This window comes from Haemophilus sp. HMSC061E01 (assembly GCF_001810345.1).
Taxonomy (GTDB): Bacteria; Pseudomonadota; Gammaproteobacteria; order Enterobacterales; family Pasteurellaceae; genus Haemophilus_D.
Genome location: NZ_KV801015.1, coordinates 274830 through 388278 on the forward strand (window position 1 = coordinate 274830; position 113449 = coordinate 388278).

General features: G+C 39.3%; 127 protein-coding genes, 1 tRNA gene and 2 other RNA genes (1 of these 130 running past the window's edge). 52 read left to right on the plus strand and 78 right to left on the minus strand.

The genetic code is table 11. The features are described from left to right. A partial coding sequence (locus HMPREF2732_RS07225) for a RidA family protein (RefSeq protein WP_070592263.1) occupies positions 1-282 on the plus strand: 282 nt, incomplete at its 5' end. Positions 283-372: 90 nt separating this feature from the next. Then, entirely contained in the window at positions 373-783 is a 411-nt protein-coding gene (locus tag HMPREF2732_RS07230) for a Z-ring associated ZapG family protein (RefSeq protein ID WP_070592264.1), read from the plus strand. 59 nt (positions 784-842) lie between these two features. On the opposite strand, the gene lolE is transcribed toward HMPREF2732_RS07230, so the two are convergent. The 11 genes from lolE to HMPREF2732_RS07285 form a co-directional block, all read right to left on the minus strand. Further along, positions 843-2093 carry a lipoprotein-releasing ABC transporter permease subunit LolE gene (gene lolE / locus HMPREF2732_RS07235; protein WP_070592265.1) on the minus strand — a complete coding sequence of 417 codons (1251 nt, stop codon included), beginning with the start codon at positions 2091-2093 and terminating at the stop codon, positions 843-845. Continuing rightward, the gene (lolD, locus tag HMPREF2732_RS07240) at positions 2093-2776 is read right to left on the minus strand and encodes a lipoprotein-releasing ABC transporter ATP-binding protein LolD (protein WP_014065207.1); all 684 of its coding nucleotides are present in this window, start codon (positions 2774-2776) and stop codon (positions 2093-2095) included. The genes lolE and lolD overlap by 1 nt, the downstream gene beginning before the upstream one ends. A gap of 3 nt (positions 2777-2779) precedes the next feature. After that, positions 2780-3961: a lipoprotein-releasing ABC transporter permease subunit gene (locus HMPREF2732_RS07245; RefSeq protein WP_070592266.1), complete on the minus strand. Its 1182-nt coding sequence runs from the start codon at positions 3959-3961 to the stop codon at positions 2780-2782. Next, on the minus strand, positions 3961-4908 hold the full coding sequence (locus tag HMPREF2732_RS07250) for a 2-hydroxyacid dehydrogenase (RefSeq protein ID WP_070592267.1): 948 nt from the start codon (positions 4906-4908) through the stop codon (positions 3961-3963). Before HMPREF2732_RS07250 ends, HMPREF2732_RS07245 begins: the two co-directional genes overlap by 1 nt. Positions 4909-4974: 66 nt before the next feature. After that, positions 4975-5829, minus strand: coding sequence for a 3-deoxy-8-phosphooctulonate synthase (gene kdsA / locus HMPREF2732_RS07255; protein WP_070592268.1), 855 nt, complete (start codon positions 5827-5829; stop codon positions 4975-4977). 12 nt (positions 5830-5841) lie between these two features. Further along, on the minus strand, positions 5842-6645 hold the full coding sequence (locus HMPREF2732_RS07260) for a SirB1 family protein (RefSeq protein WP_070592269.1): 804 nt from the start codon (positions 6643-6645) through the stop codon (positions 5842-5844). Then, positions 6645-7523 (minus strand): peptide chain release factor N(5)-glutamine methyltransferase, encoded by an 879-nt coding sequence (gene prmC / locus HMPREF2732_RS07265; protein WP_070592270.1) that lies wholly within the window; start codon positions 7521-7523, stop codon positions 6645-6647. The genes HMPREF2732_RS07260 and prmC overlap by 1 nt, the downstream gene beginning before the upstream one ends. Next, positions 7520-7978 carry an RDD family protein gene (locus HMPREF2732_RS07270; protein WP_070592271.1) on the minus strand — a complete coding sequence of 153 codons (459 nt, stop codon included), beginning with the start codon at positions 7976-7978 and terminating at the stop codon, positions 7520-7522. Before HMPREF2732_RS07270 ends, prmC begins: the two co-directional genes overlap by 4 nt. A 61-nt stretch (positions 7979-8039) precedes the next feature. Further along, positions 8040-9122, minus strand: a complete 1083-nt coding sequence (prfA, locus tag HMPREF2732_RS07275) for a peptide chain release factor 1 (RefSeq protein ID WP_070592272.1) — start codon at positions 9120-9122, stop codon at positions 8040-8042. 97 nt (positions 9123-9219) lie between these two features. Continuing rightward, positions 9220-9756 (minus strand): elongation factor P hydroxylase, encoded by a 537-nt coding sequence (locus HMPREF2732_RS07280; protein WP_070592273.1) that lies wholly within the window; start codon positions 9754-9756, stop codon positions 9220-9222. A 145-nt stretch (positions 9757-9901) separates the two neighbouring features. After that, the gene (locus HMPREF2732_RS07285) at positions 9902-10525 is read right to left on the minus strand and encodes a LysE family translocator (RefSeq protein WP_070592274.1); all 624 of its coding nucleotides are present in this window, start codon (positions 10523-10525) and stop codon (positions 9902-9904) included. A 773-nt stretch (positions 10526-11298) separates the two neighbouring features. Between HMPREF2732_RS07285 and HMPREF2732_RS07295 the strand changes: the two genes are divergently transcribed. After that, on the plus strand, positions 11299-11919 hold the full coding sequence (locus tag HMPREF2732_RS07295; RefSeq protein WP_070592276.1) for a DUF1269 domain-containing protein: 621 nt from the start codon (positions 11299-11301) through the stop codon (positions 11917-11919). 357 nt (positions 11920-12276) lie between these two features. On the opposite strand, the gene HMPREF2732_RS07300 is transcribed toward HMPREF2732_RS07295, so the two are convergent. Then, positions 12277-12855 carry an NAD(P)H-dependent oxidoreductase gene (locus HMPREF2732_RS07300; protein ID WP_070592277.1) on the minus strand — a complete coding sequence of 193 codons (579 nt, stop codon included), beginning with the start codon at positions 12853-12855 and terminating at the stop codon, positions 12277-12279. A gap of 200 nt (positions 12856-13055) precedes the next feature. Beyond that, positions 13056-13421: a transfer-messenger RNA gene (gene ssrA, locus HMPREF2732_RS07305) on the minus strand. Positions 13422-13528: 107 nt separating this feature from the next. Between ssrA and HMPREF2732_RS07310 the strand changes: the two genes are divergently transcribed. Beyond that, the gene (locus HMPREF2732_RS07310) at positions 13529-14026 is read left to right on the plus strand and encodes a hypothetical protein (RefSeq protein WP_049372660.1); all 498 of its coding nucleotides are present in this window, start codon (positions 13529-13531) and stop codon (positions 14024-14026) included. Between the two features lie 109 nt (positions 14027-14135). Continuing rightward, the gene (gene dinB, locus HMPREF2732_RS07315) at positions 14136-15203 is read left to right on the plus strand and encodes a DNA polymerase IV (protein WP_070592278.1); all 1068 of its coding nucleotides are present in this window, start codon (positions 14136-14138) and stop codon (positions 15201-15203) included. Positions 15204-15290: 87 nt separating this feature from the next. Here the strand turns inward: dinB and rnpB are convergent. Further along, an RNA gene (rnpB, locus tag HMPREF2732_RS07320) (RNase P RNA component class A) lies at positions 15291-15667 on the minus strand. A gap of 124 nt (positions 15668-15791) precedes the next feature. Between rnpB and HMPREF2732_RS07325 the strand changes: the two genes are divergently transcribed. After that, positions 15792-16727: a KpsF/GutQ family sugar isomerase gene (locus HMPREF2732_RS07325; protein WP_070592279.1), complete on the plus strand. Its 936-nt coding sequence runs from the start codon at positions 15792-15794 to the stop codon at positions 16725-16727. Continuing rightward, complete coding sequence (locus tag HMPREF2732_RS07330; RefSeq protein ID WP_070592280.1) at positions 16727-17272, plus strand: KdsC family phosphatase; 546 nt, start codon at positions 16727-16729, stop codon at positions 17270-17272. Before HMPREF2732_RS07325 ends, HMPREF2732_RS07330 begins: the two co-directional genes overlap by 1 nt. Before the next feature lie 71 nt (positions 17273-17343). On the opposite strand, the gene HMPREF2732_RS07335 is transcribed toward HMPREF2732_RS07330, so the two are convergent. Both HMPREF2732_RS07335 and HMPREF2732_RS07340 read right to left on the minus strand, forming a co-directional pair. Further along, positions 17344-20001: a PqiB family protein gene (locus HMPREF2732_RS07335; protein ID WP_070592281.1), complete on the minus strand. Its 2658-nt coding sequence runs from the start codon at positions 19999-20001 to the stop codon at positions 17344-17346. Continuing rightward, on the minus strand, positions 19985-21238 hold the full coding sequence (locus HMPREF2732_RS07340) for a PqiA/YebS family transporter subunit (protein WP_049368980.1): 1254 nt from the start codon (positions 21236-21238) through the stop codon (positions 19985-19987). The genes HMPREF2732_RS07335 and HMPREF2732_RS07340 overlap by 17 nt, the downstream gene beginning before the upstream one ends. Positions 21239-21407: 169 nt before the next feature. Here HMPREF2732_RS07340 and proQ point away from each other — a divergent pair, with 169 nt between their 5' ends. From proQ to HMPREF2732_RS07365, 5 genes are all read left to right on the plus strand, one after another. After that, positions 21408-22055: an RNA chaperone ProQ gene (gene proQ, locus HMPREF2732_RS07345; protein ID WP_049368979.1), complete on the plus strand. Its 648-nt coding sequence runs from the start codon at positions 21408-21410 to the stop codon at positions 22053-22055. A gap of 28 nt (positions 22056-22083) precedes the next feature. Next, complete coding sequence (gene prc / locus HMPREF2732_RS07350) at positions 22084-24153, plus strand: carboxy terminal-processing peptidase (RefSeq protein ID WP_005698539.1); 2070 nt, start codon at positions 22084-22086, stop codon at positions 24151-24153. A gap of 79 nt (positions 24154-24232) precedes the next feature. After that, positions 24233-25702, plus strand: coding sequence for a L,D-transpeptidase family protein (locus tag HMPREF2732_RS07355; RefSeq protein WP_070592480.1), 1470 nt, complete (start codon positions 24233-24235; stop codon positions 25700-25702). 75 nt (positions 25703-25777) lie between these two features. Continuing rightward, a complete protein-coding gene (locus HMPREF2732_RS07360) occupies positions 25778-26338 on the plus strand; it encodes a peptidoglycan L,D-endopeptidase MepK (RefSeq protein ID WP_049384972.1) in 561 nt (186 codons plus the stop codon). A gap of 63 nt (positions 26339-26401) precedes the next feature. Then, a complete protein-coding gene (locus tag HMPREF2732_RS07365; RefSeq protein WP_049384973.1) occupies positions 26402-27031 on the plus strand; it encodes an MBL fold metallo-hydrolase in 630 nt (209 codons plus the stop codon). A gap of 165 nt (positions 27032-27196) precedes the next feature. On the opposite strand, the gene pepT is transcribed toward HMPREF2732_RS07365, so the two are convergent. Continuing rightward, positions 27197-28429 (minus strand): peptidase T, encoded by a 1233-nt coding sequence (gene pepT, locus HMPREF2732_RS07370; RefSeq protein WP_049384974.1) that lies wholly within the window; start codon positions 28427-28429, stop codon positions 27197-27199. A 277-nt stretch (positions 28430-28706) separates the two neighbouring features. Here pepT and potA point away from each other — a divergent pair, with 277 nt between their 5' ends. From potA to HMPREF2732_RS07390, 4 genes are all read left to right on the plus strand, one after another. Beyond that, positions 28707-29822 (plus strand): spermidine/putrescine ABC transporter ATP-binding protein PotA, encoded by a 1116-nt coding sequence (gene potA / locus HMPREF2732_RS07375; RefSeq protein ID WP_014065180.1) that lies wholly within the window; start codon positions 28707-28709, stop codon positions 29820-29822. Further along, entirely contained in the window at positions 29806-30666 is an 861-nt protein-coding gene (potB, locus tag HMPREF2732_RS07380; protein WP_014065179.1) for a spermidine/putrescine ABC transporter permease PotB, read from the plus strand. Before potA ends, potB begins: the two co-directional genes overlap by 17 nt. Then, positions 30666-31436: a spermidine/putrescine ABC transporter permease PotC gene (potC, locus tag HMPREF2732_RS07385; RefSeq protein ID WP_005695832.1), complete on the plus strand. Its 771-nt coding sequence runs from the start codon at positions 30666-30668 to the stop codon at positions 31434-31436. The genes potB and potC overlap by 1 nt, the downstream gene beginning before the upstream one ends. 134 nt (positions 31437-31570) lie before the next feature. Next, a complete protein-coding gene (locus HMPREF2732_RS07390; protein ID WP_070592282.1) occupies positions 31571-32653 on the plus strand; it encodes an extracellular solute-binding protein in 1083 nt (360 codons plus the stop codon). A gap of 73 nt (positions 32654-32726) precedes the next feature. Here HMPREF2732_RS07390 and HMPREF2732_RS07395 read toward each other — a convergent pair whose 3' ends face one another. From HMPREF2732_RS07395 to HMPREF2732_RS07420, 6 genes are all read right to left on the minus strand, one after another. Continuing rightward, positions 32727-34067, minus strand: coding sequence for a replication-associated recombination protein A (locus tag HMPREF2732_RS07395; protein WP_065244858.1), 1341 nt, complete (start codon positions 34065-34067; stop codon positions 32727-32729). A 53-nt stretch (positions 34068-34120) separates the two neighbouring features. After that, positions 34121-34747 carry an outer membrane lipoprotein periplasmic chaperone LolA gene (lolA, locus tag HMPREF2732_RS07400; RefSeq protein ID WP_070592283.1) on the minus strand — a complete coding sequence of 209 codons (627 nt, stop codon included), beginning with the start codon at positions 34745-34747 and terminating at the stop codon, positions 34121-34123. Positions 34748-34783: 36 nt separating this feature from the next. Beyond that, positions 34784-37573, minus strand: coding sequence for a DNA translocase FtsK (locus tag HMPREF2732_RS07405; RefSeq protein WP_070592284.1), 2790 nt, complete (start codon positions 37571-37573; stop codon positions 34784-34786). Positions 37574-37575: 2 nt separating this feature from the next. Continuing rightward, positions 37576-38055, minus strand: a complete 480-nt coding sequence (gene lrp / locus HMPREF2732_RS07410; protein WP_005695827.1) for a leucine-responsive transcriptional regulator Lrp — start codon at positions 38053-38055, stop codon at positions 37576-37578. Between the two features lie 82 nt (positions 38056-38137). After that, entirely contained in the window at positions 38138-39517 is a 1380-nt protein-coding gene (radA, locus tag HMPREF2732_RS07415; protein WP_049380993.1) for a DNA repair protein RadA, read from the minus strand. A gap of 26 nt (positions 39518-39543) precedes the next feature. Beyond that, positions 39544-40566 carry a CYTH domain-containing protein gene (locus HMPREF2732_RS07420; RefSeq protein ID WP_070592285.1) on the minus strand — a complete coding sequence of 341 codons (1023 nt, stop codon included), beginning with the start codon at positions 40564-40566 and terminating at the stop codon, positions 39544-39546. A gap of 138 nt (positions 40567-40704) precedes the next feature. Between HMPREF2732_RS07420 and HMPREF2732_RS07425 the strand changes: the two genes are divergently transcribed. From HMPREF2732_RS07425 to HMPREF2732_RS07455, 7 genes are all read left to right on the plus strand, one after another. Further along, positions 40705-41385: a TIGR00153 family protein gene (locus HMPREF2732_RS07425; RefSeq protein ID WP_049372644.1), complete on the plus strand. Its 681-nt coding sequence runs from the start codon at positions 40705-40707 to the stop codon at positions 41383-41385. Between the two features lie 36 nt (positions 41386-41421). After that, positions 41422-42684, plus strand: coding sequence for an inorganic phosphate transporter (locus HMPREF2732_RS07430; protein WP_070592286.1), 1263 nt, complete (start codon positions 41422-41424; stop codon positions 42682-42684). Positions 42685-42758: 74 nt separating this feature from the next. Continuing rightward, entirely contained in the window at positions 42759-43367 is a 609-nt protein-coding gene (locus tag HMPREF2732_RS07435; protein ID WP_070592287.1) for a TIGR04211 family SH3 domain-containing protein, read from the plus strand. Between the two features lie 61 nt (positions 43368-43428). Then, positions 43429-44673 carry a multifunctional CCA addition/repair protein gene (locus HMPREF2732_RS07440; protein ID WP_070592288.1) on the plus strand — a complete coding sequence of 415 codons (1245 nt, stop codon included), beginning with the start codon at positions 43429-43431 and terminating at the stop codon, positions 44671-44673. 64 nt (positions 44674-44737) lie between these two features. Then, entirely contained in the window at positions 44738-45361 is a 624-nt protein-coding gene (gene lolB / locus HMPREF2732_RS07445) for a lipoprotein insertase outer membrane protein LolB (protein ID WP_049365960.1), read from the plus strand. After that, positions 45361-46284: a 4-(cytidine 5'-diphospho)-2-C-methyl-D-erythritol kinase gene (ispE, locus tag HMPREF2732_RS07450; RefSeq protein ID WP_070592289.1), complete on the plus strand. Its 924-nt coding sequence runs from the start codon at positions 45361-45363 to the stop codon at positions 46282-46284. The genes lolB and ispE overlap by 1 nt, the downstream gene beginning before the upstream one ends. A gap of 1 nt (position 46285) precedes the next feature. After that, on the plus strand, positions 46286-47233 hold the full coding sequence (locus HMPREF2732_RS07455; RefSeq protein WP_005698775.1) for a ribose-phosphate pyrophosphokinase: 948 nt from the start codon (positions 46286-46288) through the stop codon (positions 47231-47233). 321 nt (positions 47234-47554) lie between these two features. Here HMPREF2732_RS07455 and mdh read toward each other — a convergent pair whose 3' ends face one another. After that, positions 47555-48490, minus strand: coding sequence for a malate dehydrogenase (gene mdh, locus HMPREF2732_RS07460; protein ID WP_049365962.1), 936 nt, complete (start codon positions 48488-48490; stop codon positions 47555-47557). A gap of 186 nt (positions 48491-48676) precedes the next feature. Here mdh and argR point away from each other — a divergent pair, with 186 nt between their 5' ends. After that, a complete protein-coding gene (gene argR / locus HMPREF2732_RS07465) occupies positions 48677-49132 on the plus strand; it encodes a transcriptional regulator ArgR (protein WP_005698809.1) in 456 nt (151 codons plus the stop codon). Next, on the plus strand, positions 49132-50016 hold the full coding sequence (locus HMPREF2732_RS07470) for a TIGR01777 family oxidoreductase (protein ID WP_070592290.1): 885 nt from the start codon (positions 49132-49134) through the stop codon (positions 50014-50016). Before argR ends, HMPREF2732_RS07470 begins: the two co-directional genes overlap by 1 nt. A 47-nt stretch (positions 50017-50063) precedes the next feature. On the opposite strand, the gene folC is transcribed toward HMPREF2732_RS07470, so the two are convergent. From folC to HMPREF2732_RS07615, 32 genes are all read right to left on the minus strand, one after another. After that, positions 50064-51368 (minus strand): bifunctional tetrahydrofolate synthase/dihydrofolate synthase, encoded by a 1305-nt coding sequence (gene folC, locus HMPREF2732_RS07475; protein WP_070592481.1) that lies wholly within the window; start codon positions 51366-51368, stop codon positions 50064-50066. Between the two features lie 4 nt (positions 51369-51372). Next, positions 51373-52263 carry an acetyl-CoA carboxylase, carboxyltransferase subunit beta gene (gene accD, locus HMPREF2732_RS07480; RefSeq protein WP_049365964.1) on the minus strand — a complete coding sequence of 297 codons (891 nt, stop codon included), beginning with the start codon at positions 52261-52263 and terminating at the stop codon, positions 51373-51375. A gap of 65 nt (positions 52264-52328) precedes the next feature. Beyond that, entirely contained in the window at positions 52329-53123 is a 795-nt protein-coding gene (gene truA, locus HMPREF2732_RS07485; protein WP_070592291.1) for a tRNA pseudouridine(38-40) synthase TruA, read from the minus strand. Between the two features lie 335 nt (positions 53124-53458). After that, entirely contained in the window at positions 53459-54142 is a 684-nt protein-coding gene (locus HMPREF2732_RS07490; RefSeq protein WP_070592292.1) for a hypothetical protein, read from the minus strand. Next, positions 54142-54630 (minus strand): hypothetical protein, encoded by a 489-nt coding sequence (locus HMPREF2732_RS07495; protein ID WP_070592293.1) that lies wholly within the window; start codon positions 54628-54630, stop codon positions 54142-54144. The genes HMPREF2732_RS07490 and HMPREF2732_RS07495 overlap by 1 nt, the downstream gene beginning before the upstream one ends. A 1-nt stretch (position 54631) precedes the next feature. Further along, the gene (locus HMPREF2732_RS09990; RefSeq protein ID WP_261673769.1) at positions 54632-54766 is read right to left on the minus strand and encodes a hypothetical protein; all 135 of its coding nucleotides are present in this window, start codon (positions 54764-54766) and stop codon (positions 54632-54634) included. Continuing rightward, positions 54763-55098: a hypothetical protein gene (locus HMPREF2732_RS09705; protein ID WP_083304364.1), complete on the minus strand. Its 336-nt coding sequence runs from the start codon at positions 55096-55098 to the stop codon at positions 54763-54765. The genes HMPREF2732_RS09990 and HMPREF2732_RS09705 overlap by 4 nt, the downstream gene beginning before the upstream one ends. Positions 55099-55162: 64 nt before the next feature. Further along, positions 55163-55456 carry a hypothetical protein gene (locus HMPREF2732_RS07505; RefSeq protein WP_070592294.1) on the minus strand — a complete coding sequence of 98 codons (294 nt, stop codon included), beginning with the start codon at positions 55454-55456 and terminating at the stop codon, positions 55163-55165. An 8-nt stretch (positions 55457-55464) separates the two neighbouring features. Further along, entirely contained in the window at positions 55465-59547 is a 4083-nt protein-coding gene (locus HMPREF2732_RS07510; RefSeq protein ID WP_070592295.1) for a TipJ family phage tail tip protein, read from the minus strand. 2 nt (positions 59548-59549) lie between these two features. Next, positions 59550-60191 carry a tail assembly protein gene (locus tag HMPREF2732_RS07515; protein WP_070592296.1) on the minus strand — a complete coding sequence of 214 codons (642 nt, stop codon included), beginning with the start codon at positions 60189-60191 and terminating at the stop codon, positions 59550-59552. Further along, positions 60134-60868, minus strand: coding sequence for a C40 family peptidase (locus HMPREF2732_RS07520; RefSeq protein WP_070592297.1), 735 nt, complete (start codon positions 60866-60868; stop codon positions 60134-60136). Before HMPREF2732_RS07520 ends, HMPREF2732_RS07515 begins: the two co-directional genes overlap by 58 nt. A gap of 3 nt (positions 60869-60871) precedes the next feature. Next, on the minus strand, positions 60872-61582 hold the full coding sequence (locus HMPREF2732_RS07525; protein WP_070592298.1) for a phage minor tail protein L: 711 nt from the start codon (positions 61580-61582) through the stop codon (positions 60872-60874). Continuing rightward, entirely contained in the window at positions 61582-61908 is a 327-nt protein-coding gene (locus HMPREF2732_RS07530) for a phage tail protein (protein ID WP_070592299.1), read from the minus strand. The genes HMPREF2732_RS07525 and HMPREF2732_RS07530 overlap by 1 nt, the downstream gene beginning before the upstream one ends. Positions 61909-61917: 9 nt before the next feature. After that, entirely contained in the window at positions 61918-64962 is a 3045-nt protein-coding gene (locus tag HMPREF2732_RS07535) for a tape measure protein (RefSeq protein WP_070592300.1), read from the minus strand. A gap of 11 nt (positions 64963-64973) precedes the next feature. Beyond that, positions 64974-65198, minus strand: coding sequence for a phage tail assembly protein T (locus HMPREF2732_RS07540; protein WP_070592301.1), 225 nt, complete (start codon positions 65196-65198; stop codon positions 64974-64976). A gap of 44 nt (positions 65199-65242) precedes the next feature. After that, positions 65243-65650, minus strand: coding sequence for a hypothetical protein (locus HMPREF2732_RS07545; RefSeq protein WP_070592302.1), 408 nt, complete (start codon positions 65648-65650; stop codon positions 65243-65245). 53 nt (positions 65651-65703) lie between these two features. Then, on the minus strand, positions 65704-66360 hold the full coding sequence (locus HMPREF2732_RS07550; protein WP_070592303.1) for a hypothetical protein: 657 nt from the start codon (positions 66358-66360) through the stop codon (positions 65704-65706). A gap of 2 nt (positions 66361-66362) precedes the next feature. After that, entirely contained in the window at positions 66363-66707 is a 345-nt protein-coding gene (locus HMPREF2732_RS07555) for a DUF3168 domain-containing protein (protein WP_070592304.1), read from the minus strand. Further along, positions 66704-67180: an HK97-gp10 family putative phage morphogenesis protein gene (locus tag HMPREF2732_RS07560; protein ID WP_070592305.1), complete on the minus strand. Its 477-nt coding sequence runs from the start codon at positions 67178-67180 to the stop codon at positions 66704-66706. Before HMPREF2732_RS07560 ends, HMPREF2732_RS07555 begins: the two co-directional genes overlap by 4 nt. Next, a complete protein-coding gene (locus tag HMPREF2732_RS07565; RefSeq protein ID WP_070592306.1) occupies positions 67173-67496 on the minus strand; it encodes a phage head closure protein in 324 nt (107 codons plus the stop codon). The genes HMPREF2732_RS07560 and HMPREF2732_RS07565 overlap by 8 nt, the downstream gene beginning before the upstream one ends. A 1-nt stretch (position 67497) precedes the next feature. Continuing rightward, the gene (locus HMPREF2732_RS07570; protein ID WP_070592307.1) at positions 67498-67824 is read right to left on the minus strand and encodes a head-tail connector protein; all 327 of its coding nucleotides are present in this window, start codon (positions 67822-67824) and stop codon (positions 67498-67500) included. Between the two features lie 44 nt (positions 67825-67868). Next, positions 67869-69074 carry a phage major capsid protein gene (locus HMPREF2732_RS07575; protein ID WP_070592308.1) on the minus strand — a complete coding sequence of 402 codons (1206 nt, stop codon included), beginning with the start codon at positions 69072-69074 and terminating at the stop codon, positions 67869-67871. 66 nt (positions 69075-69140) lie between these two features. Then, positions 69141-69743 (minus strand): HK97 family phage prohead protease, encoded by a 603-nt coding sequence (locus HMPREF2732_RS07580; RefSeq protein ID WP_070592309.1) that lies wholly within the window; start codon positions 69741-69743, stop codon positions 69141-69143. Continuing rightward, positions 69736-70950, minus strand: coding sequence for a phage portal protein (locus HMPREF2732_RS07585; RefSeq protein WP_070592310.1), 1215 nt, complete (start codon positions 70948-70950; stop codon positions 69736-69738). Before HMPREF2732_RS07585 ends, HMPREF2732_RS07580 begins: the two co-directional genes overlap by 8 nt. After that, a complete protein-coding gene (locus tag HMPREF2732_RS09895; RefSeq protein WP_049372596.1) occupies positions 70947-71099 on the minus strand; it encodes a hypothetical protein in 153 nt (50 codons plus the stop codon). The genes HMPREF2732_RS07585 and HMPREF2732_RS09895 overlap by 4 nt, the downstream gene beginning before the upstream one ends. Beyond that, on the minus strand, positions 71096-72802 hold the full coding sequence (locus tag HMPREF2732_RS07590) for a terminase large subunit (RefSeq protein ID WP_070592311.1): 1707 nt from the start codon (positions 72800-72802) through the stop codon (positions 71096-71098). Before HMPREF2732_RS07590 ends, HMPREF2732_RS09895 begins: the two co-directional genes overlap by 4 nt. Next, positions 72799-73284 (minus strand): phage terminase small subunit P27 family, encoded by a 486-nt coding sequence (locus tag HMPREF2732_RS07595; protein WP_049372598.1) that lies wholly within the window; start codon positions 73282-73284, stop codon positions 72799-72801. The genes HMPREF2732_RS07590 and HMPREF2732_RS07595 overlap by 4 nt, the downstream gene beginning before the upstream one ends. 127 nt (positions 73285-73411) lie before the next feature. Next, a complete protein-coding gene (locus HMPREF2732_RS07600) occupies positions 73412-73762 on the minus strand; it encodes an HNH endonuclease (RefSeq protein ID WP_049384884.1) in 351 nt (116 codons plus the stop codon). Between the two features lie 43 nt (positions 73763-73805). Continuing rightward, positions 73806-74018 (minus strand): Rz1-like lysis system protein LysC, encoded by a 213-nt coding sequence (locus tag HMPREF2732_RS09710; RefSeq protein WP_261673770.1) that lies wholly within the window; start codon positions 74016-74018, stop codon positions 73806-73808. Then, positions 73993-74370: a DUF2570 family protein gene (locus tag HMPREF2732_RS07605; RefSeq protein ID WP_083304366.1), complete on the minus strand. Its 378-nt coding sequence runs from the start codon at positions 74368-74370 to the stop codon at positions 73993-73995. Before HMPREF2732_RS07605 ends, HMPREF2732_RS09710 begins: the two co-directional genes overlap by 26 nt. A gap of 96 nt (positions 74371-74466) precedes the next feature. Beyond that, complete coding sequence (locus HMPREF2732_RS07610; protein ID WP_049384882.1) at positions 74467-75048, minus strand: lysozyme; 582 nt, start codon at positions 75046-75048, stop codon at positions 74467-74469. Continuing rightward, positions 75026-75271, minus strand: coding sequence for an HP1 family phage holin (locus tag HMPREF2732_RS07615; RefSeq protein WP_070592312.1), 246 nt, complete (start codon positions 75269-75271; stop codon positions 75026-75028). The genes HMPREF2732_RS07610 and HMPREF2732_RS07615 overlap by 23 nt, the downstream gene beginning before the upstream one ends. A gap of 282 nt (positions 75272-75553) precedes the next feature. Between HMPREF2732_RS07615 and HMPREF2732_RS07620 the strand changes: the two genes are divergently transcribed. Together HMPREF2732_RS07620 and HMPREF2732_RS09715 are read left to right on the plus strand one after the other, a co-directional pair. Continuing rightward, positions 75554-75943 (plus strand): hypothetical protein, encoded by a 390-nt coding sequence (locus HMPREF2732_RS07620; protein ID WP_070592313.1) that lies wholly within the window; start codon positions 75554-75556, stop codon positions 75941-75943. After that, positions 75882-76391: a hypothetical protein gene (locus HMPREF2732_RS09715; RefSeq protein WP_083304367.1), complete on the plus strand. Its 510-nt coding sequence runs from the start codon at positions 75882-75884 to the stop codon at positions 76389-76391. The genes HMPREF2732_RS07620 and HMPREF2732_RS09715 overlap by 62 nt, the downstream gene beginning before the upstream one ends. A gap of 30 nt (positions 76392-76421) precedes the next feature. On the opposite strand, the gene HMPREF2732_RS07630 is transcribed toward HMPREF2732_RS09715, so the two are convergent. The 8 genes from HMPREF2732_RS07630 to HMPREF2732_RS07665 are packed head-to-tail and all read right to left on the minus strand — an operon-like array spanning position 76422 to position 81176. After that, the gene (locus tag HMPREF2732_RS07630; RefSeq protein WP_070592314.1) at positions 76422-76790 is read right to left on the minus strand and encodes an antiterminator Q family protein; all 369 of its coding nucleotides are present in this window, start codon (positions 76788-76790) and stop codon (positions 76422-76424) included. Further along, positions 76780-77139 (minus strand): RusA family crossover junction endodeoxyribonuclease, encoded by a 360-nt coding sequence (locus HMPREF2732_RS07635; RefSeq protein ID WP_070592315.1) that lies wholly within the window; start codon positions 77137-77139, stop codon positions 76780-76782. Before HMPREF2732_RS07635 ends, HMPREF2732_RS07630 begins: the two co-directional genes overlap by 11 nt. Before the next feature lie 48 nt (positions 77140-77187). Next, the gene (locus tag HMPREF2732_RS07640; RefSeq protein ID WP_186821537.1) at positions 77188-78132 is read right to left on the minus strand and encodes a DUF968 domain-containing protein; all 945 of its coding nucleotides are present in this window, start codon (positions 78130-78132) and stop codon (positions 77188-77190) included. 47 nt (positions 78133-78179) lie between these two features. Continuing rightward, positions 78180-78809, minus strand: coding sequence for a replication protein P (locus HMPREF2732_RS07645; RefSeq protein ID WP_070592317.1), 630 nt, complete (start codon positions 78807-78809; stop codon positions 78180-78182). Further along, a complete protein-coding gene (locus HMPREF2732_RS07650) occupies positions 78806-79753 on the minus strand; it encodes a conserved phage C-terminal domain-containing protein (RefSeq protein ID WP_070592318.1) in 948 nt (315 codons plus the stop codon). Before HMPREF2732_RS07650 ends, HMPREF2732_RS07645 begins: the two co-directional genes overlap by 4 nt. After that, positions 79750-80445: a phage antirepressor KilAC domain-containing protein gene (locus HMPREF2732_RS07655; RefSeq protein WP_049371081.1), complete on the minus strand. Its 696-nt coding sequence runs from the start codon at positions 80443-80445 to the stop codon at positions 79750-79752. The genes HMPREF2732_RS07650 and HMPREF2732_RS07655 overlap by 4 nt, the downstream gene beginning before the upstream one ends. 50 nt (positions 80446-80495) lie before the next feature. Beyond that, a complete protein-coding gene (locus HMPREF2732_RS07660; RefSeq protein ID WP_070592319.1) occupies positions 80496-80939 on the minus strand; it encodes a YmfL family putative regulatory protein in 444 nt (147 codons plus the stop codon). 48 nt (positions 80940-80987) lie between these two features. Continuing rightward, positions 80988-81176 (minus strand): transcriptional regulator, encoded by a 189-nt coding sequence (locus HMPREF2732_RS07665; protein WP_005641697.1) that lies wholly within the window; start codon positions 81174-81176, stop codon positions 80988-80990. A gap of 108 nt (positions 81177-81284) precedes the next feature. On the opposite strand from HMPREF2732_RS07665, the gene HMPREF2732_RS07670 reads away from it, so the two are divergent. From HMPREF2732_RS07670 to HMPREF2732_RS07680, 4 genes are read left to right on the plus strand one after another with little or no spacing between them, the layout of a single operon-like run. Beyond that, on the plus strand, positions 81285-81983 hold the full coding sequence (locus HMPREF2732_RS07670) for a LexA family transcriptional regulator (protein WP_070592320.1): 699 nt from the start codon (positions 81285-81287) through the stop codon (positions 81981-81983). A 52-nt stretch (positions 81984-82035) separates the two neighbouring features. Beyond that, entirely contained in the window at positions 82036-83052 is a 1017-nt protein-coding gene (locus HMPREF2732_RS07675) for an LAPAL motif-containing putative phage structural protein (protein WP_070592321.1), read from the plus strand. Then, entirely contained in the window at positions 83036-83302 is a 267-nt protein-coding gene (locus tag HMPREF2732_RS09805) for a hypothetical protein (protein ID WP_148129046.1), read from the plus strand. Before HMPREF2732_RS07675 ends, HMPREF2732_RS09805 begins: the two co-directional genes overlap by 17 nt. Continuing rightward, positions 83295-83705, plus strand: coding sequence for a FlxA-like family protein (locus HMPREF2732_RS07680; protein ID WP_070592322.1), 411 nt, complete (start codon positions 83295-83297; stop codon positions 83703-83705). Before HMPREF2732_RS09805 ends, HMPREF2732_RS07680 begins: the two co-directional genes overlap by 8 nt. Before the next feature lie 46 nt (positions 83706-83751). Here the strand turns inward: HMPREF2732_RS07680 and HMPREF2732_RS07685 are convergent, their stop codons facing one another. Together HMPREF2732_RS07685 and HMPREF2732_RS07690 are read right to left on the minus strand one after the other, a co-directional pair. After that, the gene (locus tag HMPREF2732_RS07685) at positions 83752-84099 is read right to left on the minus strand and encodes a hypothetical protein (RefSeq protein ID WP_070592323.1); all 348 of its coding nucleotides are present in this window, start codon (positions 84097-84099) and stop codon (positions 83752-83754) included. A gap of 387 nt (positions 84100-84486) precedes the next feature. Beyond that, positions 84487-84969: a hypothetical protein gene (locus HMPREF2732_RS07690; protein WP_070592324.1), complete on the minus strand. Its 483-nt coding sequence runs from the start codon at positions 84967-84969 to the stop codon at positions 84487-84489. 401 nt (positions 84970-85370) lie between these two features. On the opposite strand from HMPREF2732_RS07690, the gene HMPREF2732_RS07695 reads away from it, so the two are divergent. Both HMPREF2732_RS07695 and HMPREF2732_RS09900 read left to right on the plus strand, forming a co-directional pair. Continuing rightward, positions 85371-85447: transfer RNA gene (locus HMPREF2732_RS07695), tRNA-Arg, on the plus strand. A 128-nt stretch (positions 85448-85575) separates the two neighbouring features. Then, positions 85576-85737 (plus strand): hypothetical protein, encoded by a 162-nt coding sequence (locus HMPREF2732_RS09900; protein WP_186821538.1) that lies wholly within the window; start codon positions 85576-85578, stop codon positions 85735-85737. Here the strand turns inward: HMPREF2732_RS09900 and HMPREF2732_RS07700 are convergent. Further along, positions 85712-85915 (minus strand): hypothetical protein, encoded by a 204-nt coding sequence (locus HMPREF2732_RS07700; RefSeq protein WP_070592325.1) that lies wholly within the window; start codon positions 85913-85915, stop codon positions 85712-85714. The genes HMPREF2732_RS09900 and HMPREF2732_RS07700 overlap by 26 nt on opposite strands. Before the next feature lie 314 nt (positions 85916-86229). Here HMPREF2732_RS07700 and HMPREF2732_RS07705 point away from each other — a divergent pair, with 314 nt between their 5' ends. The 11 genes from HMPREF2732_RS07705 (at position 86230) to HMPREF2732_RS07755 (ending at position 92307) form a co-directional block, all read left to right on the plus strand. Beyond that, positions 86230-86496, plus strand: a complete 267-nt coding sequence (locus tag HMPREF2732_RS07705) for a hypothetical protein (RefSeq protein ID WP_070592326.1) — start codon at positions 86230-86232, stop codon at positions 86494-86496. Between the two features lie 2 nt (positions 86497-86498). Beyond that, positions 86499-86711, plus strand: a complete 213-nt coding sequence (locus HMPREF2732_RS07710; protein WP_049384869.1) for an ANR family transcriptional regulator — start codon at positions 86499-86501, stop codon at positions 86709-86711. Beyond that, positions 86698-87252, plus strand: coding sequence for a hypothetical protein (locus tag HMPREF2732_RS07715; RefSeq protein WP_070592327.1), 555 nt, complete (start codon positions 86698-86700; stop codon positions 87250-87252). Before HMPREF2732_RS07710 ends, HMPREF2732_RS07715 begins: the two co-directional genes overlap by 14 nt. Then, the gene (locus HMPREF2732_RS07720; protein WP_070592328.1) at positions 87239-88042 is read left to right on the plus strand and encodes a hypothetical protein; all 804 of its coding nucleotides are present in this window, start codon (positions 87239-87241) and stop codon (positions 88040-88042) included. The genes HMPREF2732_RS07715 and HMPREF2732_RS07720 overlap by 14 nt, the downstream gene beginning before the upstream one ends. Positions 88043-88051: 9 nt before the next feature. Continuing rightward, positions 88052-88270, plus strand: coding sequence for a flagellar FlbD family protein (locus HMPREF2732_RS07725; protein ID WP_070592329.1), 219 nt, complete (start codon positions 88052-88054; stop codon positions 88268-88270). A gap of 36 nt (positions 88271-88306) precedes the next feature. Further along, positions 88307-88591, plus strand: a complete 285-nt coding sequence (locus HMPREF2732_RS07730; RefSeq protein WP_070592330.1) for a hypothetical protein — start codon at positions 88307-88309, stop codon at positions 88589-88591. Between the two features lie 36 nt (positions 88592-88627). After that, positions 88628-88984, plus strand: a complete 357-nt coding sequence (locus HMPREF2732_RS07735) for a DUF2513 domain-containing protein (RefSeq protein WP_070592331.1) — start codon at positions 88628-88630, stop codon at positions 88982-88984. Between the two features lie 92 nt (positions 88985-89076). Beyond that, positions 89077-89874: a hypothetical protein gene (locus HMPREF2732_RS07740; RefSeq protein WP_070592332.1), complete on the plus strand. Its 798-nt coding sequence runs from the start codon at positions 89077-89079 to the stop codon at positions 89872-89874. 249 nt (positions 89875-90123) lie between these two features. Then, positions 90124-90792, plus strand: a complete 669-nt coding sequence (locus HMPREF2732_RS07745; RefSeq protein ID WP_070592333.1) for a P22AR C-terminal domain-containing protein — start codon at positions 90124-90126, stop codon at positions 90790-90792. A gap of 227 nt (positions 90793-91019) precedes the next feature. After that, entirely contained in the window at positions 91020-91262 is a 243-nt protein-coding gene (locus tag HMPREF2732_RS07750; protein WP_070592334.1) for a hypothetical protein, read from the plus strand. Between the two features lie 13 nt (positions 91263-91275). After that, the gene (locus HMPREF2732_RS07755; protein ID WP_065243977.1) at positions 91276-92307 is read left to right on the plus strand and encodes a tyrosine-type recombinase/integrase; all 1032 of its coding nucleotides are present in this window, start codon (positions 91276-91278) and stop codon (positions 92305-92307) included. A gap of 148 nt (positions 92308-92455) precedes the next feature. Here HMPREF2732_RS07755 and rplY read toward each other — a convergent pair whose 3' ends face one another. Beyond that, entirely contained in the window at positions 92456-92743 is a 288-nt protein-coding gene (rplY, locus tag HMPREF2732_RS07760) for a 50S ribosomal protein L25 (protein ID WP_070592489.1), read from the minus strand. Positions 92744-92969: 226 nt separating this feature from the next. Here rplY and HMPREF2732_RS07765 point away from each other — a divergent pair, with 226 nt between their 5' ends. Beyond that, a complete protein-coding gene (locus HMPREF2732_RS07765; RefSeq protein ID WP_070592335.1) occupies positions 92970-93575 on the plus strand; it encodes a DedA family protein in 606 nt (201 codons plus the stop codon). A gap of 170 nt (positions 93576-93745) precedes the next feature. On the opposite strand, the gene HMPREF2732_RS07770 is transcribed toward HMPREF2732_RS07765, so the two are convergent. From HMPREF2732_RS07770 to HMPREF2732_RS07780, 3 genes are read right to left on the minus strand one after another with little or no spacing between them, the layout of a single operon-like run. After that, complete coding sequence (locus tag HMPREF2732_RS07770) at positions 93746-94501, minus strand: DUF3800 domain-containing protein (RefSeq protein WP_049384113.1); 756 nt, start codon at positions 94499-94501, stop codon at positions 93746-93748. Then, on the minus strand, positions 94476-94664 hold the full coding sequence (locus tag HMPREF2732_RS07775; protein ID WP_186821539.1) for a hypothetical protein: 189 nt from the start codon (positions 94662-94664) through the stop codon (positions 94476-94478). Before HMPREF2732_RS07775 ends, HMPREF2732_RS07770 begins: the two co-directional genes overlap by 26 nt. Positions 94665-94707: 43 nt before the next feature. Beyond that, positions 94708-95322 (minus strand): riboflavin synthase, encoded by a 615-nt coding sequence (locus tag HMPREF2732_RS07780; protein ID WP_070592336.1) that lies wholly within the window; start codon positions 95320-95322, stop codon positions 94708-94710. Between the two features lie 45 nt (positions 95323-95367). Here HMPREF2732_RS07780 and HMPREF2732_RS07785 point away from each other — a divergent pair, with 45 nt between their 5' ends. Further along, positions 95368-96765, plus strand: a complete 1398-nt coding sequence (locus tag HMPREF2732_RS07785; RefSeq protein WP_070592337.1) for an MATE family efflux transporter — start codon at positions 95368-95370, stop codon at positions 96763-96765. 77 nt (positions 96766-96842) lie between these two features. Here the strand turns inward: HMPREF2732_RS07785 and HMPREF2732_RS07790 are convergent, their stop codons facing one another. Both HMPREF2732_RS07790 and rng read right to left on the minus strand, forming a co-directional pair. Next, complete coding sequence (locus HMPREF2732_RS07790) at positions 96843-97157, minus strand: MafI2 family immunity protein (RefSeq protein ID WP_070592338.1); 315 nt, start codon at positions 97155-97157, stop codon at positions 96843-96845. 104 nt (positions 97158-97261) lie between these two features. Further along, positions 97262-98737: a ribonuclease G gene (gene rng / locus HMPREF2732_RS07795; protein WP_070592339.1), complete on the minus strand. Its 1476-nt coding sequence runs from the start codon at positions 98735-98737 to the stop codon at positions 97262-97264. Positions 98738-98854: 117 nt separating this feature from the next. Between rng and putP the strand changes: the two genes are divergently transcribed. After that, positions 98855-100369 carry a sodium/proline symporter PutP gene (putP, locus tag HMPREF2732_RS07800; RefSeq protein WP_070592340.1) on the plus strand — a complete coding sequence of 505 codons (1515 nt, stop codon included), beginning with the start codon at positions 98855-98857 and terminating at the stop codon, positions 100367-100369. Then, the gene (gene cmoB, locus HMPREF2732_RS07805) at positions 100369-101334 is read left to right on the plus strand and encodes a tRNA 5-methoxyuridine(34)/uridine 5-oxyacetic acid(34) synthase CmoB (RefSeq protein ID WP_014065579.1); all 966 of its coding nucleotides are present in this window, start codon (positions 100369-100371) and stop codon (positions 101332-101334) included. Before putP ends, cmoB begins: the two co-directional genes overlap by 1 nt. A gap of 58 nt (positions 101335-101392) precedes the next feature. Here cmoB and rlmM read toward each other — a convergent pair whose 3' ends face one another. Further along, a complete protein-coding gene (gene rlmM / locus HMPREF2732_RS07810) occupies positions 101393-102481 on the minus strand; it encodes a 23S rRNA (cytidine(2498)-2'-O)-methyltransferase RlmM (protein ID WP_049365970.1) in 1089 nt (362 codons plus the stop codon). Continuing rightward, on the minus strand, positions 102478-103368 hold the full coding sequence (locus HMPREF2732_RS07815) for a transcriptional regulator GcvA (protein WP_049365971.1): 891 nt from the start codon (positions 103366-103368) through the stop codon (positions 102478-102480). The genes rlmM and HMPREF2732_RS07815 overlap by 4 nt, the downstream gene beginning before the upstream one ends. A gap of 481 nt (positions 103369-103849) precedes the next feature. On the opposite strand from HMPREF2732_RS07815, the gene HMPREF2732_RS07820 reads away from it, so the two are divergent. The 4 genes from HMPREF2732_RS07820 (at position 103850) to HMPREF2732_RS07835 (ending at position 108555) form a co-directional block, all read left to right on the plus strand. Beyond that, positions 103850-104881 carry a branched-chain amino acid aminotransferase gene (locus HMPREF2732_RS07820; protein WP_070592341.1) on the plus strand — a complete coding sequence of 344 codons (1032 nt, stop codon included), beginning with the start codon at positions 103850-103852 and terminating at the stop codon, positions 104879-104881. 286 nt (positions 104882-105167) lie between these two features. Further along, entirely contained in the window at positions 105168-105434 is a 267-nt protein-coding gene (locus HMPREF2732_RS07825) for an oxaloacetate decarboxylase subunit gamma (protein WP_049366163.1), read from the plus strand. Positions 105435-105449: 15 nt separating this feature from the next. Further along, a complete protein-coding gene (gene oadA, locus HMPREF2732_RS07830; RefSeq protein ID WP_070592342.1) occupies positions 105450-107240 on the plus strand; it encodes a sodium-extruding oxaloacetate decarboxylase subunit alpha in 1791 nt (596 codons plus the stop codon). Between the two features lie 10 nt (positions 107241-107250). Then, positions 107251-108555: a sodium ion-translocating decarboxylase subunit beta gene (locus HMPREF2732_RS07835; protein WP_070592343.1), complete on the plus strand. Its 1305-nt coding sequence runs from the start codon at positions 107251-107253 to the stop codon at positions 108553-108555. Between the two features lie 92 nt (positions 108556-108647). Here the strand turns inward: HMPREF2732_RS07835 and HMPREF2732_RS07840 are convergent, their stop codons facing one another. The 3 genes from HMPREF2732_RS07840 to HMPREF2732_RS07850 form a co-directional block, all read right to left on the minus strand. After that, the gene (locus tag HMPREF2732_RS07840; protein ID WP_070592344.1) at positions 108648-112097 is read right to left on the minus strand and encodes an acyl-[ACP]--phospholipid O-acyltransferase; all 3450 of its coding nucleotides are present in this window, start codon (positions 112095-112097) and stop codon (positions 108648-108650) included. Continuing rightward, positions 112094-112735: a MerR family transcriptional regulator gene (locus HMPREF2732_RS07845; RefSeq protein WP_070592345.1), complete on the minus strand. Its 642-nt coding sequence runs from the start codon at positions 112733-112735 to the stop codon at positions 112094-112096. Before HMPREF2732_RS07845 ends, HMPREF2732_RS07840 begins: the two co-directional genes overlap by 4 nt. Before the next feature lie 135 nt (positions 112736-112870). Next, on the minus strand, positions 112871-113449 hold the 3' end of the coding sequence (locus tag HMPREF2732_RS07850) for a peptide ABC transporter substrate-binding protein (RefSeq protein WP_070592346.1). It continues 984 nt past the right edge of the window; 579 of the gene's 1563 nt are visible here — the last part of the coding sequence; its start codon lies off the right edge, out of view — the gene reads right to left on this strand; it ends in the stop codon at positions 112871-112873.

Consider the following 113449-nt stretch of genomic DNA (forward strand, 5'->3'; position numbering starts at 1 on the left):
TTTGCCGGTCAAGTACCGGAAAAAACCGTTAAGCAAAATGCTTACGAGCAAACCAAAGAAGTCCTTTCACTGATCGATAAATTATTGGCTGAAATTGGTTCTGAAAAAAGTAAAATTCTTACCACGCAAATCTTCCTTGCTGATATGGCTGATTATGCCCAACTCAACCAAGCATGGGATGAATGGGTCGATAGCCAAAATCCACCAAGCCGAGCAACGGTAGAAGCGAAACTTGCAGATCCTGATTGGAAAGTTGAGATCGTGATTATTGCAGCTGTGTAAACGCTGCTTTTTCAAAATGTGATCAACTGCAAAGAAAGTTTTTCAGTTTTCCTTTACACTAAACATTGAATTCAAAATAAGGAGTAATGTATGCAATCATGGACACCAGAAATGTGGCAAGCCGCTGTGATTGGGCTTGTGGTTGGCGTAATCTTAGGCTATTTATTATTACGTTTAACAAAAGGTTCCGTAAAAAAACAAGTTCAGACCGAAGCTGAACTGAAAGAAGTGAAAACACAATTAAGCGATAAACAAGCACAACTTGAAAAACATTTCGCAGAAAGTGCTGAATTATTTAAAACCTTAATTGGTGATTATCAAAAACTGTACCGTCACTATGCAACTTCATCTGAAGCCTTGCTTGGCAGTAAACCAGCCGACAAAGGTTTATTTACACAGCAATTAGTGACCGCCTCATCAGAAAGCAAATCTGAAGAGCCTCCACGCGATTACTCCGAAGGTTCATCTGGCTTATTAAAAACAGATAAAGAAAACCAGTAATGATTAACGGTTGAACAATAAAAAAATCAGGGATTAAATGCTTAATCCCTGATTTTTTATTAGTGATTACTCAATACTTGAGCCGGTTGTAATTTTGCTGCCCGACTGGCGGGATAAAGACTGGCGAGTAAACTCAATACCAATGCCGCCACGAGAACTAATACAACATCGAACCAATGTAATTCACTCGGTAAGAAATCGACAAAATAAATACCATCCGATAACAACTTTTTACCGAGTAATGTCTCGATGCCTTGAATAATCGGCGTGAGATTCAGTGCAAGTACGACACCTAACACGATACCAATCAAACAGCCTTTCATTCCTGCAAGCAAGCCATACCAAATAAAGATTTGTTTAATAAATCCATTATTCGCCCCTAGGGTTCGCATAATCGCAATATCACCTTGCTTGTCCTTTACCGCCATAATTAAGGTTGAAACGATATTAAAACACGCTACCCCTATTACAAGCACCATCGCGATATACATCACTGTACGGATAAGTTGAATATCACGATACATATAGCCAAATTTTGCCACCCAATTTTGAATATAAAGCAGTTGCGGATAATCATTAAGCATCGAATAATCCATTTCTTGTACTTTAAATGGATCATCAATTTTCAATTCAACACCGGTAATTTGATCTTCACGATATCCCATTAATTCTTGCGCTTGAGGTAATGCCAGTAAGGCATAACTGTGGTCTAACTGACCATCTAAACGCAAAATAGCGGTCACTTGAACACGCTCACGATTAGGTTGAGCCATTTGATCTTCGCCATTCGGTTGAGAGATTAATAATGACACCCAATCGCCTGCTTTAACATCTAACTCTTTGGCAATACCAGAGCCCAGCACCAATCCGCCTTCTTCTGCAAATTTCTGCCAGCCATCACCTTCCACAAACTTACCAAGAGAACTCACTTGATCTTCAGCTTGTTTATCTACCCCTTTCACTTGTACAACTTTAAGTTTATTGCCATTTTCGACTAAGGCAGTAAAACTCACAAAAGGTGAAAGTGCGGTAATTTTTTTGTTTGTTTTTAGACGTTCCGCAAGGTTCTGCCAATGGTTTAATGTGGCTTCATTGGCATGTGGATTAACGGTGATTTCCGTATGTGGTACGACAGCCAAAATACGTGAATTCAACTCACGCTCAAAACCATTCATGGCACTTAATCCCACAATCAATACTGCCACACCAAGGGCGATACCGATAGCAGAGAATTTTGAAATTAACGCCACCAATGGATTCTTTTGCTTACCCCGTTGATAACGCCAACTAATGAAAAAAGGCGTATTCATTATGCACCTTCCTTCAAAATGCCGTCTTGCATGGTTAAGCAACGAGACAGTTTTTGCGCTAATGACATATCATGTGTAACCAATAAAAACGCAATGTTTTGTTCCGCATTCAAGGTTTGAATCAACTCAAAAATACTTTCTGTGGTTTTATGATCCAAGTTACCAGTTGGTTCATCAGCCAATACAAGAGCGGGATTATTCACCAATGCACGAGCAATCGCAACACGTTGACGTTCACCGCCAGAAAGTGCAGATGGACGATGAGTAATGCGATGACTTAAGCCTACTGCGCCTAATATTTTTTCAGCACGATCTTTTGCTTCTGTTTTATTCTGACGACCAATTAACATCGGCATCATTACATTTTCCAATGCGGTAAAATCCGCCATTAAATGGTGAAATTGATACACAAAACCGAGATTTTGGTTACGTAATTTAGCCAATTCACTTTCAGACGCTTTTTGCAAAGATTGCCCTTTAATAAAGACTTCCCCACTACTTGGCTGATCTAAACCACCCAAAGTGTGCAATAAAGTACTTTTTCCTGAACCAGAACTCCCCACAATCGCCACTAATTCTTGTGGTTTCATGGCAAAGCTTACGCCTTTTAATACTTGGGTTTGGTTCTCGCCTTCTTGGTAAAATTTATTAATATTTTGGCATTCTAATAAGTAGTTATTCATATTTTACTCATAACGTAATGCTTCCGCTGGCTCAGTTTTCGCCGCACGATAAGCTGGATAAATGGTTGATAATAAAGATAATAATAAAGAAAAAGCAATCACAATAATGACTTGCACAGGCTCAATGGATGTTGGCAAGAAAACACCATTCGGATTGACCGCACTTAAAATTGCCCCAAGGTTTAAGGTGATTAATACACCCAGTACAGCACCAATCAATGTGCCCACTAGCCCCACCAATAAACCTTGATAAATAAAGATAGAACGCACTTGTGATTTAGTGACACCTTGCGTTTGCAGAATAGCGATTTCCCCTTGTTTATCCACCACCATTAAACTTAATGAGGTCACGATATTCGAAATCGCCACAACAATAATTAAGCTAATCAACAAGCCCATCATATTTTTTTCCATACGAACTGCTTGGAAAAATTCACCTTTTTGGACACGCCAATCGCTGATATGACTCTCTTTAAAATAAGTTGGTAATTCTGTGATTTGGAAAGGATCATCTAGGAATAAACGATAGCCTTGCGCCTCACCTGGTTGAATACGCATTAGGCGACCAATATCGGCTAAATTAGCAAAAACTTCATAGCCTGATGCTTCGCCATAATCATAGTAAAGCTCGCTCACCGTAAATAAACGCTGCATCGGCACGCGACCAAACGGGGTGTATTGGCTGTTTTCCGTAATCATTAAACGAACCTTATCACCCACTGCTAAGCCTAATTTTTGCGCTAACTTATCGCCAATAATCAACTTAAACTCACCTTGCGGTAAAAGTTGGTTAAACTGACTAGGAGCGATCTCTTCTAATAAAGGATCATCTGAAAAAGACTGAATACCAATCACTTGGCCTGCACTTACGCCTTTTGCTGTTTGAAACACAACATTCGTCGTATTAATCGGCACGGCTTTTTGCACAAAGTGCGGTGTATTTTCAAGCGGTTTTTCAGCCGAAATAGGCGCTTCTTGGCTAAGAATCGCGTGTGGAATGCTCGAAAGTACCTGTTGTTTTTGATAGCCTTCTAATCCATTCATAACAGAAAGTACAATAATCAATGCCATCACACCCAGTACGATGCCAAAGCTTGCCAAATTAGCAACAAGTCGCCCAAAACGATCAGCGCTTTTTGCCCGCCAATATCGCAGGGCGACGTATAAAGAAATAGGTAAATTCATTATTTTTGATTTAATTGTTGAACGAAATCTTCAATATTTTGCGCCACTTTTTTCGTTAGCGTGGTTACCGCACTATCACTCGCCCAAGCAATATGAGGTGTGATAATTAAATTAGGCATCGTTTTCGCTAATTCAATCAGTGGATTGTTTTTCTCTGGTGGTTCTTTCACTAACACATCTAATGCGGCACCACCTAGTTGTCCTGATTTTAATGCGTCACAAACTGCTTGCTCGTCAATCAATGGACCACGACCAGTATTGATTAAATACGCACCTTTTTTACAAAGTGACAAGGTTTCTTGATTGATTAAATTTTTAGTTGTTTCAGTCAATGCACAATGCAATGTCAGAATATCGGCTTGTTTTAGCACGTCTTCAAAAGGTGTGTAACCTTCACGGCACGTTGCTGCATTTCGATGTTCAGCATAAAGCACTTTCATGCCTAAAAGTTCTGCTAAACGCCCTACTTCTGTACCTAAACAGCCTTTTCCAAACACGCCTAACGTTGAACCTTTAACATCTGTAATAGGATAATTAAAGTAGCAGAACTGTTTGCTCTCTGTCCATTTTCCCGTGATTTGATCGCGTTGCCATCCAGCTAGACTATGTTTTAACGCAAAAATCATCCCCAACACATGCTCAGGTACTGTTGTGGCAGAATAACCTGTCACATTTTTAACCGTCACACCCAATTCTTTTGCAGCGTCTAAATCCACGTTATTGGTGCCCGTTGCGGTGATAGCAATCAATTTTAATTGAGGTAATTGTTGCAACACCTCACGGCTTAAAATCACTTTACTGGTGATAATAATATCCGCGTCTTTTGCTCGCTCAATGGTTTGCTCTGCGGAAGTATATTCATACTCTACCCAGTTATGCGGAAAGCTTGGACGAGGAATAGGAATATGTTTCGGAATTGCCGTGCTGTCTAAAAATACGATATTCATTGTCATCTCCTTTTACAGAACAAAAGTGCGGTCAAAAACAACGCTGTTTTCAACCGCACTTCTCCATTAGATAGACGTATCTAATTCAGGGAAAGACTTCACTAAATCATCAATGGCTTTCATCTGTGAGACAAAACCTTCTAATGCTGAAAGTGGCAATGCTGAAGGGCCATCACATTTTGCTTGGTTTGGATTTGGGTGCGCTTCTAAGAATAAGCCTGCAATGCCAATTGCTAAACCAGAACGCGCTAATTCGGTCACTTGTTCACGACGACCACCTGAAGCGGCACCAAACGGATCACGGCATTGTAATGAATGAGTCACGTCAAAAATAACTGGGCTGCCTTTAGACACTTTTTTCATTACACCGAAACCTAACATATCCACCACTAAATTATCGTAGCCAAAGTTTGAACCACGATCACAAAGGATGATTTTATCGTTACCACATTCTTCAAACTTATCGACGATGTTACCCATTTGACCCGGACTTAAGAATTGTGGTTTTTTCACGTTAATTACCGCCCCCGTTTTTGCCATGGCTTCGACTAAATCAGTTTGACGAGCTAAGAATGCCGGTAACTGAATCACATCCACCACATCAGCAACAGGCTGGCATTGATAAATTTCGTGCACATCGGTAATCACTTTCACGCCAAAGGTTTCTTTTATCTCTTGGAAAATTTTTAAACCTTCTTCCATGCCTGGCCCGCGGTAAGAATGAATTGAAGAGCGGTTAGCTTTATCGAAAGATGCCTTAAAAATATAAGGAACGCCCAACTTTTCAGTCACTTTTACGTAAGCTTCACAAACTTGCATTGCCATATCGCGACTTTCAAGCACGTTCATCCCGCCGAAAAGTACAAAAGGTTTGTCATTTGCGACATCAATATTGCCAATTTTTACAATTTTATTTTGCATAATATTTCCTTTTTAATGGATGGACTTGGCATCTTTCAATGCTTCGCCTTTCAGTTCTAAAAGTTGAGTTTTTAACAGAGAAGAAGCGGGATCATTTGGACATTGATCCACAAAATATTCCAAATCCTCAATGGCTGAAGGATAAGCGCCCATTTGCGCCAACACTAAGCCACGATCGCGAATATCGTAAGGATCTTTTCTTCCTGCTAACAAGAATTGGATATAATTAAACGCCAAATCGTTTTGTTCTTCACGAATTAAGGCATTTTTGGCAAGCTGACGGAAACGTACGGTAAGCATCGGAATATCTGCTCGAGCTAAATCTTCCGGTTGAATTTGAGCCCCAAAACCAAAGGCGCCTTCATAGAGTTTTTTCAATTCATCCACTGAAATATATTTTCCGCACCAAGGATCAATAAATGCCACTTCGCCATCCACTTCCGCACGTAAAATCAGTTGCGTCGGGAAATTCACGGGATAAATCGGCAATTTTAAACTTGCGGCGAGATAAAGTACTAAAGCGCCAAGACTCACTGGCATGCCTTCACGTTCTTCTAAAATATACGGAAGGTATAAATTTCGGGCATAGAAATAAGTATCCGCATCGCAATGAAAGCCCCAATCACCGTAAAATAACTGCAAGAGTTGATGAATTTTAACTTTATCATCCCATTCTTCTGGAATAGCTTGGCGAGCTTTGCGCACCAAGCTTCCAACAAGCCCTCTTAGACGAGGCTCATCAAGTTGCTCTTTCTCACAAATGCTCAAATAAAAATGAGTCAGCTCTGCATATAAGGCTTTTTGATCGTATTTCATTACCGCTTCCAATATCCCAATGTTACGCGCTCATTGTCGCCATAATCCCGTATGGTTGCAACCCCTTGCCAATGATTTTGCCAGAAAATTGACCGCACTTCTTCACCCTGTTTCCAGCCATGCTCTAACAATAAATAGCCGTGATCTTTTAAATGTACTGGTGCATACTCAATAAGATGACGTAAATCAGCTAAACCGTTTTCGCCCGCCACCAACGCCGAACGAGGCTCGAAACGCACATCACCTTGGAAAAGATGTTCATCGGCTTCATCAATATAAGGCGGATTACTGACGATAATATCAAACTGCCCTTCAACATTTTCAAACCAACGACTCTGTAAGAATTGCACCTTGAGCTGATTTTTTTCGGCATTGGATTGCGCTAATTTGACGACTTCTGGCATTAAATCAACACCAATGACATCTAATTGAATATGCTTTTTTTGACAAATAGGAGAAAGCTCAGAAGCCAACGCTAACGCAATGGCGCCAGTGCCGGTACCAAGATCGAGAATACGAAAGTGCGGTGGATTTTCTTCCAGTTTTTCTAACGCAATTTGTAATGCTTTTTCTACAAGAATTTCAGTATCGGGGCGAGGAATTAATGTTCCTTCAGACACATTTAAAGGCAAGGACCAGAATTCTTTTTCACCGAGGATATAAGCGATAGGTTCGCCTTTTAAACGACGATCTAAAAGTGCGGTCAATTTTAACCGCACTTTTTCATCAATTTCCGTTTCATCGAAAGCTAAAATTTGTGTTCTCGATTTACCCGTTGCGTGTTGCAATAGCACTAACGCATCAACTTTACCATTCTCTGTCGGATTTACCTGATTTAAGGCTTCAATAGCCTTAAGTAACCATTTGTTGTAAGTCATAGAGTTTTAACAACTATTGTCGACATTATAGCATCAGTTAGCGAGCGGCGTTCACGGCTTACAAAAACGACAATCACACTAATTAAAATCAAACCTGTCAGATGTAAAATAAAATCTAAAATTTCTCTAACAACATACTTTCCAAAACTAACTGGTTGATTTGTTGAATAATCTAAGACTCTAATATTTAACCAATATTTTCCCAATGTTTGCCTATAAGTTTTCATAAAATATAATTGCAAAGCAATATACAAAACCAATCCAATTAGAAGTCCCAGCTCTGCATTTTCTCCTATAGAAAATAATCTTACTCCTGCAAACACAAAAAAATACCCCATCAAATTATCAATAAACGCCACACACCAACGTTTAAATCTATTTGCAAGTTGAATTGGATAAATATCAACCACCTTATCCGTATAGTTTTTTTTTGAATTATTATTTTCCACTAACATGGCATATTCCCTTAGGTAAATACTTTAAAAAAAGAGCATCTAAAACTCGATGCTCTAGCAATTAATTACTCTCAGATAACGCCGCTAATTGATCTGCTTGATATTCAGTGATAATCGGCTGAATAAGCTCGTCAATTTTGCCGTTCATCACTTCATCTAAGCGATAGAGCGTTAAGTTGATACGGTGATCTGTTACACGACCTTGTGGGTAGTTATAAGTACGAATTTTATCAGAACGATCGCCTGAACCTAATAAGTTACGGCGGGTATCTGCTTGCTCTGCCGCTTGGCGTTCTTGCTCTGCTTGAACAATACGTGAAGCCAATACAGACATCGCTTTAGCTTTATTTTTATGTTGTGAACGCTCATCCTGACATTCCACCACAATACCCGTTGGAATGTGAGTAATACGTACCGCAGAGTCTGTTGTATTAACGTGCTGACCACCCGCACCAGATGAACGGTAGGTATCAATACGTAAATCTGCAGGATTGATTTCCGGCATTTCAGATTCTGGTAATTCAGGCATTACCGCAACAGTACAAGCTGAAGTATGAATACGACCTTGGCTTTCCGTTTTTGGTACACGTTGTACACGGTGGCCGCCTGATTCAAATTTTAACTGACCGTACACACCATCACCGCTTACTTTAACGATCACTTCTTTATAACCGCCCTGCTCGCTTTCATTTGCGCTGAGTATTTCAACACGCCAGCGTTTACTTTCTGCATAACGGCTATACATACGGAATAAATCGCCGGCAAAGATACCCGCTTCATCCCCACCTGTACCCGCACGAATTTCTAAATAGCAGTTATATTCATCATTTGGATCTTTCGGTAATAAAAGAATTTGAAGTTGTTGCTCCACTTCTTCAATTTCGGCTTTGGATTCTTCAATTTCCATTTCTGCCATTTCTTTCATTTCAGGATCATCTAACATCAATTCTGCTTCAGCAATGTTAGAATTAAGCTGATTCCAACGATTAAAACATTTCACCACATCTTCAAGTTGTGAATATTCTTTAGAATACGCACGGAATTTATCCTGATCCGAAATTACCGACGCATCGCCTAGCAATGCCTCTAATTCTTCATAACGTTCTTTTAAACTTTCAAGTTTTGCAATAATAGAATCTTTCATATTTTTATAAAGTTAAAGCCAAAAATAAAATCGACCTATTTTAGCCGATTTTAGGGAGAATTGACAGACGCAAAATCTGCCTAAAAATGACCGCACTTTAGATGCGAGTAACATCAAATTTCGCTAAATCAATTCGATCTTCTGCGCCATAAAATTGAGCCAAGGCATGACGCAAGGTTTCGGCACGTTTTGGTAAGCCTTTTTCTGCATAGGTTTTTACTTGTTCATACACCGCTTGCTTAAATGGTTGCGTATCTCCCGGATTGCCATTCAAATTATCCGCACTAGCAAAATAACGAAAACCTGCCGCTGTGGCTAAAATCCATTCCAATGCTTGAGGCTTCACTTCCACCTTTTCAAAATCACGTTGACGATCTTCAGAACGTCCATCCGGCTCATACCAATAGCCAAAATCTTCTAATTTACGACGCTCTTTCCCCGCCACTAACCAATGGGCAATTTCATGTAATGCACTGCTGTAAAAGCCTCTCGCAAAGTAAATCGCATTATAAGGCACCTCATCATTTGCAGGAATATAAATCGGCTCATCCCCACCTTTAACCAATCGCGTATTATATTCTTCTTCAAAACATTGATTAAAAATCGCAATGATGTCCTCAAGTTTGTGTTCCATGCTTTCTCCAAATATTTTTATCAATAAAGCCTCTTAAAAGGTTTAAGAATTATCTCATTTTTAATGTTTTTCACAAAATCTTAGGTAAATAAAAACCGTCTGTAAATGCAGACGGCTTTTGATATGAACATAAAAAAGTGTTTGATTAGCTTGAAACGACTTTTATACCTAAACCAACCATAACGACACCTAGTACACGATCGATCCAATGTCCAGCACGTTGGAATTGTCCATTAACGGAAGGAATGGAAAGCAAAAATGCCACCACGGCAAACCACGCAAATTGCAAGACCATCATCCACACCCCGTAAATAGCTAACTGCCACAATGGCATATCAGGGGAAAGCACGACAGTAAACACCGAAACAAAATAAACAGGAGCTTTCGGATTTAATACGTTGCATAAAAAACCTTTCCATAAGGTTTTGAGTGGGCTTTGAGGCGCCACTTCTATTTTGCGAACCTCTGTAACCTCTTTTTTAGCTTTAGCACGTAAACCGTGAACACCTAGCCAAATCAAATAAGCGCCACCCACAATTTTAATTGCGGTGAGTAACCATGAAGCCTGTGCAATCACCACTGCTAAGCCCAAAACGGAATAAGTGATATGTATGCCTAATCCCAACGCAACACCCAATGCACAAATCATTCCCGCTTTGCGACCTCGACTTAATGTCTGTTGAGAAACAAAAATAAAGTCAGGCCCAGGGGAAATAGCGGCTAATAAGTGAATCCCTGTAATTAATAAAAAACCGTGCCAAAATTCCACGTTTTACTCCCATTCGTTATAAACTTTAGAGTAATGATAACAAAACTGTACTCTGGGAAAAACTTTTTGTAGGGATATTGTTGGAATCAGCTTTTAAGTGCGGTCAAATTTCAACGCATTTTTACAAATCCGTTTCAAAAATAGACCGCTATTTACTTTATTTCAATCCTTTTTCTACCAACCAGTTTTCCAGCACATTGGCGATTTCTACGTTATTTGCTTTGGCAAAGGCGAAATCTTCAAATACTACGAAAAAGCCGGCCACCTGCAAGCCTGTGCGGAGGAAATTGAAACGCTGCTGCTGGAAAAATTGGAGCGGTGGGAGACGCTAGAAGCGAAGCTGAACGGGGATTTATTCAGGTACCCTGATGGAGCGTTTGAAAGCCAAAGGCTACCTGAAAAATAAAAAGCAGTCTGCACTTTGGTTTTCCGCGTGCAGGCTGCTTTTATTTGCTAATTACAAAACCGGTAATCGGTATAACCATGCTCCACGCTGCGGAACATTGTGGCACGGTCGGGCTAGTTCAGTTCTGCGCCCAGCTCAAAGTGGCGCGCAAGTCGGGATTGGCCAGAAATGCCGAACCGTAGACAATCAGATTGGCAATGCCTTTTTCCAGTCCCGCCTCGCCTGTGTCGCGGGTAAAACCCGATTTATTACGTTACGTTGTTAACTCAATCACTAGTTGTTAACTCAATCACTATATGTTACATTGGTAATAATCAAACGCATATCGTGTTTGATTAGCTTTTCCAACCCACATAAGGAGTGTTCTATGAAACAAAATGTTATTGTCGCCTTATTTGACGTTCCTAGCGAAGCCTATCAAGCCTTTTCCGAATTGAAGGCCTACACGCAGACTGCCGATACTTTGATTGCCCAAGCCGTCCTGATTAAAAAGGAAAACGGCCTAATTATCCCGGCGGAAAGCACGGACTTTACCGCAAACACCGAAGGAGGGGCTTGGACGGGCGGTCTTATCGGCGCATTGGTGGGCATACTCGGTGGCCCAATTGGCATGCTGCTGGGTGGTACGGCCGGCGCGCTCATCGGCAGCGACGCAGGCACGGCGGCTACTATCGGAGAAGGTCTACTGTTAGAAAATACCGCCCAAAAACTGAATGACGGCAGTACTGCCGTGATTATCCTGGCTCAAGAATCCGACGAATCCGTGTTGGACGGGTTCTTCAACCGCTTCAAAACCGTCATCCTGCGTCAAGATGCCACTGTCGTCCAACGGGACGTGCTGGCTGCCGTAGAAGCACAACGGGAGGTGGAACGCCAAGCGCACGAGGCATGGAAGAAACAGCGCAAAGCCGAATTTAAAGAAAAATTGGAAACCTTCAAAGCCGACATTAAACAAAAATTCGACAAACTAGCCGCCAAACTAAAATAAAGCCTGTTAACTCGACCCCTACCAAATGTAGGGGTTTTTCAATGAACGGGTAAGTTTACAAGTAATATTTTTCAGGCAGCCTTCAAAGCTATCTGAAACCTTGTTTACCCATCAGAAACACCCTGACGAACCATTCAACCTAATTTTGAAGAATCCCAAAAAAGATTTCATGGCGGAAACCCCTAAATTTATTAAAGAATACGACAACAACACGGGCAAAATTCCGTTTGATAAATTCGAGCAGTTCTTCAAAGCGAAATTGAAATAATATGAATAAATAAAAAACCGTCTGAAATGATCGTTTCATACGGTTTTTAAAATGATTAAGTGCGGTCAAATTTCAACGTATTTTTGCAATTAACCAAATACTTTTTCCAAGTGTGCTTGGTAGTCCGCTAAGTATTTTTCTACTTGTGGATTTTTAATCACATCGTTACATAAGAATGTCGGCAGACGGGTCAAGCCGATGAATTCGTTAAGTTTGTGGAAGTGCATGTATAAAGCATCCACGCCTTTGCCTTCGAAGAAGTCGCCTTCGCGAGTGAACGCTTCAATCGGGGCATTCCAAGTAAGCGAGAGCATGTGTTTTTTACCTTGTAACAAACCACCTGTGCCGTAGCCTGCAGTCGGATTGACACGATGACGACCATCACTATGGTAAAGCTTGCCGTGTCCGGCGGTTAATACTTCGTCTATGTATTTTTTCACTGTCCAAGGTTCGTGCATCCACCAACCTGGCATCTGCCAAATCACGGCATCCATCCACAAGAATTTTTCGATTTCTGCTTCAACATCATAGCTGGCATCAATCACGGTTTCTTGTACATTGTGTCCAAGTGCGGTCAAAACTTCTTTCGCTTTTTTGTGAAGCGTGTGGTTCAACTCGCCATGTGAATGGCCAAAATCTTTACCACCGTCTAGTAATAAAATATTCATTTTTTCTCCTTTAGCTGATAATTTACCGATTACTAAGCACTTTACTAATGCAACAATTTAACCAATCAATAAGCGCCAACTATTAAACGTACTACTCAAATTCGAGAGTTTGATAGAAGTTAAAAGCGCAATAAAAAAGCCTTGAAGTCATTATTTTCAAGGCTTTAAAGTCTTTCATAGGACTTGATAGGTTTATTTTGTGGTGGAGCTGGCGGGAGTTGAACCCGCGTCCGAAATTACTCTACCTTCAGTACTACACGTTTAGTCTCGTCTTTAATTTCACTTAAGCATGCGGACAGACACGCTAAACTTAAGCTAGTTTGATTCAATTTAGTGCTTCGATCCTCAAACGGTGGCTTCCACACGATCTCGTTTTGGTTTGACTCCGCTTTATCCCCGTCTTACGAGCGGAAGCTGGGGAGCGAAGGCTATGAGCAGGTTATTAAGCTGCTAAAGCGTATTGTTCGTCGTTTGCGACTATTTTTTTGCGGTTTATTTACGAGGCCTACCGCACCTCGACGTGCACCTTGGGCTTCGCTAATCCCGTCGAATCCAGAATCAGCCCCAAAATCGTTCGGCAGTTTATCAAAAAATCCAAGAAAGGAAAAGAAGCTATTTATTAACCTAAGAAGTTAGGGTAAAATTTTGCCACTTTTTAATAAGGAATCAAATAATGAAAACATTAAAATCTCTGACCGCACTTTCATTAGGTGCATTATGTTTAGCATTTAACACACAAGTTATTGCAAAAGAAGCAACACCCGCAAAAACAACACAAGCAACTCAACAAGTGACAAAAGCGAGTGATAACATTGACAAATATCTTGCCATCAATATTGGTAATCGTGAAATGGTGGTTGATGAAAATGGCCAAGCATTAAGTGCATTCAAACATGAAATCACTAACATTGGTCAAAAACCAATCAAAAACATTCAATGGGTGGGCGTATATGTGAATAACCGTAAAGTTATTTACAGCCAAGATATGCAAATCAATTTAGAAACTCCATTACAACCGGGTAAATCCATCAATATTAATTTACAAATTCCGTTTGTTCAATTGGCTGAAGATGCTCGTAAAGTCTTTATGAACCAACAAGAAAAAATTGATGTTTATCCTATTGAACGCGTTATCCTGTTTGGTGATAAAACCGTTCTTTCTGATCGTTAATTTTCTTATCTAGCCCACGTAATGTGGGCTTTTTAATAACTGTATACTTGAACAGTTATTTTCTTTTCGATATACTAAAAACACGCCTAATTTTGACCGCACTTATAGCATGAACTCCACCCGAAAAATCATTCACATTGATATGGATTGCTTTTATGCCTCTGTTGAAATCCGTGAAAATCCAACGCTACAGGGAAAACCTGTCGCCGTGGGGGGAAGTTCTCGACAACGTGGTGTACTCACGACCTGTAATTATGAAGCTCGAAAATTTGGACTACACAGTGCGATGCCTACGGCACAAGCTATCAAAAAATGCCCGAATCTAATTTTAGTGCCAGTTAATATGCCGCTTTATAAACAGGTATCCGCACAAATTCATCAGATCTTTCAACGCTATACTTCTATCATTGAGCCACTTTCCTTAGATGAAGCTTATTTAGATGTTACGGATTGTACACAATGTTCAGGATCCGCCACGTGGATCGCACAAGAAATTCGCCAAGCCATTTTTGATGAATTAAAGCTGACCGCCTCTGCTGGTGTGGCGCCCCTTAAATTTCTTGCCAAAATTGCCTCCGATATGAATAAACCGAATGGACAATTTGTGATTCAACCTCATGAAGTTGAACAATTTGTAAAAACACTGCCATTAAAAAAAATCCCTGGCGTAGGCAAAGTCACCTCTGAACGTTTATTGAAAATGGGATTAGAAACTTGCGAAGATGTGCAAAAACTCGATCAATCTATTTTGTTAAATATCTTCGGTAAAATGGGTAAGCGAATTTGGGATTTTAGCCATGGCATTGATGATCGTGAAATTCAAGCACATCGAGAACGAAAATCTATCGGCGTAGAACGCACTTTATCTGAAAATATTCGTCATCTCGAACAAGGTATAGCGTTGCTAGATAATCTCTATGCCGAGCTTATTCGCCGTATTGAACGAAGCGCGCCGAATATCCCTTTAACCGCTTTTCGCAAAATTGGGGTGAAATTAAAGTTTGAAGATTTTCAGGTGACGACCTTAGAAAAAACAGGATTGCCTTTATCACTAAAAAGCTTTCAACAATTACTGGAACAAATTTGGCAACGTAGCCACGGAAAATCCATTCGTCTCGTGGGATTACACGTAAATTTACCGGAAGAAAGCCATTTAGAACAAATGAGCTTGTGGTAAAACACAAAAGAAAATGACCGCACTTTTATTCATTCCATCCCGAGTTGGATAACTAAAAAACAAAAGTGCGGTCATTTTTTGATGAATTTGTTGAGTTGGTCGATAAGCCGAGTTCTGTCGTGGACAATCATTCCTCTAGGCGACAAATTACTCTGCCGCTCAAGCAACCTACCCGAACTCTGGACGGGCCATCCATTGAGTTCCTATTTGGTCTTGCTACGAGTGGAGTTTACCTTGCTGCACGTTGTTACCAACGGCACGGTGTGCTCTTACCACACCCTTTCACCCTTACCGTTTTCACGGCGGTCTGCTCTCTGTTGCACTGGTCGTCGGCTCACGCCGCCCGGACGTTATCCGGCACTCTGCCCTTTGTAGCTCGGACTTTCCTCTCGTTTACTTGTCCCACTAGGTCGTGCGAACACGGTTAAGGGCTTCAATAAACCAGCGATTGTCTAACCAACTCGCGGCGTAGTATAGGGGGAATTCAAAGAGCGGTCAAATTTTCATTCTTATTTTTAATAACTTCCGTTAGAATAGCCCTGCAAAACACGGTTATTTTCAACCGCACTTTTATCATAAGGATTTCCTATGAATTATTTACAAATCGCACGAGAAACGCTTTCTGTTGAAAGCCAAGCGCTCACACAACTAAGCCAACGCTTGGATGATGAGTTTTCTCAAGTTGTGGATCTTATCCTTGCTTGCGAAGGTCGTTTGGTCATCGGTGGTATTGGTAAATCGGGGCTAATTGGCAAAAAAATGGTGGCGACTTTTGCTTCTACAGGAACACCAAGTTTCTTCCTTCACCCAACCGAGGCATTTCATGGCGACTTAGGTATGTTAAAACCCATCGACATCGTGATGCTGATTTCTTATAGCGGTGAAACCGATGATGTAAATAAACTCATTCCAAGTTTGAAAAACTTCGGCAATAAAATTATTGCTTTAACCAGCAATAAAAACTCTACGCTTGCTCGCCATGCGGATTATGTTTTAGATATCACCGTAGAACGCGAAGTCTGTCCAAATAACCTCGCACCAACCACTTCTGCGTTAGTGACTTTAGCCTTAGGCGATGCCCTTGCGGTTTCATTGATTACTGCTCGCCATTTCCAACCGGCTGATTTTGCGAAATTCCATCCAGGTGGTAGCCTTGGTCGTCGTTTGTTATGCAAAGTGAAAGATCAAATGCAAACTCGCCTGCCAATTACCACACCAGAGACCAGCTTCACTGATTGTTTAAGCATTATGAATGAAGGTCGTATGGGCGTGGCATTAGTGATGGAAAACCAACAACTTAAAGGCATTATTACCGATGGTGATGTGCGCCGAGCATTAACGGCTAATGGTGCAGATACCCTTAACAAGACTGCGAAAGAACTGATGACCTCGTCACCGAAAACGATTCATGAAAACGAATTCTTAGCGAAAGCAGAAGACTTGATGAAAGAGAAGAAAATTCACTCACTTGTTGTGGTCAATGATGAAAATAATGTTGTGGGTTTAGTGGAGTTCTCAAGCTAATGATTAACGAAAAATTAAAGAAAATTAAATTGGTCATCACCGATGTCGATGGCGTATTAACTGATGGTCTACTCCATTACGATGCGAATGGTGAAGCGATTAAGAGTTTCCACGTTCGTGATGGTCTTGGTGTCAAAATGTTGATGGATGCAGGTATTCAAGTCGCCGTATTATCGGGCAGAGATTCTGCGATTCTACGTAAGCGAATTAGTGATCTCGGAATTAAATTGTTCTTTTTAGGCAAGCTTGAGAAAGAAAGTGCTTGTTTGGAACTCATGAAACAAGCAGGAGTTACAGCAGAGCAAACAGCCTATATTGGTGATGACAGCGTCGATCTCCCTGCTTTTGCAACCTGTGGCCTTTCTTTTGCTGTGGCAGACTCTGCGCCTTATGTGCAAAATGCTGTGGATTATATACTTTCACTTGGCGGCGGGAAGGGTGCATTCCGTGAAATGTCCGATATGATTTTACATGCTCAGGGCAAAGATGAAGTCTATACTTCAGCCAAAGGCTTTTTAAAATCAGTCAAAAATATGGGGCAATAGCACTATTCAAAATACCTAAAAAAATAACCGCACTTTGATTATTCAAAAGTGCGGTTATTTCTTTTTATGTTTTATTGATTTGCCGGTAAAGCACCCGAATTCCAAGTTGGTGCTTCAGCTGGTTTCTTCACTTGCAACATAAAACGCTGATTTGCCGTTGCTTGCGGTTGAACGATCGTACCCGATGGAGTCGAGAACGAAATGCCCCCTTTCAACAATTGCTGTACGCTACCGGTATTAAATTCTGCGCCTTTCCAACCAAGGTTGAAATCATAACCTGATGAAACCCAGAACTCTGAATTTTTACGTACCAAATGTTGATACTTCGGTGTAATCGCAATATGTACCAATACACGATCACCTAAAGAATTCAATTCAAACTTACGAACGGTTCCCACTTCAACACCTCGATAAAGCACAGGTGAGCCTTCCGTTAAATTCATCGCATCACTGGTTTCCAAAATAAATGGCACGCCATTGCTGTATTTATTTCGAGGTTGTGCGGTTTGCGCTAAATTAAACTGTGTTTTTGATGGACCTTTACCTAATTCAATATCAATGTAAGGCTGTAAAAGGCTATCTAAGTTTTCAATTCCACCCGCTGAAATTTGTGGGGAAATCACTTTAAATACCGTCCCCTCTTTTGCAATCATGCCCATATAACTTGGGTTAATTAATGCTTTTGCTGTGATACGATTTGTTTTTTGATCAAGTGTAATCTGCTCGACCTCACCCACATTCATACCAAGATAACGCAAGCTCATTCCTTTACTTAAAGCGGTTGCATCATCTGTTATTAACGTAATCACTTGCCCCGCTGATTTAGCTCTTAGTTCACTTGGATAAAGTGTTTTATTTTTGCCTGACCCCGTATTATCAAAACTAATTGCGCCTTTCAATGAACGAGCAACCGGTGAAGCCTGGATACTAATGCCTTTCGGCGTAATATCAATCTGTGCCGCACTTTCAACCCAGAATACGCTTTTATCTGTTAGAAGATCTTGATAAGTCGGATAAATGTACACATCAATATCAAAATTATTGGCTTTTGGTCTTACGTTAATAATTTTACCCACTTCAAACTGACGATAAAGCACGACAGAACCTTTACTAATACTTGGCAAATTAGTGGAATGTAACACAATCGTTGGATTCACTAAGTTGCCCGTAACACCTGTTTCTGCACTGCTAATATCCTTATAAAGTGGATAGGTAGAATGCGGTGCGCCACTTCCTTTTTTAGGTAATACTCTCACCCCACCTTGTAGCCATTTTGATGGCGTTGCTGATTCAAAACGCAATCCGTCTATACCAAAACTTACATCAAAATTAGAGGCTGCCACAAATTGAGTATTTTCATGAATAAGATTGCGATATTCTGCCGCTATCGCTACTTCAAATTTGACACCATCAACATTTAAGTGCTGCTTCACAATTTGACCAATAGCAATATTGTTATAAAACACGGATTGTCCTTCAGCAATCCCATAAGTTTCTGGTGCAGTTAAAGTTAAGAGTAAAGTATTCGGCGCTTTGAGCAATAACTCATGTTCTCGAATCACATCAAACTGCGTTTTGCTTTCTCCGCTACCCGGAATAATTTCAAAATAATCTCCACGGAAGAATTTTTTCGGATTAGCCACATCACCCAAATCTAACTTACGATTTTTTAACACAATACGTGTATTCGTTTTTAAGAGGTTAGCTTGGTTTGGATCGATTAATAATGTGCCTTTTAAAATTTCTTCATTATTTTCGTCCGCACTTAAAGATGAAAGAAGACCCACTTGCTCGTCACCATAATAAACCGAGGTTTGACCAGCATCTAAACCCGCAGTCACTGGAATAGTCACCTCAACTTCAATACCTCGTTTAGCTGCTTGCAAGTTAGAATAAAGTGTATAGTGACTATTAGTCACAGCTTGTGGGCTATCTGATGGCGAATCGAATGATACCGCACCTTGCACTACTGCATTTAAACTATCAACCTCTACATTCACACCTGATGCATTAATGTTGGCGTTGATACCACTAATATTCCAGAAACGTGAATCTTTCTTCACAAAATGCGCGAAGGCTTTATCAATTACCACATCAATTTCAACTTTATTGTCTTTATTGAATCGGTAATCATAAATTTTCCCGACTGGCATTTTTTTGAAATACACAGAGGCACCAATCGAAATTGAACCTAAGTCATCTGAAATTAAATGAATTAATAAATCGCCAGGATTGACTTGTGCAATAGGGCCTTGCTCTTCCGCAATAAATTCATCTTCTGAATCACCATCACCTGGTTGGAGGGTAATATAATTTCCTGAAACCAAAGAATCTAAGCCTGAAATACCTGCAAGAGACACACTTGGCTGAACAAGCCAGAACTTAGTATTTTCTTTTAACACCTCAGTCGCTTCAGAATAAATATTTGCCTCAACTTTCACTTTTTGCATATTGTCGGTAAAGTTTACCTTCTTCACGACACCAATTTGTAAGCCTTGATAGCGAATAGGGGTTTTATCTGCAACGAGCCCTGCCCCATTAGAAAACGTGATCGTAATAGTCTTTCCTCGTTCTTGTACAATTTGGAAAAATAAAATGGCACCAATACATAATGCGATAAAAGGTAACAACCAAAACGGTGAGATGCGTTTATTCTTACGTAATAACGCTTCTACATTGTTAGATTGCTCATCAATAGATTGAGATTCTGGTTTATTGTTTTCTGTCATAAATTTTCCAAATTAATCGACTATCAAACTGAGAAGTTGAAATCATAGTTAAAAACACTGCTGCACCGAAATAAAATGCGGCAGGGCCTACAGTAAAATTAATAATCTGTCCGCGTGTTACTAGAGACATCATCAAGGCTAACACAAAAAGATCCAGCATTGACCAACGTCCCACAAAGTGAACGATATGTAATAACCGCATCTGCCATTTAATTGAATGTCGCCATTTAAAATGCACACTAGCCAGTAAATATAACATAATGAGAATTTTGCTTACTGGCACAAAAATACTGGCGAAGAATACCACGAAAGCAACAAAATAGCTCCCCATGCTTATAAATGACATCACGCCCGACATCAAGGTATCTTGTGACAAATTTCCTGTTAAATAAACACCGGATATTGGGAGTAAGTTTGCGGGGAAAAGCATGATAATCCCTGCCACTAATGTCGCCCAAACGCGTTGTAATTTTACACTATCAGGTGTTTCAATAAGCGATGCACAACGTGGACAAATTGCACGATGACGGTGATCGTATTCTTGATCTTCTTTTAAAAAAGTGTAATCACAGGCGGTACAAAGTTCTAACGGTTTATCGCTTTTGGTAACCGGTTTCTGATCGGGATAAAAATCATGCCACAAGTCATCTAAATTAATTTTAATGAATAATAAAGTGGTTAAAAGTGCAGTAAAAACAAAAGCAATTAAATATACATCCACTTCTAATGTGGCATATTCGCGCACTTTAAACATGGTGACACCCAGTGCAACTAAATAGACGTCAAACATGACCCAAGGCTTAATATATCCCACAAATAATAAGACATTACGAGGCTTAATTTTGAGTAATTTAGAAAGCTGCAACATAATGACTAAAATCGCAAAAGAGACAGGCATTAAAACAGCACAGATAAAAATCATAAATGCAGTATAGGAATATCCCTCCACTGCCATTTTCCAAATTCCTTTCCAAACAGAAGCATCAATTTTAGTACCCAGTAAATCTAAGCTCAATAAAGGATAGCCTAAAGCAAATGGCATTAAAATTAAGATAGAAAGGGCGATTAATGAACAACGTTTAAGTGACCAATGACTTCCTGATTGCAATTTATGATGGCAACGCGGACATTGCGCGTATTCCCCTTCTTGCGGACGACAAACAGACACCGTTGCATCGCATCCTATGCAACGCACTAGTCTATAAGTGGCATGAGTAAAATCAGGTGTTTTTGTCATTATGTTTTCAGAAATTATAAAAGTGAACTATTTTAGCCTGAATTAAGGGAATTTGTGAAGTTATTCATTAGAATTAGAAACGGAATTATTCTGTCCAACCATTGTCAATCCTTATAAAAGTGCGGTACACTGTGCAAGTTTTTATTTTTTATCCTAGGAAAACTCAGAAATGACAGATTCTCAAGTTGAAGCCCAAGTTGAAAATAATGCTGAAGGCGTTCAAAAATTAACTGATACAAAAGCGATCATTGCATATCTTGTAGAAAAATTCCCACTTTGCTTTATTGCTGAAGGTGAAGCAAAGCCATTAAAAATTGGGCTTTTCCAAGATCTTGCTGAAGCATTAAAAGATGATGAACGTGTCAGCAAAACTCAATTACGTCAGGCTTTACGTCAATACACCTCCAACTGGCGCTATTTACACGGCTGCCGCGAAGGTGCTGAGCGTGTGGATTTATACGGTAACCCTGCTGGTGTATTAGACGCAGAACATGTTTCTCATGCGACTCAACAATTAGCAGATGCAAAAGCTAAATTTGCAGAAAAACGCAAAGCAGAATTAGCAGCCAAAAAAGCACAACAAAAACGACCTGCTCGTAAACCAAATTCAAATCAAGCAACTCGCAAACCAAAAGCCCCGCAAGTAAAACTAAGTGCGGTTGATTTCACAACACTTTCTGCAGGTAGCAAAGTGAAAGTGAAAGTAGCAGAACAAGCGAAAAATGCGACCGTATTAAATGTGGAAAAAGATGGCGCACGCGTAGAACTTGAGAATGGTTTAGTGATGACAGTCACCGCAGATCGTTTATTTGCCTAATAATTTATTTCTTATCGGGAAAGGTTAAATGAAATTACATACAACCAAAAGTCTTATTGCGACAGCAATTTTAGGTGCGTTATTTCTTCATTCGTCTGACACATTTGCCGTGCAGCCGAAATTAAAGCAAAGCGATATTACGATTCCTTCGGCAACTGACGCAAATCAGTTGGCAACAAAACGTGCAACAACGCGTTTAACCCAATCACATTATCGTAAATTCCAGCTTGATGACGCCTTTTCCGAAAAGATTTTTGATCGTTACATTAAAAGCTTAGATTACAGCCATAACACCTTTTTAAAATCAGATATTGATGATTTACGTGCTAAATATGGTTCTAAATTAGATGACCAACTTAATGAAGGCGATCTTTCTGCGGCATTTGCTATTTACGATCTGATGATGAAACGCCGTTATGAGCGTTATGCTTATGCATTATCTTTATTAGATAAAGAACCTGATTTAAAAGGTAATGATCAAATTGAGATCGATCGTGAAAAAGCTGCGTTCCCAGCAACGGAAGAAGAAGCCAATAAGCTTTGGGAAGAACGTGTCAAAAATGATGTAATCAGCCTGAAATTAAAAGATAAAAAATGGCCTGAAATTAAAGAAAAACTGACTAAACGTTACAATTTAGCGATTCGTCGATTAACTCAAACTAAAGCGGATGACATTGTTCAAATTTATATTAATGCTTTTGCTCGAGAAATCGATCCACATACAAGCTATCTAGCACCACGTACTGCAAAAAGCTTTAATGAAAGTATGAATCTTTCTTTAGAAGGGATTGGTGCAACATTACAATCTGAAGATGACGAAACTAGCATCAAGTCTTTAGTACCTGGTGCACCGGCTGAACGCAGTAAAAAATTACAAGCGGGCGATAAAATCATTGGTGTAGGCCAAGAAAAAGGTGAAATCGAAGATATTATCGGTTGGCGTTTAGAAGATATCGTTGACAAAATTAAAGGGAAAAAAGGAACAAAAGTTCGTCTTGAAATTGAACCTGCAAAAGGTGGAAAAAGCCGTATTGTCACTTTAGTGCGCGATAAAGTCCGTATTGAAGACCAAGCTGCAAAACTCACTGTTTCTAAAGTAGAGGGGGAAACCGTTGGCGTCATTAAAATTCCAAGTTTCTACATTGGCTTAACTGATGATGTGAAGAAATTATTAGTGGATGCTGAAAAGAAAAAAATTGGTGCTTTAATTGTGGATCTTCGTGAAAATGGCGGCGGTGCATTAACGGAAGCCGTTGCATTGAGTGGTTTATTCATTACTGATGGTCCGGTGGTTCAAGTTCGTGATGCTTATCAACGTATTCGTGTACACGAAGATGATGATAATGCTCAGCAATATAAAGGTCCATTATTGGTGATGATTAATCGTTTCAGTGCGTCTGCTTCTGAAATCTTTGCTGCAGCAATGCAAGATTACAACCGTGGTATCATCATTGGGCAAAATACCTTTGGTAAAGGTACGGTACAACAAAGTCGTTCATTAAACTTTGTTTATGATTTAGACCAAACACCACTTGGTGTGTTGCAATACACTATCCAAAAATTCTATCGAATTAATGGTGGTTCAACCCAATTAAAAGGTGTAGCAGCTGATATTAATTTCCCTGAAATTATTGATGCCAAAGAAATTGGTGAAGAAAAAGAAGATAACGCCTTACCTTGGGATAAAATTCCGCCGGCGACTTATTCTGAAACCAATAAAGCGCGTAAAGATGTTGAAGCATTAAATGAAAAACATCTAGAGCGTATTGCAAAAGATCCTGAATTTATTGCTTTAAATGAAGATCTTAAGATTCGTGATGAACGCCGTGAGCGTAAATTCTTATCATTGAATTTCCAAGAGCGAAAAGCGGAAAATGATAAAGATGATGCGAGACGTTTAAAAGATCTCAATGATCGTTTTAAACGTGAAGGTAAAAAAGCATTAAAAGACATTGATGATTTGCCAAAAGACTATGAAGCACCTGATTTCTTCTTAAAAGAAGCGGAAAAAATGGCAGCTGATTTAGTGAAACTTAATGCGAATCAACAAAAAGTGGATGCTGAAATAAAACAAGAAGCGGCAAAAGCAACAAAATAACGATTATTTTGACCGCACTTTAGCAGATGAAAAAACTGAAGTGCGGTTATTTTTTATGAATATTTTTAAAGGTAAAGCAATGTTAAAAGGAACAATGAAATTAAGCGCATTAGTCTTATCATTATCAATGATGACGTCAGGTTGTGCGTTAGCTGAATGGGCCAAAACAGTTGGGCAACCTCAACAAGCCGAAAATAAAGGCGTTGATATGTCTAAATTAAGTCCTGAAGAGCGAGCAAAACTTGAAGCTGAAATCAAAGAAGATCAAGCTCGTTTAGCCGCTGAAAAGCAAGCGATGCTAGAGATGTCATTAACGCATGAAATTGGTGAACAAAATCTACAGTTCAAACCAATTTTGGCTAAATTATATGCCGATAATAAATATGACTTAATGTGGAAAGACAAGGCTGCAGAGAAACAATTCCTACGTGAATATGCAGCAATGGTAGCGTCTGGTATTTCTAAACGTTCAGCGCAATCATTAGTTAATTTACATAACGCTGAAAAAACGGGCGGGCTCACCTATGATGTATTATTAAGTGATGCTTTCCTTGATTACTTGTATTACAGCAAGAATGTAAATCAACAAGCACAACGTTGGTTATACGCAACGAATGCTTATAAGCCAGAATTACCAAATCAAGAAATTATTGACCAATGGCAAAGTGCGGTTAAAAACAATGCTGTTTCTGGTTTTGTGAACGGATTATCTAACCATAATCGTTTATACCGTGAAACCGTACAAGCACTCCCATCAATGATTTCAGCTTCAGGTATTTCTGCAATGGGTAAAAAACTTGCCCTTAATGCACAACGTTTACGTGTTATTCCAGATTTTGAAAATGGAATCTTTGTTAATATTCCAAGCTATCAATTGAAATATTATCGTGATGGTAAAGCAATTTTAGAATCTCGCGTTATTGTAGGGAAAAATGAACGTCGTACACCGGTGATGTACAGCCGTTTGAGCAATGTGGTTGTTAATCCGCCTTGGAATGCCCCTACACGCTTAATTAATGAAGATATTTTACCGAAATTAAAACGTGACCCAGGCTATGCAGCTGCACACAACTACTCTATTTTAGATAGCAAAGGTAACACTATTGATCCTTACTCGATTAATTGGAGTAGCATCGGTGATAAATTCCCGTACCGTATCCGTCAAGCCGCTGGTGACAGTGCATTAGGTAACTATAAATTTAATATGCCAAGCTCTGATGCGATTTATCTTCATGATACACCAAATCATAGCTTATTCAGCAAAAAAGACCGTGCATTAAGCTCAGGTTGTGTGCGTGTAGAAAAATCCGATCAACTTGCCTCTATTCTGTTACAAGAAGCTGGCTGGTCAGAAGATAAAAAACGTAATGTTTTAGAAAGTAAGAAAACAACATCTGCGAGCATTCGTACAAATGATCCTGTATTCTTGTATTATGTGACTGCATGGGTTGAAAACGGTCAAACACAAGTTTTACCGGATATTTATAAATACGACGATGCCGCGACTTTTAATGGTATTGACTGGGCAGTTGTAAAAAAATATCTTTAAACAATGTTCACACTAGAACTTTTTAAAGAAAAAATTGTCTAGGGTGAGAGATGGGTAATAAAAGAGACTAAAAAAATGGGTAACATTGACAAAAATCGTCGTAAATGGCTTTCATTAGGCGGCATTATTTTAGGCGCAAGCATGATGCCGAGTACGGTGTTGGCTATGGTCTCTACCCCTAAACCTCGCATTCTCAGCTTCTATAATGTCAACACCAATGAACGATTAAGCGGTGAGTTCTCTGCAACGACTGGATTTAATCGTTCACTACTTGGTAAACTTGATTACTTCATGAGAGATCGCCGTACTGACCAAGTACGACGAATGGATCCGAATCTCTTCATGAAGTTTTATCATTTACAAAGTAATTTAGGCTTACGCACTGCGCAAATTGATGTGATTTGTGGCTATCGTAGTGCTGCGACAAATGCCATGCGTCGTAGACAAAGCCGTGACGTAGCAAGCAACAGCTATCACATTAAAGGCCAAGCGATTGATTTTAAAATCCCTGGTGTACCTTTAGCAAGATTACGCCAAGCAGCCGAAAATCTTGATAGCGGTGGTGTAGGATATTATCCGTATAGTAATTTTATTCACGTGGATACTGGCCCTGTAAGAACATGGCGTGGTGCATAAAAAACAGTTTAATTTTAGACCGCACTTTAGTGCGGTTTTTTGTTATCAAGATAAGGAAAAAAGATGAATATTGAAATTATTCCAGTTACAGCCTTTCAGCAAAATTGCTCTCTTATTTGGGATGATAAAAAAAATGCGGCAATTATCGATCCTGGTGGCAATGCGGAAAAGCTTATTCAACGCATTGAGGAATTAGAATTAAACCTCAAAGCAGTCTTATTAACGCATGGCCATCTTGATCATGTAGGGGCTGCTGAAGCGATTCGCGATCATTTTAACATTGAAATTTGGGGCTCACAGGAAGAAGATCGTTTCCTTTTTGAAAGTCTACCACAGCAATCTCAGCAGTTTGGTTTGCCTTATATTTCTGCATTTACACCCGATCGCTGGTTTAATCAAGAAGGTGAAAAAATTCAAATTGGCAAATTTACCTTTGAAATTCTGCATCTTCCTGGTCATACACCTGGCCACATTGGTTTCATTGAATATGAAAAAAATATTGCTTTTACTGGCGATGTCCTTTTCCAAAACAGTATTGGTCGTACAGACTTCCCTCGTGGGGATTTCGACACATTGATCTCATCAATCAAAAATAAATTATTTACATTGAACGATGATATGGTTGTTATTGCAGGACATGGTCCTTACACAACTATTGGACAAGAAAAACGAAGCAATCCGTTTTTGAAGTAAAGTTCTGAATTTGGGGTAAAAAAAAGCTCCTAATTTCTTAGGAGCACCAAAAAGGAATTTATGAATAAAATCTCTAAAGTTTAGCTTTATCAAAGGAATCTCGATAAAACGCTAACGATTATATTGACATATTCTGACAAATGCAAGCTTTTTCTTTACACTAATTTACAAATCTTTACAGTTTGCTATTTTTATGACCACTTCGACGGCTTTTTCCATCCCTTCAAGGGTCACTAATTCATGTTTACTATGGAAATTATAGCCACCAGTAAAGATATTTGGACAAGCTAATCCTTTTTCCGCTAAAAATGCGCCATCGGTTCCACCCCGTATTGGTTTGTGATTTGGTGTAATACCGCAAGCTTTCATTGCTGCATCAGCAAGTTTAATCGCCTGTGGAACATTTTTGACTGTGTCATACATATTTTTATAACTGTCTTCAATGACACATTCCACGGGGTCTTTCAGGCTTTTCTCTCTATTAAATTTTTCTACAAGTTGATAAATAAACGCTTTACGTTGCTCAAATTTAGCTTGGTCAAAATCTCGGATGAGATAATGTAGCTCAACTTTCTCAATATCCCCTTTAAAATCATCTAAATGGAAAAAACCCTCTTTACCCGATGTTTTTTCAGGGACATCATCTTTTGGAAAACCTTGTTGAAACTCACAAGCTAACGTAAGCGCATTCACTAATTTGTTTTTAGCATAACCAGGATGAATGCTCCGACCTTTAAAGGTAATTTTTGCCGTCGCGGCATTAAAGTTCTCATACTCTAACTCACCCACTTCTCCACCATCTATGGTATATGCCCAATCACAAGGAAAATCCTCCAATGGGAAATAATGCATTCCTAAGCCAATTTCTTCATCAGGCGTAAATGCAACCCGAATATTGCAATGTGATATATTTTCCCGTTGCAAGACAGAAAGTGCGGTCATAATTTCTGCGATTCCGGCCTTATTATCTGCACCAAGTAAAGTGGTTCCATCTGTTACAATCAAGGTTTTGCCAATAAGCTGATGTAAAAATGGATAATACACAGGACTAATAAACTCATCCCCTAAACCTAATGCAATATCTCCTCCCCGATAATTTTCAATCACTTCAGGTTGAACATTTTTACCGCTGCATTGTGGTGAGGTATCAAGGTGGGAAATAAAACCAATAGTGTGTGTGAAATCAGGATGATTTGAGGGTAAATAAGCCGTGACAACGGCATGCTTAGTCACATTGACAGCTTGTAAACCAAGTTCAATCAATTCTTTCTGTAAGTGCAAAGCTAACTTCATTTGCCCTGCTGAACTTGGCGAATGTTTTGCAGACGATTTAGATTGCGTATCAAATGCGACATAAGTTAAAAATCGCTGTAATAATTCATTATAATGTTCTTCCATTTTAAAATTCTCCTTTATATCAGCGTTAGTCTAATCCCAAAATTCGTTACAGTTCTTGATATATAACAAGAAAGTGGAGAGTTATAAAATTTTCTGAAAAAAGTGCGGTCAGTATTTCAATAAAATTTTTCCTAAAAACGTGATTAAATCCTTTTCATCATTAACAATTCGCTATATCATAGCGTTTCAATTTTATGTCGCCCCTGCATCATTTTTGCAGGTTCATTTCTACTCAGTACCGATTAAATTGGTGAAATTAGGGAGAAAACCAAAGCTAGTGGAAAATCTGGTTCAAAAGCCTATTATTGAGCTTCGTTCAATCAAAAAATCCTATGGTTCTAACACAATTATTAATGATTTTAATCTAACCATTAATAACGGTGAATTCGTCACAATTCTTGGCCCATCCGGCTGTGGTAAAACTACAGTATTGCGTTTATTAGCGGGTTTAGAAGAGTTAGATGAAGGTCATATTATTTTGGACGGTGAAGATATTACTAATGTTCCGGCAGAAAAACGCCACATTAACACCGTATTCCAAAGTTATGCGTTATTCCCGCATATGACTATTTTTGATAACGTGGCTTTTGGTTTGCGTATGCAAAAAGTGGCAGAAAGTGAAATTAAACCTCGCGTTCTGGATGCATTGCGTATGGTGCAATTAGAGGAAATGGCCGACCGTAAACCAGCTCAACTTTCTGGTGGTCAGCAACAACGTATCGCGATTGCTCGTGCTGTTGTGAATAAGCCAAAAGTGTTGCTACTTGATGAATCTTTATCTGCGCTGGATTATAAGTTACGTAAACAAATGCAAAATGAACTTAAACAATTACAGCGTCAACTTGGTATTACCTTTATTTTCGTTACCCATGATCAAGAAGAAGCGATCACCATGTCTGACCGTATCGTCTTATTACGTAAAGGTAAAATTGCACAAGATGGTTCACCACGTGAAATCTATGAAGATCCAGCTAACCTATTCGTCGCTCGCTTCATTGGTGAAATCAACGTATTTGATGCAACTGTCATTGAGCGTAAATCTGATGATGAGCTACTTGCTAACGTAGAAGGTCGTGTATGTGATATTCACACCAGTATCTCTGCTGAAAAAGGTCAAAAATTGCAAGTATTATTACGCCCAGAAGATATTGTGATTGAGGAGCTTGACGAAAATGAACACTCAAATGCAATTATTGGCCGTATTGTGGATCGTACCTATAAAGGGATGACACTTGAGTCTACAGTAGAATTTGATCACAACGGTAAACGCGTATTAGTGAGTGAATTCTTTAACGAAGATGACCCGCATATGGATCACAGTGTTGGTCAACGTGTAGGTATTACATGGCACGAAGGTTGGGAGGTTGTACTCAACGATGAAGATAATCAATAATAAATTCCAGAAAATTACTGTTGCAATTATCTTCAGTTGGTTAATCTTCTTTGTGCTAATTCCAAACTTATTGGTTTTAACCGTAAGTTTTTTAACCCGAGATGGTAGCGACTTTTATGCTTTGCCATTTACTTTAGATAACTACACGAACCTGTTTAATCCACTTTATGCGCAGGTAGTGTGGAACTCATTGTATATGTCTGGCATCGCGACGATTATTTGCTTACTCATTGGCTATCCATTTGCCTTTATGATCAGCAAAATTAATCCAAAATATCGTCCATTTTTGTTGTTCCTCGTGGTATTACCATTCTGGACAAACTCACTTATTCGTATCTATGGGATGAAAGTATTCCTTGGTGTGAAAGGTGTGTTAAATACCATGTTAATGGATATGGGCATTTTAAGTGAGCCTATTCGTATTTTAAATACCGAAGTAGCTGTAATCATTGGTTTAGTTTATCTCCTTTTACCATTTATGATTCTACCGCTCTACTCTGCTATTGAAAAATTAGACGGACGTTTATTAGAAGCGGCAAGAGACTTAGGTGCTAATGCTGTTCAACGTTTTTTCCGCGTTATTTTGCCACTAACCATGCCAGGTATTGTTGCAGGTTGTTTATTAGTATTACTACCAGCAATGGGGATGTTCTATGTAGCAGACTTACTTGGTGGTGCGAAAGTATTATTAGTTGGTAACGTGATTAAGAGTGAATTCTTAATTTCCCGTAACTGGCCATTCGGTTCGGCAATCAGCATCGGTTTAACCATTTTAATGGCATTGTTGATTTTCGTTTACTATCGTGCAAATAAATTGTTGAATAAGAAAGTGGAGTTAGAATAATGAGTCGTTTACTGCGTAATATTTTTATGTTTGTGGTATACGCTTATTTGTATATCCCAATTATTATTTTGGTGACTAACTCCTTCAACGAAGACCGTTATGGTTTAAGTTGGAAAGGTTTTAGTTGGAACTGGTATGAGCGTTTATTTAATAACGATACCTTAATCCAAGCTGCGTTCCACTCTGTCACTATTGCTTTCTTTGCCGCAACGTTAGCGACTATTGTGGGTGGTTTAACTGCTATCGCGCTTTACCGCTATCGTTTCCGCGGTAAACAAGCCGTAAGCGGTATGTTATTTATCGTCATGATGTCTCCAGATATCGTAATGGCGGTTTCTCTACTTGCCTTATTCATGGTTGTAGGGATTTCGTTAGGTTTCTGGTCATTACTATTGGCGCACGTAACATTCTGTCTACCTTATGTTACCGTGACAATTTTCTCTCGCTTAAATGGCTTTGATGCAAGAATGCTTGAAGCAGCAAAAGATTTAGGTGCTAGCGAAGTCACTATTTTACGTAAAATTATCCTACCACTTGCTTTACCCGCGGTAGTATCAGGTTGGTTATTAAGCTTTACTATTTCATTAGATGATGTTGTTGTATCCTCTTTCGTAAGTGGTGTAAGCTATGAGATCCTACCATTGCGTATCTTCTCACTTGTAAAAACAGGGGTAACACCGGAAGTAAATGCGTTAGCAACGATTATGATCGTGCTTTCATTAGGATTAGTAATTTTAAGTCAATTAGTTACACGCAAAAATAATCATTAAACATTGATATAAAAAGGTTTCACAAATCTTTTAAGATCAAATAAAATACGCCTTGACGCACAATCAAGGCGTTTTTTTATACCTGCATTAATGCAGGTGGTTTTTTACCCCTCTTTTACGGAGAACAAACAAAAATGAAAAAATTTGCAGGTTTGCTTACTGCCGGTTTAGTTGCCGCTACATTAACTGCTTGTAACGACAAAGAAGCCAAGTCTGATGCAACAAAAGCACAGGCTCCAGCAAATAATACTGTGTACTTATATACTTGGACTGAATACGTACCAGATGGTCTTTTAGATGACTTCACAAAAGAAACTGGTATCAAAGTTATTGTAGCAAGTCTTGAATCTAATGAGACGATGTATGCCAAAATGAAAACCCAAGGTGATGCAGGCGGTTATGATGTTATTGCACCATCTAACTACTTCGTATCTAAAATGGCACGCGAGGGTATGCTACAAGAATTAGATCACAGTAAATTACCTGTTATCAAAGAATTAGACCCTGATTGGCTCAACAAACCTTATGACAAAGGCAATAAATACTCACTTCCTCAGTTGTTAGGTGCGCCAGGTATTGCATTTAATACCAATACCTATAAAGCTTCTGACTTCACGTCTTGGGGTGATTTCTGGAAACCAGAATACGCAAACAAAATCCAATTATTGGATGATGCGCGTGAAGTATTCAATATTGCATTATTAAAAATTGGTCAAGATCCAAACACCAAAGATCCTGCAATTATCAAGCAAGCTTATGAAGAGTTATTGAAATTACGTCCAAACGTACTTTCTTTCAATTCTGATAACCCTGCAAACTCTTTCATCTCTGGTGAAGTAGAATTAGGTCAGTTATGGAATGGTTCTGTACGTATTGCGAAAAAAGAACAAGCACCATTAAATATGGTGTTCCCAAAAGAAGGGCCTGTTCTTTGGGTTGATACTTTAGCGATTCCTAAAACCTCTAAAAACCCAGATGGCGCACACAAATTAATTAACTACTTGTTAGGTGCAAAAGCAGCGGAAAAATTGACTTTAGCGATCGGTTACCCTACAGCTAACCTTGAAGCGAAAAAAGTACTTCCAAAAGAAATCACTGAAGATCCATCAATTTATCCAACAGCTGAAATTCTTCAAAAAAGCCACTGGCAAGATGATGTAGGTGATGCGATTCAATATTACGAACAGTATTACCAAGAGTTAAAAGCAGCAAAATAATGCGTTTTTAAGTGATAACAAAAAGTGCGGCCAAACTTAGCCGCACTTTTTTATATTTACCATACTAGAAAAATTATTTATAGCGTTTTTTTGATGCGTTTTTATCTTGCTCTTGTAAACGCTCAAGCTTTTCTTTAATTTGAATTTCCATACCACGGTTAGTTGGGAAATAATATTGAGTATCTTTCAGTTCTGGTGGGAAGTAATTTTCTCCAGCGGCATAAGCATTAGGTTCATCATGTGCATAACGATATTCAGCGCCATAGCCCAATTCTTTCATTAAAGCCGTTGGCGCATTACGTAAATGAGGCGGTACATCAAAATCAGGAAACTCTTTTGCATGTTGTTTTGCCGCATTAAATGCGTTGTAAACCGCATTACTCTTCGGTGCTACAGCCAAATAAATAATGGCTTGCGCAATAGCTCGCTCTCCTTCATAAGCGCCCACTCTCGTAAAACAATCCCAAGCCGCTAGAGCCACTTGCATTGCGCGAGGATCGGCATTACCCACATCTTCTGAGGCAATCGCTAATAAACGTCGTGCTACATAAAGGGGATCTCCACCGGCTGTGATAATTCGTGCATACCAATAAAGTGCTGCATCTGCTGCTGAACCTCGAATTGATTTATGTAAAGCAGAAATCAAATCATAAAAACGATCGCCTTGTTTATCAAAACGCGCTTGTCGTTCACCTAATACTTCTTTCAACAAAGTGCGGTCTAATTTCTTACCGTTTTCGGTGTCAGAAGCCATGTCTACCATCAGTTCAAGACAATTTAAAGCCAGGCGAGCATCACCATTCACATATTCAGCTAAAACCTGTAGCAAATTCTCTTCTAAAACTAAACGCTCTTTACCTAATCCTCGCTCAGGATCAGAAATGGCTTGTTGCAGAACTTGTTCGATTTCAGCCACTGTCAATGATTTAAGGAGATAAACTCTCGCACGAGAAAGCAATGCATTATTTAATTCAAAGGAAGGATTTTCCGTTGTTGCACCAATAAAAATAATCGTACCATCTTCAATATGGGGTAAAAACGCATCTTGTTGGCTTTTGTTAAAACGATGCACTTCATCTACAAATAAAATCGTTTGGCGATCTGCAAGTCGATTTTGTTTCGCTCGCTCAATTGATTCTCGAATTTCTTTTACGCCACTTGTCACCGCTGAAATTCGTTCAACTTCTGCATTGATACGATGAGCAATAATTTCCGCCAGCGTTGTTTTACCTGTACCAGGCGGTCCCCACAGAATCATAGAATGAACATGCCCTGCTTGAATTGCTTTACGAAGCGGCTTTCCTTCCCCAATTAAGTGCGTCTGCCCATAATATTGTTCCAAATTAGTTGGGCGCATACGAGCAGCTAAAGGGCGAAAGTCATTTTCAGCAAAATCAAAATTAAGATTAGACATATTCTTTCCTTAATAAGCAAAAGGTGTGAAGATTATCATTTACACCTTATGAATTATTTTTTACCTTTACGTTGGTCATCCAATTCCACGCCTTTTGGTACGCTAAATTGGAATAAGCTATCAGCTAGTGTTTGATTTGTAATGTTACGCAACACATAAAGATTGGTTTGACCATCTTTTTCTGTGGTGCTGAAATTTTTTAATACACCATTTGTATCTACACGAATATCAAACTGTTTAATATTGCTATTTTTTGCCTTTGGTTTTAGCACAAAGGTATCTGCATTCTGAGTCACTGAATACTGATTCCAGTGGCTTTTATCGTTACTGGTTAAAAGCACGAAAGGGGTATTATTTACCGCGTCTTTCACCCATTGAGCGGTAACTTGTTGCACGAATGGATCGTAATACCAAAGGGTTTTACCATCTGCAATAATTTGTGTTTCTTGCGGTGATTTGGTATCCATACGGAAAAGATTTGGACGTTTAATTTGAAGTTTTCCACTTCCTTGTTGAACGTTTTTACCGCCAACAGACGTCACCGTTTGAGCAAAATCAGCACTCAATACTGTCACTTGATTTAAGCGATTTTGCAGCTCATCTGCCGCATCGGCAAAAGCAAAACTACTTGCGCTTAAAAGTGCTGTAAGTGCGGTCATTTTTAATAATATTTTTTTCATTCTACTTTCCTTTTTGTAAAGTGAAACTTAAGAGAATTAATATTCGGAACGTCGAGCCAAAATTTCTCGTTTTCCATTTTTCATTGGGCCTAAAATGCCTTGTTCTTCCAGCTGATCCATAATTCGAGCTGCTCGGTTAAACCCAACACTAAATTTACGTTGAACATAAGAAGTTGATGTATTGCCTGTGCTTAAGACAAACTCAACGACGTCATCAAATAATGCATCAAGATCGCCACTACTTGCAGTTGATTTTTCACCTGAGTCTTCATCATCCGCGCCGTCTAAAATACCATCGATATAATTTGGTTTACCACGTGCACGCCAATCATCTGCCACACGCGCCACCTCATCATCACTCATAAAGGCACCGTGTACACGAACGAGATCCGAAGAACCTTGACCTGAATATAACATGTCACCACGACCCAATAAGGCCTCTGCACCGCCCTGATCCAGAATCGTTCTAGAGTCAATTTTACTTGCTACAGTAAAGGCGATACGACTTGGAATGTTAGCCTTAATCAAACCGGTAATCACATCTACTGATGGGCGTTGTGTGGCTAAAATCAAGTGAATACCAATTGCACGAGCTTTTTGTGCTAAGCGCGCAATTAACTCTTCAATTTGTTTACCCGCAACCATCATTAAGTCCGCAAACTCATCAACGATCACAACAATATAACTCAATTTTTCTAATGGAGGCGGCATCTTATCCATTGTATCGCCTGGCTTCCAAATTGGGTTTGGAATTGGCATATTGAGTTTTTCATATTCTTCAATTTTTTCGTTATATCCTTCAATGTTACGCACACGTAAGGCGGACAATAATTGATAGCGACGTTCCATTTCTTCTACGCACCAACGCAGTGCATTTGCCGCTTTTTTCATATCCGTCACCACTGGGGTAAGCAAGTGTGGGATATCGTTATAGATAGAAAGCTCAACCACTTTCGGGTCAATCATAATAAATTTCACTTGATCTGGTGTTACGCGGAAAAGCAAACTTAAAATCATGGTGTTCACACCAACAGACTTACCCGAACCTGTTGAACCTGCCACAAGCAAGTGAGGCATTTTAGCCAAATCAACTACAACAGGTTTTCCGCTAATATCTTTACCTAAAGCCATTGAAAGCAATGATGTTGATGAACGGAACTCATTGCTATCGAGTACATCACGTAATGGCACCATTTGACGGTGAGCATTCGGTGTTTCAATACCAATATAAGGTTTACCTGGAATCACTTCTGCCACACGGATCGCGCGGAACATCAACGCACGAGCTAAATCGGTATCAATACTGGTGACTTTTGATGCTTTTACACCTGGCTGTAATTCAAGCTCATATCGAGTGACCACTGGCCCTACTAACACATCTTGTACCGTAGCTTTGACATTAAAATTCTTTAATTGTTGTTCTATACGAGCGGATGTGTCTAAAATTTCTTCACGCGTAATGTCTTGAGCCTGCGTTGGACGATGCTCAAGTAAATCTAAACTTGGCAATGGCGTCGTCGGTTTTTCACGTTTATTCGTTGGTTGTTGGAATGCGGGGTGAATAAGCGTATCAGAATACGGCTTATAAGTGGTTTCAGTTGCATTCTCAATATGAATTTCACGTTCTTTAGGTGCTGAAACTGCCGGTTCATTTAAGATCACTTTCAATGCATCTTCAGCATTTGAGGCTTTTGCACGTACTTCCATTTCTTGTATACGTGCTTGCTCTTGTGCAGCAAACTGACGCGCTAATTCATCTTCTAAACCATCATTTTCTGATTCTAAAGACTCATCATAAGTTGGATAAAGTGCGGTTGTATTTTCAGGTGTTTTAAGTGACACTTTTGGCATCACATTTTCTTCAAAAATATCATCTGACTCATCCACACTTTGATGATTCACTTGCGGATTTTTCCATGTGGCTGAAAAATCTTCTTTTGTCGGTAATTCAACGGAAGAAGTAGCAGAAATAGATACATTCGGTAAATTGTCAGATTCAACAGTGAAGCCTTTAAACTTATCTTCTAATTTTTCAACATCTGCAGGCTCTGAAGCACTTGGTGAGGATAACCCACTGATATTAATTAGCTGTTCAGGCTTAACAAAGGTATTCTCAGTCGTCTCCTCTTTCTCATTTTCTGTAGATTCAGTTTCCAATTGAGAATCTGAAAAAGCGAGTTGTTGAGGTGCTTCAATCACAATTTGTTCAAGATCATCCACAGAAGTATGCTCTGCCTGCTCTTCTTCTGCCGGTTGATTTTTCATCGTTAACCAATGATAGAATTTCACAATTAAACGAATTAATGATGCACCGGAACAGAAAATAAAGCCTACAACTGCGCAGATAAAGCCCACTAAAATACAGCCAAACTTACCGAGCGTAGGATATAAATTTACCACTAAGCTACCACCAAATACGCCGCCAGCTAAATAGTAGTTCGTATTTGAAAGCAACAAGGTTGCCATAATAGTTAAGCCAACGATGAGGGCTATAAAGCCAAAGGAACGTAATGCAATGCGGGTGGCCGAGAGAGAATGAACCGCTTTGGTTTTCAGTAAATAAATCGGTACGATGAAAATGACAAACGGAATGAGGTGACCTACATAACCAAGGAAAACAAAAAACGCATCAATTAGCCAAGCACCAAAAGCACCGGCTTTATTGATGGTTTCAGTTTGAAAACTTGCTGTAGACCAAGAGTTATCTAATGGCGTATAGCTTGACCATGCCACGATTAAATATAAACCTAAAAGTGCGGTCAATCCGAGTAATAATTCTGCTAAATATTGTTTCGGTGTAAATCGTTTTGTAATTCGCTTAATCATTTTTATTTTAGTACGAGATAATTAGTTTGTTTCACTTCTTCCATGACGACATAAGTTCGGGTGTCATTCACACCGGGTAAGCGCAATAATGTGGTACCTAATAATTTTCGATATGCCGCCATATCTGCTACACGTGTTTTGAGTAAATAATCGAAATCACCTGATACCAAATGACATTCGAGAATTTCATCAAGTGCTTGAATCGCGGCATTAAACTCTTCGAAAACATCCGGTTTACCACGCACAAGAGTGATTTCAACGATCACCAATAAAGGGGCATCCAGTAATTCAGGATTTAGTAGTGCACGATAGCCCATAATTACACCTTGTTTTTCTAGGCGTTTTACCCTTTCTAAACAAGGCGTTGGCGATAACCCCACTTTCTTTGATAAATCGATATTAGAGATTTTACCGTTGCGTTGTAATTCATTTAAGATTTTGATATCAATGCTATCCAACGCTTTATTTAATTTCTTTTCCATAACCTTTCCTTATGTACGGCGCATATTCTATCTAATTTATCAAAAACTTTCAGTAATCAGACAACAATAGGACAACGTTTTTTTAGAAATTATCCAAAATGGCAAGTGCATCAGCGAGTTTTTTCACCGTAAAAACTTCCATATTTTCGACCGCACTTTTCGGCTTATTGGCGAAAGGCACAATCGCACGTTTAAATCCATGTTTTGCCGCTTCACTAATACGTTCTTGACCACTGGTCACCGGGCGAATTTCACCCGCTAACCCTACTTCACCAAAGACAACTAAATCTTGTGGTAACGGGCGATTACGGAAACTCGAAATTAATGCGAGTAATAACGCAAGATCTGCCCCGGTTTCCCCGACTTTTACACCGCCAACGACATTCACAAAAACATCTTGATCCGACATTTGTAATCCACCATGGCGATGCAATACCGCAAGCAATAAGGCTAAACGATTTTGCTCTAACCCCACCGCCACACGACGCGGATTTGCAAGCATGGAATGATCCACCAAGGCTTGAATTTCCACTAAAAGCGGACGAGTGCCTTCCCAAAGTACCATGACCGAACTACCTGGTGTTTGTTCATCGCCTCGACTTAAGAAAATTGCTGATGGATTTTTCACCTCGCGCAAACCTTGCTCAGTCATACCAAATACACCCAGCTCATTCACCGCACCAAAACGGTTTTTGTGGCTACGTAACGTACGGAAACGGGAATCTGCCTCCCCTTCTAACAATAAAGAACAGTCAATGGCATGTTCCAATACTTTTGGACCGGCAAGGGTGCCATCTTTCGTGACGTGTCCAACCATAATGATAGCGACCTGTCGAGTTTTCGCATAACGAGTAAGGAAAGAGGCACATTCACGCACTTGTGCCACACTTCCTGGAGAAGATTGAATATCCGAAAGATGCATAACCTGGATCGAGTCTACTACAATAATTTGAGGTTTCAGCTGATCCGCCAGATTACAAATTTGCTCAACCGATGTTTCAGATAACATATTTAATTTATCTGTCGGCAGATTCAAGCGATTAGCTCGCATGGCGACTTGTTGAAGTGACTCTTCCCCTGTCACATAAAGTGCGGTCATATTTTTCGCTAATCCGCACATTACTTGAAGTAACAAGGTACTTTTACCCGCACCAGGATGCCCACCAATTAAAATAGCACTCCCTGGCACGATCCCGCCACCTAGCACGCGATCTAATTCTTTAAATCCACTGGTGAAACGCGGTGTTTCTTGTAAGCTAATTTCAGAAAGCGTTTGGATTTTTGCGCGAGTTTCTCCTGCATACCCACTAAAACGATCATTTTTTGTGGAATTTGAGGCTGAAATTAACCGCACTTCACTAATCGTATTCCACGCTTTACAGGCAGAACATTGCCCTTGCCATCGCGAAAATTCAGCGCCACAATCATTACATACATAAGCGGTTTTAGGAGCTTTTGCCATTTTTACTATCCTTTAGAGAACCCGTTTTACGCCATCAACATCATTAAGCCAAGCATTCTTTCAAAATACGCACGACTCTTTAGTAATACTTTTAACTTCTCAATGGTTTGAGCATTATCTTTTGTTTCACTATGAAAGGTAATCAAGCGTTTTATTTCATTAAGGAAAAATTGATTACTTGCTAATAACTCAGCTGATTGACTTCCTTCCAGTTTTTCAAACAAGGTTTTGTTGTCATCATAATAATGATAAAGATTGAAAAATGCGCCCACACGTTCAACGGTTTTCATAAAATCGAAAGCAAACACATCTGTTGGGAATGAAAGCGTTTCTTCAATTAATTGCTGTTCCATTTTCATGACAGCACTTAATTTCTGGCGAGAATCTACCGCACTTCCCTCTCTTTCCTCTTTTAAGAAATCACGCCATTTATTTAACCAATCAATCAGCAGTGGTTTGCTACCTAATTGATAGCCTCGTTTTGCTTTGCTTGCTGAACTAAAATAAACATCCTGTTCAAAAGGTAAAAGTGAGACAAAATGGAAAAGATCTGAAACGAGCCCTTCTTTTAATTCGAATTCAATTTCACAAATAGGCTGTGGTTTTTCCCCTGATAAAATTTTCCCTTGATCAAAAGCTACTTCAATTTTTGATGCTCCAAACGCAATTAACCAAAAAGTGCGGTTAAAATCTGTTGAGAAAATCGGTTGCAATGTAGCGGAAGGCAAATTTTCAAATGGATACAATGACGTTAATTGTGCTGTTGTAGGTACTGAATTATCAGGTATAGATAAATTGTATTCTGGACGGCTATGCAATCCGCCAACCACTTTTCCGTCTGTTTTTAAAGTGAGGGTAAAATCATTATTTTCCTGACGGACACGCAATCCCATTTTTTGTTTAGCCAAAAAATGATCGGGATAATCGAAATAGGTATTTCCTAAGAAGACAGTATTTTGTTCTAAGATTTTGAATTGATTGAGATGTGTTTTTAAGGTATCGAAAGCATCAGAGGTAACTGCAAGCTTTAATTCAACTTCATTACTCATTTTATTTTTCCTTATTATTTTTAACTGTTCAAATATACATATATTTTTATACAAATCAAGATCTTTTTCGTGTATTTCCTTATAAAATCAGGTAATATGCAACCGAAATTTTAACCCTTGTTATGGAGTAAAACACCTATGGCAATGAATAATATTCTCGGATTATTTGCCCATTCTCCTTTAAAACCACTGCAGAAACATTCTGACAAAGTGACTGAATGTTGTGATTTATTAATTCCATTCTTCCAACATACCTTTGTAAAACAATGGGATGATGCGGAAAAAACACGTCTAGACATTTCTCAATGTGAACGTGAAGCAGATAGTTTAAAACGCGAAATCCGTTTGAAATTGCCTCGCGGTTTATTTTTACCCATTGATCGTACCGATTTACTTGAATTAGTCACCCAACAAGACAAATTAGCTAACTATGCTAAAGATATTGCTGGTCGTATGATTGGTCGCCAATTTGGCATTCCTGAAGAAATGCAGGAAGAATTTTTGCATTATGTTCAACGTAGTTTAGATTCTATTCATCAAGCTCATTTAGTGATTGAAGAAATGGATAAACTACTTGAAACCGGTTTTAAAGGCCGTGAATTAAAGTTAGTGAACCATATGATTCAAGAGCTAGACAGCATTGAAGACGATACGGATCAAATGCAAATTAAATTGCGTAAAATGCTCTACACGATTGAAAGTCGTTATAACCCTATTGATGTGATGTTCTTATATAAAATCATCGAATGGGTAGGCGTATTAGCCGATCAAGCTCAACGTGTTGGATCTCGCATTGAATTAATGCTAGCCCGTTCCTAATTCTGACGACATTAACTACAACATAGGAAATTCACTATGGAAATTATTAATGCATACGGCTCGTGGTTAGTCTTAATTACTGCGGTATTCGGCTTCTTTATGGCATTTGGTATTGGTGCCAACGACGTATCAAACTCAATGGGGACTTCCGTAGGTTCGGGTACCATTACTGCAAAACAAGCGATTATTATTGCTTTAATTTTTGAATCTGCAGGGGCTTATTTAGCCGGTGGTGAAGTAACAGAAACCATCAAAAGTGGTGTGATCGATCCCTCTCAATTCGTCGAGATGCCTGATATATTGGCATTAGGGATGCTTTCTACTCTCTTTGCATCAGGTGCTTGGTTATTTATCGCCACAAAAATGGGTTGGCCTGTTTCTGGTACTCACACCATCATCGGAGCTTTAATTGGTTTTGCTTGTATTACGATTGGTCCAAGTTCTGTTGACTGGTCTACTATCGGTGGGATCGTTGGAAGTTGGTTTATCACCCCCGTGATCGCAGGGCTTTTAGCTTATACCATCTTTGCAAGTATCCAGAAACTCATTTTCGATACCGAAGAACCGCTTAAAAACGCACAAAAATATGGGCCTTACTACATGGCGATTACCGTATTCGTACTTTGTATCGTTACCATGGCAAAAGGTTTAAAACACGTTGGTTTAAATCTTTCCAACAATGAAACCCTCGTTATTTCATTGCTTATCAGTGTTGTTGGTATGATCTTCTGCCATTTCTACTTCCGCAGCAAAGCATTTACCGCAAAAGCAAGAAAAGGATCGTTCGGCTCAGTAGAAAAGATTTTTAGTATCTTAATGCTTTTAACCGCTTGTGCAATGGCGTTTGCCCATGGTTCTAATGACGTAGCCAATGCAATTGGTCCGCTTTCTTCTGTGGTATCAATCGTGCAAAATGGCGGGAAAATCCTGAGTGGTGGTGATTTAGCTTGGTGGATTTTACCTTTAGGTGCATTAGGTATCGCCGTTGGTCTTATCGCAATGGGACAAAAAGTAATGGCAACTGTAGGATCGGGTATTACCGATTTAACCCCTAGCCGTGGTTTTGCCGCACAATTTGCAACTGCGATGACTGTTGTTGTCGCATCGGGTACAGGTTTACCAATCTCCACGACACAAACTTTAGTGGGCGCAATCTTAGGTATCGGTTTCGCACGTGGTATTGCGGCGCTTAACTTAACGGTTATCCGTAACATCATTAGTTCATGGGTTGTAACGTTACCTGCTGGTGCATTCTTTGCGATTGTGATTTTCTACATCCTTCGCGCGATTTTCCACTAGTATAATTATTAAAAGTGCGGTTATTTTTCATTTCATTTTCCAACCGCACTTTCTTCATGAATCTAGGAAGTATTATGTCAAAAGTGAGCAAACTTTTATTTTTTTGTGTTCTATTGGGCTCAACCATTGGAACAGTTCAAGCTGAAACGCAATATGTGACAGAAAATCTGAACACCTATTTACGCCGTGGTGCAGGTGATCAATTTAAGATCGCGGGGGCAATCCAATCTGGCGAAGCGGTAACAGTCTTGGAACAACAAGGAAAATACACCCTAATTCGTGATAATAAAAATCGTGAAGCTTGGATTTTAACTTCTGAACTAAGTACTACACCAAGTAGCCGTGAAGAAAATCCGAAATTAAAAGCACAGGTACAAGAATTAACGTTAAAACTGAATCGCGTCGATTCAGATTGGCAACAACGTACAAACGAAATTCAACGCCGTAGTAAACAAGCGGAACAACAAAGCAGTGAATTGCTTGAGCAAAATTCACAACTTAAACGTGAATTAGAAATGACGAAAAATAAAAATCGTGATTTAGAAGCGATGCTTGATGCTAATAAACGCGAAATTGCAATTCAATGGTTTATTTATGGCGGTTCTGTGTTAGGCGTAGGTTTGTTAATCGGTCTTGTATTACCTCACATTTTACCTAGACGTAAACGCCGTGATAGCTGGTAATGATTCATCATTGAGGTAGGCATTTGCCTACCTTTTCTTTATATTTTGACGGGAGAGCAAAATGGAAATTTATCTTGTCGGCGGTGCTGTACGTGATCAACTTTTAGGTTTGCCGATTAAAGATCGTGATTGGGTTGTCGTGGGTGCGACACCAGAAATGTTGTTAGCTCAAGGTTACCAACAAGTTGGCAAAGACTTCCCCGTTTTTCTCAATCCTGAAAACCATGAAGAATATGCACTTGCTCGTACAGAACGAAAATCAGGTAAAGGTTACACCGGATTTATTTGTGATTTTTCAGATGAGATTACGCTTGAACAAGATTTAATTCGCCGAGATCTTACTATCAATGCTATTGCCCAAGACAAAGATGGCAAGCTGCACGATCCTTATCATGGTGTAGAGGATATTTATCAACGTATTTTACGTCATATTTCACCTACTTTTGCTGAAGATCCACTGCGTGTATTACGTGTTGCACGCTTTGCGGCTCGCTTTCATCATTTAGGTTTTTCTATTGCCGAAGAAACCCTTAAATTAATGGCTGAACTCACTGAACAAGGTGAACTCGCCCACCTAACTGCTGAGCGAGTTTGGATGGAAACAGAAAAAGCATTAAACGAACCGAATCCTGAAATTTATTTTGAAACACTACATCAAGTCGGCGCACTCAAAATACTTTTCCCTGAGATTTCCGCCTTAGACGGTGTACCGAATCCAGCCAAATACCATCCTGAAATTGACAGCTTTATTCATACCATGCTCGTATTGCAGCAAGCGGTTAAACTCACAGAAAATACCAATTTGAATAAAAGTGCGGTTCGTTTCGCTGCGATTTGTCATGATCTTGGAAAAGCCCTCACACCAAAAGAAATGTGGCCAAGTCATCATGGTCATGAAAAAGCAGGGATTAAACCAACTCGCTCATTATGCAAACGCCTTAGAGTGCCTAATTATATTCAAGAATTATCCGAGTTAACTTGTGAATATCACACGCATGTGCATAAAGCCTTAGAACTTCGCCCTGAAACAGTGGTGAAACTCTTTAATACGTTTGATGTTTGGCGTAAACCTCAGCGCTTCGAAGAATTTCTATTAGTATGTTTATCTGATACTCGCGGGCGAACGGGATTTGAAAATAAAGAATATCCGCAAATTGATTATCTCAAAATGCTTTATCAAGCCGCCCTTGCTGTTGATGTACAGCAAGTCATTGCAGATGGGTTTGAAAAACAAGGCATTCGAGATGAATTAACGCGTCGAAGAATTGCCGCGGTGAAAGCGGAGAAAACACGCTTAAATGCTTAATCCATCTTTACTAAAAGTAAACTAACCCTTACAATATGTGCAATTTTTTAGTAAATATTTTGTTATGAAATTATTAAAATCTCTTCTAGCACCTGTATTTGCAAGTGTGATCTTATCCGCTTGTACTCTTGATGCAGAGCGCCCAACCGATGTTCAACATATCGATAAAAACGATATTACGTGGCAACAGCACCTCAAAAAAATCAAACAAATTCAATCTTATAGCACCAAAGGACAAATTGGTTATATCAGTCCACAAGAGCGTTTTTCGAGCCGCTTTGAATGGCAATATCAAAACCCGAAAGCCTATAAGTTAAAACTTTATTCTCTGATCAGCAAAACAACGCTAACCATGGAAATGCATCCAAATGGCATGACCATTTCAGATAATAAAGGCAACCAACAATCGGATAAAAACGCCAAATTATTGTTACGCGAAATCATCGGAATGGATGTGCCATTAGAGCATTTATCTTATTGGTTAAAAGGTCAGCCAGCGGATAACGCGGATTATCAAGTTGGAACTAATCATCTTTTATCCGAATTTAGCTACCCGCTTGATGGTTCGATTTGGACAGCTGATTATCTAAGCTATCATCCAGATAATTCGATGCCTGAAAATATTCTGTTAAAGAATAAAAGTACATCACAAACCCTAAAAATTCGTGTGGATGAATGGGCGTTCTAATGAAAACACATCACTTTTCAACCGCACTTTCAACTTCTCTTGGAAAGCCTAACCGCTTTCCAAGCCCCGCAAAACTCAATTTATTTCTCTATATAAACGGTAAACTGCCAAACGGCTACCACGAATTACAAACGCTTTTCCAATTTCTTGATTTCGGCGATTGGCTCACCATTGATATTCGCCAAGATAAACAAATCCACATCACACCAGAAATTCCTGGCTTACCTCTAGAACAAAATTTAATCTATCGTGCAGCGACACTACTACAGGAAAAAACAGGCTGTACGCTCGGTGCCACAATTCATTTAGATAAAATTCTGCCAATGGGCGGGGGTATTGGTGGCGGTTCATCCAATGCGGCAACTACCCTCCTTGCTTTAAACTATTTATGGCAAACCCATTTATCCATTGATGAACTTGCTGAGCTTGGGCTAAAACTCGGAGCTGATGTGCCCATCTTTGTTCATGGCCAAGCGGCTTTTGCAGAAGGTGTAGGTGAAAAAATCCAATACTGTGAACCTCAAGAAAAATATTATGTGGTACTAAAACCAGAAACTGCGATTTCTACTGCAGTGGTCTTTAGTGATCCCGATTTGCCTCGCAATACAGAAAAAAGATCCCTTGCCGAACTTTTGAATCAACCGTTTGCAAACGATTGCGAAAAAGTCGTGCGAACTCAATATCCTGAAGTTGAAAAAGCCCTACTATGGTTGCTACAATATGCACCAGCCAGATTAACCGGAACCGGGGCTTGCGTTTTTGCTGAATTTGATGATGAAAAATCAGCACAAGCTGTTTTCCAACAAAAACCGAAGGAATTTTTCGGCTTTATTGCTAAAGGATTAAACGTTTCACCATTACATGTGATGTTGAAACAACTCTCGACCAACCAATCTATCTACACTCAACCTGAGGTTATATAAAATGCCAGACATTAAACTCTTTGCTGGAAATGCTACGCCTGAGCTAGCGAAAAAGATTTCTGAACGTCTTTACATTTCATTAGGCGATGCCACTGTTGGACGCTTTAGCGATGGTGAAATCCAAGTGCAAATTAATGAAAATGTGCGTGGTGCAGACGTGTTTATTATTCAATCTACTTGTGCACCAACGAATGACAACCTGATGGAATTGATTGTAATGGTTGATGCTTTACGTCGTGCATCTGCCGGCCGTATTACTGCCGTTGTTCCTTATTTTGGCTATGCTCGTCAAGATCGTCGTGTGCGTTCTGCTCGTGTTCCAATCACTGCAAAAGTGGTGGCAGATTTACTTTCAACTGTAGGGATTGACCGCGTATTAACTTGTGACTTACACGCAGAGCAAATCCAAGGTTTCTTTGATGTACCAGTTGATAACGTATTCGGTTCACCGGTTTTACTTGATGACATCTTGAAGAAAACGGATCTTGTCAATCCTATCGTTGTTTCTCCGGATATCGGTGGTGTTGTTCGTGCTCGTGCAGTAGCGAAATTATTAAATGATACAGAGATGGCGATTATCGATAAACGTCGTCCACGTGCAAACGTATCACAAGTTATGCATATTATCGGGGATGTTGCAGATCGTGATTGTATCCTTGTGGATGATATGATTGATACAGGTGGTACATTATGTAAAGCGGCTGAAGCATTAAAAGAACGCGGTGCAAAACGCGTATTTGCTTACGCAACTCACGCCGTATTCTCTGGTGCAGCAGCACAACACTTAGCGAGCGATGCCATTGATGAAATCGTGGTAACGGATACTGTGCCACTTTCACCTGAAATGAAAGCGCTTGGTAAAGTACGCGTGCTGACTCTTTCAACTATGCTTGCTGAAGCAATTCGTCGTATCAGCAATGAAGAATCTATTTCAGCAATGTTTGAATAATTCTTTCGCTTAGTATTCATTTAAAAGTGCGGTCAGAAAATCCAGTGTTTTTTGACCGCACTTTTTTATGCTTTGGCTAAAAATAAGGCAAAAAAAAGTGCCCCACTGGGGCACTACTCGGAAAGCAAAATAGATGTCGGCTATTTAAAAATAGCACTTGTTTTTAGTGATTTAAGAATACGGCAAAGTCCTTTATATTGCAAATAGCAATGTTCAAATTTGTGAGCTAAATCACGCTTTTTCTTCACTTTTTTATGTTTAATCGTTTTCGTATAAAAAAAGAGGAGCATACAGCTCCTCTTCTCTAGAAATAGAATTAAATTAACCGTTAATAAATTTTTCACCTAATTCAATATCTGCACGCAATGTTGGTAACATTGCTTCTAAAGCTTCTTGTTCAAATCTGCTTAAGGTACCGATTGGTAAAATTTCTTCTACACCTTCTTTACCTAAACGTACTGGTTGAGCGAAGAAACGTGCGTATTTGCCATCACCTTCTACATAAGTACATTCAACCACAGTTTCGCCACTTAAGCCTTTCACTAATGAACGCGCAAAACGTGCCGCAGCTTGAGCCATAGAAAGTGTCGCAGAACCGCCACCTGCTTTTGCTTCAACCACTTCAGTACCTGCATTTTGGATACGTTTTGTTAATGGTGCAATTTCCTCTTCTTTCCACTCAGCATATTGAACTTGTGAAAGTAATGGAAGAATAGTTACACCTGAGTGGCCGCCAATTACCGGTACGCTTGTACGAGAAACATTTAAGCCTTTTAATTCAGATACGAATGTTTCAGAACGTAACACGTCTAAAGTAGTGACACCGAATAATTTACGTTTGTCGTAAACACCCGCTTTTTTCAATACTTCTGCAGCAATCGCAACAGTCGTGTTCACAGGGTTGGTGATAATACCTACACAAGCTTTTGGACAAGTTTTTGCAACATGTTCAATTAAGTTACGCACGATACCCGCATTAATATTGAAAAGATCTGAACGATCCATACCCGGTTTACGTGCTACCCCTGCAGAAATTAAAACGACATCAGCACCTTTAAGTGCAGGTGTTGGATCTTCTCCCGCAAAACCTTCTACTTTCACCGCTGTTGGAATATGACTCACATCTTTAGCCACACCTGGTGTCACTGGTGCAATATCATAAAGTGCTAATTCACTTTCAGCGGGTAATTGTAATTTAAGTAATAAGGCTAATGCTTGACCAATACCGCCTGCTGCGCCTAATACTGCAACTTTCATAAAATACTCCTCATGTATTAATTAATCCTAACTAGGTAGAATTTTAAAGTCTTAGCCATTAAATTACAAACAGAGAAATTCAATAATGAGATCTAGCTCAAACTTTTCAAACTGTAAATTTATTTTAATTGCTTAAAATGAATTTTTATGCAATTCTTATGCAAATTCCCCTATATGAGAATAACTATGTCAGATCAATTAACAAAAGCATTTAAAGAACTGCTCCATCAAGAACGATTTGCTTCTCAGAGTGAAATTGTTGACGCCTTAAAAAACCAAGGATTTCAAAGCATTAACCAGTCTAAAGTTTCACGCATGCTAAGTAAATTTGGTGCAGTTCGTGCTAGAAATACGAAAATGGAAATGGTGTATTGCTTACCAAGCGAATTAAGTGTCCCAGCCACCAGCAGTCCATTGAAAAATCTGGTTTTGGATATTGATCACAATGATTTCGTTATCGTCATTAAAACCTCTCCAGGTGCGGCGCAGTTGATTGCTCGCTTATTGGATTCCATTGGTAAACCCGAAGGTATTTTGGGCACGATTGCGGGAGATGACACTATTTTTGTGACACCAACAAAAGACACAACAATTAAATCGCTTTTAGGACAAATTCAAACGCTCTTTGAAAGCAATCTATAATGAATATCTTAGTGACCGGTGGAACCGGATTTGTTGGGAAACCCTTAGTTGAATCACTACTTTCACGTGGCGATAGCGTTACTGTATTAACTCGCTCTATTGAAAAAGCCCAAACTATTTTTCCTGAAAAAACACCACAATTTTTGACCGCACTTTCAACACTCAAAGACTTAAATGCCTTTGATGCGGTCATAAATCTTGCTGGAGAACCCATCTTTGATAAAAAATGGACTGTTCAACAAAAAGAGAAACTGCGTCACAGTCGTATTGATTTAACCCAACAGATTGTTCAACTCATTAACCAAAGTGAACATCCGACTGTATTGATTTCAGGTTCAGCAACCGGAATTTATGGAGACGGTGGCGAAGATGTACTCACCGAAAATTCGTATCCAAGTAGTCAATTTACCGCACAACTTTGTATTGATTGGGAAAATGCAGCCAAACAAGCCAACACAAGAGTCTGTTTAGTCAGAACGGGATTAGTGCTTTCTCCAAATGGCGGTGCTTTTGCCAAAATCCTTCCTCTCTATCGCTTCGGATTAGGCGGCAAATTAGGGAATGGTGAGCAATATTGGAGTTGGATTGCATTAGAGGATATGGTAGAAGGTCTTCTCTTCTTACTTGACCATAATGATTGTGAAGGTGTATTTAATTTTACTGCGCCACATCCTGTTAAAAACAATACATTCAACCAATTATTAGGTCAAGCATTACATCGTCCTTGTTTTGCTCAAGTGCCTCAATTTTTACTCACTTCTCTTCTCGGTGAACGCGCTTGCATTCTATTAGACAGTCAGAATGCCTATCCAAAACATTTGTTAGATTGCGGATTTACATTCCAATACTCAGAATTAAGTGATTACTTTCACAAAATACTTTAAAAAACAAAAGGCTGGTCAAAACCAGCCTTTATTATTTTCCATCGCCATTAGGCTAAATATTCTAAAAATTCCCCTACCGTGTGGAAGGATCCAAATACCAGCACAATGTCATTTTTACCCGCTTCTTTAACCGCACTTTGTACACCTTCAGCTACAAAATCTTCAGAAACACTTTTTGCTGATGGGCAAACTGTTGTTAATTTTGCATTTAGGTCATCGCCAGATTGACCACGGTAACCGCCTAATGTGACACAATACCATTGGTCAATAACAGATGTCAGTTGGTTAAACACCGACTCCGCATCTTTATCTTTCAGCATACCGCAAACAGCAATGATGCGACCTGATATTTGTGCTTTAAGTGCGGTCAATTTTTCGGCTAAATATTTTGCCGCATGAGGATTATGCCCCACATCGATGATCACTTTTGGTAACTGTGAATAAGGGACATTCAAGCGTTCTGCCAGTTTTTCTAGCTGATTACCTTTCAATTGTTGGAAACGACCAACTAATTCCACTTCAATTAATGAACGTTTAATGGTCTCGACAGAAATATCAAAAGGTAATTGCTCAACAGCCGCCAAAGCGGTTGCTGCATTGGCTAATGGAATTTGGCAAAACGGCAAATTTTCTAACCGCACTTTGTTGCTCTGCCACATCCAAGTTTGCTCATTGGCTTTAAACGACCAAGTAACATCTCGACGTGAAACGTAGCAATGTAATTTCTCCGCTTGTTCTAACATAGGTTGCGGAACATTGGGTTCGCCAATTACAACCGGTTTGTTTGCGCGGAAAATACCTGCTTTTTCAAAGCTAATTTCTTCACGTGTTGAACCTAGAAAATCCGTATGATCAATATCGATACTGGTGATAACGGCCAGATCATTATCGACAATATTGGTTGCGTCCAAACGCCCACCAAGCCCTACCTCAAGAATCACAACATCAAGTTTCGCTTGTTTGAATAAATGCAAAGCCGACAACGTGCTAAATTCAAAATAAGTGAGGGATTGCGTTTTATGCTTTTCGATGAAATCAAAAGAGGCGGTATGCATTTCATCCGGCAAGTCTTGATTTTGAATACGAACCCGCTCGTTATAACGCAATAAATGAGGGGAAGAATACACACCCACACGCAAACCGTGATTTAACAAAATGGTTTCGAGCAAACGGCAAGTCGTGCCTTTACCATTTGTGCCCCCTACCGTGATCACATAAGGTGCGGGATTCAAAAGATCCAATTCTTCTGCCACCGATTTAATACGATCCAACCCTAAATCAATCGCTTTGAAGTGACTGTTTTCCAAATAAGAAAGCCACTCAGCGAGTGGCGAAGTGGCTTTTAAATTCATTGTATTAGGCATTTTCAACAACTTCTACTTCAACAAAAGGTGAAGGTTGATTGGTGAGTTTGCTTAAAAGGTTTCCAAGGGTTGAACGCATTTCTGAACGTTTCACGATCATATCAATCGCCCCTTTCTCAAGTAAGAATTCACTACGTTGGAAGCCTTCTGGCAATTTCTCACGTACAGTTTGTTCGATAACACGTGGACCTGCAAAACCAATTAATGCTTTTGGCTCAGCGATGTTCACATCACCTAACATGGCAAAACTTGCTGAAACGCCACCTAATGTTGGATCCGTTAATACCGAAATAAACGGCACGCCTTTTTCACGCATTTTTGCTAACACCGCACTGGTTTTCGCCATTTGCATTAAGGAGAAAAGTGCTTCTTGCATACGTGCACCACCACTAGCAGAGAAACAAACAAACGGACAATTTAATTCCATTGCTTTTTCTGCCGCTTTCACAAATTTTGCACCCACAACCGATCCCATTGAGCCACCCATGAAGCTAAAGTTTGAAGCAGCAACAACAATAGGCATATTGTAAAGTGTACCGGTCATTGTAATTAACGCATCTTTTTCGCCCGTTTCTTTTTGAGCTGCAGTGATACGATCTTTATATTTTTTTAAATCTTTAAATTTAAGAATATCTTTTGGTTCTAAATCAGCCGATAATTCTTGGCTTGAACCTTCATCTAACAAGGCTAAAAGGCGCTCACGAGCATCAATACGCATATGATGACCGCATTTTGGACAAACATATAAATTACGTTTTACTTCTTCACCGTAAAGAACTTGTTCACAAGAGGTACATTTTGTCCAAACCCCTTCTGGTACGTTAGCTTTACGTGATGCAGAGGAAGAGGTTCCTTTGCTAAAAATTCTATCAATCCAGCTCATTTTTTACCTTTTTTATTAACTAGAAAAGTTTGCGTATTTAATCATAATTTAGCGAAATTTGCTAGTCAGATGAGATTATCTTCTAAAAACAATGGCCCTAAATTTTTCTGTGGAATCGCAAATTTTTCAGGGTAAATCACATTGACTAAATACAGGCCTTCGGGTTTCGCTGTTGGCGAGGCTAATTTACGATCTTTTTGCTCTAACAACCATTTCATCCACTCAACAGGTTGATTGCCTGCACCAACTTCAATCAAGCTTCCCACAATGTTGCGTACCATATGATGCACAAAAGCATTAGCTTGAATATCCACAATAACGTACCGCCCTTTTCGCACCACGTTTAAATGATGCACATTTCGCCAAGGGGTATTTGATTGACATTGTGCCGCGCGGAAAGAGGAAAAATCATTTTCACCCAATAAGAACTGCCCAGCTTGGTGCATTTTCTTTTCGTCTAAATCTAAATGGCAATGGGTAATCCCTTCCGGCAAAATGGCTGAACGTAATTTATTGCAATACAAGATATAACGATAACGACGCGCGGTTGCCGAAAAACGGGCGTGAAATTCATCATCCACCACTTTTGCCCAACTCACTGAAATGTCATCAGGTAAATTCGCGTTCGTACCAAATGCCCATGCTTTTTCGGGGCGAACTGCTGTAGTTTCAAAATGCACCACTTGTCCTGTGCCATGAACACCAGAATCTGTTCTGCCCGCACAAAACACTTCAATTTTTTCATTTGCCACGAAAGATAACGCTTTTTCTAATTCTTCTTGTACACTGTGCACTTTCTCTTGTCGCTGCCAGCCACAATATTGTTTTCCGTTATATTCAATGCCTAAGGCTATCTTCATTGGAAAATACTCCTAAAACGATTTCAAATTTGACCGCACTTTGCCCGAAAAGAAAAAACACCAATAATTCAACATTATTGGTGTTCTTATCACAAGCTAAAAATTAAGCACGTTTGAAGTCAAAACGTACAAATTTTAAAACACCAAATTTAAATCAATAAAATCAGATTATTATGTGTCTGTAATATTGTTTATTTCCGAAACTTTACATATTTTTCCGAAACCACGAAAGTTACAGGGCTGTAATAATGCCATAAAATAAGGCGTAAAGACATTCGGATATTATAAAATGTCTATTACGCCCCAAATATGGAAGAAGTTGCTGAACTTCTAGATTAAGGCAGTGCATCAGGGAACGGGTCATCTGTTATCCAACTGATGACAGGCATCCTCATGTAATCAAGGTCGGCTGTCGGCACTTTGTCCCTGAACCTTAATTCAATATAAGCTCTATCGCCTATACTAGCAACATACACAGTAGCAATCTCATCACCGTCATCGCTATAAAATGGAAGCATAATGGGTGTGCGTGTACGGAAGCCGACTGGTATTCTTGGAGGGGGTAAAATATCCATTCGCTTGGCGTGATTTTTCCTCGTGAATTTAGGATTACTGCTCCCGTAAAAAGAAATAGTGTCCCAACGCCCCGCATAGAAAGAACACTCAACTCTGTTATTCACTCGTCTTAAATGAATAGCCCCTTCTTTAATATTTACAGAAATTTTAGATAGTCGTCTAATACCTGTATCACCCGATATAACAGTCCACTGTCCATTTTGCTTTTGCCATAGGTATGCTCCAACGCCCGCACCGTTTGTTGAGTTGTAGATAGTTCCGTTTGGCTCGCTACCTGTAATCTTTTCTCTAGTGGTCTCTGGTTTATCAGGTCGTCCAATTCCAGTAATTATCATCGAATTACTGGATTGACTGCCACCACTCTCTGGAATTTTCTTCTCAATTCGCTTAATTTCAGTTCCCATGAATTCAGCGAATTCTGATATATTCGCTTGGAATGCCATTATTTATTGTAACCTCTGTTGTAAGCTTCTTTTAAATTCAACCCGTCAAGAACTGTATTTTTCTGAATTAATAGCATTAATGATTCATTAGTTTGTGAGATTTTTTGAATGAGTTTATTCAATCCATCTTCACCCGTTTTCATACCGTTTAACGCATCAGCAAGCTCTTTGATAGTGTCTAATTCTGCCGCAACATTGCCACCCAAGATTTCGCTTTTCGCATCGGTTTTTGCTTTATCTACAAGCTCAAGGATTTTCTTAGCGGATAAGGTTGAAGTTTCATTGGTTGCACTGTCGTTAATGCCTGCCGCACTACCAGATAGGCTTCTTATGGATTGAAATAATTCATTGATTGCACCAACAAGATCTGTTTTTTCTGTCGTGCTTAAAGTTGTTAGGTTGCCGATAAGTTTAGTAATTTCCTTATCTTTCTCACCCACAAATTCAGCAAATGTTGTGAGCGTTTGATAAAATTCAGGTCTTGCCATGTTATAAAGCTCCTATATTATAAAAAGTTTTTAATTCTTCGAAAGTTGGGATTTTTGGTTTATCGCCAATCTCTTTTATTAAACGCACTTTAACCTTGATATTAGGTCTTGAGCGTTTAACTAATCTAATAATCATCTCGCCTCCGTTATATCGTGGATAAGCGTGAATTCACCGCCTGCGAGTGTTCTAATTAATCCTTGCGGACTGGTGCATTGCAAATCCCAGCTTGCAGTATCCCACTTCGCCCCTAGCGTTTTATCGTGTGATAACGTAACTGTAACTAAATTTTCACTAACAGTGATTTCCCCTGTTTCAGTTGATAACTTGATAATCTCGCCTTTCTTTGGCTCAATCCACATATCAAACTTACTTCCAGTTAAATCACTCTTCAGTTCGTCATCTTCCAGTATTTCGAAAGTCCACCCGTCATCATCACCACGCACTGTTTCTAGCTCAATGTTTTCCATTTTTGCTCCAATAAAAAACCGCACGATGATTGCTCAAAGTGCGGTTGATTTTAGTTAAGATTGATTAGATTACGATTTGACCATTTTCTTTTAGATAAGCATAAATCCGTTCTAAATCAATTTGCTCTGTTGTTTTGCCAATATCATCTTTGGTTAATGGCTTTTTCATCAGCTCTTTGGCTGCTACTGCATCAATCCATTTGTAATCAGAGATGATAGGCGTGAAGTTAGTTACAGAACCGTCACTATCTTCGCCAGTACCCAATACATACTTTGCGTTGATTGAGCCATCTTCCTGTTTGGAGTATGCGGCGATAGCTGAATACATTGGATTTAAGATTTTGTTGAATGTTGTCATGTTTACTCCTAACCTTGTGTCATTGTTGTTGTGTTTGAAACTGCGTATGCCGCAATACAGATTTTTGGTCTACCACCACCGACATCAAAAAACTCTGGCGGTAAATTTTTATTAAAATGCGTGTACAAATACCTGTGCGATTGATTAGCCTCAACCGTGAATGTTTTATGCGAATTAACAATGAAAAAAATTCGCTTAACAGGTGATGGGGATATGTTTATCCACACTTGATACCCGGTACTTCCCCCGTGAACTGTAGCAATAAACACCTCGCACAAATTACCACCGACTAAATTGGTGACTTCTAGTGTGCCTGTAAATCTACCATTTACACCATCTAACCACGCACCTCGTATCGTACCACCCTCAACCGTTGAACCTCGAACGGTTGTGCCGCTGATTGTGCCACCAGTAATATTGTTACCATTGATATTATTACCGTTGATATTTGTACCTGTGATTTCCCCTGCTGTAATTCGTCCAATGTCCGAGCTAATAGCAGAAAGACTGTTCACATTTAACTTATCAGAAGTTAATGACCGTGTAGCAATATGCTCTGCCCCGATACTACCAACTGCAATGTGTTTAGCTGCTACCGCTCCAACTGCAATATTGTTGGCAGTTACGCTATCGGCTCCAAGTTGTCTAGTGGTGATTGAGTTTGTAACAATCGAACCGCCATCAATGGAGGTTATTGAAGTTTCTCGCCACTGGCTAGGGGTATTTTGATTTGGATTGACTTCTTCAAGCATAGCTCTAGCCATGTAATTATCTTGATAGGCTTGCTTATAACCAAATCTTGAAATACGGAAGATTAAGCAAACTACACCAGATTTAGGTGCGGTAAACTTAACAAAAGCTCGATGTGCATTGTTGACATCTAAACCATTAGCAAAGTGCGATGATGAGGCCTCATCAATTTCCTCATTATCATTAAGGTGTATATTGTCTCGTTCACCAAATAAACGACTTTCATTGAGCCAACGAATATAATTTTTACCGTCCGAACTATATTCTTCTGCTAATAAACGCCCTCCACAATGATGACAACCCACATAAGCCGAAAATATGTAGGTTTTGCCCTCTATAACATTCACTAATACACGAGCATTATCTACCCAGTGTTGATTAGTCTTACTGTCGTTAGCTAATCGTTGATAATCTGCTGCACTCCATCTAGCAAAACTAAAACTTTCATTTTTATATCGGTCATCATGTGGACGATAACCTGTGCTAGGGTTATATTGCAGATTTAGATAAGTAACACCTGTGCTACCTGCTGTCCAATAGTTTTCCAATCCCCCACTATACCAAACGAAACCGTACCAACCGTCAGAATTATTGGTAAATAATGGGTTTTTAAGTAAATTACCGCCAAGCCCCAAGGCTAATTTCTCGCCAGTGATTTGAGTAGCGGCAATATGTTCAGCTCGTACCGCTCCAGCTTGTAACGCCCCAGCTCCGATTGTGTTTGCACCAATTTGGTCAGCTTGCAACGTGCCGACTAATTGTGTTGTTTTAATACGGATTCCACTTGCATCAATACCATTCTCAAGGTACTTGCTACCATTCCATGTGTAGAGCTTACCGTCTGCGGTGTTATATACCTGTTTGTGACCTTGATATTCGCCAGTATTTAAACCATTGACTGTTTTAATTAAGTCAAGGTTACGAGCTGGTAGAGCTGTATCAATGACTTCGTTTACGATGTTTTGAGAGAGTTTTTTGTTTAATACCTCTAACTCTGCATCAATATCTACCGCACTTTCGCCACGCAGTCCGCTTTGTTGGCTAAATGGTCCAACGTTCACGCCTCGAGTATGTCTTAACCAGTAGTATCTAACCTGTTTAGCTCCAACCTCGTGCGAGTACATTTTCGCAGTAACTCTCGTTAAGCGTGTGGCTGTTTTAATATCATCAGTTTCGCTAACAAAAATCTCGGTAGCAGTGGCATCATTAATCCAATCCCATTCGATTGTGATATTGCCTAGTCCGCCTGTTACTCTTACGCCTGTCGGTGCTGGAGGTTTATCAATGACAAAGGTTTGCGTTCTTTCGCTTAGGACTTGACCTCGCTCATTTTTAACCAAGATTACAACGGTGTATTCACCATTCTCTAGACTATCTAGATTTAGATTTGGTGATGTTTGACCTAATCGGATATCGTACAATGCACCGTCTTTGTAGATGCGAAAATCATACTTGATAACACCGTTACCGCCTGTTACATCGCCAGCAAACGAAATACTACCGTCAGGATTAACAGTTACGCCAATATTGCTCACTTGCGGAACAGCAAGAATTGATGTTGCTTTAGGCTCAAACTTCGCACCATTATCAACAATCGCCTCTTTCTGTGGCTCGTGCTGCAAGGCTGTAATGGTATATTTACCTTTTGTCTCCTCTTTTACAGATAAAGCCTTAAATAACTGGCTTGTTACCTGTTGAGTGGACAACGACCATACACCGTAAGCCTCTAATCCAACTGGAGCTTGGTCTAAAGTAACTTCTGCACCATTTACAGAAACAATCTTAATATCTTGGTGTTTGGCTTGAGCGGTGATGTAACTGAAGTAACTATTGCCATTAATGGAGATTTCTCGGTCTAACGTAACTTTTTTACCGTTTACCGCCAAAACTCGACCACCAATATTTGTGCCTGCGTAATACGTATCAGCGACCTTGATAATATCACCAGGCACGTGCATTAAGCCCTCTGCGCCAACGACAAAGCTAACTGTTTTAGTCTCTAGTTTCTCGGTCTGTAATAACCATAAACCTGTTCGGTGAGCTTGCCCTCGAGAAGTACAACCAAAGGCAGTTATTTTCTTAACGTTTAAGCCATTTCTGCGGATTGATTCATCATCTGAAACATACTCAATCGCCTTTTCATAACCGTTATCCTTGTCTGCGTATTCGACTTGGATAGCATTGTGACGAGCTTTTTTAGCCGAGAAAGTATAGTTAAACTCACCTTTCTCCACATTTGCGTTTGTATAAGTCCAAACTGGATCTGACGGTCTATCCATTACAACTGTTAGTTGTTGACCGTTCCACACTGGCATCGCACGGAAGATTGAGCAAATATCATTAATCACATCATAAGCAGAACGTTGCTCAGTTAGCCACGCATTACAAGTAAATCGAGGTTCTTGGCCACCGAAACCGTCTGGCACTAATTGGTCACAATATTGAGATACTTGGTATAAAGCCCATTTGTCAGCCCCAAACTCGCCTAATCTATTGCCCAATCCGTAACGCTTGCTTGTGACTACATCGTATAAAATCCAAGCAGGGTTATCCGTCCAGTCGGTTTTAAACGTACCGTCCCACATTCCTGTGTATTTACGAGTGCGAGTGTCGTAATTGCTCGGCACTTTCACTCTCAAGCCTAATAAGTCATAGGTGCGAGCTGGGATATTACTAAAATACTCAGAATCAAACTTCACACCAATTAAGGCGGTGTTCGGATAGGTAAACTCCGTGTCGATAATCTCTGTGTAGCTTGACCAAACTGTATTGTTTTGAAGTCTTTGCGACTTACTATCCTCCGTTACTCGCTCAACCTTAACGGTAAACGGAACTGGAGGTAGATTGTCAAAAGTGTGTTGTTGTAAATATTGTGAGCTGTATTTGCCACTAATCGAAACTGGATAGGATTGTGAGCCGATAGTAATAACAAGCTCTACCGTTGTTCCTGTTGTGTCGCCATTTTCAGCTTGACTAAAAAGAGATTGAACGCCAATGGTTAATCTCAAACGAGAGACTTTATTGTCTGTAACGGTTCGTGTAATCGGTAAATTCTTTCTAACCTGCGTTCCAACACTGACTTCTTTTTCTGACGTATTGAAACCAGTAATTACATCTTGAACTTGACTACCAACTCGCCCCTCTAATTGGACGTTGTTAAAGTTATAAGAGCCGTCTTTGTTTTGGACTGGTGTATTATCAAAATAAACCGATTTCATTCCATCGGCTAAACCCTCAATCTCACCATCTGAAATTACATCAATGATTTTAACTAGCTGTTTACTTCGGCTTGTTTCTTTAGCCTCAACAGGCGTATGACCGCCGCCACCACCTTTACCCATTGCTAACTCCTATTTCTAAATCTTGGTACTATCTTTCCTTTCTTCTCTTCTGGCGGCTGTCGCTCAATATCCATCGTTTCAACGCCTTGTGAGATAATCAGTGAGCCAACTCTAATCCGTCCGTAAGCGAGAGGCATTGGGCGACCTTGAGCCGCCATATTCGAGAGGTTTGAAAAGCTGGTTGATTGTTTTTTCTCAGCATCTTTGCCAGTTGACATTGACGGCATTTTTGTGAGCATTTGAGCTACACCGCCCAATAACATTGATGCACCCACTCCACCAACCATCCAAGCGGCATTAGCACCGATAACACTAAATCCCAATGGTCCCAAGGCAAAAGCTGTTGCAATCAAAGCTACACCAGCAATCACGCCAAAAAGTCCACCACGTTTTGAGCCTTTCAATGTTGGGGTGAAATGCACCGTTGCATCATCTTTCAGCTTTTGATTTAATCCTTGCTCAAGATAGCGATTATCAAAGTAATCTCGCCCTACCCTTACAGTAAATAAGCCTTGCTGAATGAATTGTCTTAACTTTGGAATTTGACTGGTGAGGGCTTGAACTACTTCGGCTGGCGTTTTGCAATCTAACCTAAATTCAGATCCAAACTGTTTAAGGGAACCGTAAAATCTAACGTTGACCATTCTCTGTGTCTCCAAATGCTGTGCGTGTGTTTAAGCCAGTAACCATCGTACAAATCTCGCTTAGATAATCGTTTAGGTGCGTGATGAAGAACCATCTGTTCGCCTACATAAATCGCAGCGTGGTTTGGCACGTTCGCCCCAACACTAATCAAAATCACATCACCAACTTGAGGCTCTTTAACTTGCTCAAATCCTTGTTTTTCGATGTTGTCTAAGTAGAGATTTCCGCCCTCTTCCCACCAATAATCTTCACGCTCAAAATTAGGCATTTCATAACCTGATAGACGGTAGAAGTCTCTGAATATCGTGTAACAATCCATTTCACCGTGATTAAACTCACGACCGATTAAAAATGGGATTTTGTGGAAAATATGGATTTGCTCATCGCAAACTAGCCAAAAATCTAATTGACTGTAGAGTTGTGTTTGTAAGTCTGATTGAGAGAGTTTTGGCTCGCCTTGTGGGTGTGAATGGACCAATGCCACAATCTCGCCTTTCTCTGATGCGTTGATGTAATCTTCTGGCGTGATTTCAAAATGATTTCCCTTATCTTCTGCTACGTTTTCGCAAGGTATAAAGACTTTTTCACCGCCTACTAAAACAACAAAACCACAGCTTTCCTGTGGTTCTTTTAATTTTGAGTAACGGATTATTTCATTGTGTAGTTTTCCGTCCATTCTCTACCCCAATTTATCAACGCTAACAAATCCGCCATAGTTGTGCGTGTTGTTTCTTAGCTTACAGCCAGTTAACAAACCACTACATTTATCCTTTTTCGGGTCGTTTGTTGGTTGGTCTTTTTCATCCGCTACTGCTCGCCCTGTATAACCGCACTCAACGCCACGATACAACCAATTACAAGTAGAGGTAATCATTCGTCCGATTAATGCGTTATCCGTCTCTGACGGCAAGGCTAAAGTAAATTGAGCCACGTCTCGATTGAGTGAGGATAATTGCTCAATCAAGAAATAACTCAATACTTCTTGTGATGGGTCGGCTTGTTTATTGCCATCTACGAAATTAACCGCATCGAGATAGTGCATATAGACTAATCTTCGTCTAACAACACCACCTAAACACTGCTCAAAACGGTTACAAAGTGCGGTAATAAATCCACCAACATTCCCTAGTGTTAATGTCGGTCGGTTGCTTGGTCCACTACCTGACATCTCAAAGCCATCTGCTTTTACACCGAAAGGCTGATAAGTTTTACCTTGCCATACGATAGGCTGTGATTTTTCGTTAGTGCCAGCATAAAAGCGATATAATTCACCATTCATACCGTCAGCATCTTTTAAACCTCGCAAATCCACTTCAAACAGCTCAATCAGTGCATTTTGCTCCAGCTTGGCTAGGTCTAACTTAAATTTATTGCTAATTAGTTGTGGCATTATGGCACCTCAACAAAATCACAAGTAAACTCCGTGAAGTTTAAGCTCATTCTTGCTGGCCATTTACTGCAAATAACCTTGATATTCTTACCAGTAAACGGGTCTTTAAAGAAAAAAGGATGAATTCCTTTGTGTCGTTTAAAGAATTCATCCACTTCTAGGCGGTCTTTGTTTTTAACCTTAACCGATACAGAATAAGAACGGAGCAAACTATTGATGCCTTGTAGTTGGCGTTGAGTGTATCCATCGCCAAACTCAATCGTGTTTACAGTTGGCTCGTTATCAATCTGAAAATCAGGTCTAATGCACCATTTAAATGTTTCCATATTTACCCCTTAAGCAAACACGCCACCAGAACGCATATTATTTGAAATGATGCCATTGGTCTCACTTCTTGCTATCTGACGGATTAACTCTACCGTGATTTCGGTTTCGCCATTTCGTTGTCTTTGTTCAACGTTGGCATTAACAGGCTCGCCATTATTGATAACTTTAACGGAAATACTTCCGCCAGCCATAGGCTTGTAACCAGTTGACGGAATAGAGCCTACTGATCCACCTGTGGCATAGCCACGACCATAATTGAGATGGTTTAAAAAGCCAATCCCAAGTCTTGATGTTGCCTCTTTAGTGATAACGTATTCACCACGATGTACCACGCCTGCCGGCTGATATTTACCACCATCACCAGTATAACCACCGCTAGCAAATCCAACATAGCCACCATCAGAGTACCCAAAGGCACTCGCAGCCGACTTGATAGCGTTAAAAATCATCATTTTAACAATCATCGCTGAAATATCTTTCAAGATTGATTGTGCTAATGAGCGGAAGTCTGCTTTACCTGTTAAAACAAAGTCAGTCAAAGCATCAGACATTCCATTGAAAGCATTTTGAGTGATTTGCGAGATGTTTCCTGCTACATCACCAACACTTTCTTGGATTTGGTTTACACCGTCTTTAATGCCGGCAATTGGATCTGATTTGCGTTGATTTTCAGTTTCCTGAATAACCGCTCTACGCTCTTTAAGCTTAGCAATTTCTTCATCAAGTTTAGCGATATTCTCCTGTGACATTCCGATTTTTAATCGAGATGCCTCAAGGTCTAATTGATGGTTGTATTGGATTAATTCTTGCTCTTGTCTCGTTTTACCAAGCAGTTCAAGCTCAAATTCCATCGCCTGAAGTTTTTCACCGTTATCATAAGTAAATTGTGCGATTGCTACGCTTTGTTGTGCTGCATCAATTTGAGCAGCCATATCTTTCAGCTTAGCTAAACCATCAGTACCAAAATGAGCGTATTTCTCGCCATTTGCCGCTATATCTTGAGTAATTTTGTTTAACTCTTGATATTGGCTGATTTGACCGAATACAGAAATATCTTGGGCATTTGCTCGAATCTCTGAAAGTCTGCGTTCCATCTCGCTAAGTTGGTCAGTGTACTGTTTCACATAATCAACTTTAGAGCCACTTCCTTTTTGTTTTTTAGCTGAGCCACCTTTACTGGTAATTTGTGATGCGTATAGCTCGACATTGCTATTAAAGACAGCATCATAATCTGCAGTGCCTTTCGTAAGTCCTGAATTTATAGTCGCATCTTCCGCTTGAAGTCTGCTTTTCTTGGCTGGGTCTTTCTCTTTATTGATTGCAATTAGGCGATTGTTTCGCTCAATTATTTGTGTTGCTTTATCACTTAAAGCGTTTTGAACACTAAAACCAAGAGCGTTGAACTGACTTGCAACCAAGACGGCCATTGCACCCATTCGTTCAACCGCACTTGTAATAGATGCAGCGCCACTTTCAGCGCTTGGGAAAATGCGGTTTAAATCATCGAGAGAAAAGCCAATTGAATCAATACTGACTTTTGAAGTGTCAAGTGTTGGTAATAGACTTCTTAATTTGTCATTGAATTCAGCAACTGGAACTTGACCAATGATTGTTTTTAAATCATCTTCCGATTTAGTCAGTTTCTCGTTAGCTTTCGCCAATTCTGCTTTTTTAATCGCTAAATCTTGACTTGCTTTTGCTAACGCCTCTAAATACGCTGAATCTTCCGTTTTTCCGCTTGATTGAGCGATTTGTTTGCCTTGTTCGATTATTCTGTTGAGTTTTTCATACTCTTCTTCTAATCGCTTAATTTCGTCCTTTTGTGCGGTAATTGATTGCTCTAATTTGGCTTTCATTCCGTCAAGGACTGTGGCAGAAGTATTTGCCAATTTACCAGTCGTTACATCTAACGAATCAGCGAAAGATAGTAATTCTTGTCTAGCGGCTTCTGTTTTTTGTTGGTAGTCTAGGAATACGCCAACGCCAGCGGATAAGCCGAGAGTTAATAAACCAAGTGGGCCACCAACAAAACCCAATGCGCCACCTAAACCTTTACCAGTTGCGGTTAAAGCTTGTTGTGCAGCAGTAAGATTTCTTGTTGCTGCGGCTTGAGCTGACATAGCAGCGGAAGCTTGAATACTAGCAGCAATCCAAGTGCGGATTTTCCCAACACTCCAAATTACTCCTGCACCTGCTGCAAGGCTCGCCACTACGGTTAAATGATTGGCGATTTCGTTGATAGCCTTAGCAAATGCCTCGCTCGCTCCTGTTGATTTATCTAATTCACCAATCCATTTAACTGTTGAGGTGTTTAGATTTTCAAAGGCTGCGGAAATAGTAAGGATTCGAGTATTAAACTGGTCATCTACCGATTCTTTGGCTCGTTCTAACGCAGGGACGAGGACATCCATTGTTAGTTTGCCCTCTTTCGCCATGTTGCGAAGTTCGCCAGTGGTAACGCCCAAACCTGTTGCAATCGCTTTCGCTAATGCTGGCGTTTGCTCCATTACAGAGTTAAATTCATCACCACGAAGAATCCCACTCCCTAACGCTTGCCCGAACTGTGTCAGTGCCGCATCTGCCGCACCTGCACTTGCACCAGATACCGCAACAGCTTTAGATACCGTTTCAGTTAAACTAGCAATCTGTGCCTGACTGATTTTTAATGTTTCGGCATTTTGAGCGAACCGCTGATAAACGCCAGAAGTCGCATTGATGCTTTGGTTTGTTTTTAACGCAATATCGAAAACGTTATTTAAACCTTTAGAGCTACTAATTGATGCGCTTTCAACTAATCGAAGTTTATTTTGAATTTCAGTATATCCATCGGCAAAACCTTTTAATTGATTTACACCAAAGCCAGCTATACCAGCCTTGAAAAGGTTGGCGGATACACGATTGAGCGAGTTCATTGAACGCTCAATATTTCTTAATTGTTTTGTAGTAGTATCAGTAAAGCGCTTTACTCTGCCTTGTGCGTTATTGATGCCACTTTGAAATTTAACCTGATCTAACTCAAGTTGGATATTCAAGTGTCCTAATGAGCCTGCCATTTTTACTCCAGTTATCTATTTGCTAAGTATTCAGCAGAACCGTCATCAAACTCTTCTTCTTTCTTCTCTTTATAGAAAGGCATAAAATCTGATAGCTCTGGCGGTTTGCCTTTCGGATCACGATTTACCATTGCTAGAACGTGCGAAATTTGAGCCGAGCGGTAATCATCACGCCATAATCCGAACGGTTGTTCTTCGTAAAATAGGCGATATTCCTGTAAATGACTTTCAGGCATCTGCTCAATTTCTTCTAGCGTTTTTCCGAGAGAAAGTGACAGGTTTATTTGGAACTTTCTTCGGCTTGTGAGTTTTTTGGTTCACCGTCCATAATGGCTTGGTTAAGTTGCTCAATGACAGCTTTATCAAGTTGAGATAATGCCTCTAAGTCGTTTTCATCTTCGGCATTGAATAGGTTTTCACCGTATTCATCACATAAACGCATTGCGATTGTGCGAGTTAATTTGTGCTTGTCGTAAACTTTGGCCAATTGCTCGGTTAAGGTATCTTCATTGGTAAAATCAAGTGTAATGCCTTGACTTTCAGCAATTCGCACTAATTCTTGTTGTTGTCCATATAAGGCTTTATTCATTTCGCCAACGGTAAACTCTCGGATGTAATAGGTATCGCCTAAAATCTCTACTGGTTTGACTTTTGGCTTGCGTGATAAAAGTTTATCTCTTAAATTCATTCTTTCCGCCTTAGAAAAAGAAAACCGAGAGGATTAACTCTCGGTCTTGTTATTTACGCTGTTGTAGGTAAAAAATAATCACGTTTCGCTTTTTTAATGGTTACGCCTGATTCAAATTTACCTTTTACTTCACCACTGAAGTTAGGTGAGGTTTGAATGAATCCTGTACCATATAAAGCACCTTGATTGTTTTTAAGAATCATCAACCAAGGGAACGTTTCCTTGTTATAGAATTTTTTACGCAAATCTTGCTGCATATCTGTTGCCGGTGCGTAATAGAAAGAGAGTTTAATTGAACCGTATTCAATTTCGCCTGCTTCTGTTTCTGTACCCTCTGAACACATTGTAGTGATGTCTGTTTCGCCCAATGTATCACCATCACCATCAATCTGTTTAATAGCACAGAAATTGCTTGATAGTTGGATTTTTGAGACTTTCGCCTTAGTAAAGTCAGTTGGTTTATCGAAACCTTTCCAATCCACTTCATCGGCAAGTGTTACTGTATCAGTGGAAACAGATTTCACAGGATAGCAGCCATCTAATGCACCTAAGCCAGTGATTCGGATAAAATCACCAGTTTTTAAGCCATTACCCGTTGCGGTGATTGTGGCATTTGGCGTAACAGTACAAGCTGTAATCGCTTTTTCTGTGTCGTAGCCAACGCCTAAATAAAACTTAGTCCCTTGAAAAGGGGTTGTTTGTGTTGCCATTGTTATTCTCCATAAGCAATTTGGTAGGTTATAACCCGTCTGTGTAGTTTAGTGTCGGGTTCATAATCCGATAAATCATTTACTCGCTCAGCATATTCGAGCTTTTGCTCTAATGCGGTGAATATGGGTTTCCTTAACGCCATTACGTCATCGGGATTTGGGCTGTAAATGTCAATTTGCACCATAAAATCATCTAAATCGCCATCTACCAAAGCGGAATTTGGCGAAATATTGATGAATTGATAGACGATGACAGGGAATTTCTTATTGGTGTCAGGAACAAATCCGTAAAAACACCTATTTTCAACAAGTGGCGATAAAGCCTTGAAAATATCTTGCTGTATCATTTACCTGCCTCACTCTCAATGCCATCTTTTAACGTTTTGATGATTTCTGTCGCAGCCTTTTCTTTAGACTGCTCAAATGCCGGCCTCATAAATGGCTTGGCTGGCATTTTTGAAGTGCCAAACTCTAAAAATCTCCAGTAATATGGGTCTTTAGGGTTAAGCGCCCCTTTCTTGCCACTTCTAACCTTAAAAGTTTCGATTTGCTTGGTCGTAAGTGTCTTAACTCTTACTACAGTGCCGATTTTGCCGTTTTTTAAGACTTTCGTGCTGCTTTTAATCGCTTTTTTGAGCGTGCCAGCTCGTCTATGTGGCATACTTTGGGAAAGAACAGGTGCATTTTGTCTTGCTTGCTCTCGCACAATCTTTCCGCCCTCTCTCATCGCTTTAACTGCAATCTTGTTAGAGACCTTACGACCAAGCTCACTCAAAGCTTTGTGTATTTGAGATAAGCCCTCGACTTTGACATTACCCATCAACTGCCTCTTTACACATCAATTGTAGAGATACGTTGCGTTCTTGGGTGTTAAGCACGGCAACAATTTCCAAAAAACGTTTACCGAACTTAACCCTCATTGACGGTTTGATACCGTCTAGATGACGTAGCCATATCTGTGTAGTGATTTCCGACTGTACTTGTTGAGCTGAAAAGTATTCTCGACCTGATAATGGTCTAACATCAGCCCAAACAGTAGCTACTCTCTTCCAGGTTTGAGAACTTGCACCGTAATCATTCACTTCATTAACTTGCCGTAGCAAAGTAATTTTGTGGCGTAGCTTTCCTATGTTCATCTTAATTACCTACACATATAAAACGATAACGCTCAATGATTGCCTTAACGGTTGGAGGTAAATCAAAGTTTGTTACACCTTGCCCCTCATTCCATCCACCACGGTTTTCATATAGGTAAGCGATCAGCATTAATATAGCTATTTTTAAATCGCCAGTGATTTCTTGTGCATTAATCGGTTTTTCTTCGGGCAATGTATTAAAAAGCACTCTATTCGTGTGGTTCTCAACCATCGCCTTTGCTGCAACTAGATAGGCAGACAACAAATCATCTTCCTCATCATTATCAATGCGACATTGCAACTTAATTTCGTCTAGTGTGATTTCCATTCATCCCCCAATAAAAATGCGGCCATTTCTGACCGCACTTTTAATTATTTACCTGTTAATGCTTTAATTGCTGACACATCTTCGAGTACGCAGTCAAAGCGATGGAACGCTAAGAAACCTACTTGGTCAAACTCTGCGTAACGTTCCACTAAGCGACGTAATGTCATACCTGACACGCGACGAATAACGAAACGGCTGAAGTCACCAAAGTAAGCAAATTTCTTACCTGAACCAATATCTTCGATGCCTTGGTCAATCACATATTGATGGCCTAAGATGGTTGCAGGAGCAACGCCAGCCACATCAGGCAACCATAATGGACGTTTTTGTCCATCTACCATTTCTTTCAACGTTTTTAACGTATTGTCGTTGAAAGCAAGGCGAGTATTGCCAACGTTGCGATAGGCAGGATCTACTGAGTGGATCAATGCGTTAAAATCTTGCCATGCCACTGCAGCGGCTGCCGCTTGTGTTACACCAGTAACTGCGGTTTGCAAGCCTTTAGGTTGAGCAGGTGAGCCAACGCCAGTACCTTGGATAAGATATTTAGCTTCTGCACGACCAATACGCTCTGCAATTCGACGAGATAAATACTCTTCGATATCCACACCTGAATCTTGTAACAATTCGTTTGATACGCGGATAATTTTTGATGAGAGTTTTTTCGCACCAAGCTCAGCTGTGCCAAATTCAGTATCTAATTCAGTTGCTGCCGCATTTTCACCAATTAATTCACCTTCTTCAGCGGTGCCGTTTGCAGTCGCCCAAGTAATAACGCGACCGTCTGCGGTGTTAAGGATTTGAGCAACGCTCGCGATACCACCAAAAGCTTTCATTTGTTCCGCAATACGAGCCTGCATTTCTTTAGGCACAGTGTAACCACCTTTATTGTCCGTGCCTGACGCTTGTGCGCGAAGTTCTGCCATCACTTGACGTTCTTCTTGACTTAATTCACCTAAGCCACGACGCAAGAACGAATTAAATGCTTGTGAACGTTTAACTTCTACATCAATAACTGGTTTTGATTCAGTTTCAATTTGACGTTGTTCTTCAACAAATAAAGCATCGGTTGATCGTAATGATTCTTCGCGCTCAATTTGTGATTCAACACCGCCTAACTCGGATTTCATCGAATCCCACTTAGTTCGTTGTTCTTCAGTCCATGTTTTTTCGCCAATTTCATCATTCAATTGACGCATTTGAGCCGCGATATTACGACGTTTTTCTTGAAGTTCATGTAATTTAGCCATGATTTTTCCTCTTTCTTTAAATGAAAAAAGCCGCATTATTGCGGCTCGTATTGATAAAAATTACTTTTATTTAGCGCTAATTAAGCTTAAGAATCGCTCACGTGCGGCTTTTTGTGATACCGCTTTAGCAATTGTTCCTGAGTCTCGAGCTTCTTTCCATGCTTCAAGTGAGCGAGCTGTACTGCTTGCTTCTTGGTAAGCGGGATAAGTCACAGGACTGACATCATAAAGGCGTGAAATTTTATGAATTTCACGGATGATTACACCATCATCATTTTCATACCATTCATCTCCATTACGTGCGATCTTAAACGCAAAAGATGATTGAGTAATATCACCACGTTTTAGCGGTGCAATAACTAAATCACGAATAGTTGGATTATCTGGTGCGATAATGTCGTATTTAAGGCCAGTTTCATCAACTGATAGACTCAACGTACCAGCTTTACTGCGTCCTAGAATGAAATTCGGGTCGTGATTAAACAACCCGCGCACATCATCTTCAAGCACATCATCAAATGCACCTGGCATAATGATTTCGCGAAAACCCCACATTACTTCAGACATAGTATTGAACACGGAACCATAACCGATAATGTGCGTAGGCTCATCATCTCGGCTTTCCGCTCGCACTTCGCCTGCGTAGGAGCGTTTTTCTACATCACTCATTTGTGTTCTCCGTTTGTTTATTATTTGCTTGTTTTGCCGCATTCACGCTAACCAACATTTCATCCAGTCCTTCAACCGGATTCATATCTTCAAGCTGGCGAGCTTCATTTCGCGACATCCAACCATCAGTGATAGCCGCATGGTAGAACGTTGCTCGCTCACCTGCAGTACCGCGCATAATCCCAGCAAGATTAAACTTCACGAAGTAACCCGCTTTACGCTCTGCTTCAGTAAAGATTTTTCGGTTTAATTCTTGCTCCCAATTCACCACCCATGGCATCACGCTGAATCGAATAAACTGGATTGTCTGTTCGGAGATGTTGGAAAATGTCGCTTTCTCCAAATCATTGATCATGTGTGCTGGAACATTAAAAATACCGGCAATCTCTGAACGATTAAGTTTCATCATCGAAAGAAGCTCGGTATCGACTGGTGACACGGTCAAAGCCTTATAATCAAGCTCAGCAGGAAGTAATATTGTTTTATTTTCTTCGCTTCTCAGCTTTTCTTGTGCGGTTTGCCACATCTTTTTAAAATTTTCCCACGCGTTGCTATTCAGTGGCGTCTTAACCGAAAGAATACCTGCAGGACGAGCATTTCCACCGAAGAACCCGCTCGCAAATTTTCGAGCGTCCAACCCTAAGCCAATCGTCTCAGCATGAGTTTGGATGACTGATTTACCTGTTTTTATTGATGGCCCGAGTGACTTGATGTGTAAAACATCATCTGGAGATAGGCTCATTGTCTTATCGTCACCGTAGTAAGCGTAAACATAGCGACTTCCGTTTTTAAGCAACTGCACTTTCCACGGCTCTAATGATTCAAGCGAGACAACTCCACCGTTTTTATCACGAACAATATGGATATAAGCATTTCCGTACAACAAAACAGAACTTTGTGCATATTCGCGCAATTTATAAGACGTCTGCCAAGCGTTAGGGCTATCATGTAGAAGGTAATATACTGGATGATCTTTTACTGTTTCTACTTTATCACCGCTCTTACACTTCACGTGCAGTGGTAATTGTGCGACCGAACTCGACAACACGTAAACACAAGCATAAACAGCAGATAACTTCATCGCCAAATCAGGACTAACCGATTTAGTCGGCTGCATTCCGAATATTTCTTCGTAAGCTGATTCAGCACTTAATGGCACCGCTGGATTCTCAAGTGAACGAGTGCTAAATAATTTATCAAAAATCATTGTTTACCTCTCGATGCCAAAATAGTTAAAAGCAGTAATAATGCCCCACTGCCAATTAATGCAATATCTGCCCCATATTTGAGATACACTCCATAAGACATCAAGCCAAAGCCTGTTAGACCTAAAAGATCTAAAATGACAGTTCTCATAGTTCTAATACCTCATTTGGGAAAAAGCTTTCATCATCAGTGCTCAACATAATGCGACCTATTGCCATCATTAACGCCACCGCTCCGTCTATTTTGTTTTCAGGAATTTCTTTAATTGGGCGCACAACATCATCATTCCCTGGAACCGTCTTGCCAACCACGTTACCAATACACCACGTCATAATTGGATTCCCGTCATGATGGAAACGACCTGATTCAATTGCTGCTTCCAATTCTTTCATTGGGTCGGATAAATTAGTGTAATTTTGTGTAATGGTTATAGGATTAAGCCCTTCATCGGCTAAGTTATGGCTGATTGCTATCGCTCCATGCGGGTCAATTGCAACACAGGAAACTCTATGCTCTTGATTGGTATCTTTGATGACTTCTTCGATTTCTCGATAATCAACTTCCGCACCATCTGTTGCAGTTAAATGCCCACTGTTTACCCATTTTTGATATTTGTCCACCACTCGTTTTAAAGCGGTATCAGTGTTATAGATAGTATCTTCCGGAACGAAGAATTCTGGAGCAATACAATAATAATGCCGCTTACCATCAATAACCCGCGCAAAAACTTTAACAAGCGAGTTCATATCAAGCTTACGCGCCATATCAAGGCCAAGCACAACATCATCACCTTGGAAATCTTCAAGTGATAATGTTTCATCCTTGCAGTTTTCCCAGCTCACCATGTTGAAATAGCTTTCTTTCGCAGACACCCATACATTCAAGTGTTTAGTCTTGAAAGTATTGGTTAGACGTGCATTATTAATTGCTTTGTTTTGCTGACTAATTAGGTAGTCACCATACACTGACACATCAAAGTTTGGATTTGCTTTACGTAATACGCTTTCATCTGTCCAATCATCATCTTCATCAATTGTATAGATGATCCCAAATAGCTCGTCATTAGGAATTGCACCGGATAATTTTTCAATTACTTCTCTGCGTTTGTCGTAACAAGGACCTTCGATGTTATAACCTGCAGTCGTAATGATAAACATAAGCGGTTGTTTACGTGCACCCATACCAGTCAACATTGTGGTATATAGCTCATCATTCTTATGCTCATGGTATTCGTCCACTATCGCACAACTAGGCGACGCACCATCACCAGGTGAACCAATAAGTGGTTCAAAACGAGAACCATCAGCAGGACGGTTTAAGTTAGAGGCATTTACTTCAATACCGAAAGTTGAGCAAAGAAGATCGGTTTTCTTACACATCAATCGAGCAGGACGGAATACTTCCCACGCTTGTTTTTCTGTGGTTGCACCTGAATAGACTTCCGCACCAAACTCATTATCCATGCAGAACATATACAAGCCGACACCTGCAGAAATAGCTGATTTACCGTTTTTGCGGGGTACTTCAACATAAACTTCACGGTAACGACGCAGATTGTCACTTTTACGCAACCACCCGAAAGTATTTGCCATAATGAAGAGTTGCCACGGTTCAAGTGTGATATTTTGTCGTTTTGATGCCCACTCACCTTTTGTGTGTGGCAGATATTGAATGAATTTACACGCTTTTTCAGCTTTAACTTCATCAAAATAATAAGGAAATTTAACCGCACTTTGCTTTTCTAAATCATCAATGAACTGCTGACAGGTTTTTACAATAAATCGGCAAGCAGGAATTTTGCCAGCAATAACATCTTTGGCATACTTAATTGCCTTTTTTACATTATCTGTCATTGCATTAACTCCGCGAATGGATTGTGATTTTGCTCATCTACCTTACCAATCAATCGTTGTCGACTGCTTGGGTCAAGTCCGAGCAACGCTCCGAATGTAGTCATCTGTTTCAATGCTTCATTCAAAACAGTAAAAGCAGGATTTTTCGATAATCCACCATTCCCGTTCTCAACAAACGTGCCGTATTTTTCAACATCTTTACAAGCACGATTACGATTCTGATATGCAATGCAATAGTTTGTCACTACTTCAAGATCGGTTTGTAGTAGAACTCCTTGGGATAGTAATTCTTTTAGAATAAAGGCCCACATCTTTTTACCGTCAGTATTAAGCTGAGATGGCGGTGGGGTGTTTTCGTTAAATGGACTGAACTCAGGCTCGTCTTTATTTAATTTTCTTTTACCGGGGTTGCCGCGACGCTCTTTCACTTTCGTCGGAGTGGGCTTTCTTCCTCGCCCCGGCGTTGTTGCTATTCCTGTCATTTGGCGTTTACCCTAAATTTTTAATTTCGCGGTTGTAAAAATAGAGTTAGGTGGGCGGTTTCGATAGGCAAAACCTATAGAGATTTTACCACCCCCTACCCTTACAAAAACAACCGAACTTTAAACACTATTTCAAGCGTTCTCGCGCTGTTTTGAATTTATGGCATGAATTACATAAACTTTGTAGATTAGTTAAGTCATCACTGCCACCGTGCGCCTTAGGGATTATGTGGTCAACAGTTGTAGCTGTTACAAACAGACCTTGCTTTAAACATTCTTGGCACAAGTAGTTGTCGCGAACTAACACGACAGCTCTTATTTTTCGCCATTGAGCTCCATAACCACGTTGAGACGATGTCTTTCCTTTCTGATGTCTTTGCCAACCACAACCTTGATGTTCATCACAATAACCATTGCTGTTGATTGTTGTATTCTTACAGCCTTGCTTTCTGCATGCTTTAGGTATTCTTGCTGGCATAGTTCCCACCAAAAGAAAAAAGGCGAGTATTATCACTCACCTTTTATTTACTTAACTTCTCTGTTTGCCATTCCCGAATCTTGTCGATGCGGTTTAAGCACATATCACGTTCGCGTTTTAGGATTACCGCGTACTTTGTTACATCACCATAAGTATCACCAGCAAATACTGTCTTATCTAAATGAGAGGTCAACGCTGCAGGTAATTGAGAACAACTCACTACAACAGGTTTACTGGCGCAAGAACTCAATAACATTGCTAGGAGCACTAGTATTAAAAGCACTGCTAGCTTTAACTTGTTTCGGTATAGATTTGATAACTGCATCTGATTTACTCCTTGCATCTGACTCCACCCGACTTAACTCAAATGTTAGCTGTCTATTTCGCTCAGCATCTTCTTCTAATCGAGTGATCGTTTGACTTTGTACGGCAATTGTTTCTTGGTGTGTTTTAATCTTTACATTCAGTCCATCAATAGTTGCTGACTGATGATTAATCCATCCACACAATGCAAGAATTACAAACGCAGAAACAACGGAACACACCAATAAAACCTTTGTGAATCCGTTACTGATATATTGCCCGATACCAATCATGTTAAACCCCATAATAAATAGCGGTGCGGTTTAGGCTCTTTTGTTTACGCTTTCGCCATCTGATTTAATAGCTCCCATAACCGCACCGGCTAACCATGCACATAACAACTATACTTTATTGACTGGAGACAAACATAAATCACGTTCCCTTAATCTTCGTTTTAATATAGATTTATGCACCTTACCATTCACCCTGGAATAATTAGGGAAAGTATTACACATGCGAATAAAATCTTTATCAATTGCAGCTTTATAAAGCTGAGTCTTTTTAAAACGACCACTTTCTCTATCTAAGTAAAACCGAGAACCTTGACACCCAATGTTAAAAATTAATGAGCCCAAAGCATCTATTTGATTTTGGTTCATTTCATTGTATGGATAGTAATCAATAATGCACTTACTAACCTTGCGCAAATCTTTTGCATACTGATCTGCTATTTCTTCATTGGTATAGGTTTTACCAATGATGACATTAGCGCCACCCGTAGTAGCCGCTCCGATACCAAATGTCCACTCTTTTGCTGCACATTGATACGGATTAGTTCTACAACCTTCTTCATCACCAGTTTCGCGTGCACCATTCTCGGAAATTATAATTCCTGATGAACGATCTTCAGAGTCATATACCAATCCAACAATTACACTAACTAAACAAATACCAAAAGCGCTAGCTTTTTTGAGTTTTGACATCTTTATCACCCTGTATTATTTCACCGTTTTTGTCACGAACGCCCGCTCGAATTTCTTCGAGTTCTAACATTCGTTTTTTATAACGAGATTCACGTATATAACCACATATAGTGACAAGAACACCAATTAAAATAGACCATTCGGACAGAGTCATAGCTCCGAATAAAGCAGTTAGCCAACCATAAGCCTGAGACTCTACAGGCATGTCTTTGAGAATTTGCATTTATACCCACCATATTTTTGGCAATAAAAAGCCCCGACCGTTTCCGATCAGGGCTGTTTCTAAACATATCTATGCGTTCGCTATGCGCTAAAACCGCAACTTATAACTTATACTATACTTTTACTTGCAAGTTGTCAATAAAATAATTCAAAAAAATAAATTAAAAAAATTTTAAATTTTAAAAAAAGATATTGACACAATTATTTTTGAGCCTTATAATAGGCTCATCTAAACAAGAGATGGCTACAGAGCCGCTAACTAATAAGCCTAAAGGAGGCGATTATGACAACTCAAACTATCCAAATCACAAAACCACAATTAATTGGCTCAGGAAAACAAATTAGATGGGCTAATGACATCATTAACAACATCATCACTATCCTTGGTGAAATCGAAATCCCTCAAGGAGCAACAGCAGAACAAGTTGCTCACGTGCAAAAAATTGTAGACACCTTCTTTGGACGTCAAGAATCTTGGGTTTGGATTGATAAATATAGTCGCTTTACAAGTACAACTCCAAAACAAACAATCTTTGCAGTCGTGATGGTTGATGGCGGAAAAAAAATAATAACAAGCCTCGAAAGAGGCTTTATTTTAAGGAGAATCAAAAATGAATTACAAAGAAATAATGTACACTGTAGGTCAACTTGTCCGCTGTGTTTATGGTGTTGATGTGCCAGTTAATGTACAAAATACCATTATCAGATTCCCTGCTAAAGGGATTGGTTTAATGAGTCAACGTGGAGATATTATCAATACAGCAAACCAAGATGAAATTATGCGCCTAATGGATAAAATTCCGAGCGATTTAACAGACCCTAAAGACAAAATGGAGTTTGACGCTCAAGGTGCTTTTTGGTTAGGTTACTATCATTACGCAAAGATAACAGACGATGTCGCAGACTATGGAGCTAACGAGTTAGCTGTAGTAGGCAATGCTTTATATGGCGACCAATGGCAAACAGCTTTATCCAGAGACCTTGACTTATCCAGCCCTAGACGCATGCGGGCATGGATTTCTGGTGAGCGGAAAATCCCAACTGGCGTTTGGTTTGATATCATCTCACTACTAAAAGCAAGACAGTTAAAAATCGAAGAGATTATAAAAAAACTAGCATAATTAAAAATGGCGCTTTAAAAGCGCCTTTTGTTATCCTAAAAACATAAACTTAATTTTAGCAGCCACAAACGCACCTTTTAAAAATCTAATACCTTGTGCGCGCTCTCGATACATTTTAGCTGGTGAGATATTAAGGGCGTTACAAATCTCTCTCTCGCTCGCTTGCTGAATGTATAGAGCCATTAAAATTTGATACTGCAATAAATCATCATCGTGTAGGTTCATTATTTGCTTTTCAATTTTTAAACACTCATCATCGGTTAATAACTTGATATAAGCCTTTCTTGCTGTCGGCAGAACAGGGATTGATATTGTTGTGCTTGGATATTCTGTGCCAATACGGTCACGCCCCCAACAGTTACCCCATTTTTCTAAGATACGCTCAACGCTATAAGTCATTTACCACCTCACTAATCGACACTAAAACCTTTCCACCCTTGACTACACATTTGCGTACGATTCGCAAATCATCAATAACACTATCGTCCACCAACACGCCCGCTTTCACTAACGCATCTAATAATGATTTGAAAAGATTATCCAAATCACGCATTCTTCTATCCGGCATAAATGCTTCCACCACCACTGCAGCACGAATACCCGCTGGAAATCTTGCTGAGCGTCTTGTCATCCAGGAGACCTGTGCTGCATAAGCGCGTCCTTTCGCGCTAATTAATGTTTTCCCATTTACTCTGCGCCAATAGGTATTAACAGAAGGTGGAAATGGTAGTTCAAGTGTTATCGTCATCTTGGAAATCTCACTTTAAAAAAGACCGCACTTTTGATTGTTAAACTATTAATCAATCACTAATGCACCAATCTTGATGGAGTATAAAAAGAACTTATGCCAAAGCTCTATTTGTGAACCATACTTTTCTTCAAATGCTTTTACGTTTTGATGTAATTCATTGTGATGAATTCGGCAAAGCGGAATACAATCCAAATCATCTGCTTTACTTCCCATCACACCATTACCATGGCCAATTAAATGATGTGGATCATCTGCTTGTTTACCACAGCACACACAAGGCTGAGTTTTTACCCAACGTAACCATTTTTCAGAACGGATATATTGTGGCTTTGGTCTTGCCATATATTGAAGTGGCGGATCATCATCAGCTTTTAAATTTAAAATGGCTTTATCTAAACGGTCCATGTGATAAATAAGAGGATCTTCAAAACGAGTGGAACTTTCTTTATTGTCTCGTTCGTAATTTTTAACACTAAAGACCTTTCTTAATAACGCATCACTTAATAAACGTTGAAGTCCATTCTTAAAACAATACAGTACTAAATCTGATTCTGTTAAATGGCGAGCATGTTTTAAATCCACTTGGATTTTTGCAATGATTGCTTGCTCTATATTTTGCTCCACCACCAACGTTGCTTTTTCCGCATCATAGTTTCCCTTACGCATTTCCGTATCATGGTGCCAACAAGTTCTAATAAAACCGTCTAAGTGCGGAGTAATTGTTAATTCTTTATGGCAGTATTCACCATCACTCAACTGACAATGCTTAATACTGGCCACAAAATTCATCAACGCTTTTTTTGTAAGTAATTTTGACCGCACTTCCTTATTTTTTAAGAAATCCACCACCAACGGTGGAAATTCTTCACTAATAGCCCCTTGCCAATTAACTACACCCGATTCCCTATGTTGTAATTCAGTAGGCTCTGGCATTAACACCATTCTCTTCGTCATTACCTGTGCAGCATTGCGCGGAATTCTAAACATCATTAAACCAAGGTCTGATTGTTTATATGGTGTCAACAACAATACTTGCATTAATGCCCCCGCAACGATCCTTTAATGCTTGCAATAATCTCTGCTTGACGTGTTTTTGAGACTGGCATAGATGTTGCTTGTGCTGGTAATTGTTTTGTTGGCTCCGGTAACACTTCACCATTTTTTAAACGATCAGCCATATTGCGTAAGGCCTGTTTAATTTCTTTGCGTAACTGCTCTACCGACCAAGTGTATCTGCGACAACGACAATACAAATCAGTGATCAACCAATATTCCACGGTAGAATTGAATTTAAATTTATCTACATCAGCCATGCCATAACGTTGAAAACTGGCTAAACGCTGTGCTAATTCTTCTTCTGACGGTAAATCCATCGGAATTTTGCACCACTCGATGAAATCAAACAGGTTTGGAAAATAATCATTTCTTGCTGCACGAACTCTTGCTAATCCACGCTCTAACATATCCACAGATAAAACATCATGATTCACTAGCTCTTCAATCCAAATAAATTTTGCTTCTTCCAATGCTTCGTCTGTTGGGTAGTTATAGCGCCAACGGTTGCAGTAAGCACACAAGCGATTAAATAACTGATTCACTAATTCTGAAACATGAGTATTTAAATCAACCCCTGAAACGCAATTTTCTTGTCTGATTGCCACGTTCATTTCAACATCCCCATTTTGCGTAGTTTTTCCGCTACTTGCGGATTACGAATTTGAATTTGTCTGCCCTTTGCCCAATCGGTGCTTTTGCTTGCTGGGTTTGGTGCACTGCCTTTCGGTTTTAACATCGTGCCATCAGCCATTACCCAAGCACCGTCTCGCATTTCTGGTCTGCCCTTGTTATCCCAACGTTCTGAGCCAACAACATACTCACCGAAGTTTGTTGGACGGAAAATCGTACTTGGTCGGAGATACTCAACCATTTTCGGATCACGGCCCCATTTCGACACGAGATAATCCACCACACGTTTACACACACCCAAATCAAATTCAGCTAATCGAGCGCCAATCGCTTGTTTTGTTTTGTCAGTGAGCTTGTAGCCTGTTGGTTTACGTTCGCCTTGTTCTTCAGCGAGATTTGCCAATGCCATGTTCAAATAATCCAACACAACTTGCTCAGCTGGGGGGACTATAGGGGGGTTATTTATATTTGTTTTATTATTTGTTTTTGTAGGGTGGCGTTTTTCGCCACTGGTAGCGGTGGCGTTTTCCGCCACTGGTGTCGTGGCACTTTTCGCCACTGGTGGCGCTTTTTGTAACTGGTGGCGTTTTTCGCCACTGGTAGCACTTTTCGCCACTGGTTTGTTTTCAACGTTAGGAAGGTCTTTCACTAAATAGAATTCAGTCGTTCTTCCAGCGGTTTTAACAGTACGAATCAAACCAACTTCTTCAAGCTCTTTAAGGATTTCATAGATAGTTTTGTCTCGGTTAATGCCAGTGAATTGTTTAAATTGCTCAATAGAAATAAAATCACTCTCTTTCTGCCAACCAGTCGTTTTACGAGCCACCAACAAATAGGCTTTTACAGCGTTACCAGAAAGGGCAAACATCACTTCATCTACAAAAGCATTAGGGATCTGAAAAGAATTAGGGATAAATTTGCTCATAGCATTAACTCCGAAGCGTAACGTTGTGCGATCCATTGAATACCTTTCGATGTCACGCGAGTTTGTGTAAAGTTATGACCGTGCTCTGCTGTACCTGTTTTTACTGTAAATAAGCCACGGCTTTGTTTGTCTGAATATGGAATAAGATTACCTGATTGACGATATAACGCTTTATCACGCTCTAGTGCAGCAATCATCGCTTTCTCTGGCATATTTAAGATTTTTGCCGTTTCGCGTAATGATTTTGTTGTGCCAATATCAACGTAAAGATCTACAAAGTCCGCTTTAGGTTTCATTGCTTTATTCTCTAATGCTAAAGCTTGTTTCTCTTTCTCTGATGCCACCAACTGCTCTAAGGCTTGAAGATAATTTTGCGGTAAAAGTGCGGTCGGATTTTGTTGGTTTTCTAACTCTTGCCAGCGGTCAATAACTGCAGCTGTAAATTCCGGTGAAAACTGAGCAACTAAAATATAAGTGTCGCGCTTATTCAAAAAATACTCATAGTAGATTTGACCATTCTGTGGGTGGGTGTACGGTTTCGGCTGATACCCCCCAATAACACCTTTTGAAATAAGTGTTTCAATGCTTTTACACACGTCACTATGTCGAGAATTAACAAGTTTTGTTATTTCTCGACTGCTCATTGTTAATGCACTTGCATTTTTATCATTAATCGGTAATAATTCATTCATCTTGTGAACTCCTTGTGAGTGTAATTAACCACGGTGGCCGCCGTGGTTTTTTATTGCCGTTTATTAAGTGAAATCACACACTCAATAGAATGTTGTGTTGCAGATAAATGTTTATTTAATAACTTGCGGATCAAATCTTCTTCACAACTGGTAATCTCACCATCAGCAAGCGCGCTTTCTAATGCTTCAAATAACAATCCACGAGCTGATAACTCATGTAATTGAATATTTGCCATTTCTACTGCATCTAAATCATCTGCACAGGTATCTGGTACAAAACGTCCACCAGCGGAACGGCATAATTCTTCAATAAATTGTGTGCAACCATATTCAAGCTGAATAGCGATTAACTCTTCATTTTTGAACCGTTGGCCCTTTGTTTGATAAAGACGATTATTTAATTCACTTTCAGTAAATCCTAAGAATCCAGCTACCGCACTTTTACCACCGGGTATCTGTTCAATCATCTCTATAATGGTTTGTTTCATTGCCATAATTTTTGCCTTATTTTTATGGTTTTCTTTTTGATTTTTACTGATAAATTAATCCCACAAATCGGGGCGTAATTCGGATTTTTTAACTTTGCCATTAGTAAGTTCTTCAATCTTTGCACAGCGTTCAGCTGGTACTTTTTCACGCCATTTTGATACTGCCCAAGGTGTGATATTGAAGTGCCGAGCCATGGCAGAAATACCGCCTACGATTTCATAAGCTTTTTCGATTGGTAGCATCTTAACCTCTTTTCTATTTTAAGTAGCATAATTCTACTACTAAAAATAGAATTGAATCAACTATTTTATTTACGTATTCTCTACCTTTAGTAGAAATAAGGGGGTTATATGTCAGATTTAGCAAGCCGAATTAATGAATTAATGGCTCAGCAAAATAAAAGAATAGGAGATCTTCAAAAGGCTCTAGGCGTAACCTATGAAATGGCCAGACGTTATACGCTTGGCACAGCCACACCAAGAGATGACAAAATTGAATCTATGGCTGAATACTTTGGAGTTAGTCCTGCTTATTTGAAATATGGCTCTACTGACTCAACTGAAACAAAAGTTGCATCAAACATAAAAGAGCTTGGATCCTTTGATTTGTGGGATAGAAACACCCCATTAAATAGTGATGAAGTGGCAGTGCCTTTTTATCAAGATGTTCGCCTTGCTGCGGGTAATGGGTTTGCTGATGACATCGCAGACTATAACAATTTTAAATTACGTTTTTCTAAAGCCACATTAAGAAAACAAGGTGTGCAGTTTGAAAATGCTGTGTGTGTAATTGCAGACGGTAACTCTATGGAACCTGTTATTCCGGATGGAACAACAGTAGGGATTGATTTGGGCAATAAAACCATTAGAGATGGGAAAATATATGCAATAAACCACGGTGGATTGCTGAGAATAAAACTACTCTACAATATGCCAAACGAACAAGTTAAGATCCGCAGTTACAACAGCGAAGAACACCCGGATGAGATAACAGACATGCAAGATATATCAGTCATTGGAAAAGTCTTTTGGTATTCAGTTTTACTATAGAAACTAACACTGGATATTGTTGATCTATAACAACCAACCTAAGGAAAAAAATATGACAGATAAAGCTAAGAGTTTGCCGGATAATAAAAAACAACCTAAGCAACGAAAGGTAGTTAGAACTGAGTTTATTACTTTATCATATGATTCGGATAGTCGAGATTTAGAAAATCACCGCATGAATGCGAGAGAGCTTGGAAAGGCTATAATAGCAATGCATGATCTGATTGAAAAATCAGATAAGTTATTAAATCCGGGCAGACGCAAGAGCCTTGGCGTTTTTATAGAAACACCAGCACAGGAAGGTTCCCTTGAGGTTGTTTTTGGAATTGATATTTATAATATGGCCACACAGGTTATAGATGTATTACCATACATTGGATTGGGTTACGCCAGCGTAAAATCAAGAAAAAGTGTGTCTAACTTAGGAAAGACCATATTTGATGCGATTAATGACACCAAAGGAGAAACTGTAATTGGTATTCATACCAATGATAACAGTGATGTTGCAACTTTAAGTGTTGATGGAAAAGAAATAAAATCAGATAAAAACATAGCTAAGTTATTAGCCAATAAAGATATTCGTGAGAATATAAAAACACTGGTGTCCTCACCTCTTGAAGGGAACATAAAACCGGCATTTAAAATATTGGCTGGAAATTCCATCAAAACACCTGACTCATCTGAAGACTCCAGAGAGATATTAGTTAAGTTGGAACCGGAAGAAATAAGAACGATTCAAAAGATGAAAATCAACGATCCAAAAGAAAGGGTTGAGATATTAGAAACAACAATCGCACTACTTACAGTAAGCTTTAAAGGCAGTAAAGGGTGGGAAATGACTTACGGCAATCACTCTTACCCGGTTGAAATTACTGACGAGGATTTTATTAAAAAAATAAATGAGAACATTGCCAGTTTCAAGAAAGGCGATTTGTTCACTGTAACAATGAACAAAACAATAAAAATGCTAGGTTATGAAACAAAAGAATACTATACTATAACCAAAGTTAAACATCATTTAGCCACAGAAGAGCGGCGTATTATCTCTGATAATGGAAAGATTAATTAGTTTGCTTGTTGAGCATATCAACGAATTAGCTTTGTTTATAGGGGTGCTTTTATGCACCCCCGTACTTTCTCGTTTACTAAAAATCTTATCATTTTATCTTGGTAGTATTTTAAACCCATATTATAAAATCACCATCAATCATTATCATAATGGGAATTTGGTTGGCTCTAAATCAATAAGAATATCGACAAGAGATTCTATCATTGAACAATTAAGAGAAATTAAACGCAGCGAGGAAAGTAATGGCTGAACAAAATGCAGTTACAAAGCCTTTCTCAATGCTTGAATATGGTTCTTATACCGCAGGAATTGGGCTTTTTCTTTCGCTTATCATAAAATTTTACATTACTCCCAATCTTCCCCATTTGGTTGAAATAGCTAACCTTACAGCCCCCTTAGTGACGCCGATTCTTAGTTTCTGTGTAGCTTTATTTGTAGGACAATTTGGCACAAGCCCAGAAATACTTAGAATGAATAAAAATATAAAGAAAAGCATAAAAAATTTAAAAAAACAAATTCAAGCCAACAGTGATTTACTGACGGAAGAAGATTTGAATAAATTGAAAAAAAGATTAAGCGAGCATATTAATATACAGTCCCAGATTGGCGTTTCTATCCATACAATGCAAGATCTATTAAACAAATTAAATTAAACAACCGCCTACGGGCGGTTTTTTATTATTTCAAATATTCAATTAATCATAGACAGGACGTGACAATGCTGTCTGCCTCGCTTTTAGATAATGCTGGAAATACACCATCATAATGAGACATCTTAATTTCATTATGCAAAATATCAAACAAATAAAAACTTCTAAACTTCCCCGCCTGTGTTGCCCCAATAAATATTTCTGTATGCTTTCCATATTCATTTATCAACATGCGATCAGGCCTAAAGCTATTTAGCTTATCAAGCAAACATTGTTTTACATGATCTTCGCTTTGTGTAATTGGATAGCTTTTAAATTCTAACGCACGCATTTCAGACGTACTAACTCCACATCCAAAAAGACCAAGTGCAACAATCGGAACAAATATTTTCCTCATATAACCTCCATTAAAAAGTGCGGTCATTCTACTTAAAAAGTAGAACCTATTCCGTGATCAGAATCTCAAATCACAATATTCACTGATTAAAAAATAAGCAATCAAACACCTGCCAACAAAATATTTTTACTTAAAAATCAAATAAATACTACTCTAAATAGAAAATAATCCTACTTTTATGCAAATTTTAGTTGCATTAATATCTACTTTAAGTAGAATTACCACAACAAAGCAAAACACTTTGAAACGTTCTTTAAAAATTTGAAACAGGTTAGTGATGGGTAAAAAAATAGCCACTCAAATGAGTAGCTATTAAAAATCACTTTTTAGGTGGCGGCGTAGGCCGTTTAGGTTGATAACTTTCTTGTAATGGGGTTGGTTCTGCCATTAGAATTTTTCTCCACAAAATTTAGCAACAAATAACTGACAAAAACTTAGCTTCGTATCATCTTCTAATTCAAGTTGAATGGAGGCGCGCTTATACGCAATATCAGTTAATGTGCCAGTGATATTATTATTTAGTAAATCACTTGTAATTAATGCCTTATTCAACTCTTCATCAGTCATGGTTGAATAACTTTTAAGTAATGGTTGATATTGTGCTTGTGCAACTTTAGATAATGCGGCTTTTTCGCCAAAGCCATAAACAAGTGAAAGCACGCTTAGTATCGCTAAAATAAACCCAATAATGATATTTAGATGAAAATCTGGGAAAAATCTATCTAAGTCACCAAACACAGCAGACGAAAGTAACAGCTGAATGGTAATCAATAATTTATTTAATCGATCATTTAAGTGATAGTTTAAATTTTCTAAATTGTAGCTGTAATGCAACTCAAATACTAAATCATTTCGATTTTTCCCTTCCATCTTTTATTCCTCATCTTGGTTTAGGTTGTGGAGTCGGTCTTGGCGGAACATGACTTCTCTCCTCTTTTTCTATTTTCATAGTGTTTCCTCCGATTAAATTGTAGTCGCAGAAAACATTATATTCCTCGATGTAGTCGCATACAAGAGGACTTGAGCCTTACAAGTATAAAGAAAGGCACTCATCATTAACCTGTTTTGAGTTTTAGACAATTTGGTCTCGTGCGGGATATAAATTATCGGCTGTTTAAGTCGAGTAACCCCAGAGCAGAAAACTGTACTGCGTGTTTAACCGAAGTGATGTGGTTGGCAGGTCAATGGCAGCGCTGTTTATATCTTTAAGCAATCCCTTAGAGGATACGAGTTCGGTCGGGGAAATGGTAACAAGCCCACGGATCGGTTATGCCCTATTAGCTCAATCGTATAGAGCAATCGCCTTCTAAGCGATAGGTTACAAGTTAGAATCTTGTATAGGGCGCCACTTCAAAGCGAATTTATTAAATGTTCCATCAAAGGTCTGGGTAAACTGCAGATTGCCAATTTAAGGATAGCTAGATCAGAATTTGGTAAGTTCGCTTTGAAATGTCAATCAATAAAAGAGGTTTAAATATGGAAGAAGAAAAAGAAAAAAGCCTATCTGATAAAGATAAAAGACTAATCAAACAGGCTGTATTGGAAAATGCTGCGAAAAATGTAGGAATGCCACCAGATAAGATTGCAGAATCCTTATGTAAAGCTATTTATCTTATTGATTCTTATAAGCATTTATGATTTGAGAAGAGTCAATTCCATCATCTAACTTATTCTGAAATATTTCAGATAATGAATTGATAAACTCGGCAATATCCCTTGCTGTTGTTGCATCAATATTTCTTTGATAATGAGAGCTGGTTCTCAAAATATCTCTAGCCATAACTAGCGCAATTTTATCAGCTACAACTTTTTTCATAATAATCTCCTTATTTTGTGTTGTGGTTGTGAAAATTATATTCCTTATGTGTTGTGGTGACAATAAGGGCTTGAGCCTTGCAAGCATAAAGAAAGGCACCTTAATGGTTCTTGGAGCCACCAGCTAAAGCCGCTTTCAAGTAGAAACATCACTAATTTTACACTTTGTTCAAGTGGTGTGAGAGCGGCTCTAGCTGGAAACAGCACATAACAATATGCTCTTCTTTAGTCAATTACCCGCAGTTGCCATTTATAGCTTATTTGCACTGCGGGATTTTTTTTACCTAATTCCATCATCACTACAAGGATCTACTCATGAAACAAAATCAATTCGCAAGATTTATTAAAAATACCGCCTACGGTGTTGCAACAGTTTGTTCAATCATTGTTGCCGCAATGGTTATTCTCACCGCATTAGCGGCAGATGCAAAAGAATACACTAACCATGCACTAGAGCGTGAAAGAGCGAGAGTACAGTGGATTGCTGAAAACGGTGAGTATCAAAAGAATTTAACCGAAGAAGGTGAAAAACAAGCACGTGCTTACGTATCTATTAAACAAGCTGAAATTAATAAGGAATAGAAATGAAACTACCTTTTAAAACCAACAGCGAACTTGCCGCCAAAGAAGAGCGCAAGAAAAATTATTTATCCGCTTATGTGCTTTGGAAAAAAGCATCAAAGCTAACCGGAAAAGAGATAAATAAGCACTGGTGCATAAGCCGTGCGGAATGGTGCCAAAAGATGCACCAAGAAGAAGTAAAACTTAAAACGAGAAAAATCTATGTACCGCATTAATACCTATTATGGCCATACCATTGATTACATCAAGCCTGATCCTAACGAAATTGATATTCGTGATATTGCGCATAACCTTAGCTTTGAAAACCGCTTTATTGGTCAAACTGCTGAACCTTATAGCGTAGCTCAGCATTGTGTACTTGGTAGCTATGTTTTTGAAGAAATGGGATTGCCTGAGCTTGCATTTCTTTTCCTACTGCACGATGCAGCAGAAGCATACTTGAAAGATATTCCTACTCCACTCAAACATTTGCTAAGTGAGCCTTATCACAATATTGAAGATCGCTTTAATTTAGCAATCCACCAACGTTTTAATGTTGAATATAAAAAATTGCCAGCAATTAAATCTATGGATTTATCTATGCTTGCAACGGAAAAAGAACAGTTACTTCCACCGGCATCTGTAGAGTGGCCACAATTGGACGGTATCTCTCCGGCAAATATTACAATTGTTTTTTGGCAACCACATCAAGCTGAATCAGCATATCTTGCCCAATTTAAACACTTAACTGAGATTTTAAACTATGGCGACAAGTAAGAAACCGCGTAAAAAGCACGATAAAAATGCCAATATCAAACGTCAGAGCGACAGAATATGTCGCAACTCTCTTGTGCTTTCAGTTATTGGATTAGGAAACGACGGCACTGAATGGATAAAAAATAATATTCCACAAGACAGAACAACGGCCACTGAACAAGATTTCGAACTGATGTATAACAAATCTCGACCATGGTCGTTTGTTTTCGGTGTTATTTGCCGTGATCAACTTGGAAGAGGTTATATAAAATTTGAATATCAATCTCTTGCTAATCAATTTGCATTCACCGCACCTGAAATGACAGATTACGTCAATGACAATATCAATGCCATTTTAAACGATGTAAACGAAGAGCATGTGCTCTCCCCTTTCCTTATTGCATCACCAGAAAAAAAAGAGTTTACAGATGATTACATCAAGAAACTTTTAACCTGGAAGAAAGTGGAAACAACGCTTAAAACCCCATTTGAGATTAAAGCGTTGCGTGAAGAAGGAATGGCCGCATTACGTGAAATAGATCCAACAGCTTACACAGATAAAGCAACTTGGACGATCCTTCGTAAAAATGGCTGTAATGATTTTGCCGATATGCGATTAGTTGGATTGGAAAAATACCAACACTGCAAAGGAATTGGTAAAAAACGCATTCAAAGTCTGATTGATGGCTACCACGCATTAATCAATGACGAAAAATTAATTCCAAAATTGACCGCACTTCGTGAATTTGAAACTCAAATTTATATCCACCAACAAACAATGGCCCGATTAAATCGAGCTGCACAAATGTAGGAGAACCACATGTCTAAATTTATCAAACTGACTAATACAGATGAATCAGATATTTTCATCAATGTAGAACAAATTCAAACTATCACTAAAGATGAAAATGACACAGCTATTCAATTTGAAGATGGCACTATCTTTGTGAAAGAAACACCGGAACGAATTATTCACTCAATCCAATCTGGCGGTGTGGTTAATGAATTACCAGTTGTTGATGTCATGACCGCTAAGTAACGTGAAAAAAGACCGCACTTTTGATTGGAGCTTATAATGAGTGAGAAAAATACACACAAAAATTTGATGAATTATGTAACTTTGCCTGATATGTATTATCACAAGAAGAGCAAATTAATTATTAGAATTGGTTCTGGCATGATATTAGATCAATTTAATGAGGGAGATTTTTACGAAAGAATTTATAAAGCAGAATCATTCTTCAAAAAAGAATATCCAAATGGAATTTCCTCTAATGAGTGCAAAACCGTCTATAATCTAACAATTAAATCATTACCTGAGATTAAATTTTTATTAGGTGACAAATTGCGCTTAGAATGATTCACCATTCTATACCTAAAATTTAGGAGAAATATAATGAAACGAAACTGGGATTTAGTTCGTAAAATCCTTATAAAACTCGAAGAAAAAGCTAATAGTACAAGCTGGCTAGAATCAAGTGATATTAAGGGCTATGATTCAATAACAGTTGCCTATCACTACAAATTGCTAAAAAATGCAGGTTTGATTGAGGCAATGAATATTTCTAGTATTGAAAGTGAAGATTTTGCAGCAACAAGCCTGACTTGGCAAGGACACGAATTTCTAGACAAAATCCGTAACGACAACGTATGGAACAAAGTAAAAAACACCGTACAAAGCAAAAGCCTTGATTTATCCTTTGATGTAATCAAACAAGTCGCAACCGCAACTATTAGCGCAATGTTGCCATAGTGTTATTGACACCACCGCAACTTCAGATTAAGATAACTGCACATCCAAGCCGTCTCAAACGGCTTTTTTTGTATCTAAATCCAGGAGCGGTTATGGTAGCTGAAGCACATTACACGATAGACAAAAATATGAAACTACTCATTGAAATCGATAATAGCGAACCATTACAACTCTCTACTTTTTGCCAAAGTATGGAAGGCATCGCAGCAGAATATCGCCAATTTATCCAAGATAATAAAATTGACATAGAGCCTTGTGAACAGCACATCTATGTTGAAAAAATAACGCAAGGATGTTTTCTTGTTGAACTTGCCGCGTTAGTTTCAAGCACCTATCCACTCATAGAACAAGCAAATGCCATTTTAGAATTTGGAGGACATCTCAAAATGATTTTTGATTGGGCAATGAACAAAGGTGATCGACCTGAACGACTCACACCGGCAATGTTAAAAAATGCGAGTAATATTTTAGAGCCGATTGCAATCGACCCAAAAGCGCAATTTAACCTTCAAGTAACGGATAATAAGGGCGATGTTCATATTCACCTGCACGGTGACAATGCTTTAGCCGGATTAGCTCAAAACAATATTAATCGCGAACTAAGACTACTGAAAGAACGCGACGATAACACCTTACACAACACTCCCCTATATTGGTCATCTACTGCTGATGCACAAAGTAAGGCGCAAGATCGGGCTATTATTCCTGCGGTATCTAGCAAACCTGTAAGAGTAAAATTTGAAGATAAAACGCTCAAAGAAAAGATGATCTTAAATGAAGAATATCCTTATCATAAGATTTTCTTAGTAGATGTATTGGTTGAATATATTGATGAAGAACCGGTAATTTACAAAGTTCTAAGACTAAACAACTCAATGAACAAAATCTAATTGACAGCCACAAAAAACTAAAATACTATTCGCCTCAAGGTGTCGAAACCTCAATATGTTCAAGGCGGATAGTTCAACTGATCGCCACATGGCGATTTTTTTATATCCGTAATCCTGACTATGTCGGGAGGGCGACTAATACAATACCTTCGGGGAATACGTCCAGCCCTAGCCTTGAACGGGGTTTTCGAACCTCCCGACGCCACTGTCGAAAGTGGCTTGTTAAACAAATAGTTCGAGGATTACAAAATGTCAGCCCTTACAATTTTCAATTTTGAAAACACTCCTATTCAAACCATCGTAGAAAACAACGAAATCTTTTTTAGAGCAGCTCAGCTTGCAGAGTTATTGCAATATAAAAATCCACATAAAGCGATTAAAGATCACGTAGATTTTGACGACCTAACGAAACGTGAGATCGTGAATACTATCAATAAACGTGCTCAAGTTCTCTTCGTGAATGAAAGTGGAATGTATTCATTAGTCTTGAGTTCTAAATTAGAGCAAGCCAAAAAAGTAAAACGTTGGATAACTTCAGAAGTTTTACCGCAAATTCGCAAAACAGGAAAATATCAACTTAAACCACAACAACTTGCGCTACCCGAGCCAGAAAAGAAATTCACCTTTGAATTTACCGAGTATGAACTTCAACAGCTTGTTTGGGCGTGGTTTGCTTTATTGCGTGGCACAGAACTTTGCGAAGTGCTTCACCCTTCATTAAAACAAATTGGCTCGTATTATGCCGCACCGGCTCATGATATTGCTTACGAATATAGAAGCACTCTCCGTCAGGCACATAACGTGTTGAATCGTATTACGGAACAATTTAAATGCGAGCAAGGCAATAACTGGCGCGTATTAAAACATCTTCGAGCCTACAACCCTAAAAAAACGGGTTTTCAGTTAGAAATTCTATAAAACAACGAAAAATCCGACCGCACTTTACCGTGTGGCGGATTGTTACACCTCAAATTCACGAAAAGGACAAATTATGTTCAAGATTTTCTTTGCGGTGGCGTTGTTATGGACCGCTTATAACCTAGATTTAAATAAAGACTATGATGGCCACATTTGCCAAATAGTCTATACACAAAATATCAATTAACTACAACCGTCCAAATGGACGGTTTTTTATAGGAGTAAATATGGGAAGAGAATTTTTTGATGAATACTGCAGTCCAGAATTATTAGCTTTAATAACTGGATATGTTTGTCCTAAATATCAGATGAAAAGCTTGAATGAATTTGGAATTCCTTTTCTTCATCCAAAAGGAAATAGAAAATTCCCGCTTGTGTTACGATCTGATGGTGACAAGATTTTGAAAGGTGAGAAAGTGCGGCAGATTACACAAACAAAAGAAAGAAGGCGGTCTGCAGTATTAAGTTAGTAAGGGGGATATTATGGCACGTCCAAGAAAACGAATTAATCAAGGATTGCCACAAGGCTTAGTATGCCGAAATCGAAAAAGAGCGGATGGCTCAATTGTGGTTTATTACTACTACACGATGGCAGATAAAAAAGAAGTTGCTTTAGGTAAAGATAAGCACATTGCTATTCTGGAAGCAGCAAAGCTGAATATGCAGTATTTGACGAAAAAAGATAATATTCTGTTTATTGAAGTGCTTGAACGATACGAAAAAGAAGTTGTGCCGCTTAAAAAAGCGAAGAACACTCGAAACTCAAACATTCAGGCAATAAAGAAATTACGCCAATACTTCCAAGATCCACCATTTACCCTTGATGAAATAGAGCCTATACATATTCGTGAATATTTAGATTGGAGAAAAGACGTTAAACCAACCGCAAATATCGAAGTTGGGTTATTTGGGCACATTTGGAGTATGGCGAGAGAATGGGGGTACACTGAAAAGATCAGCCCATCTACAGGGGTTAAAAAATTCAAAGTGAATTATCGTGATGTGTACATTGAAGATTATATCCTAGATAAAATCTACGACTGCGCAACAGGGGATATGAAGGATATTATGGATGTGATGTATTTAACCGGACAACGCCCAATAGACGTGGTAAAAATCCATAGTTCACACATCTACAACGATTTACTGCATATTACACAGCAAAAAACAGGTAAACGTGTTGCGATTAAAGTTATAGGTAAACTAAAAGAGATTATCGACAAGAGGATCACTGAAGAAAATCAGTTTCTGTTTACTAATAAATGGGGGCGAAAACTCGAGCGGAGATCACTTACAGATTATTTCAAAGACACCCGTAATGCGGCATCAAGAAAATATAAAGAGCTAGCCGAAGAGATCAACCAAGTGCAATTGAGAGATCTTCGCGCGAAAGCAGCAACAGACCTTTCATTAATGATTGATGATGAACGAGCAAGAAAACAACTTGGCCATACTTCTGCACGTACCACTCAACATTACATCAGAAAAGAAAAACCACTCAATCCCACCAAATAAAAAAGGCTCTTCAAATGAAGGGCCTTTTTTTGTCACAAATCACGTTCCGAAACGTTTTTGAAACTCATTGATTTTATTAAACTTTAAAACCTAAAAATAAGAAAATGTTTCGGAATTAAAATTGACTTTAGATAGCGTAAATACTGGATTATGCTCTTTTGAAGTCAATGTGAACCAATTTTGGTTTGAATGGGTGACGTTGCATTGCTTGAACTTTCACTACAACTTCTTTACCTTCAACCACTAAAGTGATTACATCGCTATAGAAAGAATCGTGAGCTTGTGCGTTGTTTAATTCATCGTGATTTAAGATGATTGAAACAGGTGCTTCGCTGCCACCATAAATGATTGCAGGGATTTGACCGTTGTGACGCAGGCGGCGGCTCGCACTCTTACCTTGCGCTTGACGAACTTCAGCGTTAAATTTAAATGCCATTTTCATGTTCTCTTGATTAAAAGTTTAAAATAAAAAATTGCAGGCGACCCAGCAATTTTCCTAAATTTGCTCAAAGACAAACTTTGAGAGCGACGGATTATAAAATATTCAGCCCCACAATGCAAATTTACACAGCAAATTTTTTCTAGGCTTTTCAAGGCAAAGCGATTAAAATAAATCCCAATTTTTAATTAATTTTAACTAACTGATTGTAAGTGGGTTTCAAATGGAATTTCTTATCAGCTTTTTTACCGATTACGGTTATTGGGCGGTGCTATTTGTTCTGATTATTTGTGGCTTTGGTGTACCCATTCCAGAAGATATCACGCTTGTCTCCGGCGGTGTAATCGCTGGCCTCTATCCTGAAAGCGTCAATTCTCACTTAATGTTAGTTGTGAGTATGATTGGTGTACTTGCCGGTGATTCAACCATGTACTGGCTTGGCCGCATTTACGGCACACGTATTTTACGTTTCCGACCAATGCGTAAAATCGTCACATTAGAACGCCTCAAAATGGTTCGTGAAAAGTTTGACCAATACGGCAACCGTGTTCTATTTGTGGCTCGTTTCTTACCTGGATTACGCGCACCAATTTATATGGTTTCTGGCATTACCCGTCGCGTCAGCTACACGCGCTTTGTATTAATTGATTTCTGCGCCGCCATTATTTCCGTACCAATTTGGGTTTATCTTGGCGAATTTGGTGCGAAAAATTTAGATTGGTTACACGAGCAAATTAAAAAAGGCCAACTCGTGATTTATATCCTAATCGGTATTCTAGTCCTATTCCTATTTTGGAAATGGAAAAAAGCGAAGAAACAAGCTAAATAATTTCCTATAAAGTGCGGTCAAAATTTTAATAATGTTTTACTGTTATATAATGAAAGAGAAATACAAGGGAACATAAAGACTGCTATTTCGTACAATGCCTAGTAGTGGGAAATGTATAAAAGTTGTTAGGACATTCAATGGGCAGACTGAAAGGTCTACTTTTTTATTATCTAATATTTAAGTTTTATCTCTTTTGTTTTAACTAAACGCGGGCCCTTTGTTGGATCATAAAAATACCAGATGTTAAACTTCCGTTCTGAGCTTAATGTATCGTACATTAATTTATCCCATCCAAGATGCTTCGCTATTAATAGAGAAAGGGCTAGCTTCCTCTCCGAGGATATATCTTTTTGATAACTACTTAAAACAGCCCCCAACAACAAATCACATAATTGCACACCATGACAATATTTAGAATTAACCTCATTTAATTTCAAAATTGCATTGGGAATAGATGTTCTTTGTCGAATGATATTGTTAGCAATAATATGCATAGCCTCATCTGCTTTATGATAACTAAATGGTAATTCATCAACGGATAAAATAAATCGATTATCTCTATTTCTACGTAGAGAATTTTCAATTTTATTACAAATTAGCTCATTAAAATGCTTTTGTTTTGCTGTCTCATAATTCCCATTGTGAAAGGATTTATTAACAATAGACAATTGAACAACAATACAATTAAAAAAGAGATAATCAGACTGAAAAAAGAATTTAACAAGTTCATTATAAAAATCAGCATAACGTTTAGAATTAGCACTCTGCCACTTTATTTCATCCGTGCAAGAGTGTTTTTTTCGAATTCTCTCAATTTCTTTTTCAAAACGCTCAATATTATTCTCTTTAATCCATAATGCACCAAAGGCATAAAATGGCTTTCCACTTATACCTGATTCATCACAAAATAGGTGCCATATGCTCATTATAAATATCCTGTAATTCTGAAATTATTTTTTGTAAAGTACGCAAATATTGCCATTTATATTCATCAGTAACACAAGGTTGGAAAATCAGTTTATCGTCATCTTTGACATAGAGCTGTTGCAACATTGATAAAGTAGAATGTGTATACTTAGAATATAACATAACAGCTGAAAGCATATTTCCTCCTTATAGTAATCTTAATTAACTATATCCCTCTCGCTTTTAAATAATTCTCCACTGTATCCACAATCGCTTGTGTTTGCGGATCGATTTCAATATTTACTAAATCGCCAATTTGACGTTTACCGATCAGGGTTCTATGTAAGGTTTCAGGAATTAAATTCACGCAGAATTCATCGTCTTTTACTTCACCGATAGTAAGACTGATGCCGTCAATCGCGATAAATCCTTTCGTAAGAATATATTTCATCACGTCTTTATTAGGTAATTTAAACCAAACCTGACGATTGTTTTCGCTTTCGATAATTTGTGAAACGCTTGCGGTACAATAAACATGACCCGACAAAATATGTCCGCCAATTTCAGCGCCCATTTGCATCGCGCGTTCGATATTCACAAAATCCCCGGCTTTTAAGCCGCCGAGATTGGTGATGCGCAAGGTTTCTTGCATTAGGTCAAAGCTCACAAGATCGTCATGAATGTCAGTCACGGTCAAGCATACACCGTTATTCGCTACGGATGCGCCGATTTCTAAGCCTTTTCGCATTTCAGCTGGTAATTTTACGATCTGTGTTCTAAAATTATCACTGTCTTTGATTTCATGAATTTGGGCGATGCCCTGTACAATACCCGTAAACATTATTATTCCTTTATTAAAAATTTTTCCAATATTATAGCAAAATTTATGAATTCTCGTCTTTTTTCTCAATACCGTATTGATATTCAAAAACTTATCCGAATTGCAACACCTATCGGTCTTGCCCAGTTAGCTCAAACTGGTATGGGTACCGTGGATGTGATTATGGCGGGGCGTGTGAGCTCGGCTGATGTGGGAGGTGTCGGTATTGGTGCCTCTATTTGGCTACCTTTGGTACTTTTCGGACAGGGCTTATTACTCGCCTTGCCACCAACAATTTCTTATTTAAATGGATCTGGGCAGCGCCATCGTATTGCTCATCAAGTGAGACAAGGTCTTTGGATTTCATTTTTAGTGATGATTCCCCTTGCCCTTATCATCTATCATAATGATTTCATATTACAGTTCATGAATATGGATGCCCACATGGCTGATGTGACGATGAACTATTTGCGTGCGATGGTGTGGGGCTTGCCTGCCTATTTATTGCTGATTAATTTCCGCTGTTTGAATGATGGCATTGCCAAAACAAAACCCGCCATGGTAATAACCTTCATGGGGTTAATGCTGAACATTCCGCTGAATTATATGTTTATTTACGGCAAATTTGGTGCGCCTGCATTGGGCGGTGTCGGTTGTGGTGTGGCAACAGCTATTGTCAACTGGGCAATGGCAATCTTAATGATTACCTACTCTGCCAAAAACTATAATGAACGTAGTTTGAAAGTCTTTGAAAAGATTATTGAAAAACCAGACATCAAAACTCTGAAAAAATTGACCGCACTTGGCTTGCCGATCGCGATTGCGCTGTGCAGTGAAGTCTCACTATTTGCGTTAAGTAGTTTATTACTTTCCCCATTAGGTGCAGATGTGGTCGCCAGCCACCAAATTGCCTTAAACACTAGTGCTGTAGCCTTTATGTTCCCAATGTCTATTGCCATGGCTGCCACCATTTTAGTGGCGCAAGAACTGGGTAATCATGCACCACAAAAAGCCAAAATCATGGCTCACGCCGCTATTATTCTTGGCTTGATTGCGGCAAGTGTATTGGCGTTGGTGATTTGGGTATTTAGTGCAGAAATCGCTGCATTAATTGTAGGCGATAATGCTACCGTTATTGCCCTTTCAGGCAGCTTATTAGCGATGGCAGCGATTTATCAATTTTCAGATTCAGTGCAAGTCGTCGTGAGCGGTATTTTACGTGGCTATAAAGACACTAAAATTATTCTCTACATCACATTACTTGCCTATTGGGGCGTAGGTATCCCTGTTGGTTATATTCTTTCCCGCACGGATTGGATTGTTCCAAGCATCGGTGCAAAAGGCTTCTGGGTTGCGTTTATCATTGCATTAACCATTGCCGCAGCTTTACTCTTTATGCGGATGCGAAAAATCCAATCACAACCTGATGAAACCATTATTCAACAGTTAGAAAGATTGAAGTAGTTAAAGTAAAAAGTGCGGTCGAATTTGACCGCACTTTTATTCTTGAATTTAACGTTAGACGCTTTTTAAACTGCATCCTATGTATATAAGTTACCCTCATCTTCATATCGTTTATATACACACAGATAATTATCAAAAGATAATGATATAGGGTAATCGACTCTTATTAAATTCTCATCAATATTATAATTTTCATTGAAGTTAGAAATAATACTTGTACCAATTTCATATATCTCCTCATTCCAATAATCGGAGATTGGACCGTCAATCACAACACAAATACTGATACAATTTTTATCTATTTTCACATAAACGCCTCGAACTTCTTTTGTTATTTTTCCAAGTAAAGCATTCTGTGTAACAATTCTTAATCTTATAATTTCATTATTCATTGAAACCCTATACCTTTTTATCTCCCTAAAAATTAACGCTCATCAGGAAATTTATGCCATCAAAAGGTAAAAAGTGCGGTCGAATTTGCCCGCACTTTTGTCTTTTACATCACCACCACATCAAACTGTTCTTGGTTGTAGTACTGCTCGGTTTTAACTTGAACTTGTTTGCTAATGAACATTTCGATCTCTGGCAATAAACCGTGCGATTCTTCTTTGATTAAGTAATCCGCCACGGCTGGAGAGGCATAAACCACAAATTGTTCGCTTGAGAATAAGTGGTTAACGCGAATAATCTCACGCATAATTTCATAACATACCGTTTCGACGGTTTTCACGCGTCCACGACCTTGACAAGCTGGGCATTCATCACATAAAACGTGTTCTAAACTTTCACGAGTACGTTTACGAGTCATTTCCACTAAGCCAAGTTGAGTAAAACCATTCACATTCGTTTTTACGCGATCTTTCGATAGCGCTTCTTCCAAGGATTCAATTACACGATTACGATGCTCATCGGTTTGCATATCAATAAAATCAATAATGATAATTCCGCCTAAATTACGCAGTTGTAGCTGCTGCGCAATGGCTTTAGTGGCCTCAATATTGGTGTTAAAAATCGTTTCATCTAAATTTCGATGACCAACGAATGCACCGGTATTGATATCAATGGTCGTCATGGCTTCGGTCTGCTCAATAATGAGATAGCCACCTGATTTTAAATTCACGCGTTTTTCAAGCGCATTTTGAATACCACGTTCTACACCATAAATATCAAAAATCGGCTGACTGCCCGTATAAAGCATTAATTTTTCACTTAATTCCGGCATAAATTCATCGGTAAATTCTTTAACCTCGTTAAAACAAAGTTTGGAATCGATATGAATTTTCTCTAAATTGGCGCCGATAAAATCACGCAAAATACGTTGCGGCAATGCGGGTTCACCATAAATTTTAGAACGGGTTGGATATTTGCCTTTACGCTCAAGCACTTTACGCCATAAACGTTTTAAAAATTCCGCATCTTGGCGTAACTCTTCCTCCGTTGCGCCTTCGGTGGCAGTACGAATAATAAAACCGCCTAACTCATCACAAAAAGGCTCAACAAGCGCTTTTAATCTTGCTCGCTCTTCTTCACTTTCAATACGTTGTGAGACACCAACATGGCTATTTTCAGGCATAAAGACGAGATAACGAGAAGGCAATGTAATATCGGTAGTTAATCTTGCACCTTTAGTGCCCAAAGGATCTTTTACCACTTGTACCACGATATCCTGCCCCTCGCGGACGAGTTCAGAAATGCTTTTTGCTCGGAATTGCTTTTGTTCATTCACATCCACACACTCGGTATGTGAAACAATGTCGGAAGCATGCAAAAATGCGGCTTTTTCTAAACCGATATCCACAAAAGCGGACTGCATCCCCGGTAAAACACGGGTTACTCGCCCTTTATAAATATTCCCCACGATGCCACGTTTGGCTTGACGTTCAATATGAACCTCTTTTAAAACACCCGTTTCAACCAGCGCAACGCGGGTTTCATTGGGCGTAACATTCATTAATAATTCAACAGAATTCATTTTTTCGACCTTAGTTTTAATGATATAAGTCTATCGAAAAGGAAAATAGAATAATAGACCCAAATAAGGTAAAATATGACCTTTCTCAAATTTTCATGACTTTTTTTGGGGTATTTAATGTTTGGTTTAGACCCAACACTTATTACTTTTAGTATTTATATTTTCGGCATGATTTTAATCGGTGTCCTTGCCTATTATTATACAAACAACTTATCCGATTATATTTTAGGCGGCCGTAAACTCGGAAGTTTTGTGACAGCCATGTCTGCTGGTGCATCTGATATGTCCGGCTGGTTATTAATGGGCTTGCCGGGTGCGGTGTATGTGTCTGGTCTGGTAGAAGGTTGGATCGCCATTGGTTTAATTCTCGGCGCTTATTTTAACTGGTTACTCGTGGCTGGTCGTTTACGGATCTATACCGAATTTAACAACAATGCTCTCACACTACCGGAATATTTCCACCATCGCTTTGGCACATCACATAATCTCTTAAAAATTGTGTCTGCAACAATCATCCTAGTATTCTTCACCATTTATTGTGGTTCCGGTGTGGTTGCTGGGGCGAAATTATTCCAAAACCTATTCTCAGTCGACTATTCCACAGCCATTTGGTACGGCGCATTAGCGACTATCGTCTATACCTTTATCGGTGGATTTTTAGCCGTAAGCTGGACGGATACCATTCAAGCCACATTGATGATTTTTGCACTAATTTTAACGCCGCTCTTCATCTGTTTAAGTTTGGGTGATACATCACAATTTACAGAAGTGCTACATCAAGCTGAAATCGCAGTGAATAAAGACTTTACCGATTTATTTAGTTCTACTACACCATTAGGTTTATTAAGTTTAGCAGCTTGGGGCTTAGGTTATTTTGGTCAACCGCATATCCTTGCTCGTTTTATGGCTGCTTATTCGGTGAAATCTCTTATTAAAGCACGCCGTATCAGTATGACATGGATGGTGATTTGCCTTGCCGGTGCGATTGGTATTGGGTTCTTCGGAATTCCTTATTTCTTTGCTCACCCCAATGTGGCTGGTGTGGTAAATAATGAACCAGAACAAGTCTTTATTGAACTGGCTAAATTGCTCTTTAATCCATGGATTGCCGGTATTCTACTCTCTGCGATCTTGGCGGCAGTCATGAGTACACTTTCCGCTCAATTACTAATTTCTTCAAGCTCTATTACTGAAGATTTTTATAAAGGTTTTATTCGTCCAAAAGCTTCTGAAAAAGAATTAGTTTGGCTAGGTCGTGCAATGGTTTTAGTTATCGCGGGCATTGCAATTTGGATTGCTCAAGATGAAAACAGCAAAGTATTAAAACTCGTTGAATTTGCCTGGGCTGGCTTTGGTTCTGCATTTGGTCCTGTCGTGCTTTTCTCCTTATTCTGGAAACGTATGACTTCATCAGCAGCGATGGCGGGAATGGTTGTCGGCGCAGTGGTTGTCTTTGCTTGGAAATCGGTGATTCCTGAAACCAGTGAATGGTTTAATGTCTATGAAATGATCCCTGGATTCATCCTTGCTAGCCTGGCGATTATTGTGGTTTCTCTCCTTTCCGCAGAACCTGAAAATGAAGTTAAAGAAACCTTTGAGAAAGCAGAAAAAGCCTATAAGGAAGCAAAATAATGATTGATTTTCGTCCTTTTTATCAGCAAATTGCCACCACGAATTTATCGGCTTGGCTAGAAACATTGCCTTTGCAGTTAAAAGAATGGGAAAAACAAACCCATGGTGATTATGCAAAATGGTCAAAAATCGTGGACTTTCTCCCTGATTTGCAGGCAGATACTATCGATTTAAAAAATGCGGTAAAATCTGACCGCACTTCCCCACTTTCAGAGGGCGAAAAACAACGCATTATCCATCATTTGAAACAATTGATGCCATGGCGAAAAGGACCTTATCATTTATTTGATATTCACGTGGATTGCGAATGGCGTTCTGATTTCAAATGGGATCGTGTTTTGCCTCATCTTGCGCCATTAAAAGATCGTACCATTTTAGATGTGGGCTGCGGTAGCGGCTACCATATGTGGCGAATGGTTGGTGAAGGCGCCAAAATGGTCGTTGGTATTGATCCTACCGAGCTTTTCCTTTGCCAATTTGAAGCGGTTCGAAAATTACTAAATAACGATCGTCGAGCTAACTTAATCCCATTAGGTATTGAAGAAATGCAACCACTTGCGGCATTTGATACGGTATTCTCAATGGGTGTGCTTTATCACCGTAAATCGCCGCTCGATCATCTCACACAGCTAAAAAACCAATTAGTAAAAGGTGGCGAATTGGTGTTAGAAACCTTAGTGGTTGATGGTGATGCCAATACAGTCTTAGTGCCATCAGATCGCTATGCAAAAATGAAGAACGTGTATTTTATTCCTTCCGTTGCAGCACTCATTAATTGGTTGGAAAAAGTCGGCTTTACAAATGTGCGTTGTGTGGATGTCGCCACCACAACATTAGAAGAACAGCGTAAAACGGATTGGTTAGAAAATGAAAGTTTGATTGATTTCTTAGATCCAAACGATCACAGTAAAACCATCGAAGGCTATCAAGCTCCAACTCGCGCAGTGATTTTAGCCAACAAATAATGGTTTAAATAAAAAGTGCGGTCAAAAAATTCCATGTTTTTGACCGCACTTTGCTTTTTTATTTTAAAGCAATATGTACCGTAATCTCTTCACGATCGTGATACAAATGCTTCGCCTGAATATCAAATTCCAGTTCTTTTTCTGCTAACATCACCGCAAGATTTTCTAAACACAACATCACTTCTTGATAACGTTTTTTCATTGGCAATTTCAAATTGAAAATAGTTTCTCGGCACCAGCCGTTAATTAACCATTTTCCAATTAAATTCGCAATTCGACTTGGTTGCTCCACCATATCACACACAAGCCAATCAATATGCTTACGTTTTGGTGGTTGGAATTTAAATCCATCTTCCGGACAGTGCTCAATTCTGCCGGTATCATGCAAACTTGCCGCCATTTTGCCGTGATCAACCGCATACACAAATAAACCACGTTTCACTAATTGATAGGTCCAGCCGCCAGGGCAAGCACCGAGATCAACACCAACCATATTTTCATTCAAGCGTTTACTTTCTTCATTTCGAGGAATAAAGGTTAAAATCGCCTCTTCCAATTTTAAAGTTGAACGGCTTGGTGCATCCGCTGGGAATTTTAAACGTGGGATTCCCATAAAGTGGGTGGAGTTATTACCAAGATAGGAATACCCCACATAGCAACAATTCGGCTGCGTGAAAAAACAATGCAAAATCTGACCGCGCTTTACATTCGGTTTGCCTTGTAACCAACCTTTCTTTTTCAACGCTTGGCGCAACGGCACGGTAAATTTTCGGCAAAATGTCGAAAGCTCTTTGGCTTCATTCGTATCTGCTGTTTCAACAAATAGCTCTACTGCTTGCTTAAGATTAATGTCTTCTGCAATTCGTTCATATTGAGCCAAAATTGGCGAAATACGATCTTGAGGATCGAGATTTTCTAAGAGATCTGACACAACGATCATTTGACGTGCAAAAATCAAACGATTAAAAGGGATTTCTCTCGCTAAACGATCTGCATCACCTGGTTGATAGCATTCAAAAATGACATAGCCGCTGTTTTCTACTACGCGAGCAAAACCAAATACGCCATGCTCAGAAGCTCGGTCGGTAATTTCTGCGGCAACTTCTTTTTCAAAGCCAATTCGACAATATAAGGCTAATTTATTCATATTTTCCCTAATTTAATTGAATCTTTAATCCATGTTCTAAAGGCTTGAATTTGTTCATCATCTAAACGATCTAAATGATTGACCACATAGAATGATTTCGGATCCCGTAATTCGGTTGGTAACACAATTTGCAAATGACCGTTTTCAATTTCTTGCTGAGCCAAAATACGATTAGCTAGCACGATACCCTGACCATGAACGGCAGCTTGTAATGCCATAAAGGTATGGCTAAATAATGGACCTTGCTGAATATTCAAATCATCTAATTTGAGATAATCTGCCATTGCTTGCCAGTTATCTCGAGTATGTGTGTGAATCAGCGTGTGCTTTTTCAAATCATCTGGACGGCGAACGGGAATTTTCTCAAGCAATGCAGGCGCAGCCAGAATCACAAGATTTTCTTCACCTAACCGATCAACTTGTAAATTGTCCCAATCACCTTTGCCATAATAAATGGCAATATCAATTTCTTTATTTAATAAACCTTCATCTTGATCAACGCCCTTCAAGCGTACTTCAATTTCAGGGTGTTGCTTATTAAAATCACTCAAATGTGGCACAAGCCATTGAATACCAAAGGTTTGTGGCACACTAATTGCCAAATGTGGCTCTGCTTTAAGTGTTAATAAACGTTCAGTCGCTTCATTTAATTTTCGCAAGACTTTGTTAATATCAACAAAATAGGCTTTCCCAAATTCCGTCAATTCGAGTGAACGATTTTTACGTATAAAAAGCTCGACACCTAAAAAATCTTCTAATAATTTTATTTGATGGCTCACTGCGGCTTGTGTCACAAAAAGTTCATCCGCAGCTTTTGTGAAACTTAAATGTCGTGCAGCTGATTCGAAAGACTTCAATGAATTCAAGGGAGGCAAACGTTTATACATAATTCTTCCCAACGGCTAAATTTTAGTTTATAATGATTAAGATCTAATTCGGATTAGTTTTTTTTATGCGTCAAATAAAAAAACATCATTTGTCCTTCCATCACCTTCTACCTACAATACACCCATACTTAATGATTGGTAATTCCTTACAAGTTAATGAGTTTCAGACTTAAGTATGATGTTGTGTTTGCATATAGTTCGGTTCTCCGAACTGGAGTAACAATTAAGTTACTCATTTACTTCCTGTATATATTAAACCATTCTGGTTAAGCGCTGCTCGTTTCGAGCGGCGTTTTTTTATTCCCGCATTCTAACATAAGCAAAATTTTATTTCCTGACCAACTTCACAAATTTAAAAATCCAATAAAAATTTTGAGAAATCACAATATTTTTGTGTTTAAAGGTTTTCATAGTAGCCGTTATGGTGTAGATTAACTGCATTTCCATTCATAAAATTATTTATACAAATTAAGGAAGCAAAATGAAAGACTTAGACTGGAACAATCTTGGATTTAGTTATATCAAAACAGATTATCGTTTCATCGCACATTGGAAAGATGGTAAATGGGATGAAGGGAAACTTACCACTGATAATATGCTACATATCCACGAAGGTTCAACTGCAATTCACTACGGTCAACAATGCTTTGAAGGCTTAAAAGCCTATCGTTGTAAAGATGGTTCAATCAACTTATTCCGTCCTGATCAAAATGCAAAACGTATGCAACACACCTCTGATCGTTTATTAATGCCACAAGTGCCAACAGAATTATTTATCCGCGCTTGTAAAGAAGTAGTGAAAGCAAACCAAGAATGGTTAGGTCCTTACGGCTCTGGCGCAACATTATATTTACGTCCATTCCTCTTTGGTACGGGTGCGAATATCGGTGTAAAAACCGCACCAGAATTTATTTTCTCTGTATTCTGCTGCCCTGTCGGCGCATACTTCAAAGGTGGTTTAGCGCCATCTAACTTCATTACAACTGATTACGACCGTGCGGCTCCGATGGGGACCGGTGGTGTAAAAGTAGGTGGTAACTATGCGGCAAGCTTACTTCCTCATGAATTAGCAGCTGAAGCTGGCACACCTGAACGTAAATTTGCTGATGCGATCTATCTTGATCCAAAAACTCACACTAAGATTGAAGAAGTGGGTGCGGCAAACTTCTTTGGTATTACCAAAGATAATAAATTTATCACGCCAGCATCTGAATCCATTTTACCAAGTATCACGAAATACTCATTACTTCACATTGCAAAAGAACGTTTAGGTATGGAAGCCATTGAAGGCGATGTCTATATTGATCAACTTGATCAATTCGCCGAAGCGGGTGCTTGCGGTACTGCCGCAGTGATTACGCCAGTAGGTGGTATTCAACACAAAGGTAAATTCCACGTGTTCTATTCAGAAACTGAAGTAGGCCCTGTTACACGTAAACTTTACAACGAGCTAACCGGCATCCAATTCGGTGATGTGGAAGCACCTGAAGGCTGGATTGTAAAAGTAGAATAATTTTCCTTTCTATTAACAAATCGAGATTCATTTAATTCAAGGACTAAGTTCTGTCACTATAGGACTTAGTCCTTTTAATTTTTACACGCTTTGTATAACGTATGTTTCAGTAGAAATACCTCATTAATAATATTTAACTCACGCCAAAATACTTCAAAATCAACCGCACATTTCCACTTTTATTGTGTGCCTATATTTCAAATTATGATCTTCATCACAGTTTTATTAAAACAGATCGATTAGAATAAAATTGTCCATTTTTTCAAGCAAATAAGGAAGAAAAATGATGACTCCCTCTGCACTTATAGGCGAAGGAATTAACCTGATGTTTTCAGGGATGGGTTTTGTATTGGTCTTTTTGCTCATTTTAATTTGGGCAATTGGATTGATGTCTAAACTTATCAACCGATTCTTTCCAGAACCTCAACCCGAACCCAAAACTTCCCAAAATTCAACCGCACTTTCTGCGGCACCTACTGACGATTTTGAGCGGTTACGTCCTGTGATTGCAGCGGCTATCGCACACCATCGCCGTACCCAACAGTTCAAATAAAATAAGGATTTTACCATGGCTAAAAAAATTAAAATGACAGAACTGGTGCTTCGTGATGCCCACCAATCACTTTTCGCAACTCGTTTGCGTCTTGATGATATGTTACCAATTGCTCATGAATTAGATGATATTGGCTATTGGTCGTTGGAAGCTTGGGGCGGTGCAACATTTGATAGCTGTATTCGCTTTTTAGGTGAAGATCCTTGGGTTCGTTTGCGTGAATTGAAAAAAGCTTGTCCAAAAACTCCATTACAAATGTTATTACGTGGCCAAAACCTATTAGGCTATCGCCACTATGCTGATGATGTAGTAGAACGCTTCGTAGAACGTTGTGTAGCGAATGGTATGGATGTTTTCCGAGTATTCGATGCGCTCAATGACCCGCGTAATATGAAAGCCGCGTTGCAAGCAGTACGTAAATTTGGTGGTCATGCTCAAGGGACTTTAAGTTATACCACCAGCCCAGTTCATACCATGCAAACCTGGCTTGATACGACTGAACAATTGCTTGAAATCGGTATCGATAGTTTGGTTATCAAAGACATGTCAGGTATTCTAAACCCAATGGCGGCTGCAGACTTAGTGCGCGAAATCAAAAAACGTTTCGACGTTGAATTGCATTTACACTGCCACTCTACTACTGGTATGGCAGAAATGGCGCTATTAAAAGCGGTTGAAGCTGGTGTAGATGGTATTGATACGGCAATTTCTTCTATGTCAGGCACTTATGGTCACCCTGCAACTGAATCCCTAGTCGCCACCTTACAAGGTACTGAATATGACACCGGTTTGGATATTCCTCGCTTGGAAAAAATTGCTGCCTATTTCCGTAATGTGCGTAAAAAATATGCCAAATTTGAAGGCCAATTACGCGGTGTAGATAGCCGTATTTTAGTAGCACAAGTGCCAGGCGGCATGCTTACTAACTTGGAAAACCAATTAAAACAACAAAATGCGTCCGATAAATTAGATTTAGTATTAGAAGAAATCCCACGCGTACGCAAAGATTTAGGTTATATTCCTCTCGTTACACCAACCTCTCAAATTGTTGGTACACAGTCGGTTATTAATGTTCTCACTGGTGAACGCTACAAAACCATTGCGAAAGAAACTGCCGGTATTTTAAAAGGTGAATACGGTAAAACACCTGCACCGGTAGATAGCGCATTGCAAGCTCGAGTATTAGAAGGTGCGGCACCAGTAACTGACCGTCCAGCCGATCACATTGCACCTGAAATGGCAAAAATTGAAGCGGAAGTTTCAGAACAAGCTAAATCGAAAGGGGTGAAATTGGCAGACAACGCTGTAGATGATGCTTTAATCGTGGCGCTCTTCCCGCAAATTGCGTGGAAATTCTTAGAGAACCGCAACAACCCTGCAGCCTTTGAACCCGCTCCAACTGGTAATGAAAGTGCGGTGGAAAATAAACCTGTTTCTAAAGCTGCACCAGCTGCTTCTGGCTCCGCTATTTATACTGTGGAATTGGAAGGTAAAGCCTTTGTGGTGAAAGTAAGTGAGGGCGGTGATATCTCTCATGTCGCGACTACTGCTCCTCAAGCTGTGCCACAAACGACTCCAGCGCCAGCAATGGGCGGCACACCGGTAACGGCTCCGATGGCAGGTAATATTTGGAAAGTTGTTGCAACAGAAGGTCAAACCGTAGCAGCTGGCGATGTATTATTCATTCTCGAAGCCATGAAAATGGAAACCGAAGTGAAAGCCGCACAGGCTGGTACCGTGCGTGGCATTTGCGTCAAAGCCGGTGATGCTGTCGCCGTAGGTGACACCGTGATGACCTTAGCATAAGGAATGGTCTATGGAGAGTATTATTGCGTTAATTAAAGGGATGGGTATATTCCATCTGCAATGGGGGCAAGCAGTGATGATCGCTGTGAGCCTACTGTTGCTATGGCTTGCCATTTCGCGCAAATTTGAACCATTGTTGTTACTGCCAATTGGTTTCGGCGGACTATTATCAAATATCCCTGAGGCTGGTCTTGCTATGACAGCATTGGAGAATTTGCTTCATCTCGGCTCACCAGAACAAATTGCCGTAATCGCTTCGCAATTGGGTGTACCACCCGATCCAGCCTTGATAAAAACAGCACTAAATTCTGCGCCGATATCGATGATAAATCAATTAGAAGCGTTATCTGTGGATATGGGTTATAGTGCTGGTATTTTAGCATTGTTCTATAAAGTTGCGATCAGCTACGGCATTGCACCATTGGTCATTTTTATGGGCGTAGGTGCAATGACAGATTTTGGCCCGTTATTAGCCAATCCGAAAACATTGCTACTTGGTGCGGCTGCTCAATTCGGTATTTTCGCTACTGTACTCGGTGCGCTAGCGTTAAATTATTTCGGTATTATCGAATTTACGCTGCCTCAAGCCGCGTCTATCGGTATTATCGGTGGTGCGGATGGTCCGACAGCGATTTATCTCACAAGTAAACTGGCACCTGAATTGCTTGGCGCGATTGCCGTAGCGGCCTATTCTTACATGGCATTAGTGCCGTTGATTCAACCACCGATTATGAAAGCGTTAACCACAGAAGAAGAACGCAAAATCCGCATGACGCAAATGCGCCATGTGAGTAATCGTGAAAAAGTCTTGTTCCCGGTTATTTTGCTGTTGCTCGTTGGTTTACTCTTACCTGATGCAGCCCCATTACTTGGGATGTTCTGTTTCGGTAATCTCATGCGCGTAAGTGGCGTAGTTGAACGTTTAAGCGATACCACACAAAACGCCTTGATTAACATTGTAACCATCGTGCTTGGCTTGTCTGTAGGCTCTAAACTTATCGCCGATAAATTCCTACAACCGCAAACATTAGGCATTTTAATTCTTGGTGTAATTGCTTTCGGAATCGGTACAGGTAGCGGTGTATTAATGGCAAAATTGATGAACAAATTCAGCAAAAACAAAATTAACCCGCTCATTGGTTCTGCTGGTGTATCTGCTGTTCCTATGGCAGCTCGCGTTTCTAACAAAATCGGATTGGAAGCGGATAACCAAAACTTCCTACTTATGCACGCAATGGGACCAAACGTTGCGGGTGTAATTGGCTCAGCTATTGCCGCTGGGGTCATGTTAAAATATGTCGGTACGTTGATGTAAGGTTACGGAAGCTGAAAAACACCTAAATGAGGTTCATTAAATAACAAAAAGAGCGGTCAAATTGACCGCTCTTTTATTTATTACGATGTTCTTTACTTAACCAGACTCATCGCCAGATTCTTCGCGCCTTTGAAATCCACTTTACCACTTCCAAGCATTGGAATTTCATCCACTAAGAAGATTTGGCTTGGTAGCATAATTGGTGGAACATTTAATCCTTTAATACGTTCATTGATTTCATCTAAAGAAAGCGCAGACTTGATTAAAAGCACAATGCTCTCGCCTTTTTTATCATCACTCAAGGCAACGGCAACAAATTGAGTTTCTTCATCAAATACTTGTGAAAGTTTCTCTTCCACGCTGCCGAGACTGATCATTTCGCCACCTACTTTAGCAAATCGAGAATAACGATCCACAATGGTAATAAAGCCGTTATGATCGATATGGCCTTTATCGCCGGTTTTGTAATAACGTACACCGTCAATTTCAACAATCACTTCTGCTGTTTTTTCAGGGGCATCCAAATAACCTTTCATGACTTGTCCACCACCAATCAAGATCAAACCGTCTTCGCCGACTGGTAATTCTTGCAAGCTTTCTGGATCGACAATTTTAATAATGGTGCCCGGTAATGGCATACCAACTGTACCGGTTTGATTGAAGGTAAATTCCTGTAAGGTTTCCGGATCCAGTAAATTAGGCATATTCACACTAGCCACTGGTGCTGTTTCAGTCGCACCATAACCTTCGTAAATTTCCAAGCCAAATTTAAGTTTAAAGGCTTCTTTTACATCTGCTTTCAATTTTTCGGCACCTGCAATAACCATACGCACGTTTTGTAGCATTAACGGATGGAATTTCTTATTGCGTACATATAATCTAAAGAAAGTTGAAGTACCAAATAAAATACTCACCCGATGTCGAGCACACATTTTTCCTACTGTCGCCCCATCTGTCGGATCCGCTACACTTACCATTTTAATGCCTTCACACAATGGCAATAAAGTTGTTACTGTTAAGCCGAATGAGTGGAAAATGGGTAAGGAATTCAAAATCACATCATCTTTGTGGAAGTTTAATAATTCACCGATCTGTTTAATATTTGTCAGTAAGTTTTTATGGCTTAATTCAATGCCTTTTGGATCACCTTCACTACCACTACTGAATAAGATGGTTGCAGTATCTTCCAAGCTTACGTCTGCAAAGTAACGTAATTTAATCCACCATTGTGGCGCCAAAAACGCGGTTAAAAATGACCGCACTTTATTCGCTTTAGTTATCGATTTCCCTAAATTTTCCATAAAGAGGGCTTTATCAGCCACCACTTGGCTAAAATCAAAACCTTTTGCGTTCAACTTATCCAAGAATTTTTCAGAGGTAATGACTTGCGAAATGTTGGCTTTTTTCAACGCTTTTTCCATCACTTCTGGGCTTAGTGTGTAGTTTAAATTTACCGGTACTTTGCCCATCACCATTAGGGTCATATTAATAATTGCCCCAATTGATGAACTTGGTAATAACACACCAATATTTTTTTCATTCCCTAAAGCAGTTTTTAAGGTTTTCACAAACATTAGCACTGCAGCAATAAATTTCAGGTTATTGAGTTTGGTGCCTTGTGCATCCACGGTAGCTTCTTTGAATAAATTCGATTTTGCTGAACTCAACCAATGGTGCATCAGCGGTTTACGTTTACTCATGACTTTTTCCCATACGGAGAAAGAAAGTTCGAGTACTTTTTGCTTCATCGCTGTCGCATCAATAAAGCCATGAATTGGTTTACCAAATGCCACTAAAATTTCACGTTTACCTTGGCGTTTAGTTAAATTCTTATAGAAAGAATCTGCGCGGGAGAAACTGCTACCCCATAATCCACGTAAATAGAAAGGAACAGTCGTCACATTCTCTAAATCTTTTAATACGTGCTCAAAGCCTTTTTGGAACTCATTAATTTGACCGTTATAGCTGATATGGCCTTCTGGGAATAAAGCCACCACTTCGCCACGCGCTAAATATTCACGAATGGTTTCAATAGATTCTCGGCTTGAACCGCCACCAATTGGGATGACTTTGAAAATACGGAAGAACCAAGTGAGATACCATTTGTTGTAAATCGGACGATACATCACAAATTTAATCGCACGCGGGCTAGCCGCTTGTAACACCAACCAGTCAATCCAGCTAATATGGTTACCTAATAACAGCACGCCACCACTTTGTGGAAGATTTTTTAAGCCATCCACATGAAAACGGTAATTCGCTTTTAACGCAAAGAGCAAGAATAAACGCGTAAATAAATGAGGCACTTTCGACATAGTATATAAACTTGCAGCAAAACATGTAGCAGACGTCACTAAGAATAAACCTTGAGTCGAAACATTAAGTTGTACAAAAACAATGCTTAATAGCAAAAACACTACCATGAACACGTTTTGTACAAAGTTGTTACCTGCCATGATTTTGCCGCTGATTTTCTCCGGTGCGAAATACTGAATAGTCGCATTCAATGGCACGATCAATAAACCGCCAGAGAAACCAAAGACAAAAGAACAAAGTGCTAATACCACCCCGCTTTGGGCTAGGGTTAAAAAGAATAACGACACACAAATGCCCAACGCACCAAGCGGAACAATACCTAACTCAATATGTAGACGAGAAGCGCGTCCCGCAAGATATGAACCAAGTGCAAGCCCTATTCCACTCACCGCAAGAATCGCTTGAATAACAATAGCATTATCTTCATTGAACATCGCTTTATAATGTGCTGGGAATGCCGCCACAATAATTTGTGACACGCCCCAAAACAGACTTAATCCAATAACACTCAACCAAATATTTTGATCTGCTTTTAATGTGCGAACGTTATCTTTTAAATACCCTAAAGAAAGGTATTTTCTCATATCAAACTGACCATCTGTATTTTCAGCTTCTTGCTTAAAGAATGGGATTTTAAACGCAAAATAGGCTTCGAGTGCACTCAGTAATACTAATGCTACACCTATCACCCAAACACTTTGTAATACTTCATTCGGATCATCTGATGCTACATAATGCGCTTCAAAGAAGAAAGAAAATGTAAAAGAACTAAATAGAATGGCCACAATAGTAAGCGCTTGAATGACACCGTTTGCCATACCAATATTTTCAGTGCCCACAATTGATTTAATAATGCTATATTTGGCTGGAGAATAGACCGCACTTTGCGCTGCCAAAATCAATGTCAGTACAAAGGAAATGGCAAACATACCCGTCATATAACTCAATAAAATCCCAGCACTGATCACCACAGCCGCCAAACTGCTATAGCGAATCACATTGGTGCGAGAAAATTTATCGTTAATAAATGCCGAAGGCGAAAATAAGAAAATAAATGGCAATAAAATCATCGCATTAATTAATGCCGTTAAAACAACCAAACTCTCACCTGAAAAACTTTTCAGCAACACATTTTGAATGGTAATTTTATGTGCTAAATCCACACTGGCATTAATAAAGGCAATGGCTAAATAAGGCACAAAGCCAGCATATTTTAAGAGTTTCATTTCGCACTCTCCGCTTGATAAAGATTAAAGGTTTTCATATTCAAGAGATAAGGTTTTAACACCAACAATAAATCAAATAAATGTTTTAATTTTTCATCTTTTTGTTCGCTATTGGCTAATGCCGCTAAAGTCACGTTCACCTCTTTTTCCGCTAACATTTTCGCAGCGGCCAAATAAGCTTTCACTACATCCATTTCGGCTTCATCACAACGTGCCAAGATCGCCAAAATATCACGTTCTTTTGCTGTAAAAATGCCTTCACGAGGATTCAATAATCCTTCCGCTACCATGTCTTCGATTTGTTTAGCAGAAAGATGAAATTCTTCACATAATTGCTCAATAGTGAACACTTCATTTTCAGCGCCCATGATGATATCCAATAATCCAATAAGGCTTTCATAAGGATTATTCCAATCAAAATGAGGATGAGCAAAAAGAGCTTTAATTTGTGAAATCGTCGCATTGAAATTGCTTTGTAGATATTTAATAAAACTGAGCAACTCTACACAATATTCATCATAGAGATGAAAATTCGGTTTATCTTTTACTGGTTCTGGCAACAAACCTTCTTTCACATAGTACAGCACCGTAGATTTTGGCGTTTGACTAAGCTTAACCAAATCATTCATTTTTAACATAAGGATTTCCCTCTAGGTTGATTTGTTGTGTATTGTATCGTATAAAAATAAAAAGTAAATAGTGTTACTCTACACTTTATTAAATTTAATAAAAAAAGTTGTTCACCACATCATGAACAACTTTCTTAATCAGCTTTAGCTTTCAACTTTTCGCCATAGATCCTTACTGTAAATGACGCCCACTGGATTTTTCTTCGCCCCCATAATAGTAGGAGAAATATAAACCGGTGTGGTGTATTGGAAAAGCGGTAAAGCAAGGTTTTCTTGTTGGATCTTCTCACTTAATTTTAAGTAAATTTCTGACCGCTCTTTTTCATTTAAGCTTTTCAATGCTTGCTCAAAAAGTTGATCGTATTCTGCATTAGCATAGCCATTTTTGTTATCCGGACTTTTGGAATAGAACAAACCCAAGAATGCCATCGGATGATTAAAGTCCGCACACCAGCCTGAACGAATGACTTGGAAATCACCTTTTTGGCGTTTAGCCTGTAATGTTTGCCAATTGACTGGTTGAGCATCTACACGCAACATATCTGATTGCGTTAATTGCCCTACTAAACGTTGCGCGATATTCACATGCAATGGCGCTTCATCATAAAGCACATTTAAATACAGTGGATGTCTTTCATTAATTTTATTTTGAGCCAATAATTGCTCGGCAACAACGGGTTCCCATCTTGAGTCTTGTCCATTTAACATAGCTTTCGGTAAAAA

Coding starts and splice junctions, on each gene's coding strand:
- HMPREF2732_RS07520 (WP_070592297.1), bottom strand. CDS start 60,868: ATGGACGGAAAACTACACAATGAAATAATCCGTTACTCAAAATTAAAA.
- kdsA (WP_070592268.1), bottom strand. CDS start 5,829: ATGCAAAATAAAATTGTAAAAATTGGCAATATTGATGTCGCAAATGAC.
- HMPREF2732_RS07845 (WP_070592345.1), bottom strand. CDS start 112,735: ATGTTAAAAATGAATGATTTGGTTAAGCTTAGTCAAACGCCAAAATCT.
- HMPREF2732_RS07405 (WP_070592284.1), bottom strand. CDS start 37,573: ATGATTAAGCGAATTACAAAACGATTTACACCGAAACAATATTTAGCA.
- HMPREF2732_RS07440 (WP_070592288.1), top strand. CDS start 43,429: ATGGAAATTTATCTTGTCGGCGGTGCTGTACGTGATCAACTTTTAGGT.
- potB (WP_014065179.1), top strand. CDS start 29,806: ATGAAGATAATCAATAATAAATTCCAGAAAATTACTGTTGCAATTATC.
- HMPREF2732_RS07245 (WP_070592266.1), bottom strand. CDS start 3,961: ATGAATTTACCTATTTCTTTATACGTCGCCCTGCGATATTGGCGGGCA.
- HMPREF2732_RS07705 (WP_070592326.1), top strand. CDS start 86,230: ATGAAACAAAATCAATTCGCAAGATTTATTAAAAATACCGCCTACGGT.
- lolB (WP_049365960.1), top strand. CDS start 44,738: ATGAAATTATTAAAATCTCTTCTAGCACCTGTATTTGCAAGTGTGATC.
- HMPREF2732_RS07330 (WP_070592280.1), top strand. CDS start 16,727: ATGATTAACGAAAAATTAAAGAAAATTAAATTGGTCATCACCGATGTC.
- HMPREF2732_RS07735 (WP_070592331.1), top strand. CDS start 88,628: ATGAAACGAAACTGGGATTTAGTTCGTAAAATCCTTATAAAACTCGAA.
- HMPREF2732_RS07620 (WP_070592313.1), top strand. CDS start 75,554: ATGACAACTCAAACTATCCAAATCACAAAACCACAATTAATTGGCTCA.
- HMPREF2732_RS07250 (WP_070592267.1), bottom strand. CDS start 4,908: ATGAATATCGTATTTTTAGACAGCACGGCAATTCCGAAACATATTCCT.
- HMPREF2732_RS07585 (WP_070592310.1), bottom strand. CDS start 70,950: ATGATTTTTGATAAATTATTTAGCACTCGTTCACTTGAGAATCCAGCG.
- HMPREF2732_RS07745 (WP_070592333.1), top strand. CDS start 90,124: ATGTCAGCCCTTACAATTTTCAATTTTGAAAACACTCCTATTCAAACC.
- HMPREF2732_RS07670 (WP_070592320.1), top strand. CDS start 81,285: ATGTCAGATTTAGCAAGCCGAATTAATGAATTAATGGCTCAGCAAAAT.
- HMPREF2732_RS07395 (WP_065244858.1), bottom strand. CDS start 34,067: ATGTCTAATCTTAATTTTGATTTTGCTGAAAATGACTTTCGCCCTTTA.
- HMPREF2732_RS07700 (WP_070592325.1), bottom strand. CDS start 85,915: ATGAAAAAAGTTGTAGCTGATAAAATTGCGCTAGTTATGGCTAGAGAT.
- HMPREF2732_RS07555 (WP_070592304.1), bottom strand. CDS start 66,707: ATGATACAGCAAGATATTTTCAAGGCTTTATCGCCACTTGTTGAAAAT.
- HMPREF2732_RS07505 (WP_070592294.1), bottom strand. CDS start 55,456: ATGACAACATTCAACAAAATCTTAAATCCAATGTATTCAGCTATCGCC.
- radA (WP_049380993.1), bottom strand. CDS start 39,517: ATGGCAAAAGCTCCTAAAACCGCTTATGTATGTAATGATTGTGGCGCT.
- HMPREF2732_RS07635 (WP_070592315.1), bottom strand. CDS start 77,139: ATGACGATAACACTTGAACTACCATTTCCACCTTCTGTTAATACCTAT.
- folC (WP_070592481.1), bottom strand. CDS start 51,368: ATGAATTTAAAAGCCACTTCGCCACTCGCTGAGTGGCTTTCTTATTTG.
- HMPREF2732_RS07680 (WP_070592322.1), top strand. CDS start 83,295: ATGGCTGAACAAAATGCAGTTACAAAGCCTTTCTCAATGCTTGAATAT.
- HMPREF2732_RS07840 (WP_070592344.1), bottom strand. CDS start 112,097: ATGAAACTCTTAAAATATGCTGGCTTTGTGCCTTATTTAGCCATTGCC.
- HMPREF2732_RS07335 (WP_070592281.1), bottom strand. CDS start 20,001: ATGACAGAAAACAATAAACCAGAATCTCAATCTATTGATGAGCAATCT.
- HMPREF2732_RS07580 (WP_070592309.1), bottom strand. CDS start 69,743: ATGAGTGATGTAGAAAAACGCTCCTACGCAGGCGAAGTGCGAGCGGAA.
- HMPREF2732_RS09895 (WP_049372596.1), bottom strand. CDS start 71,099: ATGAGAACTGTCATTTTAGATCTTTTAGGTCTAACAGGCTTTGGCTTG.
- HMPREF2732_RS07790 (WP_070592338.1), bottom strand. CDS start 97,157: ATGAATAATGAAATTATAAGATTAAGAATTGTTACACAGAATGCTTTA.
- HMPREF2732_RS07750 (WP_070592334.1), top strand. CDS start 91,020: ATGGGAAGAGAATTTTTTGATGAATACTGCAGTCCAGAATTATTAGCT.
- HMPREF2732_RS07600 (WP_049384884.1), bottom strand. CDS start 73,762: ATGCCAGCAAGAATACCTAAAGCATGCAGAAAGCAAGGCTGTAAGAAT.
- HMPREF2732_RS09805 (WP_148129046.1), top strand. CDS start 83,036: ATGGAAAGATTAATTAGTTTGCTTGTTGAGCATATCAACGAATTAGCT.
- HMPREF2732_RS07710 (WP_049384869.1), top strand. CDS start 86,499: ATGAAACTACCTTTTAAAACCAACAGCGAACTTGCCGCCAAAGAAGAG.
- HMPREF2732_RS07430 (WP_070592286.1), top strand. CDS start 41,422: ATGGAAATTATTAATGCATACGGCTCGTGGTTAGTCTTAATTACTGCG.
- prc (WP_005698539.1), top strand. CDS start 22,084: ATGAAATTACATACAACCAAAAGTCTTATTGCGACAGCAATTTTAGGT.
- argR (WP_005698809.1), top strand. CDS start 48,677: ATGTCAGATCAATTAACAAAAGCATTTAAAGAACTGCTCCATCAAGAA.
- HMPREF2732_RS07740 (WP_070592332.1), top strand. CDS start 89,077: ATGGTAGCTGAAGCACATTACACGATAGACAAAAATATGAAACTACTC.
- HMPREF2732_RS07780 (WP_070592336.1), bottom strand. CDS start 95,322: ATGTTTACGGGTATTGTACAGGGCATCGCCCAAATTCATGAAATCAAA.
- HMPREF2732_RS07325 (WP_070592279.1), top strand. CDS start 15,792: ATGAATTATTTACAAATCGCACGAGAAACGCTTTCTGTTGAAAGCCAA.
- HMPREF2732_RS07540 (WP_070592301.1), bottom strand. CDS start 65,198: ATGCCTGAAAGTCATTTACAGGAATATCGCCTATTTTACGAAGAACAA.
- HMPREF2732_RS07360 (WP_049384972.1), top strand. CDS start 25,778: ATGGGTAACATTGACAAAAATCGTCGTAAATGGCTTTCATTAGGCGGC.
- HMPREF2732_RS07575 (WP_070592308.1), bottom strand. CDS start 69,074: ATGGCTAAATTACATGAACTTCAAGAAAAACGTCGTAATATCGCGGCT.
- HMPREF2732_RS07775 (WP_186821539.1), bottom strand. CDS start 94,664: ATGTTATATTCTAAGTATACACATTCTACTTTATCAATGTTGCAACAG.
- HMPREF2732_RS07640 (WP_186821537.1), bottom strand. CDS start 78,132: ATGATGTTTAGAATTCCGCGCAATGCTGCACAGGTAATGACGAAGAGA.
- HMPREF2732_RS07300 (WP_070592277.1), bottom strand. CDS start 12,855: ATGAATATTTTATTACTAGACGGTGGTAAAGATTTTGGCCATTCACAT.
- HMPREF2732_RS07720 (WP_070592328.1), top strand. CDS start 87,239: ATGGCGACAAGTAAGAAACCGCGTAAAAAGCACGATAAAAATGCCAAT.
- HMPREF2732_RS07770 (WP_049384113.1), bottom strand. CDS start 94,501: ATGAGCATATGGCACCTATTTTGTGATGAATCAGGTATAAGTGGAAAG.
- HMPREF2732_RS07725 (WP_070592329.1), top strand. CDS start 88,052: ATGTCTAAATTTATCAAACTGACTAATACAGATGAATCAGATATTTTC.
- HMPREF2732_RS07615 (WP_070592312.1), bottom strand. CDS start 75,271: ATGCAAATTCTCAAAGACATGCCTGTAGAGTCTCAGGCTTATGGTTGG.
- HMPREF2732_RS07755 (WP_065243977.1), top strand. CDS start 91,276: ATGGCACGTCCAAGAAAACGAATTAATCAAGGATTGCCACAAGGCTTA.
- HMPREF2732_RS09710 (WP_261673770.1), bottom strand. CDS start 74,018: ATGTTATTGAGTTCTTGCGCCAGTAAACCTGTTGTAGTGAGTTGTTCT.
- rplY (WP_070592489.1), bottom strand. CDS start 92,743: ATGGCATTTAAATTTAACGCTGAAGTTCGTCAAGCGCAAGGTAAGAGT.
- HMPREF2732_RS07605 (WP_083304366.1), bottom strand. CDS start 74,370: ATGGGGTTTAACATGATTGGTATCGGGCAATATATCAGTAACGGATTC.
- dinB (WP_070592278.1), top strand. CDS start 14,136: ATGAACTCCACCCGAAAAATCATTCACATTGATATGGATTGCTTTTAT.
- lrp (WP_005695827.1), bottom strand. CDS start 38,055: ATGGAAAAGAAATTAAATAAAGCGTTGGATAGCATTGATATCAAAATC.
- proQ (WP_049368979.1), top strand. CDS start 21,408: ATGACAGATTCTCAAGTTGAAGCCCAAGTTGAAAATAATGCTGAAGGC.
- HMPREF2732_RS07525 (WP_070592298.1), bottom strand. CDS start 61,582: ATGCCACAACTAATTAGCAATAAATTTAAGTTAGACCTAGCCAAGCTG.
- HMPREF2732_RS09990 (WP_261673769.1), bottom strand. CDS start 54,766: ATGATTATTAGATTAGTTAAACGCTCAAGACCTAATATCAAGGTTAAA.
- HMPREF2732_RS07515 (WP_070592296.1), bottom strand. CDS start 60,191: ATGGTCAACGTTAGATTTTACGGTTCCCTTAAACAGTTTGGATCTGAA.
- HMPREF2732_RS07355 (WP_070592480.1), top strand. CDS start 24,233: ATGTTAAAAGGAACAATGAAATTAAGCGCATTAGTCTTATCATTATCA.
- HMPREF2732_RS07495 (WP_070592293.1), bottom strand. CDS start 54,630: ATGGCAAGACCTGAATTTTATCAAACGCTCACAACATTTGCTGAATTT.
- HMPREF2732_RS07530 (WP_070592299.1), bottom strand. CDS start 61,908: ATGGAAACATTTAAATGGTGCATTAGACCTGATTTTCAGATTGATAAC.
- oadA (WP_070592342.1), top strand. CDS start 105,450: ATGGCTAAAAAAATTAAAATGACAGAACTGGTGCTTCGTGATGCCCAC.
- HMPREF2732_RS07260 (WP_070592269.1), bottom strand. CDS start 6,645: ATGAAATACGATCAAAAAGCCTTATATGCAGAGCTGACTCATTTTTAT.
- HMPREF2732_RS07435 (WP_070592287.1), top strand. CDS start 42,759: ATGTCAAAAGTGAGCAAACTTTTATTTTTTTGTGTTCTATTGGGCTCA.
- HMPREF2732_RS07785 (WP_070592337.1), top strand. CDS start 95,368: ATGAATTCTCGTCTTTTTTCTCAATACCGTATTGATATTCAAAAACTT.
- HMPREF2732_RS07665 (WP_005641697.1), bottom strand. CDS start 81,176: ATGCTACCAATCGAAAAAGCTTATGAAATCGTAGGCGGTATTTCTGCC.
- HMPREF2732_RS07365 (WP_049384973.1), top strand. CDS start 26,402: ATGAATATTGAAATTATTCCAGTTACAGCCTTTCAGCAAAATTGCTCT.
- putP (WP_070592340.1), top strand. CDS start 98,855: ATGTTTGGTTTAGACCCAACACTTATTACTTTTAGTATTTATATTTTC.
- HMPREF2732_RS07590 (WP_070592311.1), bottom strand. CDS start 72,802: ATGACAGATAATGTAAAAAAGGCAATTAAGTATGCCAAAGATGTTATT.
- HMPREF2732_RS07595 (WP_049372598.1), bottom strand. CDS start 73,284: ATGACAGGAATAGCAACAACGCCGGGGCGAGGAAGAAAGCCCACTCCG.
- HMPREF2732_RS07660 (WP_070592319.1), bottom strand. CDS start 80,939: ATGGCAATGAAACAAACCATTATAGAGATGATTGAACAGATACCCGGT.
- HMPREF2732_RS07455 (WP_005698775.1), top strand. CDS start 46,286: ATGCCAGACATTAAACTCTTTGCTGGAAATGCTACGCCTGAGCTAGCG.
- HMPREF2732_RS07645 (WP_070592317.1), bottom strand. CDS start 78,809: ATGAACGTGGCAATCAGACAAGAAAATTGCGTTTCAGGGGTTGATTTA.
- HMPREF2732_RS07390 (WP_070592282.1), top strand. CDS start 31,571: ATGAAAAAATTTGCAGGTTTGCTTACTGCCGGTTTAGTTGCCGCTACA.
- HMPREF2732_RS07675 (WP_070592321.1), top strand. CDS start 82,036: ATGACAGATAAAGCTAAGAGTTTGCCGGATAATAAAAAACAACCTAAG.
- lolA (WP_070592283.1), bottom strand. CDS start 34,747: ATGAAAAAAATATTATTAAAAATGACCGCACTTACAGCACTTTTAAGC.
- HMPREF2732_RS07730 (WP_070592330.1), top strand. CDS start 88,307: ATGAGTGAGAAAAATACACACAAAAATTTGATGAATTATGTAACTTTG.
- pepT (WP_049384974.1), bottom strand. CDS start 28,429: ATGGAAGAACATTATAATGAATTATTACAGCGATTTTTAACTTATGTC.
- HMPREF2732_RS07280 (WP_070592273.1), bottom strand. CDS start 9,756: ATGGAACACAAACTTGAGGACATCATTGCGATTTTTAATCAATGTTTT.
- HMPREF2732_RS07565 (WP_070592306.1), bottom strand. CDS start 67,496: ATGAACATAGGAAAGCTACGCCACAAAATTACTTTGCTACGGCAAGTT.
- HMPREF2732_RS07310 (WP_049372660.1), top strand. CDS start 13,529: ATGAAAACATTAAAATCTCTGACCGCACTTTCATTAGGTGCATTATGT.
- HMPREF2732_RS07295 (WP_070592276.1), top strand. CDS start 11,299: ATGAAACAAAATGTTATTGTCGCCTTATTTGACGTTCCTAGCGAAGCC.
- truA (WP_070592291.1), bottom strand. CDS start 53,123: ATGAAGATAGCCTTAGGCATTGAATATAACGGAAAACAATATTGTGGC.
- HMPREF2732_RS07545 (WP_070592302.1), bottom strand. CDS start 65,650: ATGAATTTAAGAGATAAACTTTTATCACGCAAGCCAAAAGTCAAACCA.
- HMPREF2732_RS07715 (WP_070592327.1), top strand. CDS start 86,698: ATGTACCGCATTAATACCTATTATGGCCATACCATTGATTACATCAAG.
- HMPREF2732_RS07685 (WP_070592323.1), bottom strand. CDS start 84,099: ATGAGGAAAATATTTGTTCCGATTGTTGCACTTGGTCTTTTTGGATGT.
- HMPREF2732_RS07630 (WP_070592314.1), bottom strand. CDS start 76,790: ATGACTTATAGCGTTGAGCGTATCTTAGAAAAATGGGGTAACTGTTGG.
- HMPREF2732_RS07570 (WP_070592307.1), bottom strand. CDS start 67,824: ATGGAAATCACACTAGACGAAATTAAGTTGCAATGTCGCATTGATAAT.
- HMPREF2732_RS07510 (WP_070592295.1), bottom strand. CDS start 59,547: ATGGGTAAAGGTGGTGGCGGCGGTCATACGCCTGTTGAGGCTAAAGAA.
- HMPREF2732_RS09705 (WP_083304364.1), bottom strand. CDS start 55,098: ATGGAAAACATTGAGCTAGAAACAGTGCGTGGTGATGATGACGGGTGG.
- HMPREF2732_RS07835 (WP_070592343.1), top strand. CDS start 107,251: ATGGAGAGTATTATTGCGTTAATTAAAGGGATGGGTATATTCCATCTG.
- HMPREF2732_RS07560 (WP_070592305.1), bottom strand. CDS start 67,180: ATGGGTAATGTCAAAGTCGAGGGCTTATCTCAAATACACAAAGCTTTG.
- HMPREF2732_RS07765 (WP_070592335.1), top strand. CDS start 92,970: ATGGAATTTCTTATCAGCTTTTTTACCGATTACGGTTATTGGGCGGTG.
- accD (WP_049365964.1), bottom strand. CDS start 52,263: ATGAGCTGGATTGATAGAATTTTTAGCAAAGGAACCTCTTCCTCTGCA.
- HMPREF2732_RS07825 (WP_049366163.1), top strand. CDS start 105,168: ATGACTCCCTCTGCACTTATAGGCGAAGGAATTAACCTGATGTTTTCA.
- HMPREF2732_RS07490 (WP_070592292.1), bottom strand. CDS start 54,142: ATGGCATTCCAAGCGAATATATCAGAATTCGCTGAATTCATGGGAACT.
- mdh (WP_049365962.1), bottom strand. CDS start 48,490: ATGAAAGTTGCAGTATTAGGCGCAGCAGGCGGTATTGGTCAAGCATTA.
- HMPREF2732_RS07230 (WP_070592264.1), top strand. CDS start 373: ATGCAATCATGGACACCAGAAATGTGGCAAGCCGCTGTGATTGGGCTT.
- HMPREF2732_RS07690 (WP_070592324.1), bottom strand. CDS start 84,969: ATGGAAGGGAAAAATCGAAATGATTTAGTATTTGAGTTGCATTACAGC.
- HMPREF2732_RS07270 (WP_070592271.1), bottom strand. CDS start 7,978: ATGTTAGTGGAAAATAATAATTCAAAAAAAAACTATACGGATAAGGTG.
- HMPREF2732_RS09715 (WP_083304367.1), top strand. CDS start 75,882: ATGAATTACAAAGAAATAATGTACACTGTAGGTCAACTTGTCCGCTGT.
- prmC (WP_070592270.1), bottom strand. CDS start 7,523: ATGACTTACAACAAATGGTTACTTAAGGCTATTGAAGCCTTAAATCAG.
- HMPREF2732_RS07550 (WP_070592303.1), bottom strand. CDS start 66,360: ATGGCAACACAAACAACCCCTTTTCAAGGGACTAAGTTTTATTTAGGC.
- rlmM (WP_049365970.1), bottom strand. CDS start 102,481: ATGAATAAATTAGCCTTATATTGTCGAATTGGCTTTGAAAAAGAAGTT.
- HMPREF2732_RS07610 (WP_049384882.1), bottom strand. CDS start 75,048: ATGTCAAAACTCAAAAAAGCTAGCGCTTTTGGTATTTGTTTAGTTAGT.
- rng (WP_070592339.1), bottom strand. CDS start 98,737: ATGAATTCTGTTGAATTATTAATGAATGTTACGCCCAATGAAACCCGC.
- HMPREF2732_RS07655 (WP_049371081.1), bottom strand. CDS start 80,445: ATGAATGAATTATTACCGATTAATGATAAAAATGCAAGTGCATTAACA.
- HMPREF2732_RS07470 (WP_070592290.1), top strand. CDS start 49,132: ATGAATATCTTAGTGACCGGTGGAACCGGATTTGTTGGGAAACCCTTA.
- HMPREF2732_RS09900 (WP_186821538.1), top strand. CDS start 85,576: ATGGAAGAAGAAAAAGAAAAAAGCCTATCTGATAAAGATAAAAGACTA.
- potC (WP_005695832.1), top strand. CDS start 30,666: ATGAGTCGTTTACTGCGTAATATTTTTATGTTTGTGGTATACGCTTAT.
- prfA (WP_070592272.1), bottom strand. CDS start 9,122: ATGAAAGATTCTATTATTGCAAAACTTGAAAGTTTAAAAGAACGTTAT.
- HMPREF2732_RS07340 (WP_049368980.1), bottom strand. CDS start 21,238: ATGACAAAAACACCTGATTTTACTCATGCCACTTATAGACTAGTGCGT.
- HMPREF2732_RS07815 (WP_049365971.1), bottom strand. CDS start 103,368: ATGTATAAACGTTTGCCTCCCTTGAATTCATTGAAGTCTTTCGAATCA.
- HMPREF2732_RS07425 (WP_049372644.1), top strand. CDS start 40,705: ATGGCAATGAATAATATTCTCGGATTATTTGCCCATTCTCCTTTAAAA.
- lolD (WP_014065207.1), bottom strand. CDS start 2,776: ATGAATAACTACTTATTAGAATGCCAAAATATTAATAAATTTTACCAA.
- HMPREF2732_RS07535 (WP_070592300.1), bottom strand. CDS start 64,962: ATGGCAGGCTCATTAGGACACTTGAATATCCAACTTGAGTTAGATCAG.
- cmoB (WP_014065579.1), top strand. CDS start 100,369: ATGATTGATTTTCGTCCTTTTTATCAGCAAATTGCCACCACGAATTTA.
- HMPREF2732_RS07420 (WP_070592285.1), bottom strand. CDS start 40,566: ATGAGTAATGAAGTTGAATTAAAGCTTGCAGTTACCTCTGATGCTTTC.
- ispE (WP_070592289.1), top strand. CDS start 45,361: ATGAAAACACATCACTTTTCAACCGCACTTTCAACTTCTCTTGGAAAG.
- lolE (WP_070592265.1), bottom strand. CDS start 2,093: ATGAATACGCCTTTTTTCATTAGTTGGCGTTATCAACGGGGTAAGCAA.
- HMPREF2732_RS07650 (WP_070592318.1), bottom strand. CDS start 79,753: ATGAGCAAATTTATCCCTAATTCTTTTCAGATCCCTAATGCTTTTGTA.
- HMPREF2732_RS07820 (WP_070592341.1), top strand. CDS start 103,850: ATGAAAGACTTAGACTGGAACAATCTTGGATTTAGTTATATCAAAACA.